The 111648-nt window shown below is 73.2% G+C and carries 102 protein-coding genes, 4 tRNA genes and 1 riboswitch (1 of these 107 running past the window's edge); of the genes, 40 read left to right on the forward strand and 66 right to left on the reverse strand.

The genetic code is table 11. The features are described from left to right. Positions 1-188: 188 nt before the first annotated feature. The 4 genes from ACIQG9_RS11945 to dnaK all read right to left on the reverse strand — a co-directional run bounded on the left by ACIQG9_RS11945 (position 189) and on the right by dnaK (position 4609). On the reverse strand, positions 189-632 hold the full coding sequence (locus ACIQG9_RS11945; RefSeq protein WP_400400695.1) for a heat shock protein transcriptional repressor HspR: 444 nt from the start codon (positions 630-632) through the stop codon (positions 189-191). A 25-nt stretch (positions 633-657) separates the two neighbouring features. Further along, a complete protein-coding gene (dnaJ, locus tag ACIQG9_RS11950; protein WP_400400697.1) occupies positions 658-1845 on the reverse strand; it encodes a molecular chaperone DnaJ in 1188 nt (395 codons plus the stop codon). Positions 1846-1927: 82 nt separating this feature from the next. Then, positions 1928-2683 (reverse strand): nucleotide exchange factor GrpE, encoded by a 756-nt coding sequence (gene grpE, locus ACIQG9_RS11955; protein WP_400400699.1) that lies wholly within the window; start codon positions 2681-2683, stop codon positions 1928-1930. A 48-nt stretch (positions 2684-2731) separates the two neighbouring features. Continuing rightward, the gene (gene dnaK / locus ACIQG9_RS11960; protein ID WP_400400701.1) at positions 2732-4609 is read right to left on the reverse strand and encodes a molecular chaperone DnaK; all 1878 of its coding nucleotides are present in this window, start codon (positions 4607-4609) and stop codon (positions 2732-2734) included. Between the two features lie 210 nt (positions 4610-4819). On the opposite strand from dnaK, the gene ACIQG9_RS11965 reads away from it, so the two are divergent. From ACIQG9_RS11965 to ACIQG9_RS11975, 3 genes are read left to right on the forward strand one after another with little or no spacing between them, the layout of a single operon-like run. Next, the gene (locus ACIQG9_RS11965) at positions 4820-6667 is read left to right on the forward strand and encodes an ABC transporter (protein WP_400400703.1); all 1848 of its coding nucleotides are present in this window, start codon (positions 4820-4822) and stop codon (positions 6665-6667) included. Further along, positions 6664-8346, forward strand: coding sequence for a GTPase (locus ACIQG9_RS11970; protein ID WP_400400705.1), 1683 nt, complete (start codon positions 6664-6666; stop codon positions 8344-8346). Before ACIQG9_RS11965 ends, ACIQG9_RS11970 begins: the two co-directional genes overlap by 4 nt. A gap of 54 nt (positions 8347-8400) precedes the next feature. Continuing rightward, positions 8401-9627: a hypothetical protein gene (locus tag ACIQG9_RS11975; RefSeq protein WP_400400707.1), complete on the forward strand. Its 1227-nt coding sequence runs from the start codon at positions 8401-8403 to the stop codon at positions 9625-9627. A gap of 46 nt (positions 9628-9673) precedes the next feature. On the opposite strand, the gene ACIQG9_RS11980 is transcribed toward ACIQG9_RS11975, so the two are convergent. Both ACIQG9_RS11980 and ACIQG9_RS11985 read right to left on the reverse strand, forming a co-directional pair. After that, positions 9674-10270 (reverse strand): phosphatase PAP2 family protein, encoded by a 597-nt coding sequence (locus ACIQG9_RS11980; RefSeq protein ID WP_400400709.1) that lies wholly within the window; start codon positions 10268-10270, stop codon positions 9674-9676. Positions 10271-10426: 156 nt separating this feature from the next. Beyond that, positions 10427-11356 (reverse strand): hypothetical protein, encoded by a 930-nt coding sequence (locus tag ACIQG9_RS11985; RefSeq protein WP_400400711.1) that lies wholly within the window; start codon positions 11354-11356, stop codon positions 10427-10429. Positions 11357-11851: 495 nt separating this feature from the next. Here ACIQG9_RS11985 and pdhA point away from each other — a divergent pair, with 495 nt between their 5' ends. The 6 genes from pdhA to ACIQG9_RS12015 all read left to right on the forward strand — a co-directional run bounded on the left by pdhA (position 11852) and on the right by ACIQG9_RS12015 (position 21426). After that, positions 11852-13030 (forward strand): pyruvate dehydrogenase (acetyl-transferring) E1 component subunit alpha, encoded by a 1179-nt coding sequence (gene pdhA / locus ACIQG9_RS11990; RefSeq protein WP_400400713.1) that lies wholly within the window; start codon positions 11852-11854, stop codon positions 13028-13030. Continuing rightward, complete coding sequence (locus ACIQG9_RS11995; RefSeq protein ID WP_400400715.1) at positions 13030-14019, forward strand: alpha-ketoacid dehydrogenase subunit beta; 990 nt, start codon at positions 13030-13032, stop codon at positions 14017-14019. The genes pdhA and ACIQG9_RS11995 overlap by 1 nt, the downstream gene beginning before the upstream one ends. 5 nt (positions 14020-14024) lie before the next feature. Further along, positions 14025-15497, forward strand: coding sequence for a dihydrolipoamide acetyltransferase family protein (locus tag ACIQG9_RS12000; protein ID WP_400400717.1), 1473 nt, complete (start codon positions 14025-14027; stop codon positions 15495-15497). A 219-nt stretch (positions 15498-15716) separates the two neighbouring features. Further along, the gene (locus ACIQG9_RS12005) at positions 15717-15854 is read left to right on the forward strand and encodes a hypothetical protein (RefSeq protein ID WP_168222356.1); all 138 of its coding nucleotides are present in this window, start codon (positions 15717-15719) and stop codon (positions 15852-15854) included. A gap of 342 nt (positions 15855-16196) precedes the next feature. Further along, positions 16197-18926 carry a hypothetical protein gene (locus tag ACIQG9_RS12010; protein ID WP_400400720.1) on the forward strand — a complete coding sequence of 910 codons (2730 nt, stop codon included), beginning with the start codon at positions 16197-16199 and terminating at the stop codon, positions 18924-18926. 667 nt (positions 18927-19593) lie between these two features. Beyond that, positions 19594-21426 carry an NHL domain-containing thioredoxin family protein gene (locus ACIQG9_RS12015; RefSeq protein ID WP_400400722.1) on the forward strand — a complete coding sequence of 611 codons (1833 nt, stop codon included), beginning with the start codon at positions 19594-19596 and terminating at the stop codon, positions 21424-21426. 33 nt (positions 21427-21459) lie between these two features. On the opposite strand, the gene ACIQG9_RS12020 is transcribed toward ACIQG9_RS12015, so the two are convergent. Genes ACIQG9_RS12020 through ACIQG9_RS12030 form a run of 3 tightly spaced genes read right to left on the reverse strand, consistent with a single transcriptional unit; the run spans position 21460 to position 23700 of the window. Continuing rightward, a complete protein-coding gene (locus tag ACIQG9_RS12020) occupies positions 21460-22209 on the reverse strand; it encodes a LamB/YcsF family protein (protein WP_400400724.1) in 750 nt (249 codons plus the stop codon). Next, positions 22193-23095, reverse strand: coding sequence for a biotin-dependent carboxyltransferase family protein (locus ACIQG9_RS12025; RefSeq protein WP_400400726.1), 903 nt, complete (start codon positions 23093-23095; stop codon positions 22193-22195). Before ACIQG9_RS12025 ends, ACIQG9_RS12020 begins: the two co-directional genes overlap by 17 nt. Continuing rightward, positions 23092-23700 (reverse strand): allophanate hydrolase subunit 1, encoded by a 609-nt coding sequence (locus tag ACIQG9_RS12030; RefSeq protein ID WP_400400728.1) that lies wholly within the window; start codon positions 23698-23700, stop codon positions 23092-23094. The genes ACIQG9_RS12025 and ACIQG9_RS12030 overlap by 4 nt, the downstream gene beginning before the upstream one ends. 106 nt (positions 23701-23806) lie before the next feature. Here ACIQG9_RS12030 and ACIQG9_RS12035 point away from each other — a divergent pair, with 106 nt between their 5' ends. Beyond that, complete coding sequence (locus ACIQG9_RS12035; protein WP_400400730.1) at positions 23807-24484, forward strand: hemolysin III family protein; 678 nt, start codon at positions 23807-23809, stop codon at positions 24482-24484. Between the two features lie 255 nt (positions 24485-24739). On the opposite strand, the gene ACIQG9_RS12040 is transcribed toward ACIQG9_RS12035, so the two are convergent. Continuing rightward, complete coding sequence (locus ACIQG9_RS12040; protein ID WP_400400732.1) at positions 24740-25030, reverse strand: DUF6458 family protein; 291 nt, start codon at positions 25028-25030, stop codon at positions 24740-24742. A 116-nt stretch (positions 25031-25146) separates the two neighbouring features. On the opposite strand from ACIQG9_RS12040, the gene ACIQG9_RS12045 reads away from it, so the two are divergent. Further along, positions 25147-25683 (forward strand): SixA phosphatase family protein, encoded by a 537-nt coding sequence (locus ACIQG9_RS12045; RefSeq protein ID WP_400400734.1) that lies wholly within the window; start codon positions 25147-25149, stop codon positions 25681-25683. A 319-nt stretch (positions 25684-26002) separates the two neighbouring features. Here the strand turns inward: ACIQG9_RS12045 and ACIQG9_RS12050 are convergent, their stop codons facing one another. From ACIQG9_RS12050 to ACIQG9_RS12065, 4 genes are all read right to left on the reverse strand, one after another. Beyond that, positions 26003-26272, reverse strand: coding sequence for a DUF6458 family protein (locus ACIQG9_RS12050; protein WP_067300694.1), 270 nt, complete (start codon positions 26270-26272; stop codon positions 26003-26005). Between the two features lie 794 nt (positions 26273-27066). Continuing rightward, positions 27067-28923, reverse strand: coding sequence for an acyl-CoA dehydrogenase (locus ACIQG9_RS12055; RefSeq protein ID WP_400400737.1), 1857 nt, complete (start codon positions 28921-28923; stop codon positions 27067-27069). Between the two features lie 114 nt (positions 28924-29037). Further along, positions 29038-30165, reverse strand: a complete 1128-nt coding sequence (locus ACIQG9_RS12060) for a PP2C family protein-serine/threonine phosphatase (protein WP_400400739.1) — start codon at positions 30163-30165, stop codon at positions 29038-29040. Between the two features lie 88 nt (positions 30166-30253). Then, positions 30254-30895, reverse strand: coding sequence for a septal ring lytic transglycosylase RlpA family protein (locus ACIQG9_RS12065; protein ID WP_400400741.1), 642 nt, complete (start codon positions 30893-30895; stop codon positions 30254-30256). Positions 30896-31078: 183 nt separating this feature from the next. Between ACIQG9_RS12065 and ACIQG9_RS12070 the strand changes: the two genes are divergently transcribed. Beyond that, positions 31079-31675 (forward strand): phosphoribosyltransferase, encoded by a 597-nt coding sequence (locus ACIQG9_RS12070; protein ID WP_400400744.1) that lies wholly within the window; start codon positions 31079-31081, stop codon positions 31673-31675. A gap of 96 nt (positions 31676-31771) precedes the next feature. Here the strand turns inward: ACIQG9_RS12070 and ACIQG9_RS12075 are convergent, their stop codons facing one another. After that, a complete protein-coding gene (locus tag ACIQG9_RS12075) occupies positions 31772-32317 on the reverse strand; it encodes an alpha/beta hydrolase (RefSeq protein WP_400400746.1) in 546 nt (181 codons plus the stop codon). A 102-nt stretch (positions 32318-32419) separates the two neighbouring features. On the opposite strand from ACIQG9_RS12075, the gene ACIQG9_RS12080 reads away from it, so the two are divergent. Further along, positions 32420-32851, forward strand: a complete 432-nt coding sequence (locus ACIQG9_RS12080; protein WP_400400748.1) for an ASCH domain-containing protein — start codon at positions 32420-32422, stop codon at positions 32849-32851. 10 nt (positions 32852-32861) lie between these two features. On the opposite strand, the gene ACIQG9_RS12085 is transcribed toward ACIQG9_RS12080, so the two are convergent. Beyond that, positions 32862-33743 carry an LLM class flavin-dependent oxidoreductase gene (locus tag ACIQG9_RS12085; RefSeq protein WP_400400750.1) on the reverse strand — a complete coding sequence of 294 codons (882 nt, stop codon included), beginning with the start codon at positions 33741-33743 and terminating at the stop codon, positions 32862-32864. 375 nt (positions 33744-34118) lie between these two features. Here ACIQG9_RS12085 and ACIQG9_RS12090 point away from each other — a divergent pair, with 375 nt between their 5' ends. Next, on the forward strand, positions 34119-34514 hold the full coding sequence (locus ACIQG9_RS12090) for a VOC family protein (protein WP_400400752.1): 396 nt from the start codon (positions 34119-34121) through the stop codon (positions 34512-34514). A 259-nt stretch (positions 34515-34773) separates the two neighbouring features. Here ACIQG9_RS12090 and ACIQG9_RS12095 read toward each other — a convergent pair. Beyond that, positions 34774-34847, reverse strand: a tRNA-Gly gene (locus tag ACIQG9_RS12095). Positions 34848-35082: 235 nt separating this feature from the next. Here ACIQG9_RS12095 and ACIQG9_RS12100 point away from each other — a divergent pair. After that, the gene (locus ACIQG9_RS12100; protein ID WP_400400753.1) at positions 35083-36102 is read left to right on the forward strand and encodes a zinc metalloprotease; all 1020 of its coding nucleotides are present in this window, start codon (positions 35083-35085) and stop codon (positions 36100-36102) included. Between the two features lie 63 nt (positions 36103-36165). Here ACIQG9_RS12100 and ACIQG9_RS12105 read toward each other — a convergent pair whose 3' ends face one another. Next, complete coding sequence (locus ACIQG9_RS12105; RefSeq protein WP_400400756.1) at positions 36166-36723, reverse strand: pyridoxamine 5'-phosphate oxidase family protein; 558 nt, start codon at positions 36721-36723, stop codon at positions 36166-36168. Between the two features lie 78 nt (positions 36724-36801). Here ACIQG9_RS12105 and dcd point away from each other — a divergent pair, with 78 nt between their 5' ends. Then, on the forward strand, positions 36802-37380 hold the full coding sequence (dcd, locus tag ACIQG9_RS12110) for a dCTP deaminase (protein WP_400400758.1): 579 nt from the start codon (positions 36802-36804) through the stop codon (positions 37378-37380). A 35-nt stretch (positions 37381-37415) separates the two neighbouring features. Here the strand turns inward: dcd and ACIQG9_RS12115 are convergent, their stop codons facing one another. The 6 genes from ACIQG9_RS12115 to ACIQG9_RS12140 form a co-directional block, all read right to left on the reverse strand. Continuing rightward, positions 37416-38456, reverse strand: a complete 1041-nt coding sequence (locus tag ACIQG9_RS12115; RefSeq protein ID WP_400400760.1) for an NlpC/P60 family protein — start codon at positions 38454-38456, stop codon at positions 37416-37418. A 12-nt stretch (positions 38457-38468) separates the two neighbouring features. Further along, a riboswitch (cyclic di-AMP (ydaO/yuaA leader) is annotated at positions 38469-38605 on the reverse strand. A gap of 154 nt (positions 38606-38759) precedes the next feature. Continuing rightward, on the reverse strand, positions 38760-39776 hold the full coding sequence (locus tag ACIQG9_RS12120) for a C40 family peptidase (protein ID WP_400400762.1): 1017 nt from the start codon (positions 39774-39776) through the stop codon (positions 38760-38762). Positions 39777-39937: 161 nt separating this feature from the next. After that, complete coding sequence (locus ACIQG9_RS12125; RefSeq protein WP_400400764.1) at positions 39938-40942, reverse strand: hemolysin family protein; 1005 nt, start codon at positions 40940-40942, stop codon at positions 39938-39940. Further along, positions 40935-42242 (reverse strand): hemolysin family protein, encoded by a 1308-nt coding sequence (locus ACIQG9_RS12130; protein WP_400400970.1) that lies wholly within the window; start codon positions 42240-42242, stop codon positions 40935-40937. Before ACIQG9_RS12130 ends, ACIQG9_RS12125 begins: the two co-directional genes overlap by 8 nt. A 159-nt stretch (positions 42243-42401) precedes the next feature. Continuing rightward, the gene (locus tag ACIQG9_RS12135) at positions 42402-44600 is read right to left on the reverse strand and encodes a (Fe-S)-binding protein (RefSeq protein ID WP_400400766.1); all 2199 of its coding nucleotides are present in this window, start codon (positions 44598-44600) and stop codon (positions 42402-42404) included. A gap of 293 nt (positions 44601-44893) precedes the next feature. Then, positions 44894-45157, reverse strand: coding sequence for a cell division protein CrgA (locus ACIQG9_RS12140; RefSeq protein WP_400400768.1), 264 nt, complete (start codon positions 45155-45157; stop codon positions 44894-44896). 229 nt (positions 45158-45386) lie between these two features. Between ACIQG9_RS12140 and ACIQG9_RS12145 the strand changes: the two genes are divergently transcribed. The 4 genes from ACIQG9_RS12145 to ACIQG9_RS12160 are packed head-to-tail and all read left to right on the forward strand — an operon-like array spanning position 45387 to position 48775. Further along, a complete protein-coding gene (locus ACIQG9_RS12145) occupies positions 45387-46193 on the forward strand; it encodes a DUF881 domain-containing protein (RefSeq protein WP_400400770.1) in 807 nt (268 codons plus the stop codon). After that, positions 46190-47839 (forward strand): class E sortase, encoded by a 1650-nt coding sequence (locus ACIQG9_RS12150; protein WP_400400772.1) that lies wholly within the window; start codon positions 46190-46192, stop codon positions 47837-47839. Before ACIQG9_RS12145 ends, ACIQG9_RS12150 begins: the two co-directional genes overlap by 4 nt. Before the next feature lie 5 nt (positions 47840-47844). Then, positions 47845-48120, forward strand: a complete 276-nt coding sequence (locus tag ACIQG9_RS12155) for a hypothetical protein (protein WP_400400774.1) — start codon at positions 47845-47847, stop codon at positions 48118-48120. A gap of 4 nt (positions 48121-48124) precedes the next feature. Further along, on the forward strand, positions 48125-48775 hold the full coding sequence (locus tag ACIQG9_RS12160; protein ID WP_400400776.1) for an aminodeoxychorismate/anthranilate synthase component II: 651 nt from the start codon (positions 48125-48127) through the stop codon (positions 48773-48775). A 66-nt stretch (positions 48776-48841) separates the two neighbouring features. On the opposite strand, the gene pknB is transcribed toward ACIQG9_RS12160, so the two are convergent. From pknB to ACIQG9_RS12195, 7 genes are read right to left on the reverse strand one after another with little or no spacing between them, the layout of a single operon-like run. Continuing rightward, complete coding sequence (pknB, locus tag ACIQG9_RS12165) at positions 48842-50653, reverse strand: Stk1 family PASTA domain-containing Ser/Thr kinase (RefSeq protein ID WP_400400778.1); 1812 nt, start codon at positions 50651-50653, stop codon at positions 48842-48844. Continuing rightward, complete coding sequence (locus ACIQG9_RS12170) at positions 50650-52059, reverse strand: protein kinase (RefSeq protein ID WP_400400779.1); 1410 nt, start codon at positions 52057-52059, stop codon at positions 50650-50652. The genes pknB and ACIQG9_RS12170 overlap by 4 nt, the downstream gene beginning before the upstream one ends. Position 52060: 1 nt before the next feature. Next, on the reverse strand, positions 52061-53566 hold the full coding sequence (locus tag ACIQG9_RS12175; RefSeq protein ID WP_400400781.1) for a peptidoglycan D,D-transpeptidase FtsI family protein: 1506 nt from the start codon (positions 53564-53566) through the stop codon (positions 52061-52063). Continuing rightward, a complete protein-coding gene (locus tag ACIQG9_RS12180) occupies positions 53563-55053 on the reverse strand; it encodes an FtsW/RodA/SpoVE family cell cycle protein (protein WP_400400785.1) in 1491 nt (496 codons plus the stop codon). The genes ACIQG9_RS12175 and ACIQG9_RS12180 overlap by 4 nt, the downstream gene beginning before the upstream one ends. Positions 55054-55082: 29 nt before the next feature. Next, positions 55083-56501 (reverse strand): protein phosphatase 2C domain-containing protein, encoded by a 1419-nt coding sequence (locus ACIQG9_RS12185; RefSeq protein ID WP_400400790.1) that lies wholly within the window; start codon positions 56499-56501, stop codon positions 55083-55085. Continuing rightward, positions 56498-56983 (reverse strand): FHA domain-containing protein, encoded by a 486-nt coding sequence (locus ACIQG9_RS12190; protein WP_400400795.1) that lies wholly within the window; start codon positions 56981-56983, stop codon positions 56498-56500. Before ACIQG9_RS12190 ends, ACIQG9_RS12185 begins: the two co-directional genes overlap by 4 nt. 6 nt (positions 56984-56989) lie before the next feature. Next, positions 56990-57781 (reverse strand): FhaA domain-containing protein, encoded by a 792-nt coding sequence (locus ACIQG9_RS12195; RefSeq protein WP_400400799.1) that lies wholly within the window; start codon positions 57779-57781, stop codon positions 56990-56992. Between the two features lie 226 nt (positions 57782-58007). Here ACIQG9_RS12195 and ACIQG9_RS12200 point away from each other — a divergent pair. The 4 genes from ACIQG9_RS12200 to ACIQG9_RS12215 all read left to right on the forward strand — a co-directional run bounded on the left by ACIQG9_RS12200 (position 58008) and on the right by ACIQG9_RS12215 (position 60819). Beyond that, positions 58008-58093: transfer RNA gene (locus ACIQG9_RS12200), tRNA-Leu, on the forward strand. Positions 58094-58159: 66 nt separating this feature from the next. Further along, positions 58160-59278 carry an NAD-dependent epimerase/dehydratase family protein gene (locus ACIQG9_RS12205; RefSeq protein WP_400400803.1) on the forward strand — a complete coding sequence of 373 codons (1119 nt, stop codon included), beginning with the start codon at positions 58160-58162 and terminating at the stop codon, positions 59276-59278. Then, positions 59275-60081 (forward strand): WecB/TagA/CpsF family glycosyltransferase, encoded by an 807-nt coding sequence (locus tag ACIQG9_RS12210; protein ID WP_400400807.1) that lies wholly within the window; start codon positions 59275-59277, stop codon positions 60079-60081. The genes ACIQG9_RS12205 and ACIQG9_RS12210 overlap by 4 nt, the downstream gene beginning before the upstream one ends. Positions 60082-60198: 117 nt before the next feature. Then, positions 60199-60819 carry a hypothetical protein gene (locus ACIQG9_RS12215; RefSeq protein ID WP_400400812.1) on the forward strand — a complete coding sequence of 207 codons (621 nt, stop codon included), beginning with the start codon at positions 60199-60201 and terminating at the stop codon, positions 60817-60819. Here the strand turns inward: ACIQG9_RS12215 and ACIQG9_RS12220 are convergent. The 3 genes from ACIQG9_RS12220 to ACIQG9_RS12230 form a co-directional block, all read right to left on the reverse strand. Beyond that, positions 60787-61191 (reverse strand): hypothetical protein, encoded by a 405-nt coding sequence (locus ACIQG9_RS12220; protein WP_400400817.1) that lies wholly within the window; start codon positions 61189-61191, stop codon positions 60787-60789. The genes ACIQG9_RS12215 and ACIQG9_RS12220 overlap by 33 nt on opposite strands. A gap of 150 nt (positions 61192-61341) precedes the next feature. Then, on the reverse strand, positions 61342-61563 hold the full coding sequence (locus ACIQG9_RS12225; protein ID WP_400400821.1) for a DUF397 domain-containing protein: 222 nt from the start codon (positions 61561-61563) through the stop codon (positions 61342-61344). Continuing rightward, complete coding sequence (locus tag ACIQG9_RS12230; RefSeq protein ID WP_400400826.1) at positions 61533-62414, reverse strand: helix-turn-helix domain-containing protein; 882 nt, start codon at positions 62412-62414, stop codon at positions 61533-61535. The genes ACIQG9_RS12225 and ACIQG9_RS12230 overlap by 31 nt, the downstream gene beginning before the upstream one ends. A gap of 637 nt (positions 62415-63051) precedes the next feature. On the opposite strand from ACIQG9_RS12230, the gene ACIQG9_RS12235 reads away from it, so the two are divergent. Both ACIQG9_RS12235 and ACIQG9_RS12240 read left to right on the forward strand, forming a co-directional pair. Next, positions 63052-63339, forward strand: coding sequence for a hypothetical protein (locus ACIQG9_RS12235; RefSeq protein ID WP_400400832.1), 288 nt, complete (start codon positions 63052-63054; stop codon positions 63337-63339). Positions 63340-63439: 100 nt separating this feature from the next. After that, positions 63440-63916, forward strand: a complete 477-nt coding sequence (locus ACIQG9_RS12240) for a hypothetical protein (RefSeq protein ID WP_400400836.1) — start codon at positions 63440-63442, stop codon at positions 63914-63916. Positions 63917-63925: 9 nt separating this feature from the next. On the opposite strand, the gene ACIQG9_RS12245 is transcribed toward ACIQG9_RS12240, so the two are convergent. Beyond that, positions 63926-64744, reverse strand: a complete 819-nt coding sequence (locus ACIQG9_RS12245; RefSeq protein ID WP_400400838.1) for a PASTA domain-containing protein — start codon at positions 64742-64744, stop codon at positions 63926-63928. A 99-nt stretch (positions 64745-64843) separates the two neighbouring features. After that, positions 64844-65521 (reverse strand): PASTA domain-containing protein, encoded by a 678-nt coding sequence (locus ACIQG9_RS12250; protein ID WP_400400843.1) that lies wholly within the window; start codon positions 65519-65521, stop codon positions 64844-64846. Between the two features lie 116 nt (positions 65522-65637). On the opposite strand from ACIQG9_RS12250, the gene ACIQG9_RS12255 reads away from it, so the two are divergent. Next, positions 65638-66915, forward strand: a complete 1278-nt coding sequence (locus ACIQG9_RS12255; RefSeq protein WP_400400845.1) for a hypothetical protein — start codon at positions 65638-65640, stop codon at positions 66913-66915. Positions 66916-66967: 52 nt separating this feature from the next. On the opposite strand, the gene ACIQG9_RS12260 is transcribed toward ACIQG9_RS12255, so the two are convergent. Next, positions 66968-68446, reverse strand: coding sequence for a glutamate--cysteine ligase (locus ACIQG9_RS12260; RefSeq protein ID WP_400400847.1), 1479 nt, complete (start codon positions 68444-68446; stop codon positions 66968-66970). A 239-nt stretch (positions 68447-68685) separates the two neighbouring features. Then, complete coding sequence (locus ACIQG9_RS12265; protein WP_400400849.1) at positions 68686-69264, reverse strand: YceI family protein; 579 nt, start codon at positions 69262-69264, stop codon at positions 68686-68688. 102 nt (positions 69265-69366) lie between these two features. Here ACIQG9_RS12265 and ACIQG9_RS12270 point away from each other — a divergent pair, with 102 nt between their 5' ends. Beyond that, on the forward strand, positions 69367-69873 hold the full coding sequence (locus ACIQG9_RS12270) for a MarR family winged helix-turn-helix transcriptional regulator (RefSeq protein WP_400400851.1): 507 nt from the start codon (positions 69367-69369) through the stop codon (positions 69871-69873). Between the two features lie 308 nt (positions 69874-70181). Here the strand turns inward: ACIQG9_RS12270 and ACIQG9_RS12275 are convergent, their stop codons facing one another. The 6 genes from ACIQG9_RS12275 to ACIQG9_RS12300 form a co-directional block, all read right to left on the reverse strand. Beyond that, positions 70182-72875, reverse strand: a complete 2694-nt coding sequence (locus ACIQG9_RS12275) for an ATP-binding protein (protein ID WP_400400853.1) — start codon at positions 72873-72875, stop codon at positions 70182-70184. Positions 72876-72999: 124 nt separating this feature from the next. After that, the gene (locus ACIQG9_RS12280) at positions 73000-74154 is read right to left on the reverse strand and encodes an acyl-CoA dehydrogenase family protein (RefSeq protein ID WP_400400855.1); all 1155 of its coding nucleotides are present in this window, start codon (positions 74152-74154) and stop codon (positions 73000-73002) included. A gap of 173 nt (positions 74155-74327) precedes the next feature. After that, positions 74328-75860, reverse strand: coding sequence for an acyl-CoA carboxylase subunit beta (locus ACIQG9_RS12285; protein ID WP_400400857.1), 1533 nt, complete (start codon positions 75858-75860; stop codon positions 74328-74330). A 231-nt stretch (positions 75861-76091) separates the two neighbouring features. Beyond that, positions 76092-77012, reverse strand: a complete 921-nt coding sequence (locus ACIQG9_RS12290) for a hydroxymethylglutaryl-CoA lyase (RefSeq protein ID WP_400400859.1) — start codon at positions 77010-77012, stop codon at positions 76092-76094. An 89-nt stretch (positions 77013-77101) separates the two neighbouring features. Next, complete coding sequence (locus tag ACIQG9_RS12295) at positions 77102-78439, reverse strand: acetyl/propionyl/methylcrotonyl-CoA carboxylase subunit alpha (RefSeq protein WP_400400861.1); 1338 nt, start codon at positions 78437-78439, stop codon at positions 77102-77104. Between the two features lie 192 nt (positions 78440-78631). Continuing rightward, a complete protein-coding gene (locus tag ACIQG9_RS12300) occupies positions 78632-79252 on the reverse strand; it encodes a TetR/AcrR family transcriptional regulator (protein WP_400400863.1) in 621 nt (206 codons plus the stop codon). A 249-nt stretch (positions 79253-79501) separates the two neighbouring features. Here ACIQG9_RS12300 and ACIQG9_RS12305 point away from each other — a divergent pair, with 249 nt between their 5' ends. After that, on the forward strand, positions 79502-79921 hold the full coding sequence (locus ACIQG9_RS12305) for a hypothetical protein (protein ID WP_400400865.1): 420 nt from the start codon (positions 79502-79504) through the stop codon (positions 79919-79921). On the opposite strand, the gene ACIQG9_RS12310 is transcribed toward ACIQG9_RS12305, so the two are convergent. After that, complete coding sequence (locus ACIQG9_RS12310; RefSeq protein WP_400400867.1) at positions 79893-81524, reverse strand: hypothetical protein; 1632 nt, start codon at positions 81522-81524, stop codon at positions 79893-79895. The genes ACIQG9_RS12305 and ACIQG9_RS12310 overlap by 29 nt on opposite strands. A 133-nt stretch (positions 81525-81657) precedes the next feature. Between ACIQG9_RS12310 and ACIQG9_RS12315 the strand changes: the two genes are divergently transcribed. Then, complete coding sequence (locus tag ACIQG9_RS12315; protein WP_400400869.1) at positions 81658-81789, forward strand: hypothetical protein; 132 nt, start codon at positions 81658-81660, stop codon at positions 81787-81789. A gap of 231 nt (positions 81790-82020) precedes the next feature. Here the strand turns inward: ACIQG9_RS12315 and ACIQG9_RS12320 are convergent, their stop codons facing one another. The 4 genes from ACIQG9_RS12320 to ACIQG9_RS12335 form a co-directional block, all read right to left on the reverse strand. Further along, positions 82021-82923: a sulfurtransferase gene (locus ACIQG9_RS12320; protein WP_400400871.1), complete on the reverse strand. Its 903-nt coding sequence runs from the start codon at positions 82921-82923 to the stop codon at positions 82021-82023. A gap of 66 nt (positions 82924-82989) precedes the next feature. Further along, positions 82990-83436 (reverse strand): imidazolonepropionase-like domain-containing protein, encoded by a 447-nt coding sequence (locus tag ACIQG9_RS12325; protein ID WP_400400873.1) that lies wholly within the window; start codon positions 83434-83436, stop codon positions 82990-82992. 2 nt (positions 83437-83438) lie between these two features. Next, positions 83439-84209, reverse strand: a complete 771-nt coding sequence (locus ACIQG9_RS12330; protein WP_400400875.1) for an SGNH/GDSL hydrolase family protein — start codon at positions 84207-84209, stop codon at positions 83439-83441. Positions 84210-84311: 102 nt separating this feature from the next. Continuing rightward, positions 84312-84467 (reverse strand): hypothetical protein, encoded by a 156-nt coding sequence (locus tag ACIQG9_RS12335; protein WP_400400877.1) that lies wholly within the window; start codon positions 84465-84467, stop codon positions 84312-84314. Between the two features lie 332 nt (positions 84468-84799). Here ACIQG9_RS12335 and ACIQG9_RS12340 point away from each other — a divergent pair, with 332 nt between their 5' ends. The 4 genes from ACIQG9_RS12340 (at position 84800) to ACIQG9_RS12355 (ending at position 88287) form a co-directional block, all read left to right on the forward strand. Further along, positions 84800-86569, forward strand: a complete 1770-nt coding sequence (locus ACIQG9_RS12340; protein WP_400400879.1) for a proline--tRNA ligase — start codon at positions 84800-84802, stop codon at positions 86567-86569. A gap of 56 nt (positions 86570-86625) precedes the next feature. Next, positions 86626-87045 (forward strand): CBS domain-containing protein, encoded by a 420-nt coding sequence (locus ACIQG9_RS12345; RefSeq protein WP_400400881.1) that lies wholly within the window; start codon positions 86626-86628, stop codon positions 87043-87045. Positions 87046-87208: 163 nt separating this feature from the next. After that, a complete protein-coding gene (locus ACIQG9_RS12350) occupies positions 87209-87634 on the forward strand; it encodes a SufE family protein (protein WP_400400883.1) in 426 nt (141 codons plus the stop codon). Between the two features lie 20 nt (positions 87635-87654). After that, complete coding sequence (locus ACIQG9_RS12355) at positions 87655-88287, forward strand: DsbA family protein (protein ID WP_400400885.1); 633 nt, start codon at positions 87655-87657, stop codon at positions 88285-88287. Between the two features lie 287 nt (positions 88288-88574). On the opposite strand, the gene ACIQG9_RS12360 is transcribed toward ACIQG9_RS12355, so the two are convergent. The 6 genes from ACIQG9_RS12360 to ACIQG9_RS12385 all read right to left on the reverse strand — a co-directional run bounded on the left by ACIQG9_RS12360 (position 88575) and on the right by ACIQG9_RS12385 (position 92647). After that, positions 88575-89123, reverse strand: a complete 549-nt coding sequence (locus ACIQG9_RS12360; RefSeq protein WP_400400972.1) for a YbaK/EbsC family protein — start codon at positions 89121-89123, stop codon at positions 88575-88577. 274 nt (positions 89124-89397) lie between these two features. Beyond that, positions 89398-89592, reverse strand: coding sequence for a hypothetical protein (locus ACIQG9_RS12365; protein WP_400400887.1), 195 nt, complete (start codon positions 89590-89592; stop codon positions 89398-89400). Between the two features lie 37 nt (positions 89593-89629). Beyond that, the gene (locus ACIQG9_RS12370; RefSeq protein ID WP_400400889.1) at positions 89630-90415 is read right to left on the reverse strand and encodes an SDR family oxidoreductase; all 786 of its coding nucleotides are present in this window, start codon (positions 90413-90415) and stop codon (positions 89630-89632) included. 162 nt (positions 90416-90577) lie between these two features. Then, positions 90578-90760: a hypothetical protein gene (locus ACIQG9_RS12375; protein WP_400400891.1), complete on the reverse strand. Its 183-nt coding sequence runs from the start codon at positions 90758-90760 to the stop codon at positions 90578-90580. A 74-nt stretch (positions 90761-90834) separates the two neighbouring features. Beyond that, positions 90835-92238, reverse strand: a complete 1404-nt coding sequence (locus tag ACIQG9_RS12380) for an MFS transporter (RefSeq protein WP_400400893.1) — start codon at positions 92236-92238, stop codon at positions 90835-90837. An 88-nt stretch (positions 92239-92326) separates the two neighbouring features. Then, positions 92327-92647, reverse strand: coding sequence for a hypothetical protein (locus tag ACIQG9_RS12385; RefSeq protein WP_400400895.1), 321 nt, complete (start codon positions 92645-92647; stop codon positions 92327-92329). A gap of 148 nt (positions 92648-92795) precedes the next feature. Between ACIQG9_RS12385 and ACIQG9_RS12390 the strand changes: the two genes are divergently transcribed. Continuing rightward, complete coding sequence (locus tag ACIQG9_RS12390; protein WP_400400897.1) at positions 92796-97205, forward strand: HAD-IC family P-type ATPase; 4410 nt, start codon at positions 92796-92798, stop codon at positions 97203-97205. A 199-nt stretch (positions 97206-97404) separates the two neighbouring features. Here the strand turns inward: ACIQG9_RS12390 and ACIQG9_RS12395 are convergent, their stop codons facing one another. Further along, positions 97405-98367, reverse strand: a complete 963-nt coding sequence (locus ACIQG9_RS12395; protein ID WP_400400974.1) for an L-threonylcarbamoyladenylate synthase — start codon at positions 98365-98367, stop codon at positions 97405-97407. Positions 98368-98711: 344 nt separating this feature from the next. After that, on the reverse strand, positions 98712-99032 hold the full coding sequence (locus ACIQG9_RS12400) for a hypothetical protein (RefSeq protein ID WP_400400899.1): 321 nt from the start codon (positions 99030-99032) through the stop codon (positions 98712-98714). Between the two features lie 424 nt (positions 99033-99456). Here ACIQG9_RS12400 and ACIQG9_RS12405 point away from each other — a divergent pair, with 424 nt between their 5' ends. The 3 genes from ACIQG9_RS12405 (at position 99457) to ACIQG9_RS12415 (ending at position 101756) form a co-directional block, all read left to right on the forward strand. Then, positions 99457-99756 (forward strand): putative quinol monooxygenase, encoded by a 300-nt coding sequence (locus ACIQG9_RS12405; protein WP_400400901.1) that lies wholly within the window; start codon positions 99457-99459, stop codon positions 99754-99756. A 672-nt stretch (positions 99757-100428) separates the two neighbouring features. After that, the gene (locus ACIQG9_RS12410; RefSeq protein WP_400400903.1) at positions 100429-100896 is read left to right on the forward strand and encodes a hypothetical protein; all 468 of its coding nucleotides are present in this window, start codon (positions 100429-100431) and stop codon (positions 100894-100896) included. Positions 100897-101138: 242 nt separating this feature from the next. Then, positions 101139-101756, forward strand: a complete 618-nt coding sequence (locus tag ACIQG9_RS12415; RefSeq protein ID WP_400400905.1) for a hypothetical protein — start codon at positions 101139-101141, stop codon at positions 101754-101756. On the opposite strand, the gene ACIQG9_RS12420 is transcribed toward ACIQG9_RS12415, so the two are convergent. From ACIQG9_RS12420 to gyrB, 6 genes are all read right to left on the reverse strand, one after another. Further along, positions 101727-101802, reverse strand: a tRNA-Ala gene (locus ACIQG9_RS12420). The two genes, ACIQG9_RS12415 and ACIQG9_RS12420, sit on opposite strands and share 30 nt — an antisense overlap. Positions 101803-101844: 42 nt before the next feature. Next, a complete protein-coding gene (locus tag ACIQG9_RS12425; protein ID WP_400400907.1) occupies positions 101845-101973 on the reverse strand; it encodes a DLW-39 family protein in 129 nt (42 codons plus the stop codon). Positions 101974-102017: 44 nt separating this feature from the next. After that, a tRNA-Ile gene (locus tag ACIQG9_RS12430) sits at positions 102018-102091 on the reverse strand. 274 nt (positions 102092-102365) lie between these two features. Beyond that, positions 102366-103259: a DUF3566 domain-containing protein gene (locus tag ACIQG9_RS12435; RefSeq protein ID WP_400400909.1), complete on the reverse strand. Its 894-nt coding sequence runs from the start codon at positions 103257-103259 to the stop codon at positions 102366-102368. Positions 103260-103262: 3 nt separating this feature from the next. Then, entirely contained in the window at positions 103263-105785 is a 2523-nt protein-coding gene (gene gyrA / locus ACIQG9_RS12440) for a DNA gyrase subunit A (protein WP_400400911.1), read from the reverse strand. Between the two features lie 130 nt (positions 105786-105915). Continuing rightward, the gene (gyrB, locus tag ACIQG9_RS12445) at positions 105916-107862 is read right to left on the reverse strand and encodes a DNA topoisomerase (ATP-hydrolyzing) subunit B (RefSeq protein WP_400400913.1); all 1947 of its coding nucleotides are present in this window, start codon (positions 107860-107862) and stop codon (positions 105916-105918) included. Positions 107863-108385: 523 nt separating this feature from the next. On the opposite strand from gyrB, the gene ACIQG9_RS12450 reads away from it, so the two are divergent. After that, positions 108386-108982, forward strand: a complete 597-nt coding sequence (locus ACIQG9_RS12450) for a hypothetical protein (RefSeq protein ID WP_400400915.1) — start codon at positions 108386-108388, stop codon at positions 108980-108982. Here the strand turns inward: ACIQG9_RS12450 and ACIQG9_RS12455 are convergent. Beyond that, positions 108979-109494 (reverse strand): MarR family winged helix-turn-helix transcriptional regulator, encoded by a 516-nt coding sequence (locus ACIQG9_RS12455; RefSeq protein WP_400400917.1) that lies wholly within the window; start codon positions 109492-109494, stop codon positions 108979-108981. The genes ACIQG9_RS12450 and ACIQG9_RS12455 overlap by 4 nt on opposite strands. A gap of 99 nt (positions 109495-109593) precedes the next feature. Between ACIQG9_RS12455 and ACIQG9_RS12460 the strand changes: the two genes are divergently transcribed. Next, entirely contained in the window at positions 109594-109821 is a 228-nt protein-coding gene (locus ACIQG9_RS12460; RefSeq protein WP_400400919.1) for a hypothetical protein, read from the forward strand. Between the two features lie 4 nt (positions 109822-109825). Here ACIQG9_RS12460 and ACIQG9_RS12465 read toward each other — a convergent pair whose 3' ends face one another. Both ACIQG9_RS12465 and recF read right to left on the reverse strand, forming a co-directional pair. Beyond that, complete coding sequence (locus ACIQG9_RS12465) at positions 109826-110611, reverse strand: DUF721 domain-containing protein (protein WP_400400921.1); 786 nt, start codon at positions 110609-110611, stop codon at positions 109826-109828. Continuing rightward, a protein-coding gene (gene recF, locus ACIQG9_RS12470; RefSeq protein ID WP_400400923.1) for a DNA replication/repair protein RecF crosses the window boundary here: on the reverse strand, positions 110601-111648 show its 3' portion. The gene runs 86 nt beyond the window's last position; only the last 1048 of its 1134 coding nucleotides appear in the window; its start codon lies beyond the right edge, outside the window — the gene reads right to left on this strand; the stop codon is at positions 110601-110603. The genes ACIQG9_RS12465 and recF overlap by 11 nt, the downstream gene beginning before the upstream one ends.

Genomic DNA, 111648 nt, shown 5'->3' on the forward strand with positions numbered 1-111648 from the left:
GGGAGCGCGGAAGGCGGAGCGGGGAGCGCGGAAGGCGGAGCGGGGAGCGCGGAAGGCGGAGCGGGGAGCGCGGAAGGCGGAGCGGGGAGCGCGGAAGGCGGAGCGGGGAGCGCGGAACCGGGAGCGCGGAACCGGGAGCGGGGAGCGGGGAGCGGGGAGCGGGGAGCGGGGAACCGACCCGCCCCGGGTCAGCGTTCGGGGTTGCGCCGCGGGCGCCAGACGACCAGCGCCGTCGAGGTGCGGTTCGTCGGCACCAGGTCGCCCCGGGAGAAGCCGCTGGCCAACGCCTCCAGTTCGGCGATCCGCCGGTACGCGGCGTCCAGCTCCGCCTCCAGCCGGGCCACCCGCTGCTGTGCCTGTTCCAGCAGGCGTTCCAGGCCGATGATCCGTTTGACCCCGGCCAGGTTGACGCCCTCGTCCTGGCTGAGCCGCTGCACCTCGCGCAGCAGCACCACGTCCCGCACGCTGTAGCGACGCCCACCGCCGGCCGCCCGGCCGGGCTGCACCAGGCCGAGCCGGTCGTACTGGCGCAGGGTCTGGGGGTGCATCCCCGCCATCCGCGCCGCGACCGAGATCATCAGCACCTTGGCCTCGTAGGCAGGGTCACCCGAACCGACGAACCCGTCCGACATCCCACTCACCTCCGCCGTCCACCGGTCAACCGACCCGACGCACCCGCGCGTCGAGATGTTCCCGGGCCGCCGGCGGCGTGGACCCGGCGAACGACTCCAGGGCCGCCCGGGCCTCGTCCGACAGCGCCGCCGGCACCACCACGTCCAGCGTGACCAGCAGGTCGCCGGCCTGGCCGTCCTTGCGCACCACGCCCTTGCCCCGGGCTCGCAGCACCCGCCCCGACGGGGTGCCCGGCGGGACCCGCAGGGTCACCGCGCCGTCCAGCGTGGGCACCCGCAGGTCGGTGCCGAGCACCGCCTCGGCGAAGGTGACCGGCACGGTCAGGGTCAGGTCGTTCCCGGTACGCCCGAACAGGTCGTCCGGACGCACCTTCACCTGGACGAACAGGTCGCCCGCCGGCCCGCCGCGCTCACCCGGTTCGCCCCGGCCGGCCAGTCGGATCCGCTGGCCGTCGGCCACCCCGGCGGGGAAGCGGACGTTCAGCGTGCGGGTCTTGGTGACCCCGCCGGTACCGTGGCACTCGGGGCACTTCTCCTCGACGACCGTCCCGACGCCCTGGCAGTTGCGGCACGGCTCGGAGAAGCTGAACGAACCCTGGTTGCGGTTGGTCACCCCGGCGCCGTGGCAGATCGGGCAGGTTGTCGGCTGGGTGCCCGGCTTCGCCCCGTTGCCGTGGCAGGTGTCGCAGACCCCCGGCGCGCGCAGGGTCAACGGCAGCGTCACCCCTCGGACCGCGTCGTCGAAGTCGAGCGCGACCTCGGTCTCCACGTCCCGGCCCCGGGCCGCGCCGCGCGGACGCGCCGGACCACCGCCACCGCCCCCACCGCCGGTGAAGATCGAACTGAACAGGTCGGTGAAGCCGCCCCCGCCGAACCGGGCGTCCGTGCCGCCGGCCCCGCCGAAGAGGTCGGAGACGTCGAACGGCGCCCCGCCCGGCTGACCGGCCCCGCGCGCGCCGCGCCGGAACGCGCCCGAGCCGAAGAGCGAGCGCATCTCGTCGTACTCCCGGCGCTTGGCCTCGTCGCCGAGCACCGCGTACGCCTCGGAGACGGCCTTGAACCGCTCCTCGGCCTTCGGGTCACCGGGGTTGTGGTCCGGGTGCGACTCCCGGGCCAGCTTCCGGTACGCCTTCTTGATCTCGTCCGAGGAGGCGGACTTCTCCACGCCCAACGTGGCGTAGTAGTCCTTCTCGATCCAGTCCTTGGAGCTCACCGGTCCACCCCCTTCCGTGAGATGTGGCCCGGTCGCCCCGTCCACCCGGTGCGGGCGGGCGGGGCGACCGGATGGTCGTGCACTATTCCGGGTCGGCGACCGCGACCAGCGCCGGTCGCAGCAGCCGCTCCCCGAGCAGGTAGCCCCGACGCATCACCTGCACGCAGGTCGGCTCGTCGACGTCGGGCGAGGTCTGGTGCGCGACCGCCTCGTGCCGGGTCGGGTCGAACGGGTCGCCCTGCTCGCCGAACGGCGTCAGCCCGAACTTGCCCAGCGCCGTGGTGAGTTGCTCGGCCACCGTGCCGAACGGCCCGACCAGGTCGCCGTGTTCCCGGGCCCGGTCCAGGTCGTCCAGGATCGGCAGCAGCGCGGCGAGCACCGAGCCGACGGCCTGCTCCTGGACCACGCCCCGGTCCCGGTCCACCCGCTTGCGGTAGTTGGCGTACTCCGCCGACACCCGCTGCAGGTCCCTGGTCCGCTCGTCCAGCTCGGCCCGGAGGGCCTCCAGCTCGGCACCGAGCGGGGAGCCGGCCGCACCGCCGTCGACCGGCTGCGCGGGGGCGTCCACCACCGGCGGGCCGGACGGGGGCGGGCCGTCGCCGACGGCGGCCTCGGCCTCGATCTCGTCGACCACGACCTCGGCCTCCTCGACCAGCCCTTCGGCCGGGACGTCCGCCCCGGCGTCGGCGGCGGCCGGTGCCTCCTCGATCTTGCCGATCTTGCGGTTGTCACGGATGACGACCCGCGGCCCGTCGCCAGCGGCCGGCTCGGCGGGCGCGGAGCCACCCGGCGTCGAACCGGAGGCGTCCGGGTCGGCGGCTCGCGGCTTCTCCGTCATAGGACTACCTCGATCCCTTTGCGGTGAGTTCGGGTCGGGGACGAACCGTCACTTCTTGTCCTCGTCCACGATCTCCGCGTCGACCACGTCGTCGGCGCCGCCGGCCTTCGGGCCACCGGCCGCACCGGCACCCGCACCCGTGCCCGTGCCCGTGCCCGAACCGGCCTCGCCCGGCTGCTCCCCCTGGTCGGCCTGCTGCGAGTAGAGCAGCGAACCGGCCTGCTGGGAGACCTGGGCCAGCCGCTCGTGGGCCGCCTTGATCTTCTCGATGTCCTGGCCGCCGAGCGCGCCACGCAGCTCGCCCAGGGCCTCGTTGAGCTGCTCGCGGTTCTCCGAGGGCAGCTTGTCGCCGCTCTCGGCGAGGAACTTCTCGGTCTGCCACTGCAGCGCCTCGGCGACGTTGCGGGTCTCCGCCTCCTCGCGGCGACGCTTGTCGTCGTCGGCGTGCTCCTCGGCGTCCCGGCGCATCCGCTCGATGTCGTCCTTCGGTAGCGAGGAGCCACCGGTGATCGTCATCTTCTGTTCCTTGCCGGTGCCCAGGTCCTTGGCGTGCACGTTGACGATGCCGTTGGCGTCGATGTCGAAGGTGACCTCGATCTGCGGCACGCCGCGCGGCGCCGGCGGGAGGCCGGTCAGCTCGAAGGTGCCGAGCTTCTTGTTGTAGGCCGCGATCTCCCGCTCGCCCTGGAACACCTGGATCAGCACCGACGGCTGGTTGTCGTCGGCCGTGGTGAAGACCTCGGAGCGCTTGGTCGGGATGGTGGTGTTGCGCTCGATGAGCTTGGTGAAGATGCCGCCCTTGGTCTCGATGCCCAGGCTCAGCGGGGTCACGTCGAGCAGCAGGACGTCCTTGACCTCACCCTTGAGCACGCCGGCCTGGAGGGCGGCGCCGACGGCGACGACCTCGTCCGGGTTGACGCCCTTGTTCGGGTCCCGGCCGGTGAGCTGCTTGACCAGGTCGGTCACGGCCGGCATCCGGGTGGAGCCGCCGACCAGGATCACGTGGTCGACGTCGGCGATCTTGATGCCGGCGTCCTTCACGGCCTGCTCGAACGGGCCCTTGCAGCGGTCCAGCAGGTCCTGCGTCATCCGCTGGAACTCGGCCCGGCTGAGCGTCACGTCCAGGTGCAGCGGGCCGGCCGAGCCGGCGGTGATGTACGGCAGGTTGATGTTGGTGGTGGTGGCCGCCGACAGCTCGATCTTGGCCTTCTCGGCCGCCTCGCGGAGCCGCTGGAGAGCCATCTTGTCCTGGGCCAGGTCGATGCCGTGCTCGCCCCGGAAGGTCTTCACCAGGTGGTCGATGATCCGCTGGTCCCAGTCGTCGCCGCCGAGCTGGTTGTCACCGCTGGTCGACTTGACCTCGACGACGCCCTCGGCCAGCTCCAGCAGCGACACGTCGAAGGTGCCGCCACCCAGGTCGAAGACCAGGACGGTCTGCTCCTTGGAGCCCTTGTCCAGCCCGTACGCCAGGGCCGCCGCGGTCGGCTCGTTGACGATCCGCAGCACGTTGAAGCCGGCGATCTCACCGGCCTCCTTGGTGGCCTGGCGCTGCCCGTCGTTGAAGTAGGCGGGGACGGTGATCACCGCGTCGGTGATCTGCTCGCCCAGGTACGCCTCGGCGTCCCGCTTGAGCTTCATCAGCGTGCGCGCCGAGATCTCCTGCGGGGTGTACTTCTTGCCGTCGATGTCGACGGTCCAGTTGGTGCCGATCTCCCGCTTGACCGAGCGGATCGTCCGGTCCGGGTTGGTCACCGCCTGGCGCTTGGCGACCTCACCGACGAGCACCTCGCCGTTACGGGCGAACGCGACGATCGACGGAGTCGTCCGCGAGCCCTCAGCGTTGGCGATGACGGTGGGCTCACCGCCCTCGAGAACGCTGACGCAGGAGTTCGTCGTGCCGAGGTCGATACCGACCGCACGTGCCATCTTCGCTTCCTCGCTTCGTTACGGGTGAGCAGGTCGGAGTGCCTGCCCCGGCGGGTCGCCCGCAGCGACCGCACCACAAGTTGAGTGAACTTGACTCAATAGTGCCACGCCTCGAAAAATCCGCAAGTCGAGGTTGAGCCGACCCGACGCAACCCGACCGTTACTACCGCCTGGTTGTCTTCCCTTGCATCGGTCGGGCACGCTTTAGCGGTGACGACGCATGGCGATCCCGCCACCCGGTCCGGCGCGCCCACCGTCGCCGCCCGCACCGGGCCGTCGGAGACCGACGAGACGCCGCCCGGCCCCACCGGAGACGGCCTGCCCGCCGCCCTCACCGGCCTGCGGGCCGCGATCGGCGCGGCCCGCTTCCCGCTGGCGCTGCCCTCTGCCGAGCCGGCCCGACGCACCGCCGGCGCGCTGGCCGACCAGCTCGACGACTACCTGCTGCCCCGGCTGGCCCGGCTCGACGCGCCGCTGCTGGTGGTCGTCGGCGGCTCCACCGGCGCGGGCAAGTCGACCCTGGTCAACAGCCTGGTGCAGGCCCGGGTGAGCGCCGCCGGGGTGCTCCGCCCCACCACCCGCTCCCCGGTGCTGGTCTGCAACCCCGCCGACGCCGCCTGGTTCCGCCAGGGCGACCTGCTGCCCGGTCTGACCCGCACCAACGAGCCGTCCGAGGATCCGCGCACCCTGCACCTGGTGACCGCGCCCGCCCTCCCACCCGGGCTGGCCTTCCTCGACGCCCCCGACATCGACTCGGTGGTCGACGCCAACCGGGCCCTGGCCGGTCAGTTGCTCGCCGCCGCCGACCTCTGGCTCTTCGTCACCACCGCCGCCCGCTACGCCGACGCCGTCCCCTGGGAGCTGCTGCGCAACGCCCGCTCCCGGGGCGCGGCGATCGCCATGGTGCTCGACCGGGTGCCGCCGGAGGCAGCCGACGAGATCGCCGCGCACCTGTCCGAGATGCTCGCCGCCCAGGAACTCGGCACCGCGCCGCTGTTCGTCCTGCCGGAGACCTGGGTCGACGGGCAGGGCCTGCTGCCCGACCGGGTCACCGCCCCGCTGAGCACCTGGTTCGCCCGGCTCGCCGCCGACGCCGACGCCCGAGCCGCCGTGGTCCGGCAGACCCTCGACGGCGCGCTCGCCTCGCTGCACCCGACCGTGGAGGCGCTCGCCGACGCCGCCGACGAGCAGGTGGCCGCCGCCGACGGGCTGGACGAACGGGTCCGGGCCGCGTACCGGGGGGCGGCGCGGACCGTCGAGCAGGGGCTGAAGGACGGCCGGCTGCTCCGCGGCGAGGTGCTCGCCCGCTGGCAGGAGTTCGTCGGCACCGGCGAGTTCTTCCGGACGCTGGAGGCGCGGATCGGCCGGCTACGCGACCGGCTGGTCGCCGCGGTCACCGGACGGCCCGCCACCCCGGCCGTGGAGCTGCGCAACGCCATCGAGTCGCAGTTGGTCACCCTGCTGCGCGGGGTCGCCTCCGAGGCGGCGGAGAACGCGTACACCGGGTGGAAGGCGCACCCGGCCGGGGCCGCGCTGCTCGAACCGGCGCTCGCGCACCCCTCGGCGGAGCTGCCCGAACGCGCCGAACGACTGGTCCGGGACTGGCAGCGCGGAGTGCTGGAGCTGGTCAGGAACGAGGGCGGCGACCGGCGGTTCGTGGCCCGGACGGCCGCGTACGCGGTGAACGCCACCGGCCTCGCCGTGATGATCGCCGTCTTCGCGTCCACCGCCTTCATCCCCACCGGCCTGGAGGTGGCCACCGGGGCGGGCACCACCGTCGCCGCCCAGGCCGTGCTCCAGGCGATCTTCGGCGACCAGGCGGTGCGTACCCTCGCCACCAGGGCCCGGACCGACCTGCTGAACCGGGTCCGGGCGCTGCTGGACGAGGAGGCGGACCGCTACCTGGCCCGTACCGGGCCCGCCCGACCGGGGGCGGAGGCCGGCGACGGCCTGCGCCGGGCCGCCGGCCGGGTCGAGGTGGCCCGGCACCGCAGCGGCCTCGCCGACCGCGACGGCCGGACCCCACCGGCCCCGACCTCCGAGGACGGCACCCGGTGACCAACATCGTCGGCCGGATGCGCGAGGCGTTCCGGGGCGACCAGCGGGTCGACCCGGACGCCCTGGTGACCCGCCTCGACGCGGTCCGCCGCTTCCTCGACGCGGTGGACGGCCAGGTCCCCGACACCCAACTGGTCAGCGCGCACACCCTGGTCGAGCGGGCCGGTACCCGGCTGGCCCTGTCCCGGGACCACACCGTGGTGGCACTCGCCGGTGCCACCGGCAGCGGCAAGTCCAGCATCTTCAACGCCCTGGCCCAGCTCGATCTCTCCCCGGTCGGGGTGCGCCGCCCCACCACCGGCGTCACGCACGCCTGCGTCTGGGGGCCGCTGGACGGCGGCAACCGGCTGCTCGACTGGGTCGGCGTGCTGCCCCGGCACCGGTTCGTCCGGGAGAGCGCGCTGGACGGCGACGACGAGTCCGCGCTGCACGGGCTGATCCTGCTGGACCTGCCCGACTTCGACTCGGTGCAGCGCTCCCACCGGTTGGAGGTGGACCGGCTGCTCGGCCTGGTCGACCTGGTGGTCTGGGTGGTCGACCCGCAGAAGTACGCCGACCGGGTGATCCACACCAGCTACCTGCGCGAGTTCCACCAGCACCGGGACGTCACGCTGGTCGTGCTCAACCAGGCCGACCGGCTGCCCCCGGCCGAGCTGCCCCGGGTGCTCGACGACCTGCGCCGGCTGCTCGACGCCGACGGGCTGGGCGGGGTGCCGCTGCTGGCCACCACGGCGGTCGACCCGGCCGGGATCACCGGGCTACGGGAGGCGCTGGAACGCACCGTCGCCGAACGGCAGGCCGCGCTGCGCCGGCTCGCCGGCGACGTCGACACGGTGGTGGCCGGGCTGGGCGAGCTGGTCGCCGCCGGGACGCCGAAGGACGCCCCGGACGACGGGACGGTCCGCACGCTGGACCGGGCCCTGGCCGGCGCGGCCGGGGTGCCGTCGGTCGCGGAGGCGGTCGAGGCTGCCTACCGGCACCGGGCCGGCGGGACGACCGGCTGGCCGCTGGTACGGGGCTGGCGGAGGCTGCGGCCCGACCCGCTGCGCCGGCTGCACCTGCCCGGGCCGGCCGCCGATCCGGAGCAGCCGGAGGAGAGCCTGGTCGCGGCGACCTCGGTGCCCGACCCGACGGCCGCCCAGCGGTCCGCCCTCGGGCTGGCCATCCGCGCGGTCGCCGACCGGTCCGGCGGCGAGCTGCCGGCGCCCTGGCCGGCCGCGGTGACCGCCGCCGCCCGGTCCCGGCTGGCCGAACTGCCGGACGCGCTGGACCGCGCGGTGGCCGGCACCGACCTGGGGGTGGACCGCCGGCCCGGCTGGTGGCGGATCGTGGGTGCGCTCCAGTGGCTGGTCACCGTCGCCGCCGTGGCCGGGCTCGGCTGGCTGGTGCTCGGCTACGCGCTGCGCGCCCTCGGGCTGCCGGCGCTGGAGTACCCCCGGGTCGGCGCGGCGCCGTGGCCCACCGTGCTGCTCCTCGGCGGCCTGCTCGCCGGCCTGCTGCTGGCGGCGGCGACCCGACCGGTGATCCGCTGGGCGGCCCGCCGGGCCCGGCAGCGGGCCGAGAAGCGGCTCACCGAGGCGGTCGCCCGGATCGGCACGGAGTACGTCGTCACCCCGGTACGGACCGTCCTGGACCGGTACGCGACCGCCCGCCGGGCGTGGCAGGACGCCGGCCGGTGAATCCCACCGTCGGCACGGGTGTCCGGGCCGGCACGGCGGCGTAGGGTTCGACCCATGGCCACGCCACAGACCCCCTACGACGCGGTGCTCTCCGCTGCCCGCGACGTGACCAGGCTGGACTGCGCGCTCGACGCCGAGATGCTCGGCACCGCGCTGCTGGGCAGCGTCTACGCGATCGCCGAGACCGACCGGGAGACGGCGGTCCGGGACTTCGTCACCGGCTTCCTCGCCGCCACGTCCCGCCGCCGGACGGCCGCCGCCACCACCATCCGCTCGGTCTTCGCCGCGCTGGTCCCGGACGCCGAGGGCGCGGCGAAGGTCCGCCCCGGCAGCCAGGCCCCGGCGTGGTCCGGCCAGCTCGGCCGGGTCCACCTCACCGGCACCTGGTCGTACGGCGACGTGTACGGCGACCAGACCTCCTACCTGGCCACCTTCGCCTACGACGACGAGGTGGGTGGCCCGGAGCACGCCCTGGTGGCGCTGGTCGACCACAACATCGGCATCACCAAGGACGTCTTCGTCGGCGGCCCGGCCGAGCGGATCCTGGAGCAGGTGCGGCAGATGTGCGGCGCCGACGACCTGACCTGGTTCCGGGAGGAGGACCCGGCCCGGATGCACGGCGAGGTGAGCCGGCACCTGGCGGTCACCGACGACCTGGGCGACCTGCCCGCCGAGGGTTCGCTCGCCACCGACCGGGCGCTGGTCGGGGCCCGGCTGGCGGTGCTGCCCGGGGTGCCCGCGGACACGGCCACCTGGGACGCCGAGCCGCTCACCGGCGACGAACGCACCGCGCTGGTGCGCGCCTTCCTGGCCTCCCCGGAGGCGGCCCGGCACGGGCTGGACACCCTCGACGGCGACGCCGAGCTGGCCTCCCTGCACTTCTGCCTGGGGCTGCTCTTCGACCACGCGGCAAGCTTCCCGGACGCCGACCCGCTGCGGTGGAGCCCGGCGGTGGCCGGATTGTTCCTGCTCGACTGGGTGCACCGGCGGGCCGTGCTGGACATGGACGACGCGGCGCTGCTGCCCCGGGTGCTGCGCGCCTGGGCGGCGTTCGCGGCCGGTCGGCGGGGGCTGCCCGAGCGGGCCGCCACGCAGACCGACGAGGCGGTCGAGGAGCTGGTGCCGGAGTTCGCCCGGCTCTACTCGACCGGTGAGCGGCGCAGCCCGGCCACCGCCGCGGTGGCCCAGCTCATGGCCGACGGGGTGGACCCGGACGACCCGGCCGCCCTGGACGCCTGGATCGAGGCCAACCGGCAGCGCCTCGGCGACGACACCCCCTGACCCGGCACCGCCGCACCGGCGGCCCCGCACCGGCGGGCCCCGGATCTCAGGACAGGGCGGCGAACACCACTCCGGCGACCAGACCACCGACCAGACCACCCACCACGACCTGCGCCACGGTGTGGTCGCGCAGCCGTACCCGGGACCAGCCGACCAGGCCGAGCAGCGGCACGCCGAGCAGCATCGACCGGCCGAAGGTGAGCACCAGCACGACCACCGTGCCGGTGGCGACCGCGGAGTGGATGGACATCTTCCACCAGTGGCTCACCGACACCGCCACGACCAGGCCGACCACCCCGGCGGCGACCAGCGCCAGCACCGGGCGCGGCGCGCCGAGCGCCGCGAGCAGGGCCAGGCCGGCGGCGGCCGAGGCCAGCCCGAGGAGCAGCGGCACCCGGCGCTGCTCGCGGATCCCCACGTGATGGTCGGTGAGCCGGCCACGCCGCACCCCGCCCACGATGTACGCGAAGGGGATGCCGGCGGCGAAGACGGCGGCGAGCAGCGCCCAGGCCAGCCCGTGCGCCCCGCCGGCGCCGTGCCAGCCGATCAGCGCGGTCAGCCCGGTGACCAGCACCACCGGTGCGGTCAGCTCGGTCACCAGCCGGGCCAGCCGGGTCACCGGGCCCGGCGGTGCGACGGCCACGGCGCTCCGGTCGTCGCCGGCCCGTCCCCGGGTGTCCGCCGGCCCGTCGGCACCTCCGTCGCGCGCGCTCAGCGTCCCGCCCCCGATCCCGTACCGCCCGGTTCACGCGTCGGCGTCGTGGCCGACCGTCCGCCGGGGTCGGGACCGCACCACGGTTCAGCCGGCGGCGTCGACCGTCACCGTACCGTCCGGGACGGTGGTGTCGTGGCTGGTCGGCACCGGCACGGCGGGTGCCTGCGGGGCCGGGGCGGGGGCGGTCGCCGGGTGGGCGGCCGGCGTCGACGGGCGGGCGGGGACCGGCCGGGGGCGCGGCACCGGGCGGGCGGTGGCCGGCGGGCGTGGTGACCGGGTGGGGATCGCGGTCGCGGTGGCCCGGGGGCGCGCGGTGGGCACCAGGGTGACCGTGACGGTGGGCCGCGGGGCGGCCGTCGGCGTGGGCTCGGGGGCGGCGGTCGGCGTGGGCTCGGACGTGCTGGTCGGTGCGGCCGTCGGGGAGTCGGTCGGGGTGGCCGTCGGCGACGGGTCCGGCGGTGGTTCGGAGAAGGTGCTCGTCGGCCCGGCGGTCGGGCTCGGGTCGACGCTCGGTGAGCCGGAGGGGGTGGGACGCGCCGGGGGGGTCGGGGCGGAGGTGCGGCGGATCGGCCGGGGCGTGACGGCGGGTGCGGGAGGCGGCGGTGGGGGACGGTGGGCGGAGCCGGTGTCGGAGCCGGCCGGCATCGGGGCGGCGACGGCGGGCGGGGACGGCGGGCCGCCGCCCGGGGCCACGGCCGGACCGGACGGCGGGAGCGCCGGCTGGCCGGTGGCGGGCACCGGGACGACCACCGGTCCGACGGACGGGGTGGGCAGGAACGGGGTCTGGCCGTCCGGCAGCGCGGTGCTGCCCACGGTGGCCGAACCGGCGCTCATCGCGGCGAGGATGGGCATCGAGGCGGTGCCGGCGAGCAGGGCGACGGTGAACAGGTAGCCCCGGTTCTGGACGAGCGACCCGGGGGCGCGGTGCACACCGATCACCCGCCGGTAGCCGCCCCCGCCGGCCCGGTGCCGGCCGAGCAGTGGAGCGGGAGGACCGTCACCTGGCTCGGACACCGCAGAACTCCCTCGTCACTCTTGGAAAGGATCGTCGACGGCCGGCACCGTCCAAACGGACAAAGCAGTGCAAATGCCCAGCCGATACCGGTCAGCTTGACCCAGTTGCGCTCAGTTCACCAGGCACCACAGCGTGTCGACACACAAAATGTCCGTCGGCGTGAATCTTCCAAGCGACAAACACCCCATGCGTCGCTAAGCAGACCGAACGTCGCTGGTGGGGAGGCCATACTGTGGGCCCGCTCACCCCCTCTGCAATCATTCAGGCACGACGGCAACGCAGCCGCACCTGCGCGCACCCCGTGGCAGGCGTGGTTGGTCGCCGACGCTCCCGAACCGGGTACCGACCCATGGATCCGGCTCAGGCCGCGCGGCAACCCTCACCGGGGCTAGGCACGGCTGCCAGCAACCAGCCCGGCAACAGCCGGGCCGGCGCACGTTGTGCGCGGACGGGTGACCCCCCGGCTCCGGCACAGACACGACAGGGAGAGACGGATGGCAAAGGGCGACCCCGCGGTCACCAGCCGCGGCCGGCGAGCCGCACCCCGGTCCAGGCGAGCCGCCACGGCGGGCGAGCCGGAGCTCGTACAGTTGCTCACGCCCGAGGGCGAGCGCATCGAGAGCGCGACCGGCCCGGACGGCACCGAGTACCGCGTCGACTTCACCGACGAGGAGTACCGCGGCCTCTACCGCGACCTCGTCCTGGTCCGCAAGCTCGACGCCGAGGCGACCGCGTTGCAGCGGCAGGGCGAGCTGGGCCTCTGGGCCAGCCTGCTCGGTCAGGAGGCGGCGCAGGTCGGCTCCGGGCGGGCACTGCGCAGCCAGGACATGGCCTTCCCGACCTACCGGGAGCACGGCGTCCTCTACTGCCGGGGCATCGACCCGATCATGCCGCTCGGCCTGTTCCGCGGCGTCGACCAGGGCGGCTGGGACCCGAACGAGTTCAAGTTCAACATGTACACGATCGTCATCGGGGCGCAGACCCTGCACGCGACCGGCTACGCCATGGGCGTCACCATGGACGGCCGGACCGGCGGCGAGGACGGCGAGGCGGTGATCGCCTTCTTCGGCGACGGCGCCACCAGCCAGGGTGACGTCAACGAGGCGTTCGTCTGGGCCAGCGTCTTCAACGCCCCGCTGGTCTTCTTCTGCCAGAACAACCAGTACGCCATCTCCGAGCCGCTGGAGCGACAGACCCGCGTCCCGCTCTACCAGCGGGCCGGCGGCTTCGGCTTCCCCGGCGTCCGGGTGGACGGCAACGACGTGCTCGCGTCGTACGCGGTGACCCGGCACGCGCTGGACAATGCCCGGCTCGGCCAGGGCCCCAGCCTGATCGAGGCGTACACCTACCGGATGGGGGCGCACACCACCTCCGACGACCCGACCCGGTACCGGATCGCCAGCGAGGTCGAAGCCTGGCAGGCCAAGGACCCGATCGCCCGGATGAAGGCGTTCCTGACCAAGCAGAAGATCGCCGACGAGACGTTCTTCGCCGAGGTCGACGAGCAGGCCCGCACCGAGTCGGTGCACCTGCGCGAGCGGGTGCTCGCCATGCCGAACCCCGAGCCGGTGACGATGTTCGACCACGTCTACCCGAACGGGTCCCCCGAGCTCGACCAGCAGCGGGCGCAGTTCAGCAGGTACATGGAGTCGTTCGAGGGGAGCGCCCACTGATGGCCACGGAGACGCTCACCCTCGGCAAGGCCCTCAACACCGGCCTGCGCAAGGCCCTGGAGAACGACCCGAAGGTCGTCATCATGGGCGAGGACGTCGGCAAGCTCGGCGGCGTCTTCCGGATCACCGACGGGCTCCAGAAGGACTTCGGCGACCAGCGGGTGATCGACACCCCGCTGGCCGAGTCCGGCATCATCGGCACCGCGGTCGGCCTGGCCATCCGGGGCTTCCGCCCGGTCTGCGAGATCCAGTTCGACGGCTTCGTCTACCCCGCGTACGACCAGATCGTGTCGCAGGTGGCGAAGATGCACTACCGCTCGCAGGGCAAGGTCCGGATCCCGATGGTCATCCGGATTCCCTACGGCGGCGGCATCGGCGCGGTCGAGCACCACTCGGAGTCGCCCGAGGCGTACTTCGCGCACACCGCCGGCCTGAAGGTGGTGACCTGCGCCAACCCGCAGGACGCGTACTCGATGATCCAGCAGGCCATCGCCTCCGACGACCCGATCGTCTTCCTGGAGCCGAAGCGGCGCTACTGGGAGAAGGGCCCGGTCGAGCTGGACGCTCCGCTGTCGGCGGCGCACCCGCTGCACTCGGCCCGGGTGGTCCGCACCGGCACCGACGCCACCGTGCTGGCGTACGGCCCGATGGTGCGGACCTGCCTGGAGGCGGCGACCGCCGCCGCCGAGGACGGCCGGGAGCTGGAGGTCATCGACCTGCGGACGCTCTCCCCGCTGGACCTGACCGCCGCGTACGAGTCGGTGCGGCGCACCGGTCGTTGCGTGGTCGTCCACGAGGCCCCGGGCAACCTGGGCCTGGGCTCGGAGATCGCCGCCCGGATCACCGAGGAGTGCTTCTACTCCCTGGAGTCCCCGGTGCTGCGGGTGACCGGCTACGACACCCCCTACCCGGCCTCCCGGGTGGAGGAGGAGTACCTGCCCGACCTCGACCGGGTGCTCGACGCCGTCGACCGCGCCTTCGGCTGGTGAGCGGCATGTCACGGATCAAGGAGTTCAACCTCCCCGACCTGGGTGAGGGCCTGACCGAGGGCGAGATCCTCGCCTGGCTGGTCAAGGAGGGCGACACGATCGAGCTGAACCAGCCGATCGTCGAGGTGGAGACGGCCAAGGCGGCCGTCGAGATCCCGGCGAAGTGGGCCGGCCAGGTGCGCACGATCTTCCACCCGGAGGGGACCACGGTCGAGGTCGGCACCCCGATCATCGCCATCGACACCGACCCCGGTGCCGGCCCGATCGAGGAGTCGACGACCGGCGCACCGGCGTCGGCGCTGCCCGCCCCGTCGGCGGCGTCGCTGGCGGCGGTCGAGGTGGCCCCGGCCGAGGGCGCGGTGGAGCCGGGCCTGATCGGTGGTCCCGCCCCCGGTGGTCGTACCGCCGTGCTGGTCGGCTACGGCCCCCGCACCACGGCCGCCAAGCGTCGCCCGCGCAAGGGCGACGCCCCGGCCCGGTCGGCGCCGCCTCCGGCCGCGCCGGTCCAGGCCGCCCCGCCCGCACCCGCGCCGGTCGCCCCGGCGTCGCCGGCTCCGGCGGCCCAGGGCAACGGGCGGGCCGGCGGGCCGGTGCTGGCCAAGCCGCCGGTACGCAAGCTCGCGAAGGACCTCGGCGTGGACCTGACCACGCTGACCGGGTCCGGGCCGCTCGGCTCGGTCACCCGGGAGGACGTACAGCGGGCGGCGAGCGGGACCGCGACGGCGGCCGAACCGCTGACGGCGGTGGCGGCGGCCACCGCCGCCGCGAGCTTCGGTGCGGACCGTGAGCAGCGGATCCCGGTCAAGGGGGTACGGAAGCTCACCGCCGAGAACATGTCCCGCTCGGCGTTCACCGCCCCGCACGTCACGGAGTTCCTGACCGTGGACGTGACCCGGACGATGAAGGCCCTGGAGCGGCTGCGCGGGCGGCGGGAGTGGCGCGACGTCCGGGTCTCGCCGCTGCTGCTGGTCGCCAAGGCGGTGCTGTTGGCGGTCGGCCGCCATCCGATGGTCAACTCGACCTGGGCCGGCGACGAGATCGTGGTCAAGGACTACGTCAACCTGGGCATCGCGGCGGCCACCGAGCGCGGCCTGATCGTGCCGAACATCAAGGACGCCGGCCGGCTCTCGCTGCGTGAACTGGCGGACGCGATGACCGGCCTGGTGCAGACGGCGAAGGCGGGGAAGACCACCCCGGCCGACATGTCCGGTGGCACGCTGACGATCACCAACGTCGGGGTCTTCGGCATCGACACCGGTACGCCGATCCTGCCCCCGGGTGAGTCGGCGATCCTGGCCTTCGGCGCGGTCCGCGAGCTGCCCTGGGTGCACAAGGGCAAGGTTAAGCCGCGCCAGGTCACCACGCTGGGCCTCTCCTTCGACCACCGGATCATCGACGGTGAGCTGGGCTCGAAGTTCCTCCGCGACGTCGGGGACTTCCTGGCCGACCCGGAGGCGGCGCTGCTCGCCTGGACCTGACCGGTTCGACGCCAGCCACGGCCGGTGTGCCACGGGTGAACACCCGGCACACCGGCCGTGACCGTTGGGGGAAGAAAAGCTCTGCCTGAACCCTCGTTCACCTACGATCCTTAGGCAGGTGTCCCAGCTCACCTAATAATCGATGGAAGTTGGCGGTCCGTTGCGGTTAAATAGACGCATCAGGGGCTGACAACCGAATAGCCGGAGGAGAGAACACCCATGAGCATGATCGAGCGAATCCGCACCCGTCGTGACGCCAACCGCCGGGCCCGTGCCATCGAGCACGCGCTGCGTTCCGCCAACTCGCCCGCGGTCCGCGAGGAGATCCTCGCGATCGCCCAGCGTCACATGAGCTGACGCGGCACAGACTTTCCTCACCTCCTCCAGATCGATGACCCGCCCGGGCCCCGGGCGGGTCATCGGCGTTCCTGGCCCGCTGGACCGGGATTCCACCCCGCCGCGACGCCCGGTACGGTGGTCCCGGTCGCCAACCGCCGACCGGGACGCCGATCGCGCCGGATGGAAGCCGATCGACACCATCCGGCGACGCGGAGTGACGGCCGGTGCTCCCCGGGTGCCATGCGCGCGTACCGGATACCGTGCGGGGAGCCGCACGGCCGATCCGCCGGGGCATCGGCGACACAGCCGACCCGGCCCGGACGGCGTCGGCGGCCGACATGTGATGGAGGAGGCGCACCCATGACGTCCGAGGGCCAGCACCGCCCCGGCCAGGAGCCGGACGAGGTGCCGCCGGGCGCCGGTGGACCGGCGCCGTACGGCGACCGACAGCCGCAGCAGAACCCCGGGTACGGCACCCCGGCCGCCCCGGACCTGGGCTGGGCGCCACCGCCCCCCACCGGCCGAGCGAACCCGGGCGGCCCGCCCGCCGGAGGCCAGCCCCCGGCCTGGGGTGCCGCGCCGCCCCCGCCGCAGCCCGAGCCGGCCCAGCCCGGCGGCTGGGCCCCGGCGGGCGAACCGCAGCCCGCCTGGGCCGGGCAGGCCGAGCAGCCCGCCTGGGCCACCGCGCCCGCCCCCGACTCCCCGCAGCCCGCCTGGGCACAGGCCGAGCAGCCCGCACCGGCGTGGTCGCCGCCCGAGGCCGGGGCCCGAGGTGCCGCCCGGGTGCCGCAGGTCGACCCGCCGGCCGCCGGCGGATGGTCCACTCCGGCCGATCCCGCTCCGGCCGCCTCCGGTGGCTGGCCCGGCCAGGACGCACCGCAGCACGAGCCGGCCCCCGGCACCAACGGCTGGGGCACCGCGGCCGTACCGCAGCAGGACGACCCGGCCCGCTCGGGCGGCTGGCCCGCCGAGGTCCAGGACGACCCGGCCCGCTCCGGCGGCTGGCCCGCCGACGGCCAGGCGCAGGGCGACCCGGCCCGGGGTGGCGGCTGGCCCGCCGGCGCACCGTCCCCATCGGACGAAACCCCACGCCTCGCCGGCCGGGCCTCGGTGCCCGTGCCGTCCCAGCCCGAGCCGGCCGGCCCGGCATGGGCGCAGCCGGAGACTGGCGTACGCGGGGCCGCGCAGGTGCCGCCGGTCGACCCGCCGGCCGCCGACGGCTGGTCCACCGAGGACGACCCGGCCCGCTCCGGCGGCTGGGACACCGGCCGGACCAGGATGGACGACGCCGGCCACTCCGGTGGCTGGCCGGCCGGTCAGGACGATCGGCAGCAGCACTGGGGTGCCCCGGAGGAGCCGGCCACGGCCCGCTGGGACGGCCGCCCCGAGCAGCCGGCCGACGCCTGGTCCACCGGCCTCCCGGGACGGGACGAGCAGCAGCACCAGGACGACCAGCCGCAGGGCCAGGAGTGGCCGGCGCCGCAGGCCGGTTCCCCGGGGGCGGCCGCCATGCCGTCCCGGGAGGACCGTCCGGAGCACGGTGCGACGTGGACCACGCCGGAGCAGCCCGTCCGGGCTTCCGCCTCCGTCGCAGCGCCGGACGGATCACCCGCCTGGGCGGCGGCCGGCGACGACAACCCGCCGTCGTGGGCCGGCGTCGAGCGGCCGGCCGTGCCGGACGCCGAGCCGTGGGCGCCGGGCGAGGCGTGGGGCCGGTCCGACCCGGCAACCGCGCAGCCGACCGGTGACTCCTGGGAGCCGAAGCGCGGCAACGACCAGCCGATCTACCAGCCCGGCCCGGCCCCGGGCATCTCACCGGCCAACGCGGTGCCGCTCCCGCCGCAGGAGCAGCGGGTCCCCGGTGCCAGCCTGGCCGCCGCGCCGCCGTCCGACTACGTTCCCCCGGCCCAGTTCGGCGGTCCCGTCGAGCAGCCGCACGGCCGTGAGACGGCGGGCCCGCCGGCGAGTTGGGGTACCGAGGAGCCGCAGTCGCCGGCCAACCCGGTGGTGCCGGGTCCGCGCCAGTCGCCGGAGTCCGAAGGCGCCGGTCGCGCCTCGGTGCCGGGCGCCGAGGGCGGCGAGTCCGGTGCCGTCGGCCGTGCCTCCGCCAGCGCCTCGGTGCCGCTGGCCAGCCGGGTCATGCCCCCCACCGACCAGGGGGCGCGTCCAGGTGGCCCCGGCACCCCGCAGCCCCGGGTGTACGGACGGCCGGCCCGCCCGGAGCCGGCGGACGAGCCGGTGGCGGAGCACGACGCCCGCCAGCCCGAGCACGACCCACGCTTCGACGACCAGGACCGGACCAGGTTCGACGCGCCGGAACGAGTGCCCGGCGGCTTCGGCGGTGAGGTTCCCTCGTCCGCGCCGCCGTCGTCGCCGGACGCCCCGCCCCCGTTCGCCGGTGGCATCCCGACCTTCGCCGAACCGAGCAGCAACAACCGGCCGATGAACGGGAACCGTCCGCACGGCCCGGCGGACCGGCCGGCCGAGCCGTTCGGCGCCGGCCCGACCAGCGGCGGGCCGTCCGCCGCCGCGCCGGTGCCGGGGTACGGCCACCCGGCGCACGACCCGGCGCACGGCGGTTTCGCGTCGCCCTTCCCGCCGGCGGGGCAGCAGTTCCCGCCCGCCGGGCAGTCGATCCCGCCGGCCGGGTCGATCCCGCCGGCCGGGCAGCAGTCCGGTCCGCCCGGGTGGCCGCAGGATCCGGAGCAGGAGCAGGGACGCTTCGACGCGTTCAAGCCGGAGGCGGAGCCGAAGGCCGAGCCGCCGGCACCCAAGGTGCGCAACGGCAGGGTACTGGCCCTGGTGCTGATCGCGGCGGTACTGATCCTGGCCGTTCCGCTGGGCCTGCTCAGCCTGCTCGGCAAGATCGGCGGGAACGACGAGCCGGCCCCGTTCAACCCGGCCGTCGGCTCCTGCGTCAAGCAGTCCGGCAACGGCGCGAGCGCGGCCAACTGTGGTGAGCCGGGCGCCTTCACCGTGGTTTCCAAGGTCGACGCCAAGGACAAGTGCGCCGACCCGGCCCAGCCGCACGTGGTGCTGCCGGGCAGCGGGACCGACCGGGTGCTCTGCCTGAAGCCGGCCGGCAAGTAGCCACAAGCGACGGCGGCGGGGCCACGGAATTCTCCGTTGCCCCGCCGCCGTCATCACCCCGTCCCCTGCCGCCGGCCTGCCGCGACCTGCCGTCGCCCCGTCCCCTGCCGTCGCCCTGCTGCGGCCTGCCGTCGCCCTGCCGTGGCCTGCCGTGGCCTGCCGCGCGAACGATAAAGATGCCGGAGACGGGTATGCCCCTCCGTCATATTTATGCCAGGCTGGCATAACCGTCACGCAGGTAGTGGTCTCACCTGCGGTGACTCACCGTAAGGACCACCACCGTGCGCTGGATACCCCTACCAGGTTCCGCGCACGGCGTCCGCACGGTCGCCAGCACGCCGGTCTCGGCGCGTACCCCGCAGGCGCTGCGCGACGCGCTGACCCGGCTGCCTGTGGTTGTCGGGCCTTACTGAGGAGGCTGGTCGAAGCGGCTCGCCGCCCCCGTCGGACACGGGCGGCCAGGGTGGACGCGGGCGTCGACGGCAGTCGCCCCGGTCGGGAGAGATGAAGCGCCGGCCAGCAACGCGGCGAGTGGCGCGACTTCGGGCGGCGGTAGGTCGGCTGCGGCCTGACCATCCCAACCCGACAGCCGCGAAGCGGTGTCACGTACGCCTCTTCCGCCACCCTTCGCGCCGCCCGGTGGTCGGCGGTGCGGCACGATGGGGGCATGAGCGCACGCGTACGGGCCCCTGAGCTGCGCGGTCGGGGCTGGCTGAACACCGGTGGGCGGGAGCTGACGCTGGCCGATCTGCGAGGAAAGATCATAGTCCTCGATTTCTGGACCTTCTGCTGCATCAACTGCCTGCACGTGCTCGACGAGCTGCGCCCGCTGGAGGAGAAGTACGCCGACGTGCTGGTCACGATCGGGGTGCACTCGCCGAAGTTCGAGCACGAGAAGGACCCGGACGCGCTGGCCGCCGCCGTCGAACGGTACGGCGTGCACCACCCGGTGCTGGACGACCCCGAGCTGGACATGTGGCAGCAGTACGCGGCCAAGGCGTGGCCCACCCTGTCGGTGGTCGACCCGGAGGGCTACGTAGTCGCCACGATGGCCGGCGAGGGGCACGCCGAGGGGCTGGCCCGGCTGATCGACGACCTGATCGCCACCCACGAGGCGAAGGGCACCCTGCACCGCGGCGACGGGCCGTACGTACCGCCGGCGGAGCCGGAGACGGTGCTGCGCTTCCCCGGCAAGGCCGTGGTGCTCGACGACGGCAACCTGCTGGTCTCCGACTCGGCCCGGCACTCCCTGGTGGAGCTGGCCCCGGACGGCGAGAAGCTGCTCCGGCGGATCGGCTCCGGTGCGCGGGGCCGGGCCGACGGTCCAGCCGAGGCGGCCAGTTTCTCCGAGCCACAGGGGCTCTGCCTGCTCCCCACCCACGCCGCCGAGGTCGCCGGGTACGACCTGCTGGTCGCCGACACCGTCAACCACCTGCTGCGCGGGGTCCGGTTGGCCACCGGCGAGGTGCTGACGGTGGCCGGCACCGGCCGGCAGTGGCGGTCCACGGTCGACGACCACGCGCACGACGCGCTCTCCGTCGACCTCTCCTCCCCCTGGGACCTGGCCTGGTACGACGACAAGGTCATCATTGCGATGGCCGGCATCCACCAGCTCTGGTGGTTCGACCCGATCAAGCGGACCGCCGGCATGTACGCGGGCACCACGGTCGAGGCGCTGCGCGACGGCCCGCTGGCCGAGGCGTGGATGGCGCAGCCGTCCGGGCTGTCGGTCGCCACCGACGGCGCCCGGCTCTGGGTCGCCGACAGCGAGACCAGCGCCGTCCGGTACGTGCAGAACGACGTGCTGGGCACCGCCGTCGGGCAGGGGCTCTTCGACTTCGGCCACGTGGACGGGCCGGCCGACCGGGCGCTGCTCCAGCATCCGCTGGGGGTGTGCGCGCTGCCGGACGGCTCCGTGCTGATCGCCGACACCTACAACGGCGCGGTACGCCGGTTCGACCCGGCGACCGGGCAGGTCTCCACGGTGGCGGACGGGCTGGCCGAGCCGAGCGACGTGGTGCTCACCGGCGAGGGCGAGGTGCTGGTGGTGGAGTCGGCCGCACACCGGCTGACCCGGCTGGCCCCCGGTGCGTTGACCGCCGCCGGGGCGAACACCGTGGACGGCCCCCGGCACCGGCTGGAACGCAGGCCGACGGAGGTGACGGCGGGCGAGCTGACCCTCGACGTGATCTTCACGCCGGCGCCGGGGCAGAAGCTGGACGAGACCTACGGCCCGTCCACCCGCCTGGTGGTCTCGGCCTCCCCACCGGAGCTGCTGGTCGAGGGGGCCGGCACCGGCACCGACCTGTCCCGCCGGCTGGTCGTCAATCCCGAGGTGGCCCAGGGCGTGCTCCAGGTGACCGCCCAGGCCGCCACCTGCGACGCGGACGTCGAACACGCCGCCTGCCACCTGACCCGGCAGGACTGGGGCGTACCGGTGCGGGTGGTCGACGGCGGCGCGGACCGGGTGCCGCTGGTGCTGCGCGGCATGGACGTCTGACCGGCCCGGTTCGACGCGCCGGACCGGACCCGATCAGGCGAACGCGGCGGGGGTGACCCCGGCGTCGATCAGCGCGGCCCGGACCAGGGCCGCCGAGGCGACCGCGCCGGGGCTGTCACCGTGCAGGCAGATCGAACTGACCGGGCACGGTACGACGGTGCCGTCGACCGCCACCACGGTGTGCTCGGTGGCCATCCGGACCGCCCGGACGGCCACCGCCTCCGGATCGGTGACCAGCGCGCCGAGCGCGGTGCGGGGCACCAGCGCGCCGTTGGGCAGGTAGCCACGGTCGGCGAAGCCCTCGGCGACCACCCGCAGGCCGGCGCCGACGGCGAGCTGGGCGAGCGTGGAGCCGGGGGCGCAGAGGATCGGCAGCTCGTGGTCGTACTCGCTGACGGCGGCGACCAGCGCGGCGGCCTGGGACTCGTCGGTGGCCGCCGCGTGGTAGAGCGCGCCGTGGGGCTTGAGGTAGCGGACCCGGGTACGGAACGGCCGGCAGAACGCGTCGAGGGCACCGAGCTGGTACATGACCTCGTCGCGCAGCTCGGTGAACGCGTACGCGATGTGCCGGCGGCCGAAGCCGGCGAGGTCCCGGTAGCCGACCTGGGCGCCGACCGCCACGCCGCGTTCGGCGGCGGCGGCGCAGACCCGGCGCATGGTGGACGGGTCGCCGCCGTGGAAGCCGCAGGCGACGTTGGCCGAGGTGACCAGGTCGAGCAGCGCCTCGTCGTCGCCGAGCCGCCAGATGCCGAATCCCTCGCCGAGGTCAGCGTTGAGGTCCATGGAACCTCACCGTAGTCCCTGGCCGGGCCTGCGCGAGCCCGGTCACGTCGTCCACCACCCCGACGACCGGGTAGCCGCCGGTGGTGGGATGGTCGGCCAGGAAGACCAGCGGCTGGCCGTCGGCCGGCACCTGCACCGCGCCGAGCACCACGCCCTCACTGGGCAGCTCCCCGGCCCGCGCGCGGGGCAGCGGCGCGCCGAGCAGTCGCGCACCGACCCGGTCGCTGACCGGGCTGACCGTGTACGCCGTGCCGAGCAGCCGGTCGAGGGCGTCGGCGGTGAACCAGTCGTCGCGGGGGCCGGGGCGCAGGGTCAGCCGCAGCTCGGCCGGGACGGGCCGGCCGACGGTGACGTCGACCGGGGCGGGCGGGCCGGCCGGCGGGCCGAGCGGGAGCCGGTCGCCGTCGCGTACCGGGGGTGGGCCGAGGCCGGACAGGGTGTCGGTGGACCGGCTGCCGAGCACCGGCGCGACGGCGATCCCGCCGCCGACCGCGAGCCAGTTGCGCAGCCCGAGCCGGGGTGTTCCGATCCGCAGCACCGCACCGGCCGGCACCGACAGCGGCCGGCCCACGTCACCGGGGCGGTGGTCGACCCGGACGTCGGCGTCGGCCCCGGTGACCGCCACCGTGGCGGCCCGGGTCAGCCGCAGCTCACACCCGCCGAGGGTGAACTCCAGGCCGGCGGCGTCCGCCGGGTTGCCGACCAGCCGGTTGGCCAGGGCCAGCGCCGCCGGGTCGAGCGCCCCCGACCGGGGTACGCCGAGGTGCGCCCAGCCGGGCCGGCCGAGATCCTGGACGGTGGTGCGCGGTCCCGCGCGGCGTACCTCGATCGCCCGGTCGCCGGCCGGATCCGGTGGTGTGCGCTCCCGCGCCGAGCACCTGGTCACCGGACCACCAGCCGGACCCGGGTGCCGGGGGTGAGGGTGGCGGGCGGGTCGGCGGACACGTCGAAGAGGCTGAGCGTGGTCCGGCCGACCAGCAGCCAGCCGCCCGGCGACGCGGTCGGGTAGATCCCCGCGTACGGTCCGGCGAGCGCCACCGAGCCGGCCGGCACCCGGGGGCGCGGGCTGGGCAGCCGGGGCACCGCGCATTCCGGCGGCAGCCCGGTCAGGTACGCGAACCCGGGGGCGAACCCGCAGAACGCCACCCGGAACTCGGTACGCCGCAGCCGGTCGACCACCTGCGGCACGGTCACCCGCCAGTGGTCGGCGACGCGGGGCAGGTCCTCCCCGTCGTACACGGTGGGGACCTCGACGTCACCGGCGGTGGTGGCGGCGGCCGGTCGGGGTGTCCAGCCGGCGATGCGGTCGGCGGCCGACGCCGGGTCGGGCACCCCGTCGAGCAGGACGGTGGCGGCGGCCGGGACGATCTCGTGGGCGGTCAGCTCCCCGGCTTCGCGGCGACGCCACAGCTCGGCCCGCCACGCCTCCACCTGGCCGGGGTCGTCGCAGTCCAGCAGCAGGGCGTGCCGGCCGACGGGTCGGATCCGCATTCCGCCATACTCCCCGATCGATCCGCCGTCCAGGGCCGGTGGACCGGTCGGCGTGGTGACGGGTCGCACTACCTATAGGTAACCTACGGTGCCGTAACCTAGGTGGGTGACCACCTCCGCACCGCTCCGGCTCAAGCCGGTCGACATCGGGAAGCCCCGGATGCGCGGCTGGCTGCACACCTACGCGTTCTTCGTCGCACTCGTCTGCGGCATCGTGCTCTGCGCCATCGCGGCCAGCCGCCCCGGCTGGGCCCCCCTGGTGAGCTGCCTGATCTACAGCCTGACCGTCTGCGGCCTCTTCGGCACCAGCGCGCTCTACCACCGTCGGGTGTGGTCGGAGCGCGGCTACCAGATCATGCGCCGGATGGACCATTCGATGATCTTCGTGTTCATCGCCGGTACGTACACGCCGTTCTGCGCGCTGCTGCTCGACCGCCGGATGGCCACCGTGATGCTCAGCCTGGTCTGGGGTGGGGCACTGGCCGGGGTGGCGGTCAAGCTGGTCTGGCCGCACGCGCCGCGCTGGGTCTCCGCCCCGCTCTACCTGGCCCTCGGCTGGGTGTCGGTGGCGATGCTCCCGCAGATCCTGCACCAGGGCGGGGTCACCGCGCTGGTGCTGCTGGCCGTCGGCGGGGCGATCTACAGCGCCGGCGCGGTCTTCTACGCGCTGCGCCGGCCGAACCCGTGGCCCACCGTCTTCGGCCACCACGAGTTCTTCCACGCCTGTACGCTGCTCGCCGCCATCTGCCACCACATCGCCATCTACTTCGCACTCTTCGCCTGATCCAGGCCGGGCTCTGGCGCTGGGCCGAGCTCTGGCGCTGGGTCGAACTCTGGCGCTGGGTCGAACTCTGGCGCTGGGTCGAACATCTGGCGCTGGGTCGCGCCACGCCGCGCCGGGTCGGATCGGGTCGGATCGGGTCGGGTCGGGTCGGGTCGGATCGGATCGGGTCTGGTTCGGGGTCCTGCGGGTCGGTCGGTGGGAACAAGTCCGAGGGCCCCGCGCCGTTGCGGGGCCCTCGAGGCACTCGGGTGCGGGTCAGGCCGGGTGACCCGGGCGGCGCACCTCGCGGTACTCCTCCCGCACCACCCGGTCGCCCTGCACCGGCACCACCGGCTCGGCGACCACGCGGTCCTCGCGGACCGGAGCCGCGACCACGGTACGGCGGCGGCTGTTCCAGAAGTAGAGGGTGGTCAGCAGCCCGGCGAGGCCGGCGAGCATCAGCACCCAGCCGACCACGGTGAGGTTGAGCCACCCCAGATCGGCGTCGATGGCGAACGCGAAGATCGCACCGATCGCGATGAGGAAGATGCTGGCACCGATGCCCATGACGTCGCCTCCCTGGCTGTCCGCTGGCGTTACCCACCCACCGAAGGCATCGATGAGCGAACCGCAGCCATCGACATACCCACGCGCTGCGATCGCCAATCAGGCAAGCTGTGCCCATGACGGACGGCAATGCCGCGACACGAACTCTGGTGCTGCTCCGGCACGCCAAGGCCGAACAGCCCGGGACCGGCCCGGACGTCGAGCGTCGGCTGACCGCGCGGGGCCACGCCGACGCGAGCGCCGCCGGGGCCTGGCTGGCCCGGCACGGCCTGCTGCCCGACGTGGTGCTCTGCTCGGCGGCCCGGCGTACCCGCCAGACCTGGCACGACGTGGCGCTGGGCATGACCGGGTCCCCGCCGGAGGGTGGTCCGACGGGGACGACTCCCGTGGTCCGGTACGCCGTCGCCGCGTACGAGGCACACCCGGACGACCTCCTCGACCTGGTGCGTACGGTCGAACCGGAGGCCGGCACGGTGCTGCTGGTGGCCCACAATCCGGGCATCTCGCTGCTCTCGACGCTGCTCGACCCGGAGCGGGCGGACCGGGACGGCCTGCGTACCACCGATCTCGTGGTGCACCGGGCGGCGACGCCGTGGGCGGACCTGGCGCCGGACGGCGCACCGATCACCAATCGGCACACCGCTCGCGGCTGACCCCACCCGACCCCGAACCGGGACAACCGTCACCGTGCCGCGTCCCGCCCCGTCCGGGTGTCGGAGTTGCTAGCAGTGGTGGGGCGTGTCGAGGTCTACCGGGTGCACTTCTTGTCGCGGGAGCAGCAACAGACGCACCCGAAGGAGCCCCGGGAGGCGACGACCGGCAGCACGGCCGCCCACCCAAGCGAGATCTCCTGCTCTGCCTGAAGCCGGCCGGCACGTAGCCACGATCGACCACGGCGCGTCCGCCACGATGGCGGGCGAGGCGTCCTTCGCGCCGTCACGGTCCTGCCGGGACGCACCTCGGTGCCGACGGTCAGGATGGCGGCGCGGTGGGCGGCGGCGGGTCGGGCGGCGGGGGCATCATCGCGGTGGGGTGGGAGAGCCGGTTCTCCTCCACGATGAGTGTGCGGGCCCGCTTGCGCCGGTCCTGCCAGAACCAGAGCGTGGTGAGCAATACGGCCAGCCCGGCCAGGATGAACACCCAACCGACCGCGCGCAGGTCGATCCACCAGACGTTGGCCCGGATGGCGAAGGTCATGATCGCGCCGAGCGCGATGAGAAAGATGCCGCTACCAATGCCCATGTGCGCTGCACTCCCCCGTGCGGTGGCCCTTGGGCGTGCCCTGTCGTGGTCCGCGACGGTTACCCGCCAGGCGGCCCGCCTACCGGATCAGGCCCCGCGAATCCCGGGTCGCCGGCCGGCGACGGTGAGCAGGCCGTGCGGGCTGTCCAGGACAGGACGGGCCCTGGGCCGTCCCCAGCTCACCCCCCAGCTCACGGCCCAGCTCACGGCCCAGCTCACGGCCGGCCACCGGTCGCACTACGGGCCACGTCGCGCAGCGCACCTGCGCACCTCCCCGCATGATCGACTCCATTCCGCCGAGGTTGCGGTATCCAACCGCCGCAGTCCCCGCCATATCGGCGACATGGTGACGAGCCATCCCCACCGCGTGGGGCAGGTGGGGCAGGGGTGGGCCGATCAGGGCGGGCCGGCGCGGGCGGGGACAGGTCGGGCACGGCGGGTCAGGTGGGTCGGGCAGGCCAGGCGGGGATGTGTGGCGGCGGCCGACGAGAACATGCTCGTCGGCCGCCGGGGCAGGGTCGAACCGGGCCGGGGCAGGGTCGAACCGGGTCGGGGCAGGGTCGAACCGGGTCAGGTCAGGGGCGAAGCGGCCGGGTCAGGGGCGAAGCGGGTCGGGTCAGGGTCGAACCGGCCGCATCAGGGTCGACCGGGTCGGGTCAGGGTCGGAGCGGGTCGGGGCAGGGTCGAAGCGGGCCGGGTCAGGGTCGAAGCGGCCGGGGCAGGGGCGACCGGGCCGGGTCAGGGGCGAAAACGGCCGCATCAGGGGCGAAGCGGGCCGATCGCCCCGGAGGGGATCAGAACGCCTCCTCCGGGAGGTCCATGATGTCCAGGTCGGCGCCCTCGATGATCCGTCGGTCGGCGCCGATGCGGGGCAGCACCTCGCGGGCGAAGAACCGGGCGGCGGCCACCTTGCCGGTGTAGAACGCCTTGTCGGCGGTGGAGACCTCGCCGGCCAGGGCCTTGAGCGCCACGTCGGCCTGCTTCTGGAGCAGCCAGCCGACGACCAGGTCGCCGATGGCGAGCAGGAAGCGGCGGCTACCCAGGCCGACCCGGTAGAGGCTGCGGGTGTCGCCGCCCTGCGCCTCGCCGAGCCAGCCGGTCATCACGCCGAGGATGTTCTGGATCTCGGCGAGTGCCTTGCCGAGGGCCTGGCGCTCCTCCTTGAGCTGGCCGTTGCCGGCCTCGGAGGTGATGAACTCCTGGATCTCACCGGCGACCGCCGCCAGGGCCTTGCCGTTGTCCCGGACGATCTTCCGGAAGATCAGGTCGAGGCTCTGGATCGCGGTGGTGCCCTCGTACAGGGTGTCGATCTTGGCGTCTCGGACGTACTGCTCCAGGGGATAGTCCTGGAGGAAGCCGGAACCGCCGTAGGTCTGCAGCGCCTCGTGGCCGAGCAGCTCGTACGCCCGTTCCGACCCGACGCCCTTGACCAGCGGCAGGAGCAGGTCGTTGACCCGCTTGGCCAACGTGGTGGCCTGCTCGTCGCCGGCCGCCTCGGCGATCGCGACCCGGTCCTGCCAGGAGGCGGTGTAGCAGACCAGCGCCCGCAGGCCCTCGGCGTACGACTTCTGCAACAGCAGCGAACGACGTACGTCCGGGTGGTGGGTGATGGTGACCCGGGGGGCGGCCTTGTCGGCCTGCTGGACCAGGTCGGCGCCCTGAACGCGGTTCTTGGCGTACTCCAGGGCGTTCAGGTAGCCAGTGGACAGGGTGGCGATGGCCTTGGTGCCGACCATCATCCGGGCGTACTCGATGATCATGAACATCTGCCGGATGCCGTCGTGCTTCTCGCCCAGCAGCCAGCCCTTGGCCGGTACGCCGTGCTCGCCGAAGGTCACCTCGCAGGTGTTGGAGACCTTCAGGCCCATCTTGTGCTCGACGTTGGTGGCGTAGACGCCGTTGCGCTCGCCCAGCTCGCCGGTCTCGGCGTCGAAGTGGAACTTCGGCACCACGAAGAGGGACAGGCCCTTGGTCCCCGGACCGCCGACGCCCTCGACGCCGACCGGGCGGGCCAGCACGTAGTGGACGATGTTGTCGCTCAGGTCGTGCTCACCGGAGGTGATGAAGCGCTTGACGCCCTCGATGTGCCACGAGCCGTCCGGCTGCGGCACGGCCCGGGTGCGGCCGGCGCCGACGTCCGAGCCGGCGTCCGGCTCGGTGAGCACCATGGTCGAGCCCCACTGCTTGTCGATGAACAGCCTGGCCCACTTCTTCTGGTCCTCGGTGCCCTCGACGTGCAGCACGTGCGCGAAGGACGGGCCGGAGGCGTACATCCAGACCGGCGCGTTGGCACCGAGGACCAGTTCGGCGAGCGACCACCAGAGGGCGCGCGGGGCGTTGGTGCCGCCCAGCGCCTCGGGGAGGTCCAGCCGCCAGAACTCGGAGTCCATGAACGCCTGGTACGACTTCTTGAACGACTCCGGCAGCGGCGCGGTGTGCGTCGCCGGGTCGAAGACCGGCGGGTTACGGTCGCTGTCCGTGTAGCTGGCCGCGAGGTCCTCGCGGGCCAGGCGGTCGACCTCGGAGAGGAAGCTGCGGGCGGTGTCGACGTCCAGGTCCGTGTACGGCTGCTGGCCGAACGTCCGGTCCGCCCCGAAGACCTCGAACAGGTTGAACTCGAGGTCCCGAAGGTTGCTCTTGTAGTGGGTCATGCTCGCTGGCCCCGCTTCCGGACAGGTGTTACCGATCAGTAACCACAACTGTATTACCCGCCGGTAGCAGCGACAAGCCGCGCGGCGGAGTGACAGCGATTACACACCCGCGGTTCAGCTCTCGGCCGCGCCGACCTCCCAGGAGGGCACCGGCACCGTCGCGCCGCTGCGCGGGCCGGTGTACTCCATCAGGACCAGCGCGATGTCGTCGTCGAGCCGGCCGTGCACCCACTCGACCAGCGCGGTCTCCAGCGAGGCCAGCCCGTCGCCGACCGTGCCGTGGCCGAGCAGTCGCCAGGCCCGGTCGGCGGTGGGGAAGAACTCCCCGTCCCGGCGGGCCTCACCGAGCCCGTCGGTGAAGAGCAGCAGCCGGTCCCCCGGCTCCAGCCGCTCCACCCGGGGCCGGACCACCGGCATGAAGCCGAGCGGCGGGGCCGGCGCGGGCGGCTCCAGCGGGATCACCGCACCCCGGCGCAGCAGCAGCGGCGGCGGGTGGCCGCAGTTGACGATGGTCAGCGTCCCGCCCCGCTCCTCGACCACGGCGGCGGTGACGAAGTCCTCGTCGCCCACGTTCCGGGCCACCGCCCGGTCCAGGTCGGCCACCACCGCCCGCAGGTCGGGCCGCTCGTACGCCACGTGGCGGTAGGAGCCGAGCACGATGCTGGCCAGCCGGACCGCGTCCAGCCCCTTGCCGCGCACGTCACCGATGATCATGCGGACGCCGTACGGGGTGTCGATCGCCTCGTACAGGTCGCCGCCGATCTCTGCGGTGGCGGTGGGGGAGATGTAACGGGCGGCCACCGCGAGGGTGCCGACCTGCGGGCCGAGCGGGCGCAGCACGGCCTGCTGGGCCACCGAGGCCAGCCGGGACAGCTCGGCGATCCGTTCGGCCTGCCGCTGCCGGGCCGCCGCCACCCCGGCCGCGACGACCGTGACGAAGGCGATCCCGGCGAGGGCGACCGCCGTGGTCAGCGCCATCGTCGGGTCGGCAACCGCGAAACCGGCCCCGACCAGCAGGGCGAGGAAACCCACCCCGGTCACCGCCCGCCAGGAGGCGAAGCCGGCGGCCAGGATCGGCGCCACCGTCAGCAGCGCGACGTAGTGGACCACCCAGCCGTCGGCCAGCTCGACCGCCGAGACGATCGCGAGCAGCCCGACGGCCGCGCCGACACCGGCGCGGGATCCGGGGCTCAGCGGGCCGCGACCCGACAGGAAGGCATGCGTACGTACGAGGGACAGCATGCCTGATGGAGGTGAACCGGAGAATGAACCTGGCCCCACGATTGAGGATGTTCTGCCCGGCCGGCCCGTACCACCCCGCCGATCGCCGTCAGCCGAGCACCTCGTACTTCACGGTCAGCTCGCCCAGGTCCACCGAGGCGATCGCGGCGAAGGCCGCCCGGGACAGATCGATGCAACGACCGTCGATGTACGGTCCCCGGTCGTTGATCCGGACGGTGACCGACCTGCCGTTGGCCGGGTTGGTGACCCGGACCTTGGTGTCGAACGGCAGCGTCTTGTGCGCGGCGGTCAACGCGTCCGGGTCGAAGGTCTCGCCGTTCGCGGTGAGCTGGCCCTCGTCGTAGAAGGACGCGCCGCAGGAGCCGCTGTCGACGACGGTGCGCTTCGGGGCGACGGCCTTCTTCGTGCTGGCGGAGGGCTTCGGCGCGGCGGTACGCGGCCTGCTCCGGGAGGCGGCCTGGGAGCGGGTCACCGTCGGGCTGGCGGTGACCGTCGGCGACGGGCTGACGCTCGGCGCGAGCGTGGGGCTCGGGCTCGGGCTGGGGCTCGGCGAGTCGGTGGTGGCCTCGGGGGTGACGGCGTCCACGATGGTCGGTGCCGGGGTCTCGTCGGAGGTGAGCCGGACGGCGCCGACGGTGCCGCCGACGGCGAGCGCGACACCGACCGCGGCGGTGGCGGCGATGCCGGCCGGCGAGGAGAACATGCGGGTACGGGAGTGCCTACCAGCCACCGGGTCGGTCCTTTCGTATACCTACGGAACGGTCGGACCGTAACGAGAGAAGTACTTCCGAAGTCAACGCGATCATGGTGCTATGGCATGAATTAGAGGTATACGTGTAGCCGATCATCCGAGCCCCGGTGGGCCGCACGGGCCAGAATGTCACCGGTGGTATTCACCGTCGAGGATGAGGGCATGAGCGCTGAGCTGTGCGGACGTCTGGTGGAGCTGTTCGGATGGATCGATCCGGGGCCGGGCAGCAGCCACCTGGTCAGCGACACCTCCGGCTGGTGGCGGGACCCACAGGTGCTCGCGGACCTCGGTCCGGCCCTGGTCGCGCCGTTCCGCTCCGCCCGTCCGACGGTCGTGGTCGCCCCGGCGGTGACCGGGCTGATCCTCGGTCCGCTCGCCGCCACCGCCCTCGGGGTGGGCTTCGTCCCGGCTCACAAACCTGGCGACGGGCGGCTTCCCGCCGGCCCGTTGAGCTGGGCACAGAGCCCGCCGGACTTCCGGGGCCGCCGGGTCGACCTGGCGGTGCGCGACGACCGGCTCGGGCCCGACGACCGGGTGCTGCTGGTGGACGACTGGGTCGCCACCGGCGCTCAGGTGCGCGCCGTGCGCGACCTCTGCGCCCACCGGGGTGCCACCTGGCTCGGCGCCACCGCCCTGGTGGTCGACCTGCCCGTCCCGATCGCCGACGAACTGGGCGTGCGTGGCCTGCTCACCGCGGACGAGTTGCCCGCCGGGAACGGGCCTCCCGCGACGCGACGACGGTGCCGTCCGGCCCCTTGATGTCGTCGGCCAAAGTCCGGGCGTGCACGCTGGTCTCGGCCTTGACCTCACACGCGCTCCAACTCCCAGGACCGGGACATGGACGACGCTCCGCGGCTACGCCGGCCAGTTGACCTGAACGAACTCCTCCACGGCCGCGCACACCAGGCCCAGCGCCTCGGCCGACCGGGCCAGCGGGCCGGGTACCAGCAGCCCGTGGTCGGCGTCCGGCACCTCCAGCACGTGCGGGGTGAGCCGACGCGCCACCGCACCGTCCCAGGACCGGTCGGCGGTGCCGCCGACCAGCAGGAACGGCGCGGATGACCGGCCCAGCGCCGCGACCACCTCCGGCCGGTGCAGCAGCGGGGTCAGCCAGACGGCCGCCAGCCCCCGCTCGGCGGCGAGCGGGGCGGCCAGCGTGCCGAGCGACTTGCCGACCAGCAGGTCCGTCGGCACCTCCAGGGTCGGGGCGACCTGCCCGCCGACCCAGTCGACCGCCACCTCGGGGGCGGCGCCGTCCGTCCCCAGCCCCGCCGGCGGCTGCCAGTCGATCTCGTGGACGTCGAAGCCCGCCCGGCGCAGACCCTCACCTGGGTAGGCGAACAGCGGATAGTGGGTGTCGTAACTCCGGCCGGGGACGAGTACCGCGCGTCGATCCGCCATGGTTCCCTCCTGTCGTCGGCCCCACCGTAACGGTGGCCCGGCCACCCGTGGGGGCACCGAAACCGGACGACGGATGATCATCGTGCGGGTAACCTCGGCGGCATGTGGCCTCGGCTCGGTGGACTCCGCACGCTCGCCCTCGGCACCCCCGGCGAGCTGCGCGCCAGACTCAACACGCTCGCCCTCGCCGGGGTGAAGACGGCGACCGCCGGGCTGCTCACCGAGTACGCCGAGGAGGCCGAGGAGTTGGAGCACGTCGGCGAACGGCTCGCCCTGGTGGACGACCACGACGCGCTCGTCGGGATCGTCGAGGTCACCGGGATCGAGGTGGTCCGCTTCGCCGACGTCGCCTGGGACTTCGCCCGCTCCGAAGGGGAAGGTGACCGCTCGATCGAGGAGTGGCGGGCGGGGCACGCGGCCCACTGGGCGCGGGCCGGCACCCCGGTCACCGACGACACCGGAATCGCCTGCATCCGGTTCCGGCTGATCTCCGCCGACGACGGTGGCGTCGGCGCCGGGGACCTCGGCACCTGAGCCACCCCGGTCAGGGCGTCCGCAGCTCCGGCAGCAGCCGGGTGGCGACGTCCACCAGCACCGCCTCGTCGCCGGCGTACCAGCTACTGGCTCGGGGCCAGTGGGTGATCACGTCGGTGAAGCCGAGCGCCGCCGCCCGGGCGACCTGCTCGGCGAAGAAGTCCGCGCTGCTCAGCGAGAAGACCGGCGCGGCGTCCAGCGAGAGGTAGCGGGGCAGGGTGGCCGGGTCACGGCCGGCCTCGTCGAGGGTCCGGTCCATCCGGGCGCAGAGCACCGCCACCCCGTCCCACCAGGCCGTCAGGTCCTCCTCGCCGGTGCCGGTGGTGACCCAGCCCTGACCGAACCGGGCGGCCAGCCGCATCGACCGGGGCCCGTTGGCGGCCACCACGAACGGCACCCGGGGCTGCTGCACACAGCCGGGGTTGTTGCGCGCGTCCACGGCGGTGAACCAGTCGCCACGCCAGGTGGTGCCGTCCTCGCGCAGGATCAGGTCGAGCAGCTCGGTGAACTCGCCGAACCGGTCGACCCGCTGCCGGGGCGGCAGGGTCTCCCCGCCCAACACGGCGGAGTCGAAGCCGATGCCGCCCGCGCCGAGCCCCAGCAGCAGCCGCCCGCCGGAGACGTCATCGAGGGCGGTGATCTGCCGGGCGAACGCCGCCGGGTGCCGGAAGTTCGGCGAGGCGACCAGGGTGCCGAGCCGGATCCGGGAGGTCACCGCCGCGGCGGCGGTCAGCGTGGTCATCGAGTCGAACCAGGGCCCGTCGATTAGGTCCCGCCAGCCCAGGTGGTCGTAGGTCCAGGCGTGGTCGAAGCCCCACTCGTCCACCTGGTGCCAGCGCCGCCGCGCCTCCGACCAGCGCTGGTCGGGAAGGATCACGATGCCAATCCGCATGATCGCCAGGGTACGACCTGTCGCCGCGGAGCGTCTGGCCGCGCCCGAGCCGGAAAAGACCGGGAACGGCCACCGACGCCGCTACCACCGGCTCACCATCGCCAGGCCCGCCGGGACACGCTGCGCGGTGCGGCCCCCGTACCGGCGGACCGCCCCGACCCACGGCCCCGGCCGGCTCGCCGCTTGGTTCCGGCCCGACACTCGGCCAGGCTGGAGGCTGGCCGGGAACTCCCCGGCAGCGAGGACCCGACGTACCGGCCGCCCGACCGACAGGAGTGCCATGACGACCACCCTCACCACCCACCCGGGCCGGCTCGACGAGCCGCTGCGGGAGATCACGGCGAAGCTGCCGACGTACGCGCGGGAGGTGGCGGCGTGAGCGCGGTACGGGTGACCGGCTTCGACCACCTGGTGCTCACCGTCACCGACGTCGAGCGCTCCCTGTCGTTCTACTGCGGCCAGCTCGGCCTGGCACCGGTGCGGGTCGACGAGTGGCGGGCCGGGCAGGTGCCCTTCCCCTCGGTACGGATCGACCCGGGCACCATCGTCGACCTGCTCCCCGGCCGACGGGGTGAGTCGAACGTGGACCACTTCTGCCTGGTCGTCGCCCCGCTGGACTGGGAGCCGGTGCTCGCCTCCGGCGCGTTCGACGTGGTGGAGGGGCCGGTCGGCCGGTTCGGGGCGCGCGGTTCGGCCACCTCCGTCTACGTCCGCGACCCGGACGGCAACGTGGTCGAGCTGCGCTGGTACCCCCAGGACGCGGGCTCGTAGCCGCGCTCTTGGTTCACCCACGGCCGCCGCGAGGCGTCGACGCAGGACGGCACATCGAGCGAGCAGCTCCAAGATGCGAACGCAGGCCGACAGGTCGGACGCCTGTCCCTCATGTTCGCTGCCCGCGCGACCGCGCCGGTGTTGGCTCCACCGCAGTGCGCGCGGCAACCCCGGTCCCTCGACAGCCGCACGGCAAGGGTCGGCAGGACATCGAAAGGCCCTGGCTCGGGACTCGCGTCCTGACCAGGGCCTTCGTGCGTGGAGCGGGTGACGGGAATCGAACCCGCACTGTCAGCTTGGGAAGCTGATGTTCTGCCATTGAACTACACCCGCAGGCGGGATCACTCTACCTGAGGTCACCAGCCCCGCGCACCCTGGTCCCCTCGCCGCGCCGATCATCACCCCTGAGAGATCGACCACTCACCCTGTGGAACGACGAGCGGTCAGATGTTTCACAGGAGCAACATAAGCCCGTTCTCAAATGTGTCGATCGGTTGTAACGTCACCCCCACGTTTTCGACCACGGTACGACATACCCCCTGTCGTACCGCGAGAAAGAGGTGGGCCCATGGGACTCCGTCCCAACCTGCTGACCCGGCGTGCCGCCGGTGTCGCGTCGACGACCCTCGCGCTGCTGCTGAGCACCGCCGCGGTGGGCGTCGTACCCGCTGCTTCCGCCTACTCCGCCGCTCCTGAGGGCGCCTCCTGCGCCGAGCCGACCGACGTCCACTCGGACGCCCGGGTCCGTGGCGGCAGCAAGGCCGCCCACAAGCGACACGACCCGAACGAGCTGACCGCCAAGCAGGTGCAGGAGCGGGAGGCGGACTTCGCCGCCGCGCTGCGCAACAGCACCCTGCGGTCGAAGTCCAGCCTCCGCGCCGGCGCGACCGAGGGCAAGACGGTCGCGCTGGCCGCGGTGACCGTCCCGGTCGTCGTGCACGTCATCCAGCGGGACAGCACCCGGGCCGGGGGCAACATCCCCGACTCGCTGATCAACTCGCAAATCACCGTGCTAAACCAGGCGTACAGCGGTGCCACCGGCGGCGCGGCCACCGGTTTCACCTTCCAGCTCCAGCAGATCAACCGGGTCACCAACGCGGCCTGGTACCCGATCGTGCAGGGCTCCTCGGCCGAGCGGCAGATGAAGACCTCGCTGCGCACCGGCGGCAAGAACACCCTCAACATGTACCTGGGTGAGCTGAGCGACGACCTGCTCGGCTGGGCGACCTTCCCGAAGCGCTCCCTGGACGTGATGGACGGCGTCGTCGTGCTCGGCGAGTCGCTGCCGGGCGGCACCGCCACCAACTACAACCAGGGCGACACCGGCACCCACGAGATCGGCCACTGGCTGAACCTCTACCACACCTTCCAGGGTGGCTGCTCCGGCTCGGGTGACAGCGTCTCCGACACCCCGGCCGAGGCGTCGCCGGCGTTCCAGTGCCCGACCGGTCGGGACACCTGCACCGCGACCGGCAAGGACCCGATCACCAACTTCATGGACTACACCTACGACTCGTGCATGTACCAGTTCACCGCTGGGCAGGCGAGCCGCATGGTGAACGCGTGGACCGCCTACCGCGCGGCCTGACGACATCGCAGACGCCGGTGCCGGCTCCGTCTCAGGACGGAGCCGGCACCGGCGTTTCCGGGGTCAGGCGGCCGTCCGGCGGGTGTCGAAGCCGTGCCGGCCGCGCCGGGTCGGGCGCTGCTCGGGCAACCCGGCGGCGCCGCCGGAGTGGGCCGCCACCGGATCCAGCCAGACCTGCACGGTGGACCGGCCGCCGTCGGGACTCATCGGGCCGCCGTGACCACGGCGGGTGAGCATGGCCACGTCGACGCCGAACTCGAAGAGCCGCCAGTCGACCTGCGGGGCCGCCCGGCCGACCTCGGCCACCAGGGCCACCCGGGCCGGGTCGGTCACCGGCTGGACGCGACCGGCGAGGTACGCCTCGTCGTCGCTCTCCTCCGGCGGGAACGAGTGGAGCGCGTACCGGCCGTCGCGTTCGAGGTCGCGGCGCTTGGGCGAGTCGACGACGAAGCAGAAGAGCCCGCCGTCGACGATCAGCGGGCAGACCGGGTGCACCCTGGGGCCGCCGTCGGCACGGACCGTCGCCAGGTAGCCGAAGCCTGACCCGTACTGCTGGAGGAGAAGGTGGATCCCGTCGGCGAGTCGGGGCTCGTCAGCGGCGAATTCGGACCAGGAAGCCATGCCGACATTCTATCGAACATGCGTTCGAAAAGCAGTCCGACACGCAGCTCATCCGGCTCGTTTCGATATGGTGTGCCGATGCTGCTCTCCGACCGGGACCTGGTCTCCGAGATCAAGGCAGGCGCGCTGGCGCTGGAGCCGTTCGAGCCCAGCCTCGTGCAACCGTCAAGCATCGACGTACGCCTCGACAAGCTGTTCCGGGTCTTCAACAACCATCTCTACACCCACATCGACCCGGCGGTGCAGCAGGACGACCTGACGTCGATGGTCGAGGTGCCGGAGGGTGAACCCTTCGTGCTGCACCCGGGCGAGTTCGTGCTCGCCTCCACCCTTGAGGTGATCTCGCTCGGCGACCAGCTCGCCGGCCGGCTGGAGGGCAAGTCGAGCCTCGGCCGGCTCGGCCTGCTCACCCACTCGACCGCCGGCTTCATCGACCCGGGCTTCTCCGGGCACGTCACGCTGGAGCTGTCCAACGTGGCGAACCTGCCGATCACCCTCTGGCCGGGGATGAAGATCGGCCAGCTCTGCATCTTCCGGCTGTCCTCGCCGGCCGAGCACCCGTACGGCTCGGAGGTCTACGGGTCGCGCTACCAGGGTCAGCGTGGGCCGACCCCGAGCCGCTCCTGGCGGAACTGGCGCACCTGGCCGACCCGCTGACCGTCCGGGCCCCGCCCGGGGCCCGGACGTCGGCGTCAGTCGGGCCGGCCGTAGCTGTTGACCGGCCCGTCGTCGACCCGCTTCATCTTGACCGGCTGGCCGGCCTGGGAGGCGTGCACCACCCAGCCGTCCCCCACGTACATCCCGACGTGGTGCAGGTCGGAGTAGTAGAAGACCAGGTCGCCGGGGCGCAGGTCGGCCCGGCTCACCCGGGCGGTCACCTGGCGCTGCTGCCGGGCGTTGTGCGGCAGCGACACCCCGGCCCGCGCCCAGGCGGCCAGCGTCAGGCCCGAACAGTCGTAGTTGTTGGGCCCGGCCGCGCCCCACACGTACAGCTTGCCGATCTGGGCGCAAGCGAACTTCACCGCCGTCCCGGCCGGGCCACCGGGGTAGCCGGCCGGGCACGGGGCCGGGCGCAGCGGCCCGCCACCGCCGTTGCCGTACACCTTGAGCCGCAGTTTCTGTAGCCGGTCGATCTCGGTGTTGATCTGGTTCTTCTTCGCCGCTAGCTGGGCCTCGGTGCGGGTGAGCTGGGCGACCATCTCGTCCAGCGGGGCCTTGGTCGCGGCGAGTTCGTCGCGCAGGTCGGCGACGGTCTGCACCTCGCGTTGCTGGCGGCTGGCGAACCGGTCCAGCAGCTCCAACTGCTCGACCACCTGGCCGGGCGTACGGCTGCCCAGCAGGGCGTTGACCGTGGAGACGTGCTGACCCTTGTACGCCTCGACGGCGAGGCCGCTGACCTGGTCCATGGCCTGGTCCACCCGGCGCTGCAACGGCGCGATCCGCCGGCCGAGCGTGTCGGCCTGCCGGCGCTTGGCGGCGAGGTCCTGCCGGGTGGCGTTGTGCTGCTCGATGATCGGTTCGAGCGTGTTCCAGTCCTGGTCGATCTGTCGTTCGATCTCGGCGACCGAGGGGTCGGCGTGGGCCGCCGTGCCGCCAGCGGTCAGCACGACCGCGGCTCCGGCCAGGGCGGCGAGGACGGCGGTGAAGCGGGACCAGCGTGGGCGCGGCGCAGCCGTCCGCCGGGCGACCTGGGTCGTCCGGCGCGACGGTGGCCGCGGGGCATGGTGTGCCACCGGGCTCCGGGCTCCTTCTTCCGTGACCGCCTACCGGGTTAGCTGACGGGTTCGGGCGGGAAGGGAGCGCCCTACCGCAGTGGTTGCGGATTCACCCCGGCGTACCTGGGTCCCCGGCTCGCCCGCAGGCGACTCGGCGGTGCCGGCCGTCGCCGCCCTGGTTGGGTGGACCTGTTGGCGGCCGACGATTGACCAGAGTAGAGATGGTCGTTATCGATCCGCAACCCGCCCGGCCGTGACACGTCGTTCCCGGATACACGGAACCCCCGGTCCACTGGACCGGGGGTTCCGCGCGTGTGGCGGTCAGCTCGGTCGGCGGAAGCCGGCCACCGGCATGTAGTTGATGCTGCTCACCTGCACCGGCTTACCGGTCCGGGGGGCGTGCACCATCATGTCGTTGCCCAGGTAGAGGCCCACATGGTGCAGGTCGCTGAAGAAGAAGACCAGGTCACCGGGGCGTGCCTCGGAGCGCGGGATGGGCCGGCCCTCGTTCCACTGGGCGCCGGTGAAGTGGGTCAGCGAGATCCCGGCCGCCTTGTAGGCGAACTGGGTCAGACCCGAGCAGTCGAACGAGCTCGGCCCGGTGGCGCCCCAGACGTACGGGTCGCCGACCTGCGCGCAGGCCACCCTGATCGCGGTACGGGCGGCGGCGGTCACCACGCCGTCGACGGTGGGGCAGCCCGCCACCTTCACGGTGGTCTTCGGCATTGATGCCTGGAGGCGCTTGATCTCGGCGTTGATCTTCGTCTTCTTCGCCGCGAGGTCCTTCTCCTGCTGCACCTCGGCGGCGATCAGCGCATCGAGCTTCTGCTTCTCGGCGTCGTACTTGCGACGCACGGCGAGCACGCTCTCGACCTCCTTGCGCTGCTCGGCGGCGAGCCGGTCCAGGATGGTCAACTGCTCGGCGAGGGTGCCCGGCTTGCTGGTGGTCAGCAGCGCGCTGAGCTCCTGCGACGGGCCTGTCTTGTAGTAGCGGGAGGCGAGGTCGCCGACCCGGCCGAGGGCCAACTCGCTCTGCAGGGCCAGCGGCTCGATCTTCTTCTGCAGGTCGGCGGCCTTCTTGCGGTTGACCTTCAACTGGGCGCGGACCTTGTTGTAGTCCTCGATGGTGGGTTCGAGCTGCTCCCACTGCTTGTCGATGGCCGCCTCGATCTCCTCGGGCGACGGCGCGGCGTAGGCCGGCACCGCGAGCATCCCGGCGCCGACGGCGACCGCCGCGACCAGGGTGAGCAGGCGGCGGGCGACCCGGCGCAGGGCCGCCGGACGAGCGGGCGGCTGGCCCTGGACGTGACGATGGAGGGGCATGGTTGCCACCGGCATCGACTCCTTTGCAACCGACCGCCGGGCGCCTCGCTAAGGGGAATACGGAGGCAGACGACCCACAGCGGCCGGTGCAACATTAGGGAAGGCGCGGGACGGAATCAAGGCGGGCCACCACCCCATCACTTCTGTGCAATCACTTGCACACAAAGGGTGTTCCTTCATTTGCCAACTATTGCGGTCAATACGTCGTCGAGCGTCACCACACCGAGCGGCCGGCGGCCGTCGCTCACCAGCACCATGTGCCGCCGTTCCCGCCGCATCGCCAGCAGCAGGTCGGCCAGCGTACGGTCCGGCGGCACCACCGCCAACGGCCGGTAGACCTCGGCCGGCACCGGGGCCCGACGGGACGCCCCGGCGTACCCGAGGACGTCCTTGACGTGCACGAAGCCCAGCACCCGGCGGGTGGTCCGCTGCACCACCGGGAACCGGGACCGGCCGGTGCTGGTCGCCAGCACCTCCAGCGAGGCCGGTGAGACGTCCTCGGCCACCGTGGTCACCGTGGACCAGGGTTGCAGCGCGTCCGCCGCCGTCCGGTCGTGCAGCGCCAGCGCGTTGGTGATCCGGGCGTGCTCCTCGGCGTCGAGCAGCCCCTCGGTACGCGCCTGCGCCACCAGCCCGGCCAACTCCTCGGCGGTGAAGACCGTCTTCACCGCGTCCGCCGCCTCCACCCGCCACAGCCACAGCACCTGCCGGGCCGCCCACTTCATCGCCAGCAGCAGTGGCTTGGTGGCCAGGCAGAAGGCCAGCATCGCCGGCCCCAGCCAGAGCGCCGACGGCTCCGGCCCGGCCAGCGTGATGTTCTTCGGCACCATCTCACCGACCACGGTGTGCAGGAAGACCACCACGCCGAGGGCGATCAGGAAGGAGATCGGGTGCACGGCCCGGTCCGGCAGCCGCGCCGCGTGGAACACCGGCTCCAGCAGGTGGGCCAGGGCCGGCTCGGCGATCGCGCCCAGCCCCAGCGAGCAGACGGTGATGCCGAGCTGCGCCCCGGCGATCATCAGCGGGATCTGGTTCATCGCCGACAGCGCCCAGCGGGCCCGCTTCGACGTCGCGGCGAGCGGTTCGACCACGGTACGTCGGGACGCGATCAACGCGAACTCGCTGCCCACGAAGAACGCGTTGCCGAGCAGCAGCACCACGGCGACCAGCAGTTCAGTCATCGACGTGCGGCTCCTCGGGGCGGACCACCCGGACCTGCTCGATCCGGTGCCGCTCCACCTCGACGGCGGTGAACTCGTAGCCGGCCTCGCCGACCGTCTCGCCGGGCACCGGGATGTGCCCCAGCCGGGCCATCAGGAACCCCGCCAGGGTCTCGTACGGCCCCTCGGGCAGCCGGAAGCCGGTCCGCTCGGCCAGCTCGTCCTCCCGCAGCACCCCGTCGACCAGGATGGTCCGCTCGCCGCCCGGCACGGTCAGCCCGGTGGCGTGGGCGTCGTCCACGGCGGCCGGGTCGAACTCGTCGGCGATCTCCCCGACCAGCTCCTCGACCAGGTCCTCCACGGTCACCACGCCGTCGGTGCCGCCGTACTCGTCGACCACGATGGCGAGGTCCGCGCCGGCGTCCTTCAGCGCGGCGAGCACGCCGTCGAGGTCCAGGCTCTCCGGGACGTACACCGGTTCCCGGGCGACCGACGCGACGGTGGTCGACGCCCGGCGGGCCAGCGGCACGCCGAGCGCGTCCGGCACCCCCGCGACGCCGGTGACCAGGTCGAGGGTCTCCTCGTAGACCGGGAACCGGGTACGCCCGGTCTGCCGGGACAGGTCCAGCAGCTCGGCGACGGTGGCGGTGGCCCGCAACGCGATCACGTCGACCCGTGGGGTCATCGCCTCGGCGGCCCGCTTGTCGCCGAACCGGATGGTCCGGCGCAGCAGCATGGCGGTGTCCGGCGGCAGCGCGCCGGCCCGGGCCGAGATGGCCGCCAGCAGGCCCAGTTCCTCGGGGGAGCGGGCGCTGGCCAACTCCTCCTGCGGTTCCACGCCGAGTTGGCGGACCAGCCGGTTCGCCGAGTTGTTCAGCCCGTCGATGAGCCAGCCGAAGGTCCGGGAGAAGGCGCGCATCGGTCCGGCGGTGGCGAGCGCGGCCGGCATCGGCCGGGCCAGCGCGAGGTTCTTCGGCACCAGCTCGCCGAAGAGCATCGAGATCAGGGTGGCCAGCGCCAGGGCGAGCAGCGGGCTGAACCGTTCGGCGCCGCCCAGCGGGGCCAGCAGCGGGGTGAAGAGCCGGGCCAGGGCCGGCTCGGCCAGGTAGCCGGTGAGCAGCGCGGTGAGGGTGATGCCGAGCTGCGCCCCGGAGAGCTGGAAGGAGAGTTCGCGCAGCGCCCGGCGTACCGTGGTGGCCGTGTGGTCACCGGCGCCGGCACGCCGGTCGATCTCCGCCCGGTCGACGGTGACCAGGGCGAACTCGGCCGCGACGAAGAACGCGTTGCCGGCGGTCAGCAGGACGAAGCCGACCAGGGGCAACAGCGTGCCGAGCAACAGGCCGTCGATGGGCGTGATTGTTCCACGGCCGCGCCCGGCGGTCACCGTCACGCGGCGGCCCGCCTCGCGTTTCCGGCGGACGGGCGGTGTTCGCGGGATGCCACCGCCCGTCGCAGGTCCGGGTTCTTCCCCGGTACGACCTCAGCCGGCGACCGGCGCGGTCTCCTTGTCGCCGGGCGCGACGTCCGGTTTGACCGAGCGGAGCAGCACGCTGGCCACGTCGACCACCTCGACCTGCTCGCCGGCGCCCTTGCCGTTGACCCCGTCGTTGAGCATGGTCGAGCAGAACGGGCAGCCGACGGCGACCGTCCTCGCCCCGGTGGCCATGGCCTCCTCGACCCGGTCCACGTTGATCCGCTTGCCGATCTTCTCCTCCATCCACATCCGGGCGCCGCCGGCACCGCAGCAGAAGGAGCGTTCGCTGTTGCGCGGCATCTCGGTGAGCTCGCCCTGGATGGCGTCGCCGAGCACCTCGCGGGGCGCGGCGAAGACCCGGTTGTGCCGCCCCAGGTAGCAGGGGTCGTGGTAGGTGACGCCGCCGTCGACCGGCTGGACCGGGGTGAGCTTGCCCGTGCCGACCAGGTGGGCCAGGAGTTGGGTGTGGTGCACCACCTCGAACTCGCCACCGAGCTGGCCGTACTCGTTGCCCAGGGTGTTGAAGCAGTGCGGGCAGGTGGCGACGATCTTGCGGTTGCGCTTCTCCCGGCCCTCGAACGCCTCGTTGAGGGTCTCGACGTTCTGCTGGGCGAGCATCTGGAAGACGAACTCGTTGCCGATCCGGCGGGCCGGGTCGCCGGAGCAGGTCTCGCCCTCGCCGAGGATGGCGAACTTCACGCCGGCCTCGTTGAGCAGCGTGGCGACCGCCCGGGTGGTCTTCTTGGCCCGGTCCTCGAACGCCCCGGCGCAGCCGACCCAGAACAGGTACTCGAAGTCGTCGACCTCGCCGACCCGGGGCACCTCGAAGTCCAGGCCCTTGGTCCAGTCCTCGCGGGTGTTCTGCGGGGCGCCCCACGGGTTGCCCTTGTTCTCCAGGTTGCGGAGCATGACGCCGGCCTCGGACGGGAAGCTCGACTCGATCAGCACCTGGTAGCGGCGCATGTCGACGATGTGGTCGACGTGCTCGATGTCGACCGGGCACTGCTCGACGCAGGCGCCGCAGGTGGTGCAGGACCACAGCACGTCCGGGTCGATGACGCCGCCTTCCTCGGCGGTGCCGATCAGCGGCTTGTCGGCCTCGGCGAGGGCCAGCACGTCCAGGTGGGCGAGTTGCGCCTGGGTGGCCTTCTCCTCGCCGGTGAGGTCCTTGCCGCCGCCGGCCAGCAGGTACGGCGCCTTGGCGTACGCGTGGTCGCGCAGGCTCAGGATCAGCAGCTTCGGCGACAGCGGCTTGCCGGTGTTCCAGGCCGGGCACTGCGACTGGCAGCGACCGCACTCGGTGCAGGTGCTGAAGTCGAGCAGCCCCTTCCAGGAGAACTGTTCGACCTGGGCGACGCCGAACTGGTCCTTCTCGGGGTCGGCCTCCTCGAAGTCCAGCGGCTTGCCGTCGCTCATCATCGGCCGCAGCGGGCCGAGGCCGGAGCCGGCGGGCCTGGCCGGCTCACGCTTGAAGAAGATGTTGAAGAACGCCAGGAAGCGGTGCCAGGCGACGCCCATCGTCACGTTCAGCGCGATGACGATCAGCCAGGTCATCGAGATGGCGATCTTGATGAAGGCGGCGATGCTGACGCCCGCGCTCCAGTCGGGCAGCAGCGCGCCGACGGCGTGGCTGACCGGGGTGGCCCAGACCGGGTACTCGAAGTGGTCGGTGGCGACCTTGAAGCCCCGGATCACGAAGCCCATGATCAGCACCGCGAGGACCACGGCCTCGACGAAGTAGCCCTGCCACATGGTGGAGCCGGTGAACCGGGACCGGCCACCGGGCCGGGTCGGCCGGTTGCGCAGCCGGATCGCGATCAGCACCAGGATGCCGACGGTGCCGAGCACCGCGATCAGCTCGGTCACCAGGCCGTAGACGGCCAGGCCGCCGATCAGCGGCAGGCCGCCGGTCGGCGAGACGACCTCGAAGTACGCCTCCAGCACCAGCAGCGACAGCACGATGAAGCCGACCATCACGAACCAGTGCGCGGCGCCCACCACGCCCCACCTGAGCATCCGGGTGTGGCCGGCCGTCTCCACCAGCATCGTCCTGGTGCGGGTGCCCTTGTCGGTGAACCGCTCCGGCGCGGGTTGCCCCAGCCGGATGACTGCCACCATCTTCATGACCGCGCGCACCGCAAGCCACACCGCCACGGCGGTGATGGCGGCCGCGAGGATCGTGGTGACGATCTGGACGCTGCCCATCGAGTTGGCCTCCCGGTCTGCTGCCTGTCGAGCGGCTCGGCGACCGGCCGCCGGATCAGGACGCGACCGGCGTGACGCCGCTGCCGCACCCCAGACCGGGCCGGGCGATGACCTCGCTCCGCTCGGTCATGCAGTGCAGCCTACGCGCAAGGGTTACCCAGCAGTAACGTGAGTCTTCTCGCACCAGGCCACGCCGCCCTGCGGACACCATAGGGTGCCCGGCGCCGAAGCGCCGGGCAGGGGCCGCGCGGGGTGACCTCGAACCCGTCTGGGCGGACGCCGGAGCGCCGCGCTCAGCGCCAGCGGGAGAGCAGGACCAGGGAGGCCACCATCGCGCCGAACCCGACCGCGAGGTTCCAGTAGCCCCACGAGGCGACCGGGTACTCCTGCTCGGAGAGGTAGTAGACCACCAACCAGCCGATGCCACCCACGATCAGCGCGACCGCGGTCGCCGGCAGCCACACCGGGCTAGGCTTGCGCGTCGCCGCCGCCGTGGTCGGACGGACGTCCGTCGGCGGGGTGTACACCTTCTTCTTGCGGACCTGAGACTTGGGCACGACGCTCTCCAGAGGGGTGACGACCTCGTCCGGCCTGACAACCGGGCGCGGGGGCGACGGTCCATGGCCAATAATGTTCGACAGCTAGCGTAGTCCCGACGGCCGCTCCAGGCCATGAATGGGGTCAGTCCGGTGCGCGGAGTGACCGGATTGGGCGGGCCGACGCGGCCCGGACGCACCGTCCCACGCCGTGGCGGCGCGAAACCAGACGACCGGAGAGGAACGCTCGGTGGAGTACACATCCGGCGCGGCGTCCTGGCAGAAGGCCATGCGCCGCGCGGTGGCGGCCTTCCTGCCCCCGCGCCCCCGGCAGCGCCGGCCGGGCTGGTCGATCGGCGTGCCGTTGATCGCCGCCGCGGCCGGGTTGCTCTTCACCACCACGGCGACCACGGCCGGGGGCACCGCCCTGCGGGAGGACCGCCGGCCCCAGCTCACCCAGCTCATCGAGGACCGCCGGGAGCAGGTGGCGGCGAGCGAGCTGCGCGCGGCGCGACTGCGGGCCGACGTGGAGGGCGAGACCGCCACCCTGGCCGACACCGACGCGCCGATCAAGGAGCAGCGGGACCGGGCCCGGAGCATCCAGCAGGCCGCCGGCTTCACCCCGCTCACCGGCACCGGCGTGACCGTCGAGCTGAACGACGCCCCACGGCGCGGCGACGGGACGCTGCCCAAGGGGGCCACCAACGACGACCTGGTGGTTCACCAGCAGGACGTCCAGGCGGTGGTGAACGCGCTCTGGGCCGGCGGTGCCGAGGCCATGTCCATCATGAACGTCCGCGTGCTGTCCACCAGCGCGGTACGCTGCGTCGGTAACACCCTGCTGCTGCACGGCCGGGTGTACTCGCCACCGTTCAAGATCGTAGCAATCGGCGATCCCGCTGCCCTCCAGCAGGCCCTCGCCGGCTCTCAGGGAGTCGGGTTGTTCAAGCAGGCGGTCGACCACTACCAGCTCGGATACTCCGAGACCGTCTCCACGGTCACCGTGCCGGCGTTCGAGGACTCGACCGCGCTGCGGTCGGCGACGGTGCCGCGATGACCGACGAGGGTGGGGACGCGCGTCACCGCGGCCCGGCCGACGAGCCCACCGCCTTCCTGCCGAAGGTCGACCGCTCCGCGCCACCGGCGTCCACCCGCCCCGGGCCGACCGGCCGCTGGCCCGACCCGGTGCTCCCGACCCACCGGTCGGCCGCCACCAGCGCTTCCGACGGCGGCTCCGCCCGCCGCCCGGCACCGCCGAACGCCGGCCCGACCCACCCCGCCGCGCCCCGGCCGAGCGCCGAGGGCGGGTACGGCCCACCCGACCGGTCCGCCCCGGCGGGGCGGCCCGCACCCCCCGCCTGGCCGGGCAGCCCCACCGGGCACCCCGACACCACAGCGACCAGCCCGGCCGGGCCGTGGACTCCCGCACCGACCAGCCCGGCCGGCCCGTGGGACGCCACACCGACCAGCCCGGCCGGACCCCGACCCGCCGGCCGACCGGTGGAGCCACAGCCCGCCGACGCGCAGACCGCCCTCCTCCCCACCATCACCGACCGGACCGCCCGGCGTTCCGGGCCGGCCCCAGAGGAGCGCCGCCCCGACCCCGCCGAGCCGGGTCGGCTCCGGGCCGCCACCCCTGACGGTGCGCCGCCGCCGGCCATCACCGGCGGCGAGCGGTACGCAACGGCGGCCCCGCGAGCCGACGCCCACCAGCGGGGCGTACCCGGGGACGGGCCGGCGGAGCACGGGCCGGCGGAGCACGGGCGGCCGGAGCCGGTACGGGCCGGCGGCCCGGACCCGGCGGCGACGGCGGTGTTCCCGGCGGTGCCCGCCCGGCCGGCCGGCCCCGGCCCGGCACTGGACTCCACCGCGCTGATGGGCGCGGTCCCGCCCGCCCCGGAGGGCACCGGCTCCGGCGGCCCCGTCGAGCCACCGCCGCAGCCCCGGCGGGGCGAGCGGGTGGTGCAGCTCCGCCCGGAGCAGACCGGCGAGGGTTACAAGAGCGTCTACTCGGAGCTGACCCGGCCGTCGTTCGGCTCCCGACTGCGCACCGGCGTACGGGTCAGCGGCGAGCTGCTGATCACGTTCGGCCTGGTGGTGCTCCTCTTCGCCGGGTACGAGATCTGGGGCAAGTCGGCGATCGTCGACGCCCATCAGACCGACCTGAACAAGCAACTGGCGCAGGAGTGGGCACCCACCGGGGACCCGACGGTCAGCCCGAGCGTGACGGCCAAGCCGGCGGCCCCGGTCGAGGGCAAGCCGATCGCCGGGCTCTACATCCCCAAGCTCGACAAGAACTGGGTCGTCGTCGAGGGCGTCACCCAGAAGGACATCCGGTACGCCCCCGGCCACTACCCGAAGAGCGCGCTCCCCGGCGAGGTGGGCAACTTCTCCGTCGCCGGGCACCGCAACCGGGCCACCTTCTGGCGGCTGGACGAGCTGAGGAGCGGCGACACCATCGTCCTGGAGGGCAAGGAGGACTGGTACGTCTACAAGGTCTACCAGTCCCGGATCGTCCGCCCCGACCAGGTCGAGGTGGTCGCGCCGGTGCCGGGCAAGCCGGGCACGAAGGCCACCCGCAAGCTGCTCACCCTGACCACCTGCAACCCGAAGTTCGACAACTACCAGCGTCTGATCGTCCACGCCGAGTTCGAACGCGCCCAGGCGAAGTCCGTGGGCCGGCCGGGCGAGTTGGAAGGCTGACGACGATGTACTCCTGGATCTGGCGCAAGCTGCCCCTCGGGTTGCCCGGCAAGCTGATCGGTTCGCTGCTGCTCACCACGGCCACGGTGGCGTTGCTCTGGTACGTGGTCTTCCCGTGGGCCGAACCGCTGCTGCCCTTCGACGACGTCCAGGTCACCCAGGACTCGGGTAACCCGGGCGGCGACTCCGGCGTCGACCAGAACGCGCCGACCGGCACCGACCACGAACTGCCGTACGACACCGACCAGAACAACACCCCACCCCCCTCCTCGGACCAGTGAGCCCATGCGCGTCCTCGTGATCGACAACTACGACTCCTTCGTCTTCAACCTCGTCCAGTACCTCGGTCAGCTCGGGGTGGAGTGCGAGGTGCGGCGCAACGACGAGATCGACGTCGCCGAGGTCGGTCGGTTCGGCGCGGCGGGCGTCCTGCTCTCGCCGGGTCCGGGCAGCCCGGACCGCGCCGGCATCTGCCTCGACGTGATCCGGCAGTACGCCGGCGAACTGCCGATCTTCGGCGTCTGCCTGGGTCACCAGGCCATCGGCGAGGCGTTCGGGGCGACCGTGACCCGGGCCCCCGAGCTGCTGCACGGCAAGACCTCCGACGTCCGGCACCACTCCGTCGGGGTGCTCGCCGGTCTGCCGGACCCGTTCACCGCGACCCGCTACCACTCGCTGGCCGTGCTCCCCGAGACCCTGCCGGACGAGCTGGAGGTCACCGGCTGGACGGATTCCGGCGTGGTGATGGCGATGCGGCACCGGACGCTGCCGATCGAGGGGGTGCAGTTCCACCCGGAGTCGGTGCTCACCGAGGGCGGCCACCTGATGCTGGCCAACTGGCTCGCCGCCTGCGGCCACCCGGAGGCGCTGGAGCGCGCACCGGAGCTGGCCGCCGAGGTGGACACCCGCCGCCGCGCCGCCTTCGCCACCACCTGACCGCGCATCGGAAACACCCAGGCCCGGTCCGCGCGGACCGGGCCTGGGTTCACCTCGGGGTACGGGTCACTCGTGGGCGAGCCGGCCCGGTGGGATGGGCAGCGGGAACCCGCCGCCCCCGCCGTCGCCGGGGGGCGTGGTGGTCGGCGTCGGGGTGGTCGGGGTGGGCGGCGTCGGCTCCTGGGTGGGCTCCGGGATGGAGACCTCGATGGTGACGGTCTTGCCCTCGGCCAGCGGCTTGCCCGGTTCCGGGTTCTGACCGGTCACCTTCCCGGCCTGGTCGGCCGGCACCTCGTCACCGTCGCGCACCTTGACGACGTAGCCGCGCTTCTCCAACTCCTTGCGGGCCTCGTCCACGGTGAGCCCGGTGACCCGGGGCACCTCACGGACGTTGCCCTTGGAGACCTCGACGGTCACCTTCGTGCCCTCGGCCACCTTCTCGCCGGAGGCCGGATTCACCTTGGTGACGGTGCCCTCCGGCTGCCCGCTGTCGACGTCCTTCCGGTCGACGACCAGCTTGAGCCGGTCCAACTGTTCCTTGACGTTGGTGTACTGGGAACCGACCAGGGCAGCCGGGATGGTCACCTCCTGCGGGCCGCCGCAGATGTTCACCGTCACCTGGCGGTTCTCCTCCAGCGAGGTGCCCGCCGACGGGTCCTGGGTGACGACGGTCCCCTTCTGGCAGGTGCTGTCGAAGACCGGGTCACCCACCGCCGGTACGAAACCGGCGTTCTGGATCTCGGCGAACGCGGCCTGCTGCGACTTGCCGGCCAGGTTCGGCACCGACGCCTTCTGCGCGCCGCCGGTGCCGTTCATCAGTAGCGCCGCGACCAGGGCGATCACCGCGAGCACGCCGACCGCCGCGAAGGCGGCGATCACCCAGGCGGAGCTCTTGCGCCGCTGCGGGTCGCCGACCCGGGCCGGCATCTGCCGGGTCGGCTGGCCCGCCACCTGGGTCGGGTACCCGGCCCCGCCGGCCGCCGGCATCGGGGCGGTCTCCTCCTGCGGCATGACCGGGGTGGCCATCACCGGCCGGCCGGCGGCGGCGCGGAGCAGGTCGGCCCGCATCTCGCCGGCGCTCTGGTAGCGGTTGAGCGGGTTCTTCGACAGCGCCTTGAGCACGATCGCGTCGACCGCCGGGTTGACGTCCGGGTTGATGTCGCTCGGCGTCGGCGGCGCCTCCCGGACGTGCTGGTACGCCACGCTGACCGGGCTGTCGCCGACGAACGGCGGATGGCCGCAGACCAGCTCGAACAGGACGCAGCCGGCGGCGTACACGTCGGAGCGGGCGTCGACGGCCTCACCGCGCGCCTGCTCCGGGGAGAGGTACTGGGCCGTGCCGATCACCGCGCTGGTCTGTGTCATCGTGGTGGCCCCGCTGGCCAGCGCCCGGGCGATGCCGAAGTCCATGACCTTGACCTGGCCGGTCTGGGTCAGCATCACGTTGCCGGGCTTGATGTCCCGGTGGATGATCCCGTGCCGGTGGCTGAACTCCAGCGCCGCGCACATGTCGGCGCAGATCTCCAGCGCCCGGCGCGGCTGGAGCCGGCCCTCGACGCCGAGGACCTCCTTGAGGGTCCGCCCGTTCACGAACTCCATCACGATGAACGGGAGTGTCTCGCCGGTCGGCGCGGTCTCCTCGCCGGTGTCGTAGACCGCGACGATCGCCGGATGGTTCAGCGAGGCCGCGTTCTGCGCCTCGCGGCGGAACCGCATCTGGAAGGTGGCGTCCCTGGCCAGGTCCGTCCGGAGCATCTTGATCGCGACGTCCCGACCGAGCCGGAGGTCGCGACCGCGGTGTACCTCGGCCATGCCGCCGTAACCGAGCAGCTCGCCGACCTGGTACCTGCCACCGAGCAGGCGGGCCTGCGCTGTCATCGCGTTCTTCGTCCTTCGCTCGTCGTCGTCTCGCCGCCACCCGGTCCGAGCCGTACCACCCGACGGTACGGTGTTCCGAGCGGATCGTCGCGTCCGTAGGCACTCAGCGCGCCGGACGTCGTGCGTGGCGCACCGGGATCACCGGCGCTCATGCCCTGCCGCGCCCTGTAGGAAATCACGCCGGAGCAGACCAGGACCAGCACGGCCAGCAGGATGACCAGGGTCACCATCCCGGACCTGGAACGACGTGGTGGAACAGGGGCCGGGAGCGGCTGCCGGGCGTACCCGACCGGGCGGTCGACCCGGGTCGGGGTCGGCGGGACGGACGCGGCACCCCGGGTCTGGGCGAACGGCACGGCCGGCGGCCGGGCCGGGGTGGGCGGGCGCTGGGCGGCCACGGGCGGCTGCGGGTGGCGGGCCGCGACCGGCGGGCGGGCCTGCCCGCTGGCCGGCGGCCGGTGCTGCTGGGCCAGCGCGGGCGGCTGCTGCCGGGGCGCGGTGGGGACCTGCGCGCGGGCCATCGGCGCGGCCGGGGAGGCCGGCGCACCGGAGACCGGGCCGGGGTGCCCGCCGGTGCGGGCCTGCTGGGAGAGGGCCAGTTTCGCCTGCCGGGCCACGGTGGCCAGGGCGGCGGCGCTCGGCCAACGGTGGCCGGGCTCCTTGGCCATGGCCCGCTCCACGATTGCCTTCACCTGCGGCGGGATGTCGCCGGGCAGCGCCCGGGGCGCGTCCCGGACGTGCTTCATGGCGATCTCAAGAGGATTGTCGCCCTCGAAGGGTCGCCGGCCGGCCAGACACTGGTACGCCACGACGCCGAGCGCGTACACGTCGGAGGCGGGGGTGGCGACCGCCCCGGTGGCCTGCTCGGGCGAGATGTACGAGGCGGTGCCGAGCACCGACCCGGCGGCGGTGAGCTGACCCACCAGCTCGGAGCGGGCGATGCCGAAGTCGGTCAGCACCAACGTCCCGTTCGGCCGGACGAGCAGGTTGCCCGGCTTCACGTCGCGGTGCACGATGCCCTTCTCGTGGGCGGCGTGCAGCGCGTCGGCGGCCTGGGCGAGCAGGGCCATCGTCCGGGCCGGGGTGAGCCGGCCGACCCGGCTCAGGGTGGACGAGAGGGCGTCGCCCTCGACGTACTCCATCACCAGGAAGGCGATCTGCTGGTCGCTGCCGAAGTCGTAGACGTCGACCACGCCGGGGTGGTTGATGGTGGCCATCGTCCGCGCCTCGCCACGGAACCGTTCGGCGAAGCCGGGCTCGTCGAGCAACGCCGGGAGCAGGCTCTTCACCGCCACCGTACGGCCCAGCACCTGGTCGGTGCCGCGCCACACGTCGCCCATGCCGCCGCTGGCGATCCGCTCGTCGAGGCGGTAGCGGTTGCCGAGCTGCACGCCGGGGCTGAGCATGTCAGCGGCCCCCCGCGTCGGCGATGGCCGCCTGCATGATCTTGCCGGCGATCCGGGCGGCCTCGTTGCTGCCGCCACTGCCCGCCTGCTCCAGCTCCACGCAGACCGCGGAGACCGCCTCGCCGTTCTTGTCGAGCGCGAAGCCGATGAACCAGCCGTGGTCGGGCCGGTCCGGGGCGGACTGTGCGGTGCCGGTCTTGCCGCCGACGGTGTAGCCGTCGATCCGGGCGGACCGGCCGGTGCCGTTCTCCACCACGCTGACCATCATGTCCCGCAGGTCGGCGGCGACCTGGTCGCTGACCGGCCGGCGCAGCTCACGCGGCTGGGCGTTGTAGTAGCTGGTGGTCCGGTCCGGCCCGAGGAGCTGCTTGACCAGGTACGGCCGCATCTGCCTGCCCTTGTAGGCGACCGAGCCGGCGATCAGCGCCCCCTGGAGGGGCGTCATCCGCACGTCCCGCTGCCCGATCGAGGACTGGGCCAGCGCCGCCGGGTCGGTCGCCCCGCCGGGCGCCGACATCTCCCCGGTCCGGCTCGCCGTGACGGTCAGGCCGCCCTCGCCGAGCTGGCCGACGGTCAGGTCGTCCTGCTCGAAGCCGAACTGCCGGGCCTTCTCCTTCACGGTGTCCGCGCCGAGCCGCACGCCGAGCTGGGCGAAGCCGGTGTTGCACGACTCGGTGACCGCGTCCAGCAGGGTGACCTGCGCCTCCGGGCAGATCGACGGGGCGGCGTTGCGGATCGGTTCGCCCGAGGTCGGCGGGGTCCAGCTCGCCCCGGCCGGGATCTGGGTGTTCTTGCCGATCCCGTTCTCCAGGGCGGCGGCCGCCACCACGATCTTGAAGGTGGAGCCGGGCGGCAGGGTCTCCGACAGCGCGCGGTTCTTCAGCGGGCCGTCCGGGTCCTGCTCGTACTTGTTGTAGGCGGCCGACGCCACGTTGGTGTCGTGGTTGGCCAGCGGATTCGGGTCGAAGCTGGGCATCGAGACGAGCGCCTGCACCGCACCGGTACGCGGGTCGATGGCGATCGCCGCGCCCCTCTTCACCCCGTTGCCGTTGTTGCGTAGCTGCTCGTACGCGGTGTCCTGGGCCCGCTTCGAGACGGTCAGCAGCACGTTGCCGCCGCCGGTCTCGTCCCCGGTGAACATGTCCTTGATCCGGTTGCCGAGCAGGGCGTCGCTGGTGCCGGCGAGGAAGTCGTTCTCAAGCCGCTCGATGCCGGTGTCGCCCAGGTTGACCGGCTTGTAGCCGAGCACATGCGCGTACTTCGCCCCGCCCGGGTAGGTGCGCTGGTACTTCAGCTTGCCACCGGTCTCCTTGCTGGTGGCGAAGGCGGTGCCGCCGGCCTCGATGTTGCCCCGCCGACGCTCGTACTCGGCCACCTGGACCCGGCCGTTGTAGTCGCTGTTGCGGTACTCGTCGGCCTTGTACGCCTGGATCCAGTTCAGGTTCGCGAAGAGCAGACCGAAGAGGATCATGACGACGACGCCGACGCGGCGCAGGGGTGCGTTCACGGGCGGATCACCTCCGTGGGAGCACCGTGTAGCTGTTCCGGCGGGCCGCCGCCGGGCCGGGCCGCCGGGCCACCGCCCTGCGTCACCGGCCGTCGGGCCGCGTCGGAGATCCGGAGCAGCACCGCGATGAGCAGCCAGTTCGCCATCAGCGACGAACCACCCGCGGAGAGGAACGGGGTGGTCTGACCGGTCAGCGGGATGAGCTTGCTGATCCCGCCGACGATCACGAAGACCTGGAGCCCCAGGGTGAAGGCCAGGCCCCCGGCGACCAGCTTGCCGAACGAGTCGCGGACGGCCAGCCCGGCCCGCAGGCCGCGCTCGACGATCAGCAGGTAGACCACCAGCAGCGCGGTGAGCCCGAACAGGCCGATCTCCTCGCCGATGCCGGCGAAGATGAAGTCGTTCTGCACCTCGGGGATCTCCAGCGGCTCACCGGCGCCCGGCCCGGTCCCGAACAGTCCACCACTGCCCAGGCCGAGTAGCCCCTGCACCAACTGGTAGCCCCGGTCGTACGGCTCGGCGAACGGGTCCAGCCAGATCTCGGCGCGGGTGTAGAAGTTGGCGAACGGCCCGCCGACGGTGCCTCCGAGCACGTACGCGAGATAGGCGCCACCGAAGAAGAGGACCAGACCGATCAGCAGCCAACTGACCCGTTCGGTGGCGATGTAGAGCGTCACCACGAACATGCCGAAGTAGAGCAGCGAGGTGCCGAGGTCCTTCTCGAACACCAGGACCAGGAGGCTGATCAGCCAGACCCCGACCACCGGCCCGAGGTCCCGGCCGCGCGGGAAGTCGATGCCGAGGATCCGGCGGCTGGCCAGCGAGAGCACCTCGCGCTTGCGGACCAGGTAGTAGGCGAAGAACACCAGCAGCGCCAGCTTGGCGAACTCACCGGGCTGGATGCTGAAGCCGCCGACCCGGATCCACAGCTTGGCGCCGTTGATCTCGGAGAACCGGCCGGGCAGCACCGCCGGGATCATCACCAGCACGATGCCGGCCAGGCCCAGGGTGTACGCGTACCGGGAGACCGAGCGGTGGTCGCGCATCAGCACGAGCAGCCCGGCGGCGAGGATCACCGCGGCCAGCGTCCAGGCGAGCTGGCGGCCTCCGGTGCCGGCGAAGATGGCCAGCGTCTCCCGGTCGGCGGGGGCGGCCTTGCCCAGGTCGAGCCGGCGCAGGAAGCCCACCCCGACGCCGTTGAGCAGCGCCACCGCGGGCAGCAGCGCCGGATCGGCGAACGGCGCCAGCCAGCGGATCACCAGGTGCATGCCGAGGAAGACCAGCCCCAGCGCGGCGGCCGGCATCCAGAAGTCCGGGGTGACGGTGTCGAGCAGGTTCGCCTCGACGATCGCCCCGTACGCGGCCACCAGCACCATCGCCAGCAGCAGCAGCGACAGTTCGGCGTTACGCCGGGACCGCGCCAGGCGTACGCCGGGCTGCTCGCCCGTCATGGCGGGCGAGGCTGCCGGTGTGGCCGCTGCGGTCACGGATGTGTCCCTCGGATCTCAGCCGACGGTCACTCGGGCGACCGGCAGCCCGCCGGGTCTCCGGCTGGCGGGACCGCGTCGGAGGCCGAGGCGTCGGGCGTGGTGGTCGGCGCGGGGGTCGCCGTGACGACCGGACGGCCGCTGGGGGTGGGCGCGGGTGCGGTCGGTGTCGTCGTCGTCACGACCGGCGAACCGGTGACGGCGACCGTCGGGCTGGGCGGGCAGACCGGCTTCAGGTTGGGGTTGGCCGGGTCGTCGCTGGTCAGCTCGGTCAGTCGACGCAGCGCGTCCGGCCGGCTCTTGGCCTGGATGCCCTGCTTCACCTGCTCCTGGGCAGCCAGGGTGAGGTCGTCCAGTTTGGCGGGGCTGGTCGAGTGCACGCTGGACAGGTCGAGCCCGGCGACCTGGCCGGGAACCCCACGGAAGACCGCGAGCTGCCCGTTCTCGGTCGCCCCGACGTAGTACTGCCGCTGGGTGTAGCTCCAGCCGGCGAAGAGGCCGCCACCGAGGATGACCAGCAGCGCCACCAGCATCGCCACGGTGCGCAGCGGCCGACGGCGGGAGCGTTCCGGCTCGTCGTCCCGGTTGGCCGCCGGGTCCTCCGGGGCGGGGGGACGCGGCGCGGAGAGCGCCGAGGCCCGGGCCGCCGGGGTGGAGTCGTCGGCCGCGGTGGCCATCCCCCGGTCCCGGGCAGCGGCCCCGCCGACGATCGGGCTCGCCTCGACGATGTCCTGGTCGGTGGCGTCCGCGATGATCACGGTGATGTTGTCCGGGCCGCCGCCGCGCAGGGCCAACTGCACCAGCCGCTCGACGCACTGCTGCGGGTCGGTGTACTCCCGCATCGTGTCGCCGATGGTGTCCGCGCTGACCACGCCGGAGAGGCCGTCGCTGCAGATCAGGTAGCGGTCGCCGGTGAGCACCTGGCGGACGCTGTACTCCGGGTCGATGTCCCGACCGTCGAGGGCGCGGGTGAGCAGCGAGCGCTGGGGGTGGCTGCTCGCCTCCTCCGCGCTGATCCGCCCCTCGTCGACGAGCATCTGGACGTAGGTGTCGTCCTTGGTGATCTGCGCGAACTCGCCGTTGCGCAGGAGATAGGCCCGTGAGTCACCGATGTGGACCATGCCGAGCTTGCTGCCCGAGAAGAGGGTCGCGGTGAGCGTGGTGCCCATCCCCTCAAGCTGCGGGTTGGCGTCCACGGTGTCGCGGAGCTGCTGGTTGGCGGTGCCCACGGCCGATCGCAGCGCGTCGACGAGCGCGTCCCCCGGGACGTCCTCGTCGAGCGGCGCCATGGCACCGATGACGATGTTGCTGGCGACGTCACCGGCGGCCATGCCGCCCATGCCGTCGGCGACGGCGAGAAGCCGCGGCCCGGCGTAGACGGAATCCTGGTTTCCGTCTCGGATCAGACCGCGGTCGCTGTGGGCCGCATAGCGCAGGGTCAGAGTCATGGCCGTAATTCGAGAGAGGTGCGGCCGATACGGATCGGCACGCCGAGGGGGACGGGGGTTGGTCCGGTGACCTTAGCGCGATCCAGGTAGGTGCCGTTAGTCGAACCGAGGTCCTCCACGAACCACTGCCCGTCGCGCGGCACCAGTCGGGCGTGCCGCGCCGAGGCGTAGTCGTCGGTGATGACGAGGGTGGAGTCCTCGGCCCGACCGATGGTGATCTGCGCTTCACCGAGGGTGATCCGGGTGCCGGCGAGCTGGCCGGCGGTCACCACCAGTTGGTGCGCGGCCCTGCCCCGCTTCACCTTCGCCGGCTTCGCGGCCTGCCCGGTGGCGGCACCCACCGCACGCGGCGCGGCCACCAGCCGGCCCGACCGGGCTCCGGCGAAGAGGTCGCGGCGGATCACTCCGACCACCGTGAACACGAAGATCCACAGCAGGATGAGGAACCCGAACCGGGCGACGGTGATGACGAGTTCCGGCAAGGCGGGTCAGCCGTCCACGCGGAAGGTCAGGGTGGTGGTGCCGAGCTGGATCATGTCACCGGGGTTGAGGGCGACGGCCGAGACGCGCTGGCCGTTGACCATCGTGCCGTTGGTGGAGCCGAGGTCGGTCAGCACGACCTGGCCGCCGTCGAAGTCCAGCCGGGCGTGTCGGCGGGAGATGCCGACGTCCGGCAGGCGCAGGTTGGCCTGGTCGCCACGGCCGATCACGGTCGAGCCCATCTGCAACGGGTAGGTACGGCCGTCACCGGAGACCAGCCGCACGTTGCGGGCGCCGCCGTGTCCCGGCGGCGGGCCGTAGCCGCCGCCCTGGTCGTACGACGGGTACGCCGGCGGGCCGGCGTCGTAGCCGCCCGGCGACGAGACCGGGGCGACCTCGCCACCGGTGTAGACCTCGGCGGTGACCCGGAACATGCCGGTGTCCAGCCCCTCGCCGCGCTCGATCTCGACGATCACGTCGCCGTAGACCGTCCAGGCCTGCTCGCCGATGAACTCCGCCTGCGACTGGGCCAGCTCCTGGGCCAGCGCGGCGGCGTACGGCGCCAACCGACTGTGGTCGTACGGCGAGAGATCGATCACGTAGCGGTTGGGCACCAACGTGCGCCCACCGGCCAGGATCGCCTTGTGCGCCTCGGCCTCCCGCTGCATGGCGTTGAGGATCTCCACGGGGTGGACCACCCCTTTGAAGACCTTGGCGAAAGCCCCTTCGACCAGGCCTTCCAGACGCTTCTCGAAGCGTTGCAGCACGCTCACCGGCTCCTCCTCGGGTCCCGAGGACATGATGGTATCTGGACGGCGCGCATGCAGCTCGCGCGCCGCTCGGCCGCCGCGCGGCGGCCCCTCCGGAGGCGCCCGTCGGACCGTGCTACTCTTTCGTCCGCCACGAACGGTGACCGCTCGTAAGAACGGTAACCGGTCGAGGCGAGACCGAGAACCCGGTAGGATGTCCGGGGTCCGCCGGAGACGGCGACCCGGACGCGAGCTACAGTGTTCGAGGTCGTGCCACGGGGAAGTGGCGGAATGGCAGACGCGCACGGTTCAGGTCCGTGTGTCCGAAAGGACGTGGGGGTTCAACTCCCCCCTTCCCCACCAGATCGACGAGGGCTCCGCAGCTTGCGGGGCCCTCGCGTCGTATCGGGGCAGGTCGGGCGTCACGCTATGCTTCGATGGTTTGTCCAGCCTCCTACTGACCAGGAGTGGCGTGTGAGTGTCGCGTTGGTGACCGGGTCGGGCGGTCTGATCGGTTCCGAGGCGGTCCGGCACTTCGCCGGTCTCGGCCTGGACGTGGTCGGCATCGACAACGACATGCGGCAGGAGTTCTTCGGCGCCGAGGCGTCGACCGCGTGGAACGTCCGACGGCTGACCGACGAGCTGGGGTCGGCGTACGCGCACCACAGCATCGACATCCGGGACCGGGACGCCCTGGCCAAGCTCTTCGCCCGGTACGGCCGGGACATCGCCGTGGTGATCCACACCGCCGCGCAGCCCTCGCACGACTGGGCGGTGCGGGACCCGTTCACCGACTTCGACGTCAACGCGGGCGGCACCCTCAACATCCTGCAGAACGTGCGCGAGCACTGCATCGACGCGCCGGTGATCCACTGCTCGACCAACAAGGTCTACGGCGACCGCCCCAACAGCCTGCCGCTGGTGGAGCTGGACACCCGGTGGGAGATCGAGCCGGGGCACCCGTACGAGCAGGGCATCCGCGAGGACATGTCGATCGACGCCTGCCTGCACTCGGTCTTCGGCGCCTCCAAGGTCGCCGCCGACGTGATGGTGCAGGAGTACGGCCGCTACTTCGACATGCGGACGGCCTGTTTCCGGGGCGGCACGCTGACCGGCCCGGCGCACTCGGCGACCGAACTGCACGGCTTCCTGGCGTACGTCATGCGGGCCAACATGGAACGCCGCACGTACAAGATCTTCGGCTACCAGGGCAAGCAGGTCCGGGACGCCATCCACAGCTCGGACGTGGTGTCGGCGTTCGAGGCGTTCTTCCGCGCCCCGCGCTCGGCGGCCGTCTACAACCTGGGCGGCGGTCGGCACTCCAACACCTCGATGCGGGAGGCGTTCACGCTGGCCGAGCAGATCACCGGCCAGGAGATGATCTCCGAGTACGTCGAGGCGAACCGGGTCGGCGACCACAAGTGGTGGATCGGCTCGAACGAGGCGTTCCAGGCCGACTACCCGGACTGGAAGCAGGTCTACGATGTGCCGATGATCATGCGGGAGACCTACGAGGCGAACGTCGACAAGTGGGTGCCGGGAGCATGACCGGGCAGGGCAAACGGAACATCCTCGGCGTCCTGGTCGACGCCACCGACTACGCCTCGGCGACCGAGCAGGTCGTCGCGGCGGCCCACCAGCGGCGTCCGCTGGCGCTGACCGCGCTGGCCGTGCACGGCGTGATGACCGGGGTGCTCGACCCGGCGCACAACGCCCGGCTCAACTCCTTCGACGTGGTCACCCCGGACGGTCAGCCGGTCCGCTGGGCGCTCAACCTGCTGCACCACGCCGGCCTGTCGGACCGGGTCTACGGCCCGACGCTCACCCTGCACGTGCTGCGCCGCTTCGCCGAGGAGGGGCTGCCGGTCTACCTGTACGGCTCGACCGAGGAGACCCTGGCCAAGCTGATCCCGGCGCTGGAGCGGATGTTCCCGGCCCTGAAGATCGCCGGGGTGGAGCCGTCGAAGTTCCGCGCGGTGCAGCCCGGCGAGGACGTCGAGATCGCCGACCGGATCAAGGCCAGCGGCGCCCGGCTCGTCCTGGTCGGCCTGGGCTGCCCCCGGCAGGAGATCTTCACCTACGCGATGCGGCCACTGCTGGACATGCCGCAGATGGCGGTGGGCGCGGCCTTCGACTACCACGCCGGCCTGCTCCGGCAGCCGCCGCCGTGGATGCAGCGGGCCGGCCTGGAGTGGTTCTGGCGGCTCGGCCTGGAGCCGAAGCGGCTCTGGCGCCGGTACGTCATCCTCAACCCGGCCTACCTGACCCGCCTCGCCGGCCAGAAGACCGGCCTGTGGAAGGCGAGGCCCCCCGCGCCGGCCACCGAGCGTCCGGCCAGCTTCGCGGTCTGACCCGGTCCACTTCGGACCGTCCGGATCCGGTACGCCGGAACCCCTACGGGACGGGTCGGGGTCGAACAGGGGCCGCGCCCGGATTCGCCGGACGCCGTTCTGGGCAAGGCTGGGCGCATGGATGGCCATCTCCTCGTGCTGCTGCCGATCGCCGCGGTCTGGCTCGCCGCCGGCGTCGTGGCGGACGGACTGCCCCGGTTGGACCGCGCCCGCGCCCTCCGGCGGCGTACCGGATGGTTGCTCGCCCTGACCGCGACCGGCCTCGCCCTGACGGCGGCGGTGCTGGCCGCCGGCCTGACCAGCGCCGGGAACACCCCGGTGGACCGGGCCGCCGCCCAACTCCCGCTGGTGGCCGTCCCGGCGCTCGCGGTGGCGGTCTGCACCTGGCGTCGGGTACGCCGGCTGCGGGCCGGCGCGGGCGCGTTCACCGCCGCGCCGGAGACACCCGCGCCGTACGGCCTGCGGGCCGCCGCCGGCCACCCGCTGATCGGCCTGCCGTTGCAGGTGACCGCCCTGGCCACCGTGCCGGGCCTACTCGCCGCCGCCGGCCTGGACCTCACCACCGACCCCGGTGTCACCGGCGTCGCGCTCACCGGCGGCGGGCTCGCCGTCCTCGCGATCGGGGTACGCCACGGGCTGCGGCACAACCGGCTCGCCGAACGGACGCTGCCGCCGGCGGCCCCGGCGCTGGCCGGACTGCCCGCGTCACCTGCCGCGGCCGGCTCCCTGCACGTATAGCAGCTCCAGGATCGCCCGGGTCGCCTCGAACCACCGGTCCAGCCAGCCGGGCGGCGGGACGCTCCCCTTCGGCGGCAACTCCAGCAGCAGCCCGCGCAGCAGCGGGTGGTCGACCAGCGACTCGGTGGGCTCCAGCGGCCAGCCGGCCGGCGGGAACGACGGCTCGGTGAGCGGGTTCGGGTCGAGGGAGGGCAGTGACAGCGGCGGCCCGGCCTGCTCCGGCGCGGCGGCGGCGCTGTCCCGCCCGAGTTCGGTGTCGGTGGACACGACCTCGGTCAGCACGGAGTCCCGCCGCGCGCCGCGGTACTTGCCGCCGAACCGTTCGCTCTTGCCCGGGCCGTTGGTGAGGTTGTCTGAACCGATCGTCGTCATCCGTCTCGCCTGCCTCGCTCGGTTGCCGATCCGGGCGCGGGTCGTCGACCAGCGCCGTACCGAGGAGTACAACGACACGGGGCCCAACTGGCGACGGGCCGGCCGGGAGTGTCCCCGACCGGCCCGCCGGTCAACGCCACACTGCGTTGGTCAGTGCTGGCCGAACGCGCCGTTCCGGGCGTCGGCGACGAAGGCGTGCCATTCCCCTGGGGCGAAGACCAGGGCGGGACCCGTCTTGTCCTTGGAGTCCCGTACCCCGATCGCCCCGATCACGTACGCCACCTCGACGCAGTTGTCACAGTTCGGCCCGCTTTTCGAGCTCTTGAACCATGTCGCCTGCGTCAGGTCCACGGGGAACCTCTTGGTCGCCATTTCCACAACGGCTCCTCTGCCAGTTCTGCGATGTGTGCGATGGATTCCTCCGGTCGGATGGCCGCTGCTCGAATGTGATCGAAGATGAAGCTGTACTTCTGTAGCTCGTCGCTCTTCTCCAGGAAGAGCCCACCCGTGGCGTTCTCCGCGTACACCACATCGGGATCACCCGGTTCGGGGAAGCTGAGGATCGTGAAGGTCCCGTCCATGCCGGCGTGCGCCCCCACCTCGAAGGGCAGGACCTGCAACGTCACGTTCGGCAGTTCGGCCACCTCCACCAACCGCTTGAGCTGGCCACGCATCACCGCGTCGCCGCCAACCGGCCGACTCAACACCGCCTCATCGAGCACCACCCACAGATCGACCGGATCGTCCTGGGTCAACAACGACTGACGGCCCAGTCGGACACGCACCCGCTGATGCACCTGGTCGGCGGTGAAGTCCGGACGGGCCGCCCGGATCATGGCGCTGGCGTACTCCTCGGTCTCCAGCAGGCCGGGGACGACCTGCTGCTCGTACGCGCGGATCGTGCTGGCCGCGGCCTCCAATCCGACGTACGCCCCGACGAGCACGGTGCTGTAGGGGTGCCACCACCCCTTCTGCCGCGCCTCCCGGGCGATCTGCACCAGCTCGTCGCTCTCCGCGCCCACCACGCCGTAGATCCGGAGCATGTCCCGGACGTCGCGTGGGGTCGCCGAGGTGTGACCGGTCTCGATCCGGGAGACCTTGGAGGCGGAACACTCCAACTGCTCGGCGACGGCCTCTATGGTGATGCCGGCCGTCTCCCGCTGACGGCGCAGTTCGGCCCCCAACCGGCGACGCCGGATGGTGGGGCTGCGCCGCTCGCTCACGGCGCCACTCCGTGGGCCGCTGGTAGGGAACGCTGGTTTCTCGCGCTCACCCGGTTACCTCCGGTCGATCGCGCCTGCGTCGACACCCGCCGAAGGCGCGACCGACGAACGGCGGGGCGATCGTTCGCGGCAGGGGTGGTGCCGGTCGTCGACCGGCCGCGTCGGGCGAAACCGGCGTCCAGTGTGCCGCCCCGGGGTCGGCGTCATCAAGCGCCGGGTTTGCGTGTCGCGCTCGCGTATCGGCAAAAGTCGACGTGCAACTTGCATGAAGCACAACGCTGATGCACTCTGTCCGTATGACTCGGGTCACCCACCGTCTCCGGAAGCTTCCCCGGTGTGATCAACGCACCGGTTCCGGCGCGACGGTCGGGCGGGCCGGTCCCACTGCGACATCCAGACCTGCCCCGGGTTGAAGACCTCGCCGCTGCACGCCGGATGGCTGTGGCGGCGGGAGCGGTACCACCCGGGAGCAGCCGGGTGATGGTCGGGTGGCGGTCCGCCACCAGCGGGTACGGCCCGGCCACCACACACGGATCCGCCGGTCCACGAGGCACGACCCCGCCGCCGGGCCCCGCACCACGTCCCCTGTTCCGCACCGGCCGACCCACGACGCCGGCCATACCCTCCAGGAGCCCATGTGCTTCCCCGCTCTGGTGACGTACTGCACGTGACTCGCGCGGCGAGTGTCCAGTTCCTCAGACCGATCACCTTCCGGGTGATCCGAGTGCTCGACTGGCCGACCTACGACGGCTGGCTCTGGCTCGACGGCTACGAGTTGAACGCGGCGGGGGACGCGGTCAGCCGGCGGTCGATCTTCGTCCAGGAGGCCGGCCTGGAGCAGCTCCGGGCCGCACCGGTGCCTCGCCCGCACACCGTGCGGCAGCAGCGCCGGCCGGTCAACCGCTCCCCGGTGGCGGTGGGCTGACCCGCGAATACCCGGCCGGTGGGCGTACCGCCGCCATAGAATCGGTACGCCCACCCCGGCAAACGTCTCCACCCCGCGCGTCCCGGACCCTGAACCTGGGATGGCCATGGTCAATCTGCCCGCCGCGCGGCGGCACCACAGGTCCCGCATCGGATACGCCTTCGGGTTGCTGGCGCTGGTCGGCGCCGTCACCGCCCTCGTGGTGGTGGTGCGCTACCCGGCCGAGTCGGCCACCCGGCTCGCCGAACCGGTGCCGGCCCCCGAGATCACCGTGGTCGAGGGGGGCGACGCCCCGCCACCAGACCCGGGCAGCGCATCGCAGGATCGGGCGCTACCGGCCGACGACCTGTACGGCCGGGCGACCGGCGACGACCCGCTGGCCGGCCCTGGCCGGAACGCACCGGGCTCGACCACTCCGCAGCAGGGCACCGGCGGCGGCTCCGCGCTCGCCGACCCCCGACACCCGTCGGGCGGCCCGCAGACCGTCGCCCAGTCGCTGTTCTACTCCGGCCTGCTCGGCCTGGCCATCTCGCTGGCCGGTCTGGGCCTGGTCGGCACGAAACGCCGGATGTGGTGACGCCGCCGGTCACCCGGTGGGACTGACCTCGGGTGTCGGCGTGCCGGTGCGGGTGCCGGTCGGGGTCGGCGACGGCGACGCCGCAGCGGCCACCACCAGGGTCACCTCGTCACCCGGCGAGACCAGCTCGCCGGTCCCCGGATCGGTCGCCAGGACCGTGCCCGGCGGTTGATCCGACTCCCGCGTCGCCACCCGGTACGACAGGCCGAGCCGGCCCAGCAGGGTCTGCGCGGTGGCCCGGGAGAGCCCGACCAGGGGCGGCACCGGGATCTGGGCCGCCGCGCCGGTCGTCGGCGGGGAACTCGGCGGCCCGGTGGTCGGGGCGGCGGTGGTCGGCGCGCCGGTGGTCGGGGCGCCGCCGGTGGTCGGGGCGACGGTCGGCGGCGGTGTCTCGTCCGGCGGGGAGTCCGCCGCCCGCAGGGCCAGCCAGAGTCCGGTGCCGAGCAGCCCGAACAGCAGCAGCGCGAGGACGCCCAGCAGGATCGGTGTCCACCAGCGCCGGCCGCGCTGCTCCTCGCCGTACCACTCGGCCGGTTCCCCGGGCTCCGCCGGGCGCGGCGGCGGCACCCCGGCCCGACCCGACCACACCGGTGCCCCGGTCGGCTCGGCGTGGGCCGCCCCGCCGGTCGGTGGCAACGGACGCGTCGCGTCGCCGGACGGCGACGGGTGGGACGGGTCGTGGGGGTGCGCCGGCAGTGGTCGGGTCGCGTCGTCAGTCGGCGACGGACGGGACGGGCCGTCGGACCGGGGCAGTGGGCGCGTCGCGTCGTCGGACCGGGGCAGCGGACGGGTCTCGTCGGCGGGTGGCTCCTGGCGGTCGTCGCTCATCGCACGTCCTCTCGCCACCGGGCGGGCGTCGTGGCCCTCGACCGTCCAAGGTAACGGCCGGGGTCACCATCCACCGGGACCAGCGCGGCGACCCGCCCGTCACGGCGGCGGCGGCGCCTCGGAGGTCTTCTTCTTCCCGGTTTCACAGGAGATGGCGACCTGGTCGTTCCAGTGCGCGGTCGTGTCGGCGGCGGGCACCTGGGCGGTGACCTTGCCACGCCGGCCGGTGGGGTAGTCGGGGAACAACCCGCGCTCACCCAACTCGTCGGCGGCCTCCGCGCAGTCCTCGCCGACCATGTCGGGCACGTCCACCTCGGGAGCCGGCCCGCTGACCAGCACCCGTACCGAGGTGCCCGGCCGGACCGGCGTACCCGCCGCCGGCACGGTGCCCGTCACCGCCCTGCCGCTACCGGTCCCGAACACCAACCGCCAGCCGAGTCTGCGGTCGTGCAGTTCGTCGCGGGCCTTCTCGAAGTCCAGGCCGACCAGGGGTGGCACGGTCAGCCCGCCGCCGACGGGTGGCGCGGGCGGGGTGGTGGTCCGTGCGGCCGTCGGCCGGGAGGTGGTCGGCTGCCCGGTCGGGCCGGCGGGGGACGAGGTGGGCGCGGCGACCGACGAGGGATCGGTGGCCGGCTCGCCGGGGTCGGCCAGCACCCACCCGACGGTCCCGCCGACGGCGGCCAGCAGGACCGTCGCCAGCGCCCCGCCGAGCAGCACGGTCGCCCGGCCCGGCCGGCCGTGTTCCGGCGTGTCCGCTTCGGTGTACTGGTCGTTCATCGCACTCCCCCGCCTCGTCACCGGCGACGGTACCGGCCGCCGCCCACCGGTCACCGTGCGTGGTCCGGTGGTCGTAGGACTCGCCGCTCCGATCAGGGGACGCTACAGTCCCCGGCATGGCTGGACGGGGCTGGGGAGGATCGGTGGCCACCGCCGTCGGCGTCGCCGCCGGCGTGGGTGCCGCACAACTGGGCTTCGGCTACGGCCTGGGCATCGTCAACTGGGCCCCGGTCGACGCCGGGGCCACCGAGGCGTCCTGGTTCGCCAGCCTCGCCTGGGCGACCTGGATCGCCGCCGTCTCCACGATCGCCGGGGCGGTCTGCGCGCAGCGGCTGCACGAACGCGGCGGGAACGTCGTCGCCGGTGGCACCCTGCACCGGGTCACCCTCGCCGTGGCGGGCGCGGTCGGCGCGCTGATCACGGTGCTGCTGGTCGCGGTGCCGTCCCGGGCCGCCACCGTGCCGGACACCTTCTCACCGCAGACCGTGGCGGCCGGCTATGCCGGCGTCGGGGTGCTGGTCGGGCTGGTCGTGACGGTCTGGACGCTGCACTCGCGGGCCGCCGCGAACAACGTGATCGCCACCGTCGGCTGGCTCTGGCTGCTGGCCGTGGTGTCGGTCGTCGACGGGGTGCTCGCCGGTCGCGGGCTGACCAGCGCCCAGCTCGGCATCTGGCAGATCGCGCACGACAGTCCCCGGTTCTGGTTGCGGGACCACCTCTACTGGCCGGGCGCGCTGCTCGCCCTGGGTTCGGCGCTGCTGATCGGCGCGCTGGCCGCCCGCCGGCCCGCCCGGGCACCGGAGCTGCGGCTCGGTGCGGTGGTCTCCGGGGCCGCCGGGCCGCTGCTCGTCGCGGTCGCCTACTTCCTCGCCGTACCCCGGTTGGCGACGATCTCCCCCGCCCAGGTGTCGGCCCACCTCGTCGCGCCGTACGCGGTGATCGTCGGCGCGGCCGGATCGGTGCTGGTGGCCTCGCTCGCCCAGCGGGCCGAACGGCGGGCCGCCATCCGGTCCACGCCGCTGGTGCCCCACCCCCGCACCGGCGAGCTGGACGACCTGCCGGCCGGCACCGACCCGCTGGCCGACCGGGGCGACGACCGGCCGGGACGTCCGGCCGGTGCCCGGCCGGGAGCCGGTGGCCCGGGGCCGGTCGACGACACCGGCCGGTCGGCGTCGACCGGGGCCGGACCCGTGGGCGACCCGGCGACGACGCCGCCGGTGACCGGGCGGGCCAGGCCGGTCCGTCGGGGCCGGGCCACCGCCGCGACCGCGACGCCGGCCGACGAGTCGTCGGCCGTCCCGCAGGCGGACCCGCCCGCCGGCCCGCCGGCCGAGGTGCCGCCGCCGGACACCGCCACCGTTCCCAAGCCACGCCCCGGCCGCCGGACCGGCTGACCGGCCCTGCCATCAGGCCGGGCCCGCCGCCCCGGCGGGACGGCCGGGTGGATCAGTCGACCGGCCAGGTGTGCACGGGCTCGTTGCTGCGCTGGAGTTCGGCGTACCGGTTGGCCATGTGGTGCAGGGCCGCGCCCCGGTCGAGGTTGCGGTGCCGCTCGGCGGCCCAGACCGCCTCGGTCTGCCAGACCGCGCCGTTGCGGCCGGTACGGCAGCGTTGCTCGATGATGCCGAGCAGCCGGTCCCGCTCGGCGGGGGCGACGCCGAACCGGTCCAGCCCGGTGGCCGCCTTCGGCAGCAGGGTGTCCAGGACCAGCTTGGCCACCGGCACCTCGCCGAGCCGGGGCCAGTGCAGCACCGCGTCCATGCCCCGTCGGGCGGCGGCGTGGAAGTTCTCCTCGGCGGAGCTGAAGGTGAGCTGGCTCCAGATCGGCCGGTCCGCCTCGGCCAGCCCGCGCGCCAACCCGAAGTAGAAGGCGGCGTTCGCCAGCATGTCGACCACGGTCGGCCCGGCCGGCAGCACCCGGTTCTCCACCCGCAGGTGGGGACGGCCGTTCATGATGTCGTAGACCGGGCGGTTCCAGCGGTAGACGGTGCCGTTGTGCAGCCGCAGCTCGGACAACTGCGGAACCCCGCCGCCGTGCAGCACCTCGACCGGGTCCTCGTCCTCGCAGATCGGCAGCAGCGGCGGGAAGTACCGGACGTTCTCCTCGAACAGGTCGAAGATCGAGGTGATCCAGCGTTCCCCGAACCACACCCGGGGCCGTACGCCCTGGGCCTTCAGTTCGTCGGGGCGGGTGTCGGTGGCCTGCTGGAAGAGCGCCACCCGGGTCTCCGCCCAGAGCTGGCGACCGTAGAGGAACGGTGAGTTCGCGCCGACGGCGACCTGCACCCCGGCGATGGCCTGCGAGGCGTTCCAGTAGTCGGCGAAGCTGTCCGGCGCGACCTGGAGGTGGAACTGGAGGCTGGTGCAGGCGGCCTCGGGCACGATCGAGTCGGTGTGCGTCTGGAGCCGTTCCACACCTCGGATGTCCAGCTCGATGTCCTCGCCACGGGCACCGACGATCTGGTCGTTGAGCACCCGGTACCGCTCGTTGGTGGAGAGGTTGTCGGCCACCAGGTGACGCGCGGTCAGGGTGGGCAGGATGCCGACCATGACGATCCGGGCGTCCGACTTCGCCGCCCGTTCGTCGGCCCGGGTCAGGCTGCTGCGCAGGTCCCGCTCGTAGTCGGCGAAGCCGGTCCCCTCGATCAGCCGGGGCGCGGCGTTCAGTTCGAGGTTGAACTGCCCCAGTTCGGTCTGGAAGAGCGGGTCGGCGATCGCGGCGAGGATCTCCTCGTTGCGCATCGCCGGCTCGGCGTCCGGGTCCATCAGGTTGAGTTCGATCTCCAGGCCGGTCATCGGCCGGTCGGCGTCGAAGCCGAAGTCGTCCAGCATCAGCGCGAAGACGTCCAGGCACCGCCGGACCTTCTGCCGGTAGCGGACCCGGTCCTCCCGGGAGAAGGCGCCCTGCTCGACGTCCTTGCCCATGTGTCCTCCCGGGGTGAGACGCGCGGGACGGTGCCGTCCCGGCGCGGGTGGTGAACCATCACGGTAGAAGCGCTCACCGGGCCAGGGCCAGAGCCCCGCCGGGTACGCGCTCCGGCCATCTCTACCCAGCGGCCGTTCACCGGCACCGGGACAACCCACAAACAACCCGTGACAATTCGCACCCGACGCGCCGAGGCCCCCGCGTCAGGGGAAGCGGGGGCCTCGGCGGCAGGGGTGGCTCAGGCCTGGCGGATGGCCTCGCCCTCGATCTCGATCTTGATCTTCTTGCCGACCAGCACGCCACCGGTCTCCAGGGCGACGTTCCAGGTGAGACCGAAGTCCTCCCGGTCGATCTCGGTGGCGGCGGTGAAGCCGAACACGTCGGTGCCGAACGGGGTCCGGCCGACGCCCTCGAACTCGACCTCCAGCTCGACCTGGCGGGTGACACCCTTGATGGTCAGTTCGCCGAGGAGGACGAACTCGTTGCCGTCGCGGGACTTGACGCCGGTGCTCCGGTACTCCACCGTCGGGAACTGCTCGACGTCGAGGAAGTCGGCGCCGCGCAGGTGACCGTCGCGGTCGGCCTGGGCGGTGTTGATGCTGGCCGCCTGGATGGTGGCGGACACCGAGGACTGCAGCGGGTCGTCGGCGACGGTGATGGTGGCGGTCGCCTCGGCGAACTCGCCGCGCACCTTGCTGACCATCATGTGCCGGGCGACGAAGCCCACCCGCTTGTGCGCGGCGTCCAGCAGGTAGGTGCCGGCGGCGGGGATGGTGAGCCCCTCCCAGTCGCGGGTAACCGACTCGGTGCTGGTCATGAAGCTGCCCTCCAGAGGAGAATTGTTTAGTAGCCCAACGACTGACTGAGCAACTATAGTCACAGCAATATTCCCTCTGTCAAGCACTGCTAGGATGGCCCGGTGGACCAGAACGTGTTCGGCGACCCCCGGATCACCGCCGTCGGCCTTCTCGTCGAGGCGTACGCCGGGCTGTCGGCCCGGTTCGCCGCGCAGCACGAGGAGCACGGCCTCTCCGCGGTGGAGTTCGAGGTGCTGATGCGCCTCGCCCGCTCCCCGGGCAACCAGTTACGGATGACCGACCTGGCCGCCCAGACCTCCCTCTCCACCAGCGGCGTCACCCGGGTGGTGGACCGGATGGAGCGCGACGGGCTGCTCCGCCGACGGGCCTGCCCCGCCGACCGCCGCAGCTCGTACGCGGTGGTCACGCCCGCCGGGCTGAAGCGGCTCGACGAGGCCCTCCCCGGCCACCTGCGGATCATCGAGCAGTGGTTCACCGGCCAACTCGAACCCGACACCCTCGCCGTCGTGCTGGACGGCCTGCGCCGGGTGCGGGACGCCGTCCACCCGGGGGCGACCGCCGGCAGCACCGACTCGGCCCCGTCCGGCGAGCCGGCGACCACCTGCTGAGACACCGGCAGAACAACCGGCAGAACCGGGCACACCCACCGGACGCAAGCTCGCCGATGCCCACAAAACGGACGAGCAGCCTGGTTAGCCTTCGTTCCGCGCGGGGGAGCACCGGGGGGTGCCGGCGCGAGCGATTGAGCAAGGGGTGTCACCAGGGGGCTTCATCGCTCGCGCCACCCCCGCGCCTCCGCCGACCCCGCACCTCCGCCACCCCCGCACCTCCGCCACCCCCGCACCTCCGCGCCTCCGCCGACCTGGGTCCGTCGCCAACCAGCCCGGGTCCGCGGCCACCCGACGCGGGCCTGTCGTCAGCGGGCGGCCGGGTCCGTCGGTGGCTCGGGTGGACCCACGCCGTCGCCCGGCCCCACCACCGCGCCCAGCAGCGCCTCCTCGTCCGGTAGCAACCGGATCCCACTCCGTCGGCAGACCCGGTCCAGGTGCTCCCGTACCTCGGCGGAGCCGGTGCTCGCGGCCAGCCCGACCAGCGCCTCGACCACGTCCCGCCGGTCCTGGCCGGCGGCCCCGGCGGCCGCCGCCACCGTGAACCACTCGGCCGCCAACTCCCGGTCCCCCCGGTGCAGCGCCACCGTGCCCTCGATCAACGCGCACACCCCCTCCTCCGGCCGGACCGTCCCCGCCGGGCCGGGGCGGGTGCCGTGCACCGCCGCGCCGACCGCCTCGACGGCCGTCCGGGGTGACGGCGACCCGGCATTCGGATGACCGTCGCAGCGCAGCTCGGCGAGCACCTCGGCGGCCTCGTCGGCCCGGCCGGACCGGGCCAGCGCCAGCCCCACCGTGCCGAGCACCCGTCGGCGGTGCCCCGGGTCACCCACCCCGGACAGCACCGCGACCACCCGTCGGCCCTGGTCCACCGCGTCCGCGTACCGGCCCTCCAACCGGGCCACCTCGGCCAGGTTGGCCCGGGCCAGCAGGCGCAGCCGGCGCTCCCCGAGCTGGGCGGCCAACCGGTCGACCGAGGCCAGCCGGCGGCGGGCCGCAGGCAGGTCGCCGAGGCGGATCTCGTGCCAGGTCAGGTTGTTCTGGGCGACCGCCGTGTCGCGTACCCGGCCGTGCCGGGTGGCCAGGGTCAGCACCGCGTACGCCTGCTCGGCCGCCTCGTCGTGCCCGCCGGTGGCGACCAGCAGCCCGCCCAGGACGGTCCGCCCCTCCAACTCGCCGGTCACGTCGCCGCGCGCGGTGAACACGGCGAGCGCGGCCCGGACGGCGGGCAGCTCCTGCGCCGCCGCGCCGTGCTCGGCGGCCAGCCGGGCCACCCCGAGCAGCGCCCAGGCCCGCAGCACCGGATCGGCGTCGGCGGTACGCGGATCCGCGAGCAGCCGACGCAGCCACTGCCGGCCGGTGACGTCCCGCCCCCGCATCCGCCACCAGCGGGTCAGCGACGCCGCCAGGTGCAGCGCGGTGAGCGGGTCGTCGGTGGCGGCGTGTGCCAGCGCCGCGCTGATGTCGCTGGTCGCCTCGTCGAGCTGGCGTACCGCGGCGGACAGCCGCGCCCCGACCAGGTCCGGTGCGGTCCGGGTGACCAACCGGGCGATCACCACCGCGTGCCGGCGACGGGCCGCCGTCAGCTCGCCCCGGCCGGCGGCCTGCTCGGCGGCGAACTCCCGGACCGCGTCGAGCAGGCGGAACCGGAACGGCCCGGCACCCCGGACGCTGAGCAGGCCCAACTCGACCAGCCGGTCCAGCAGCGGCACCGGGTCGACCAGCACCGCGCCGTCCCGGTCAACCTCGTCGGCGAGGACCTCCTCGGCCAGCTCCACCGACCAGCGGTTGGCGAAGACCGACAGCCGGCGCAGCGCGGCCTGCTCCCCGCCGGCCAGCAGCCGGTAGCTGGTCGCCACCGCCTCGCGCAGGGTCACCGCCACCGCCGCGCGGGGACGCTCGGCGGGTCCGGCCGGCTGGGCCGCCTCCCAGCCGCGCCCGCCCAGGTCCGGACCGGCCAGGTCGAGGACCCGGTCGCCGTACCGGTCGAGCAGTTCGGGCAGGTCGAGAATCCGGCCCCGGGCCGCCATCAGCTCGATCGCCAGCGGCAGTCCGTCCAGCCGGCGGACCAGCGCGGTGAGGGCGGGCAGCTCGGCCGGGTCGGGTGGCTCCCGGCGGACCCGGGTGAGCCGGGCGGTGAAGAGCGCCGCCGCCGGCCACCGGGCGACCTCGTCCGGGTCGACCAGATCGGCCGGTGGCACCTCCAGCGGCGCCACCGGGCGGACCAGTTCGCCGGGGAAGCCGACCGGGTGGCGGCCGGTCACCACCACTCGCAGGGCGGGTACCACCCCCACCAGCCGGTGCAGCGCCTCGGCCACCGAATCCGGGGCCCGCTCGACCGCGTCCACCAGCAGCAGCGCCGGTCGACCCCGGAGTCGGGCGGCCAGCTCGGCGAGGCGGGCCGCGCCCAGCACCGCACAGACCGCGCCGAGCACGTCGGCGGCGTCGGAACCCTCGCCGACCAGCACCCCGGCCACCCCGCCCGGGTGGGCGTCGGCCACCTCGTGCGCCACCGCCAGGGCCAGCGCCGTCTTGCCGACGCCGGCCAGCCCGACCAGGCTCAGCACCGGCGGCCAGCCGTCGCCGGTCAGCAGCCCGGCCAGCTCGGCCAGTTCCCGCTCGCGGCCGATCAGCTCGACCGGGGGCGGCAGCGCGATCGGCGTACCCGGGAGGTCGGGGTCCCGGGCGGCGGGCCCGGCGGCGGCCGGTCGGGGCGGGACCCCGGCGGCGGTCGGGCCGGCGGCCCGGCCCCGGGCACTGGCGAGAAAGCCGGCGCGGGCCGCGCCGGTCAGGCCGAGCGCGCCGGCGACCAGTTCGGCGGTGGTGCGCTGCGGCCGGTGGGACCGACCGTTCTCCAGGTCACGGACCGTCCGCACGCCGACCCCGGCCAGCTCGGCCAGCTCGGCCTGGGTGAGGCCGGCGGCCAGCCGGTGCGTCCGCACCAGCTCCCCGATCGGGGTACGACCACCCGAGCCGGACAGATGATCATGATCCGGAGTCATGGGCAGGAAGGGTACGGACGGGATACGACGCCGGGCAGCCCTGCGTCGGCCAGCCGACGGCGGGCTGCGGATATCCGACAAACCGGCGGCCCCCGCCGCAACCGGTGCGGCGGGGCCGGTTACCTCACATGCCCAGGTCGCGGGCGATGATCATGCGCTGCACCTCGGAGGTGCCCTCGCCGATCTCCAGGATCTTGGAGTCCCGCCAGAACCGGGCCACCGGGTACTCGTTCATGAAGCCGTAGCCGCCGTGGATCTGGGTGGCCTCCCGGGCGTTGTCCACCGCGACGGTGCTGGCGTGCAGCTTGGCGATCGCCGCCTGCCGCTTGAACGGCTCACCGGCGAGCATCCGCGCGGCGGCGTCGTAGTAGGCCAGCCGGGCGGTGTGCGCCTTCAGCTCCATGTCGGCGATCTTGAACTGGATCGCCTGGTAGTTGCCGATCGGCTGGCCGAACGCCTCGCGCTCCTTCGCGTACCTGATCGACTCGTCGACGCAGCCCTGGGCCAGGCCGACGGCGAGCGCGGCGATGGCGATCCGGCCCTCGTCGAGGATCCGCAGGAACTGGGCGAAGCCCCGGCCCCGCTCGCCGAGCAGGTTCTCCGCCGGCACCCGGCAGTCGTCGAAGGTCAGTTCGTGGGTGTCCGAGGCGGTCCAGCCGACCTTGGAATAGCCGGGCGCGACGGTGAACCCGGGGGTACCCGACGGGACGATGATGGTGGACAGCTCCTTCGAGCCGTCCGGCCGGACGTCGGTGACCGCCGTGACGGTGACCAAAACGGTGATGTCGGTGCCCGAGTTGGTGATGAACGCCTTCGACCCGTTGATCACCCACTCGTTCGTCGTCTCGTCTAGCACCGCGCGGGTCTGGGTGCCGGCGGCGTCCGAACCGGTGCCCGGCTCGGTCAGCCCGAAGCCGGCCAGCGCCTCACCGCTGAGCAGCTTCGGCAGCCAGCGGGCCTGCTGCTCGGGCGTACCGAACCGGTAGATCGGCATCGCGCCCAGCGAGACCGCCGCCTCCAGGGTGATCGCCACACTGGAGTCGACCCGGGCCAGCTCCTCCAGGGCGAGGCAGAGGGCGAAGTAGTCGCCGCCCATGCCGCCGTGCTGCTCGCCGAAGGGCAGGCCGAACAGGCCCATCTTGCCCATCTGCCGGACGACCTCGTACGGGAAGGTGTGCTTCTCGTAGTGCTCGGCGATCACCGGGGCGACCACCTCGCGGGCGAAGTCCCGCACGCTCTCCCGCAGCGCCTCTTGTTCCTCGCTGAGCCGGAAGTCCATCGGTTCCTCCTGTACGGGTTCCTCCGCCGGGCGTTCGTGGCGCCGGGGGCGGTCGCTGGGCTGCTCGGGGTCGCCGGTGCGGCTCCGGTCGGAGCTGCTCGGGTCGGCGGTGCCGGGGTGGGTCGCCGGTGCCGGCGTTCGGTGGTGGCCGGGCGGGTCGCGGTGGCGACCGGTCAGACCGGGGTGACGCCGTGCCGGCGGCGGGAGAAGTGCCGGTCCTTGCTGCGGGCGGCGGTGAACCGGCGAACCAGCTCGGCGCGCAGCTCGTGCGGCTCGACGATCGCGTCGACCACCAGTTCGCTGGCAAGCCGGACCACGTCGATGTCCCGCTCGTACTCCTCGCGCCTCGCGGCGACGAAGGCGACCCGCTCGGCCTCGTCCCCGATCGCGGCGATCTTGTTGGCGTAGACCGCGTTCACCGCGGCCTCCGCGCCCATCACCGCGATCTTCGCGGTCGGCAGCGCGATCGTCGCGTCCGGCTCGAAGCCGGGACCGGCCATCGCGTACAGGCCCGCGCCGTACGCCTTGCGGACCACCACGCAGATCTTCGGTACGGTCGCCTCGGAGATCGCCGTGATCATCTTGGCGCCGTGCCGGATGATGCCCTGCCGCTCCACCGCGCTGCCCACCATGAAGCCGGGGACGTCGCTGAGGAAGAGCAGCGGCACGTTGAACGCGTCGCAGAGCTGCACGAACCGGGTCGCCTTGTCGGCCGAGTCGACGAAGAGCACCCCGCCCTTGAACATCGAGTTGTTGCCGACCACGCCGACGACCTCGCCGTCCAGCCGGCCGAAGCCGATGGTCAACTCCTTGGCCCAGAGGGCCTGGATCTCGAAGAAGCTGCCGTCGTCGAGCAGGCCCCTGACGTACCGGCGCATGTCGAACGCCTGCCGCTCGCTGGCCGGGACCAGCCCGGCCAGGTCGGCCTTCTCCGGCGCGGCGACGGCCGGCGCGGCCGGCGGCTGCTGCGTCCAGTTCGCCGGCAGGTACGACAGGTAGGTCCGCACCACGTCGAGCGCGTCGGCCTCGGTCTTGCAGAGGAAGTGGCCGACCCCGGACTCGGCGCAGTGCACCTTCGCCCCGCCCATCGCCTCCAGGGTGGTCTTCTCGCCGGTGACCATCTCGACCATCCGGTCGGAGCCGAGGTACATGCTGGCGTTGCCGTCCACCATCGCCACCACGTCGCAGAACGCCGGAATGTACGCCCCACCGGCGGCGCTCGGCCCGAACAGCGCGCAGACCTGCGGGATCGAGCCGGACGCGCGGACCTGGTTCCAGAAGATCTTCCCGGCCCCGCGCCGGCCCGGGAACAGGTCGACCTGGTCGGTGATCCGGGCCCCGGCCGAGTCGACCAGGTAGACCATCGGCACACCGGTCGAGTACGCCCGCTCGATGATTCGGATGATCTTCTCGACGGTCCGCGCACCCCAGCTACCGGCCTTGACCGTGGAGTCGTTGGCCATCAGGCACACCTGCCGGCCGTCGATGGTGGCGGTGCCGGTGACCACGCCGTCGGCGGGCAGCCCGTCCGCCGTCGCGTTGGCGTAGAGGCCGTCCTCGACGAAGGATCCCTCGTCGACCAGGAGCGCGACCCGCTCCCGGGCGAAGAGCTTGCCCTTGGCGGCGTTCGCCGCGTGGTACCTGTCCGCGCCGCCGGCCCGGGCGCGCTTGCGTAGCTGCTCCAGTGCCTCACCGTCGAGCGTCACGCCGACTCCCTCGCCACCCGCCCGGCCACCCGTGAGCGACCCGCCCCAACCTGAACGATCGTTAGGCTAGCGCATCAACCCCCCCTCCGGCGAGCCACCCACCTCGCCCACCGCATTCCCCGCCCGCATTGCCCCGCCCCGTTGATCAAGAGGTTTGCGTCATCACGTGGAGGAATCCTGACGTAAACCTCTTGATCAACGCGGGCGGGACGAACTGGGGTGGGGGTGGGGTTAGGTGGGGAGGGGGGTTAGGCGGGTGCGGGGGCCGGCGCGGAGGACGCCCGAGGGGAGCTTCTTGTCGAGCAGACGCTCGGCGAGTTCGGCGGCACCGATCAGGGCGTCCAGGTCGATGCCGGTGTCGACGCCCATGTCGTGCAGCATGTGCACGGCTTCCTCGGTGGCCAGGTTGCCGCTCGCGCCCGGGGCGTACGGGCAGCCGCCGAGGCCGCCGACGCTGGCGTCGAACTCGGTGATCCCCAGTTCCAGGGCGGTCAGCAGGTTGGCCAACGCGGTGCCCCGGGTGTTGTGGAAGTGCAGCAGCACCGGCACGTGGGCGTTGCGGTCGCGTACGGCGGTGACGAGTTCGCGGACCCGGCGGGGCGTACCCATGCCGGTGGTGTCGCCGAACGCGACCCGGTCGGCGCCGTCCCGGACCACCCGGTCGACGATCCCGGCGACCCGCCGAGGGTCGACGTCCCCCTCGTACGGGCAGCCGAAGCTGGTCGCCACGATCACCTCGGCGCGGGCGCCCGCCCCGTGCAGCAGGTCGATCAGTTCGGCGATGTCGTCCAGGGACTCGGCGGTGGAGCGGTTGACGTTGCGCCGGTTGTGCGTGTCGCTGGCCGAGACCACCACCTCGATCTCGGTGAAGCCGGCGGCCAGGGCGCGCTGGGCACCCCGGGTGTTCGGCACCAGGGCCGAGTAGCGGACGCCGTCGACCTTCGCGGCCCGCCGCCACACCTCGTCGGCGTCGGCCATCTGCGGGATGGCCTTCGGGTGGACGAACGACACCGCCTCGATGCGGCGTACGCCCGTCCGCGACAGGGCGTCGAGCAGCCGCACCTTGGCGTCGGTCGGGATCGGTTCCTCGTTCTGGAGCCCGTCGCGCGGCCCGACCTCCCGGATGGAGACGAAGTCCGGCAGTTCCGCCATAAGGGGTCACCTCACTGTGACGGTGTTACGAAATGGTCCCCCCACCCTGCCACCCCGACCACCCCACCCGCACCCACCCCGGGTGGGGGTCAGCGCATGCGGGCGACCAGCGCGGTGTCGTAGTCGCCGGAGATGAACTCCGCGTTCTCCAGCAGCTCGGCGAAGAAGGGGAGATTGTTCTTCGGGCCGACCAGCTCGAACCCGGCGACCGCCACCCGGGCCCGCTCCAGCGCCTCGGCCCGGTCCGCGCCGGTGACGATGAGCTTGGCCATCAGGCTGTCGTAGAACGGGGTGACCGTGTTGCCGGCGACGTAGCCGGAGTCGACCCGTACGCCCGCGCCGGTCGGTTCCACCCAGGTCTTGACGACGCCGGGGCCCGGCAGGAAACGCTTCGGGTCCTCGGCGTTGATCCGCAGCTCGATGGCGTGCCCGCGCGGGGCCAGCGCGTCCGGGTCGAAGGTCGGCGCCAGGCCGGCGGCCACCCGCAGTTGCTCCTCGACCAGGTCCACCCCGTAGACCAGCTCGGTCACCGGGTGCTCCACCTGGAGCCGGGTGTTCATCTCCAGGAAGAAGAACTCGCCGGTGGCGGGGTCGAGCAGGCACTCCACCGTGCCCGCGTTGCGGTAGCCGACCGCCTCGCCGGCCCGCACGGCGGCGGCCAGGAAACGTTCGCGCAGCTCCGGGGAGACCGCCGGGGACGGCGACTCCTCGACCAGCTTCTGGTTGCGCCGCTGCACCGAGCACTCCCGCTCGCCGAGCGCCACCACCCGGCCGTCGGCCAGGCCGAGGATCTGCACCTCGACGTGGCGGACCCGGGGGAAGTACCGCTCGATCAGCACCGCACCGTCGCCGAACATCCGCTCGGCGAACGCGCGCACCTTGTCGTACTCGGTGCGCAGGGCGGCCTCGTCGACGGCGACTCCCATGCCCATGCCGCCACCGCCCGCTGCGGCCTTGACCATCACCGGGTAGCCGATCTCGGCGGCGGCGGTGACCGCCGCGTCCAGGTCGGCGGCCGGTTCGGTGGAACCGGGCGCGACCGGCACCCCGGCCGCCGCCATCAGGTTCCGCGCGTTGATCTTGTCGCCCATCGCGGTGATCGCGTCCGCGCGCGGTCCGACCCAGATCAGGCCGCTGGCCTCGACGGTACGGGCGAAGTCGGCGTTCTCCGACAGGAAGCCGTAGCCGGGGTGGATCGCCTGCGCGCCGGTGGACTTGGCGGCGGCGAGAATCGCCTCGACGTTGCGGTAGCTCTGGGCCGGGTTCGCCGGGCCCACGCAGACCGCCTCGTCCGCCTCGGTGACGAACGGCAGGTCGGCGTCGGCCTCCGAGTGCACCGCGATCGCACGGATCCCGAGCCGCTTCGCGGTACGGATGATCCGGCGGGCGATCTCGCCCCGGTTGGCGACCAGCAGCGACTCGATCATGTTCTCCTCCAGCGTCCAAGGGGTGGGACGATGCTAGGGAACCACGGGCGGGCCGTTACCAACGAGTCGGGCGGGACAGTTCAGGGGTCGACCCGGGGTCACCGACCGGCGCGTCGGAGTGTCCACCGGAACACCCCGCCGCAGGCGTCGCCGCCGCCGACCTCCAGCGGTCCCCGGCCCCGGCCTCGGCGCTCAGGTGCCGGTCTCGGCGAGCAGGGCGGCCAGCGTGGCGGCGCGCAGCAGCACCGCCCGACGCCGGCGGTCCACCTCGCCACCGAGGAACGGGGTGGAGTTCATCAGGCCGAACGCCGCGTGCGCCAGCACCCGCGCCTCACCGTCGGGCAGCCCCGGGTGCAGCGCGGTCAACACCGTCACCCACTCCTCGACGTACAGCCGCTGGAGCTTGCGGATGCGACGGCGCGGCTCGTCCGGGAGGCGGTCCAGCTCGTGCAGGTGCAGGGCGATCACCGCCGGGTTGGCCAGCGCGAAGTCGACGTGGAAGTCGATCAACGACTCCAGCGCGCCGCGCGGGTCGCCGGGCCGGCTGGCGGCCCGGTCCCGGCCCCCGTCGAGCAGGCCCTCGCTGACCGGGATCAGCGCGGCGGCCAGCATCGCCTCCTTGCCGGCGAAGTGGTGGTAGAGGGCCGGGCCGGTCACCCCGGCAGCCGCACCGATGTCGTCCATCGAGACGCCGTGGTAACCCCGGGCGGCGAAGAGCCCGACCGCGATCTCCAGAATCTCGTCGCGCCGCGACCGACGCCGGCCCGCGCCCGCACCGCCCGCGGTGCCCCTAGCCTGCTGCCCCACAGTCACCAGGCAAGCGTAGACCTCGGGGAGAACGTCGTGGACTCTCGGTTACCCGCGGGTTCTCCCGGCCGGTCGGCGGGCCGGTCGCCGGACGTCCCGGACGGCGGGCACCGGGACGCCCGACGGGACCGCGTACCGGACGGTCGGGCCACCCCGGAGCGGTGCCGGTGGGCCGCCACCGGCCGTGGATCGCCGGACGGCGGGCCGGTTCACCCCTAGCCTGGGTGGGACGGCGGCGCACGGAGGGAGAGCGGGATGGCGACACGGCAGCCCGACCGGTCACTCCCGCTCGCCGGGGGCCTGCTGGCCGGCGCGGGACTCTTCGACATCCTGGCCGGCATCGGCGACCTGGGCGGCAACGTGTACGTCTCGCTGCACAGCGAAGGGCTCGTCGTCTACGACATCACCGGCTGGGTGTGGGTGCACGTCACCACCGGGGTGCTGCTGATGGCGACCGGACTGCCGGTCGCGCTCGGCCGGCGCAGGTGGGGGCCGGTGGCGCTGGTGGCGGGGGCGGTGGCCGTCGTCGTCCACCTGCTCTTCGCGCCGTACCACCCGGTCGACGCCCTGATCGTGGTGGGGCTGGTCCTGGCCGCCGTACGGCTGGTCGTCCGGCACCGCCGCGGCAGCCGCCCCGACGAGCCGGTCAGCCCGGCAGGCAGACCCTCCCGGTGAAGGCCGGGTCGGGCTGCCGTTGGTCGTTCCAGACCGGGTTGGCGTCGATCGCCAACGGCGGCGCCTGCCAGGCCGCGCCGAGCTGCTGGAGCAGCGGGTACTCCCGCCGGGTCTTGCTCACTGGCAGCCCGGCGAGAAAGTGGATCAGGCGGTCCTGGACCAGTGACCGGTTGAGCAGCCCACCGTGCACGCCGGGCATCTGGAAGACCGGGATGCGGGTGTAGTCCCCGGGCGGGGCCTCGGCGGCCGTGGTGGTCGGCAGGAAGGCCACCATCCGGACGCCCGGCACCGGGCACATCAACTGGTTGCGGTAGAAGGGCGCGTTCTCCAGCAGCGACCGGATGAACGGCTCGTCCGGCCCGCCGCCTTCCCCACTGATCGCGTCGACCGCCCCGAAGAGCACCCGGAGCTGCCAGCCGGTGACCACTCCCCGGCCGTGGGACTTGCCGGGCGGTGGATAGTAGGCGCGTCCCGCGTCGATCAACGGGCTGAACATGATCAGGGTGTCCACCGCCGCGTGCGGGCGTTGCGCGAGGTACGTCCGGGCCAGCATCGCCCCCTCGCTCTCCGCGAGCAGCGCCACCGGCCGGCCGGTACGCCGGTGCAGCCGGTCGACCTGGATCTCCAGCAGGGCGGAGCCGTCCTCCAGGGACAGCGTGGTGTCGATCGGCTGGTACGGCCGGGGCCGGCCGTCCGCGCCCAGCCCCCGGTAGGAGAAGCGCTCCACGTTCGGGTCGGCCGGCAACCCCCCGTCGTATCCGGAGCCGTGGCCGGCGATGACGATCACCGCCTGCCGGACGTCGTCCGGCAGTCGCTGACCCAGCACCACCTGCTCGATCGCCAACCCGGCCGGGATGATCTGCACCAGCGGCGGGATCGCCAGCGGGACGGCGAGGGCGAGCAGCGCCGCGAGCGGAGTGGCCGGCACCCGGGCCCAGCGCACCCGGGGGGCAGTCACGGCGGCGTGCACCGTGCGCTCCCAGAGCAGCCCGTTGGCCAACCCGGCGAGCAGCGCGACCGGCACCGTCCACCAGCCCGGGGCGCTCCAGCAGAGCGCGCCGGCCACCGTGATCACCACGAGGTTCAGCAGGGACCAGCCGACCAGTGCGATCGACGGCAGCCCGCGCCACCACGGCCCGATCACGGCGGCCCGTTGCAGGAACGGGGCGAGCAGGAACATCGGCAGCAGCGAGGCGAGCAGCACCCAGGAGAGCGCGACCACCGAGGCGGCCACCGAGATCACCGCCCACGGCGAGACCAGTACGGCGGTCACCGCGGCCAGCCCGACGTTGCGGCCGAGCAGCCAGAGCAGGGCCGGTCGGGGCACGTCGCGGGGCCAGGCGAGCGCGACCAGCCCGGTGGTGAGCACCCCCCGGAAACCGATCACCAGCAGCAGCCCGACCACGAAGTTGGCCCACGAGTCGTGGTAGACGTACAGCCAGCGCAGGTCGTGGTACGTGTCGTACGGCCACACGGCGGTGACCTGGGGGGACAGCCCCTCGGCGGCGATGAACCCCAGCCGGACCAGGATCACCGCCTCGACCGCCGGCGGCAACGCGGCCAGGGCGAAGAGCGCCACGAGGCGGGTCTCCGGTCTGCGCACGCCCTCTCCTCACCGGGGTCGACGGGGCTCCCCCCGCAGGGTCCCCCGCCCGGCGGCCGTGTGTCCGGGTATCCGCCGATCTCGCGTCGACCGGCTTGACCCTCGACCCGGTCGAGCCCCCAGGGTCACCGCCATGACCCGCACCTCCGGCCTCGGCCGTGACTACCGGCTGCTCTGGTCGGCCACCGTCTCCTCCCGGTTCGGCGACGCGCTGCGTACCCCCGCCCTGGCCCTGCCGGGCTGGCCGGCGCGGCGTACGGGGTGATGCCGGTGGCGGTCGCGGCAGCTGTGGTGTTCGCGCTGGTCACCGGCGCGGCATGGCGGCTGCCCCGGCCGGCGGCGCGGGGTTGACCACGCTCGAAGCGGTATACCGCTGCGTCATATTCATGCCGGAGCGGCATACCGCTGCCGGGCATCATGCCGATGGGCACGGGACGGGCGCGCGGGCGGGCGGCGGGCGCGCGGGCGCGCGGGCGCGCGGGCGGCGGGCGCGCCCTCAGCCGGCGAGGCCGCCCGGCTGGTCGCCCCGCACGACGGGGGCCCGCACCAGGTTGCCCCACTCGGTCCACGAGCCGTCGTAGTTGCGCACCTGCGGGTAGCCGAGCAGGTGGTGCAGCACGAACCAGGTGTGGCTGGACCGCTCACCGATCCGGCAGTACGCCACCACGTCGTCGGCCGGGCTCAGCCCGAGCTGGTCGGCGTAGATGGCGCGCAGCTCGGCGGCGGACCGGAAGGTGCCGTCGTCGTTCGCGGCGGACTTCCACGGCTTGTTCACCGCGCCCGGGATGTGCCCGCCACGCAGCGCGCCCTCCTGCGGGTAGTCCGGCATGTGCAGCATCTCCCCGGTGTACTCGCCGGGCGAGCGGACGTCGACCAGCGGCCGACCGGCCGCCACGTGCGCCATCACCTGCTCCCGGTACGCCCGGATTGGCGCGTCGTTGCGCAGCGGCACCGGGTACCCGGCCCGGGGACGGCTGACCTTGTCCCGGGTCAGCTCGCGCCCCTCGGCGACCCACTTCTGCCGGCCGCCGTCGAGCAGCCGCACGTCGGCGTGGCCGAAGAGGGTGAAGACCCAGAGGGCGTACGCGGCCCACCAGTTGAAGTTGTCGCCGTAGAAGACGATCGTGTCGTTTAGGCCGATGCCCTTGCCGGCGCACAGCTCGGCGAAGCTCTCCGCGTCCAGGTAGTCCCGGGTGACCTGGTCGTTCAGCTCGGTGTGCCAGTCGACCTTGACGGCACCCGGCAGGTGGCCGGTGTCGTAGAGCAGCACGTCCTCGTCGGACTCGACCACCACGAGACCCTCGTCGCCGAGGTGCTCGGCAAGCCACTCGGTGGTGACCAGCCGCTGCGGGTCGGCGTACGACTGGAGGCGGGGATTCGGATCACTCGGCACAGGCATGACCCCCAAGGTACGCGGAACCCGCGTCGCCGGCCGGGCAACGGCGAGCCGACCGGGGTGGCCCGTTCAGGCCCGGCGGTGCACCAGCCGGCCGCCGACGACGGTGGCGAGGCAGCTTCCGTCGTCGGCGAAGACGGCCAGGTCGGCCCGGCCGCCAACGGCGAGGGCGGGGGTTCGTACCGCGTCGAGGACGGTGACGTCGGTGCGGGCCGCCGCGGCCCGCACCGCCGGATCGGTGAGTTGGTCGGCGAGGACCGCGCCGACGCCGGCCCAAAGCAGGGCGTGCACCCGTTCGCGCGGGCTGGGGGCCGGCGGCAGCGGCCCGTCGTGCACCAGCGCCGGCCCGAGGGTGCCGGGCCACCGCCGCACCCGCACCTGCGGGTACGCCCGCGTCAGCTCGGCGGCCGACCCGACCGCCTCGATCCGGTCGCCGCCGACCAGGACCGCCCGGCCGGGCTGCGGTACGCCGTCGACGGTGAGCCGCAGCAGCGGGGCGGTGTGGATGGTCCGCATGCTCAGTCGGAGACCGGGCCGAGCAGCGGACGCTTCGCGGTGACCGTGTCGCCGGAGGACCGGCCGGTGAGCCGGCGCTTGATCCACGGGGCCAGGTGTCGGCCGGCCCAGCGCAGGTCGGCGGCGCGGGCGGCGAGCCACGGGGAGGGCGCCGGGTGCTCCGGCACCAGCAGCCACTCCTCGTCGCAGCCCACCCCGAGCGCCGTCAGCACCTGGGCGGCGACCCGCCGGTGCCCGGCGGCGGACAGGTGCAGCCGGTCGGTGCTCCAGAGCAGCGGGTGGAGCCGGAAGGTGTCGTCGGCGTACAGGTCGACCAGGATCGCGCCGTGCCGCTCGGCGGTCTCGCCGACGGCCCAGTTGAGCAGTTCGATCCGGGGCGCGACCAGGCGCTGGCCGGGCAGCCGGGCCATCACGTCGGCGAACCGGAAGAGGATCACGTCAGCACCGCCGGAGCGCAGCTCGGCCACCACGTCGTCGAAGCGGGCGACCAGGGCCTCCGGGTCGAAGGTGCGGCGCAGCACGTCGTTGCCGCCGGCCGCGAAACTGATCAGGTCGGGCTTCATGGCCAGCGCGGCGGGCACCTGGTCGGCCACCACGCTCGGGAAGAGCCGGCCCCGGATCGCCAGGTTCGCGTACCCGAAGTCCGGGCCGGCCTCGGCGGCCAGCCGGATGGCCACCAGGTCGGCCCACCCCCGGTAGGTGCCGTCCGGGTAGGCGTCGTCCATGCCCTCGGTGAAGCTGTCGCCCACCGCCACGAAGCTGCGCCAGCGCACGCCGCCCCCTCATGCTCTCGTTGCCTGCGGCGACCAGTCTGTCACCGGGCCGGCACCGCGCACGGTCACCGGCGGTCCGAACGTGGCGCAGGTCATCGACGGTCAGAAGACGTCTTGGTAGCCCTGCCGCCAGCGGTCGGCGTTGTAGCGCCAGACGTCTCGGCCCAGCCAGACGAAAACACCCGCCGCGGCGCACGGAAGCGCGATGATCAGGAGGAGCCAGTCCCGGGTCAGCCCGGCCTTCGCAAGAGGGACCAACGTGAACACCGCCGCCAGGGCGACGCTCGGTTCCGGACGCCGCAGCCAGTAGCGAATCCGGCCCCGCCGTGGCTTCTGCCCCCGTCGAGGAGTCGCGTGGAACTTGGCCTCGGGCACCCGCCCGGGACGGCGCCTACGTCGCCGCCTCTCCCGCTGACCCTGCTTCGCCACCCGACCGATCCTAGGGCCGGGCGACCTCCACCGGCAGCAGGCTGCCGCCTGCCCGGTGTCACCCGGAAGCTCGCCGGGTTGCCGACCGGGGCGGCGAATCCCGGCCGCCGTCCGCCCAAATGCGATCGCCATCCCCATCGGACCGGCCGTACGCTGCGCGGATGCTGCTACGTACGTCGACTGCCCTGCTGCGGACCCTGCGTGAGGACCCGGCGGACGCCGAGGTGCCGAGCCACCGGCTCCTGCTCCGCGCCGGCTACGTCCGCCGCGCCGCCCCGGGCGGGTACACCTGGCTGCCGCTGGGCAAGCTGGTGCTGGACCGGGTCACCGAGATCGTCCGGTCGGAGATGACCGCGCTCGGCGACCAGGAGGTGCACTTCCCGGCGTTGCTGCCGGCGGAGCCGTACCGCACCAGCGGCCGGTGGACGGAGTACGGCGACGACATCTTCACCCTCGCCGACCGGAAGGGCGCCGAGCACCTGCTCGCCCCGACCCACGAGGAACTGGCCACCCTGCTGGTGAAGGATCTGTTCTCGTCGTACCGGGACTTCCCGGTGACGCTGTTCCAGATCCAGACCAAGTTCCGGGACGAGGCCCGGCCCCGCGCCGGGTTGCTGCGCGGGCGGGAGTTCCTGATGAAGGACGCCTACTCGTTCGACCTGGACGAGTCGGGGCTGGCCGAGTCGTACCGGCGGCACCGGGCCGGGTACCGGCGGGTCTTCGACCGGCTCGGGCTGGACTACACGGTGGTGCACGCGATGTCCGGGTCGATGGGCGGCTCGGCGTCGGAGGAGTTCCTGGCCACCACCCCGGTCGGTGAGGACACCTACGTCGGCTGCACGGCCTGCGACTACGCGGCGAACACCGAGGCGGTGACCACCCGCGCGCCGGCCGCCGCCGACCCGGACGGGCACCGGGCCGCCGAGGTGCACGACACCCCGGAGACCCCGACCATCGCCGCCCTGGTGTCGCTGGCCAACGCCCGCCGCTTGGCCGGTCGGGACGACTGGACGGCCGCCGACACGCTGAAGAACGTGGTGCTGACCGTCCGGCGGCCGGGTGCTGAGCAGGCGGAGCCGCTGGTGATCGGGCTGCCCGGCGACCGGGAGGTGGACCTCAAGCGGGTGGAGGCAGCGCTGCACCCGGCCACCGTGGCGGTCTTCGACGACTGGACCGTCCACCCCGAACTGGTTCGTGGCTACATCGGACCGCAGATCCTGGGCAAGCTCGGCATCCGTTACCTGGTCGACCCCCGGGTGGCGCCCGGCACCGCCTGGCTGACCGGGGCCAACGAGCCGGGCCGGCACGCCACCGACGTGCGGTGCGGGCGGGACTTCACCCCGGGCGGCACGATCGAGGCGGCCGAGGTGCGCCCGGGTGACGCCTGCCCGGCCTGCGACACCGGGGAGCTGACCATGCGCCGGGGCATCGAGATCGGGCACATCTTCCAGCTCGGTCGCCGGTTCACCGACGCGTTCGCTGTCGACGTGCTGGGCCCGGCGGGCAAGCCGGTCCGGCCCACCATGGGCTGCTACGGCATCGGGGTGTCCCGGGCGGTCGCGGCGATCGCCGAACAGCACCACGACGACCGGGGACTGGTCTGGCCGGCAGCGGTCGCGCCGTGCGACGTACACCTGGTGGCGGCGGGCCGGGGGGCGCAGCTCGACGCGGCGCTCGACCTCGGCCAACGGCTGTCGTCCGCCGGCCTGCGGGTGCTGGTCGACGACCGGACGAACGTCTCCGCCGGGGTGAAGTTCACCGACGCCGAGCTGATCGGCATCCCCCGCGCCGTCGTGGTCGGCCGCCGTCTCACCGACGGGTACGTCGAGCTGCGCGACCGGGCCACCGGCGAACGCGACGAGGTGCCGTTGGCCGGTCTGGTCCAGCGGTTGGTGGCCGAGGTGCGTCGGGCTCACGACGACGGGGTGTAGCGATCGCGCCACGGGGTACGGGTGCGGGATCGACCGAGGTGTGTTCGGAGGCTCTCATGTACCGGGTCAGCGACGTGATGACGAAGCAGGTGGTCTACCTGCCGGCGGAGACCACCCTGGACGAGGCCGCCAGGGTGATGAAGGAGGCCGACATCGGTGACGTGGTGGTCACCGACGGGGCCAGCCTGGCCGGCATGCTCACCGACCGGGACATCGTGGTCCGGGCGGTGGCCGAGTGCAGCGACCCGACCACCACCACGATCGGCTCGATCATCACCCGTGAGGTGGTGATGATCGAGCAGCACTCCACGGCCGGGGAGGCGGCGGCGTTGATGCGCGAACGCAACATCCGGCGCGTCCTGGTCTGCGACACCGACCGCAAGCTCGTCGGCATCGTCTCGCTGGGCGACCTGGCGATGCAGCTCGACCCCAGCTCGGCCCTCGCCGACATCAGCGAGGCGTCGCCGAACGACTGAACCGATCCGGTGCCGCCCGCGCGGTGGCACCGGATCGACGTGCACCCGGCCCGTCGGCGGGCGACCTCTGCTCCTCGTCACCGGCCTGGCGTGCCGTGGTGGCACGCGCCCTTGCCGAGCCGGCCCGCCGGGGACGGACCGGCGGCGGCGGTAGCCTGGCGGGATGCCCGAGATGCCGACGAAGCTGGCCGAGATCGTCGAGGAGTTCGCCGACGCCCCGCGCGACGTGGTGCTGGAGATGCTGCTGGAGTACGCCGACGTGATTCCGCCGCTGCCGGCCGGGATGGACCGCGACGACCTGGAGCAGGTCCCCGAGTGCCAGACGGCGTTCTTCCTGCGCGCCCGGGTCGAGCCGGACCGGACGGTCAGCACCGTCTTCGACTGCCCGCCGGAGGCGCCGACCACCCGCGCCTTCGCCGGCATTCTCGCCGAGGGGTTGGCCGGGGCGAGCGCCGAGCAGGTGCTGGCCGTACCGGACGACCTCTACCAGCGGATGGGGCTCGCCCAGGCGATCAGTCCACTGCGGGTACGCGGCGGCACGGCGATCCTGACCCGGCTCAAGCGGCAGGTCCGGGAACAAGCCGGCTGAGCGGCGGGTTGTCCCTCGTCATGGAGATCGAGATCTACGCCGACGTGGTCTGCCCCTGGTGCTACATCGGCAAGCGCCGCCTGGAACAGGCCCTGGCGTCGTACGACGGCGAGGTGACCGTCCGGTACCGGCCGTTCCAGCTCGACCCGACGCCGGTGACCGAGCCGCAGCCGCTGGTCGACGCGCTGGCCGCGAAGTTCGGCGGCCGGGAGCGGGCCGAGTCGATGGCCGCCCAGGTCACCGAGGTCGCGGCCGGAGTGGGTCTGGAGCTGAACTTCGACCGGGCGCTGACCGCCAACACCTTCGACGCGCACCGGCTGGTCCGCTTCGCCGAGGAGCGGGGCCGGGCGGGCGAACTGGTCGACGCGCTCTACCGGGCGCACTTCACCGACGGGGTGGACATCGGCGCGCCGGAGGCCCTGGTCGAGCTGGCCGTCTCGGTCGGGCTGGACGAGACCGGGGCGCGCGACCACCTCACCTCGAACGCGGGACGCCGCGAGGTCGCCGCCGACATCAACACCGCCCACCAGCTCGGGGTGACCAGCGTGCCGACCTTCGTGCTCGCCGGCAAGTACGGGGTCACCGGGGCGCAGGAGCCGGAGGCCCTGCTCGCCGCCCTGACCGAGGTGGCCCGCCGCGAATCGGCCGCCTGAGCCCTGCGCCGGCCACGGCAACCCAGCGATCACGGCAACCCACCGGCCACGGCGACCCACCGATCACGGCGACCCGTCGGCCACCGCGACCCACCGGCCCACCGCGACCCGTCAGCCACGGCGACCACCCGGCCACGGCGACCCGTCGGCGACGCCGAGGTGGCTCGACGACGCGCAGATGGCCGGTTCCGGTCGGTTCGACCTGCGTGTGGCGCCCGATCCGACAACCGGGCAGAGATCGACGCACGCGATGTTTCACGTGCAACGGGATCGACGCATGTGATCGCCTAGGCGGGTCGGGCCAGGCCCTCCACCACCCGGGCACCCGGCAGCGCACCGAGCGCCGGACCCGGGATGGCGATCTTGCTGTGCCGCACGCCGGAACCGATGATCACGTGCGGGGCGGCGATCACCCGCGAGTCGACCAGGATCGGCCAGGACTCCGGCAACCCGACCGGAGTGATCCCGCCGTACTCCATCCCGGTCAGGTCGACCGCGTCGGCCATCGGGGCGAAGCTCGCCTTGCGTACGTCCAGCGCCTTGCGTACCACTCCGTTGACGTCGGCCCGGGTGGTCGCCAGCACCACGCAGGCGGCGTACCGGATCTCGCCCTCCCGCTTGCCGGCGACCACCACGCAGTTCGCCGACACGTCCAACCCCACCTCGTACGCCGCGCAGAAGGCCGCCGTGTCGGCGAGCGTCGCGTCGATCGGCGCTACCAGCACGTCGTCGGCGTCCACCGGCGCCTCCGCCGGCCACTGCTCCAGCGCGGCGGCCACCGGCGGCGCCAGCAGGTCCAGTCGGGTACGGGCCGGCTCGGTCTTCAACGTCCCCATCACGGGAGCGATCCTCGCACCCCGTTGCCCGATCCGCCCGCCGGGCCACGCCCCGGACGATCGGGCAGCGCCAAGATCTCACTACATCCAGGATGTAGTGGCCTCACTCGCGCCCCGATACCACTACATCCTGGATCGAGCACGATCTTGCACTCGGCGATCCGGCGGACGGCGGCGCGACGGACGCGGCACGGCGGACGCGCACGAGGTGCGGCGGACGCGCACGAGGTGCGGCGGACGCGCACGAGGTGCGGCGGACGCGCACGAGGTGCGGTCAGTTGCCGCCGAGGAAGGAGTTCTCGCGCAGGAAGGCGCGGTCGTCGGCCGACGCCGACTGGGCGACCCGCAGCGACTGGGGCCGGCGGGCCTCCAGATCCTCCATGCCGTGGCGTACGGCGAGGCGGATCACCCCGTAGAGGAAGACGAGGCCGAAGACGTAGAGCAGGACGGTGGCGACGAAGACCAGCATGGCGTCACGGTAGGCCGGACATGAACCCGTGACCGGCTCATCTTCGGCCGGTTCCCCCGTACGTGTCGGCCAGGTGGTCGTTCCAGGTCCGCCGGCCGGTCGGGACGGCCGTGGTGGTCAGGCCGCCGGCCCGCAGCTCCCGACCGAGCCGGCCGGGAAGGCGCACCGGCAGCATCGGACGGCGTACGCCCCGGGCCGCCCGCCAGGCCCGTACCGCCTCGTCGTAGCGGAGCACCTGCGGGCCGCCGTACTCTTCGATCCCGCCCACCGGACCGGCGGTGAGCCGCTCGGTGAGCCGCTCGGCCACCTCGTGCTGGTCGACCGGCTGGGCCAGTACCGCCGGATCGCCCAGCACCGGGCCGAGCCGGCTCGCCGTGCCGAGCAGGTCGTCGAGGAACACCGGGAACTGGGTGGCCCGGAACACCGTCCACGGCACCGGACCGGAGGCCACCACCTGTTCCGCCGCCAGCTTGTGCCGGTAGTACGGCAGCGGCACCCGGTCCACCCCGACGATCGAGACGTACAGTAGGTGGGCCACCTCGGCGTGGCCGGCGGCCAGGACGAGCCGGCGGGTGCCCAGCACGTCCACCCGGTGCGTGCGCGTGCCCCCACCGGGCAGGGACGCCAGGTGCAGCACCGCGTCCACCCCGGCCACCGCCTCGACCAGCCCCGCGCCGGTGGCCAGGTCGCCGACCACCCAGTCCACCGTCGGGTCGTGCCGGGCCTGCCGGCTCATCGCCCGTACGGTGAAGCCGTCGGCGCCCAGCCGGGGCAGCACCGCCCGGCCCAACCTGCCACCCGCACCCGTCACCAGTACCCGCATCCCGTCTCCTCACCACCACGCCCCGACAGCTCACGCCGTCACGACGACCCGCCCGGCCCGCGCCGTCACCAACATTTCCCGAAGCTCCGCGCCCTGTGGCGACTCGCCCGCGCCTCGTTGGACTGCCCACCGTTCGACGGCACGGCGGCCCGGATCGTGACGTCACGTCAGCAGATCGCACCCGTTGACCAGGATGAGGAATCCGTCCGGCGACGCCAGCAGAGCCGCACAGGCACGGTACGGCCGGCGAGCCGGATCGCCCCGGATGCCGGCCAGCACGACCCCGGGCGACCGGGCGGCGAGGGTGCTGCGGACCGTGCGCAGGGCGATCGGCAGCGGGCCCATCGCCCGCCGAGCCCGCCGGCCGGGCGCGGCAGCGGGTCGGGAGCCGCTCCACCGGCACGGCGGATCGGCAGGGATCAGCGGGTCTGGCCGAGGCTGCCCGAGCGGGACGCACCAGCCGGCACCACCCGGCCGGCGAGCAGTACGCCGAGCAGGGCGCAGCCCACCGCCACGGCGAGCGTCCCCGCGTAGCTGGCGGGTCCGGGTGCCGCCCCGGCGGCGAGCACCGCGCCGGTCAGCGCGAGCACGGTGGCGGTGAAGAGCGAATCGGCCAGTTGCAGCGACGAACTGTTCCGCCCCTGCTCGTCCGGGGCGGACAGGGCCAGGGTCAGCACCGACAGCGACGGGTACGCCAGCCCCATCCCCAGCCCGGCCACCGCCCACCCGGCCACCCCGACCCCCACCGGCACCGCCGGCCACACCGACAGGGTGACCGTGGCGGTGCCCAGCGCCACGCAGGCCATTCCCGACCGGGGCAGGGTCGCCGAGGAACGCGGCGTGGGCAGCCGCCCCTGCAACCAGGCACCCACCGACCAGGACAGCGCCCCGACGGTGAGCACCAGGCCGGCGGCGGTCGGCGAGAAGCCCCGCTCCCGGGACAGCATCAGCGGGATCACCACCTCCGCGCCGGCGAACGCCGCCGCGGCCAGCCCGCGCAGGCCCACCACGGTGGGCAGCCCCCGCGCCACCCGCAGGAACCCGGCCGGCAGCAGTCGGGGCGCGCAGCCGGCCAACCCGGCGAGCGCCACCGCCACCAGCGCGACGGCGAGCGGCCCGCGCTGCTGCCCCCCGTGGTGCAGCAGCGCGGCGCTCACCCCCGCCCCGGCGGCCCACCCGATCCGGGCCAGCGCGCCCGCCGGTGGCGCGGTCCGCACCGGCCGGCCGAGGGTGCGCAGACCCGACTCCACCAGCAGCACCGCCGGCACCGCCACCAGCGGCACCGCGAGGAAGACCCACCGCCAGCCCAGGTGCTCGACGATCAGCCCGGCCACCGCCGGCCCGACCAGCGACGGTACGACCCAGGCCGCCGCGAACGCGGCGAAGACCCGGCGCCGCAACTCCTCCGGGTACGCCTGCCCGACCACCACGTACAGCGCGACGGAGAGCAGCCCGGAACCGAACCCCTGCACCGCCCGGCCGACCACCAGCACCCCCATCTCGGTGGCGCTGCCGGCGAGCAGCAGCCCGGCGACGAAGAGCCCCACCCCGCCCCACATCGGGGCGCGTGGCCCCCGCGCGTCGCACAGGATGCCGGAGAGCACCATGGCGAGCACCCCGGCGGCGAAGGGGCCACCGAAGGCGAGCGCGTACAGGCCCAGTCCGTCCAGGGCGCGGGCGACCGTCGGCATGGCGGTGCCCACCGCCAGCGCCTCGAAGGCCAGCAGCGACACCAGCGCGACGCTGCCCACCGTCATCGCCCGCAGGCGCGGGTCGTACAGGCGGGCGGCCGGGCTGTCCGGGGCCTTGACGGTGGCCGTCATCGGCCGGACCCGGTACGGGGTGGTGCGATCGGCATGGACTCAGCCTGCGACCTCAACCCGGGTTGAGGTCAACGTGAGCCCCGTCTCGTCAGGCCGACTCCAGCGCCTCCCCGAGCCCCTTCGCCAGGCCGGACAGGTGTTGGTCGGCGAGCAGGTGACCGGCCGTGATCACCAGGGCCAGCGGCCACTCGATGACCTGGAAGGCGGCCAGCACCCCCAACCCCGCGTAGTAGGCGAGCTTGTCCGGTGGCGGTACCGCCACCTCGCCCAGGATCGGGATCTCCATCCGCCGGGTGTACAGCCGGACCGTCTCGTGGCCGCCGCTGAGGTGTCGCGTGATCGTGCTCATTCCGGCCTCCCTGCCGACTCGTCGCGTCGCCGACCGGATTCCACCGCCCCCGCCGTCCATGCCAGGCCGGTGGCGGAAACTTCCCCCGCCCAGGTGCGCATAACGGACGGCTCGCCGGGAAGCCAGGCCGCCTGACGACCGCGGGAGGCGAAATGGCGTACGGCGGGGACGACGGGGAGCGGGGCCGACGAGTCGGCCGTACCGCTCGATGACCACCCTGGGCCGGGTCGCCGGCCGGGTCCTTCCGCCGGTGCCGTCGCTGGTCGGCGGGGCGTCCCGTACCGTCGGCTCGGCCGCGGGGCGGCTGGCCCGCGCGGCCGGGCTGACCTCGCGCCGGGTCTGGTCCCGGGACGGCCGGCACCACATCGAGGTGCACGGCGTCTGCCAGGACGGCGGCGACCGGCTGGCCCGGCAGGTCGAGACAGCGCTGGAACAGGTCCCCGGGGTGGCCTGGGCGCGGGTGAACGCCCCGTCCGGCCGGGTGGTGGTGGCGGTCGAGGAGCCGAAGCCGAAGCTGCGCGACCTGATCGCCACCGTGGCCCGCACCGAGCGGGTCTGCCCGCACGAACCGGACCCGGAGATCCCGCCCCCGCATCCGCCGGAGGACGGCCCACGCACCCCCCGGACCCTCGGCGCGCTCGCCTCCGACGCGCTCGGCCTGACCATCTCGGCGGCCACCCGGATCCTCCCCTTCGCTCCGGTGCCGGGCGAGGTGGCCGGCCTGCTCACCGCCGTCGACCTGCACCCGAAACTGCACGCCCTCGCCGGTCGGGGGCTGCGCGCCGACCCCCGCGCCGAGGTGCTCTTCCCGCTCGCCGAAGCGGTCGTGCAGGGCCTGACCGGCGGCTGGGCCGGAATCGTCCTCGACAGCGCGCAGCGGATCGTGCAGTGGGGTGAGGCGCGCGCCCAGCTCACCGCCTGGAACCAGGCCGAGCCACGGCTGACCGGCGACCCGGATCGGGCCGCCGCCCGCTCACCCACGACCGGCCGACCCCGCCCCAAGCCCGCCGGCCCCGCCGAGCGGTACATCTCGTCGATGCTCGCCACCGGGGCGGCGGCCGGTGCCGCCGCGCTGCCCGTCGCCGGCCGGAAGCGGGCCGCCGCGCTCGGGCTCGCCTCGCTGCCGAAGGCACCCGGCAGTGGCCGCGAGGGCTACGCCGCCCAACTCGGCCGGCTCCTCGCCCGGCGGGGCGTGATCGCCATGGACCGCAGCGTGCTGCGGGAACTCGACCGGATCGACACGGTGGTGCTGGACGCCGCCGTGCTCGGCTCCGAGCGTGGTGTCCTCGCCGACCTGGCGCCGCTCGACGGGGCGGACACCGGCGAGGTGGCCGGCCGGGCGTTCGCCCTCTTCGACCCGGCCCACCCGGACGTCGTCCACGATGCGGACGGCTGGCGGCTCGGACCGCTCGACCAGCTCGCCGTCGGCGACCCCGGCGACAGCCCGGACAGCCGGCGGCTGCGCGACGGCGGCGGACCGCTGCTCGGCCTCGCCGACGGCGGCACCCTCGCCGCCGTCATCCGGGTCGCCCCGGAACCGGCACCCGGCGTCGACGCGCTGCCCACCGCCGCCCGGCACGCCGGACTGCGGCTGGTGGTGGCCGGCGACGACCCCCAGCGGTACGGCTTCGCCGACGCCGTCCTGCCCGGCGGTGACCGGCTCGCCGACTCCGTCCGCGCCCTGCAACGCGACGGTGCGGTGGTGATGCTGGTCTCCGGGGACCGGGCCGCGCTGGCCGCGTCCGACTGCGGGCTCGGCATGGCCGACCCGGCGGACCTGCCCCCGTGGGGCGCCCACCTGCTGATCGGCACCGACCTGCGGATCCCGGCGCTGCTGATCGAGGCCGCCGGGGTGGCCCGGCGGATGACCAGGCAGAACATCCGGCTCGCCATGGCCGGCACGGGCCTGGGCGCGCTGGGCGCGTTCACCGCCGCGCCGGGCCAGCTTCCCGGCCGTACGATGGCCGCCGTCAACGGCGCTGCCGCGCTGGCCTTCGCGCACGGCGTGTGGCGGGCGCACCGGCTGCCCGACCCGACCGGCGCGCCGGTGCCGGCGGCCACCGCCTGGCACCTGATGCCGGTGCCCACCGTGCTGCGCCAGCTCGACACCACCCCGGACGGGTTGACCGACGCCGAGGCACGCCGCCGGCACTCCGACGGCCCCGACGGGTCGGCCGGTCCCGGCGGCCTGCTCCGCGCCTTCGTCGACGAACTGGCCAACCCCCTCACCCCGGTGCTGGCCGCCGGCGCGGTACTCTCCGCGGCGTTCGGCTCGCTGGTCGACGCCGCCCTGGTCGGCGGGGTGGTCGGCGGTTCGGCACTGGTCGGGGCGGTGCACCAGCGCAACACCGAACGGGCTCTCGCCGAACTGCTGTCCCGCTCGGCGGTCACCGCCCGGGTCCTGCGCGACGGCGCCGAGCGGGTGGTCGCCGCCGAGGACCTGGCCCCCGGCGACGTGGTGAGCCTCGGCCCCGGGGACGCGGTGCCCGCCGACTGCCGGGTACTCACCGCCGAGGGGCTGGAGGCCGACGAGTCCTCGCTGACCGGCGAGTCGCTGCCGGTCGCCAAGAACGCCGAGCCGGTGGTCGCCGAGGCCGTCGCCGACCGCAGCTCGATGCTTTACGAGGGCACCACCGTCGCGGCCGGCCACGGCACCGCCGTGGTGGTGGCCACCGGCGCGGAGACCGAGTCCGGCCGAAGCCTCGCCCTGGCCCGGCAGTCCCCGCCGGAGAGCGGGGTGGAGGCCCGGCTCGGCAAGTTGACCAGCTCGGCGATCCCGCTGGCCGCCGGGTCGGCGATCGCGGTGGCCGGGGCCGGTCTGCTGCGCGGCGTACCGCTGGCGGAGACCGCGGCGACCGCCGCGAACCTGGCCGTGGCGTCGGTGCCGGAGGGGCTGCCGTTCCTGGTCAGCGCGGCACAGTTGGCGGCGGCGCGGCGGCTGGCCGAGCACGGCGCGCTGGTCCGCAATCCACGCACCATCGAGGCGCTGGGTCGGGTGGACGTGCTCTGCTTCGACAAGACCGGCACCCTCACCGAGGGGAAGCTGCTGCTCGCCGGGGTCGGCGACGACGGCCGGTACGCCCCGGTCGACCGGCTCGACGACGGGCTGCGGCCGACCCTCGCCGCCGCGCTGCGGGCCACCCCGTACGCCGACGACCCGGACGAGCTGCCGCAGCACACCGACCGGGCGGTCCGGTACGGCGCCTCGGACGCGGGCGTGACCGAGCGGACCGGCGCGGACGGCTGGACGGCGGTGGGCGGCCTGCCGTTCGAGCCGTCCCGGGGCTACCACGCCACCGTCGGCCGGACCGGCGACGGGATGCTGCTCAGCGTGAAGGGGGCACCGGAGACGGTGCTGCCCCGGTGCGGGTCGTGGCGTACCCCGGACGGGCGGGACGAGCCGTTGGACGACGGGGGCCGGGACCGGCTGCACGGCATGCTCGCCGACCGGGCCGGGGCCGGGCACCGGATCCTCGCCGTGGCCGAGTGCCGGGTCGGCGCCGATGCGGTGACCGACGACGAGGTGCGCGACCTCGTCTTCGTCGGCTTCCTCGCCCTGGCCGACGGGGTACGCAAGAGCGCCGCCCCGGCCGTCCGCCGGATCCGGCAGGCCGGCGTGCACACCATCATGATCACGGGTGACCATCCGGCCACCGCCGAGGCGATCGCCTCGGCGATCAGCCCCGAACCGGACGGTCAGCGGGTGGTCACCGCGACCGAGCTGGACCAGCTCGACGACGAGGCGCTCGGCGAGCGGCTGGCCCGTACCGACGTGGTGGCCCGGTGCACCCCGGCGCACAAGGTGCGGATCATCCAGGCGTTGCAGAAGTGCGGCCGTACCGTGGCGATGACCGGTGACGGCGCCAACGACGCGCCGGCGATCCGGCTGGCCGACGTGGGCATCGCCCTCGGCCAGCGGGGCACCCCCGCCGCCCGGGCCGCCGCCGACCTCGTCGTCACCGACGACCGGCTGGAGACGATCATCGCCACCCTGGTGGAGGGCCGGGCGATGTGGTCGTCGGTACGGCACGCGCTGAGCATCCTGGTCGGCGGCAACCTGGGCGAGATCGCGTTCAGCGTGCTCAGCGCCGCCGTCACCGGCCGGTCGGCGATCAACGGCCGGCAACTGCTCCTGGTCAACCTGCTCACCGACCTGGCGCCGGCGCTGGCCATCGCGGTCCGGCCGCCCGACGCCGACCACGCCGACGGTCTGCTCCGCGAGGGGCCGGACGTCTCGCTCGGCGGCACCATGACCCGGGAGATCGGGCTGCGCGCCGCCGCCACCACCCTCGGTGCGACCGCCGGTTGGACGCTGGCCCGGTACACCGGCCGCCGACGACGGGCCGGCACGGTGGCGCTGGTGTCGTTGGTCGGCACCCAGCTCGGCCAGACCGTCCTGGCCGGCGGCACCAGCCCGACGGTGCTCGCCTCGACCGCAGTGTCGCTGGGCGTGCTCGCCGCCGTGGTGCAGACCCCCGGGCTGAGCCAGTTCTTCGGCTGCACCCCGCTCGGACCGGTGGGCTGGAGCATCGCCACCGGCTCCGCCCTCGGCGCCACCTTCGCCAACGGCACGCTCAGCCGCCTGGTGGAGCGCCTGCCGGCACCGCCCGGCCGCTGACCGAAGGTCCCTCCCGCCGGGGCCGCCCCGCCGCAGACCGGGGCCGCCCCGGCGCAGACCGGGGCCGCCCGGCCGCAGACCGGGGCCGCCCGGCAAGATCACGCTCGATCGTTGATGTAGTGCCCTCACTGGTGCGCGGATGCCACTACATCCAGGATCGAGCACGATCTCGCGAGCCGTACCAGGTCGGTCCGGGAGGTCAGCCGGCCGGGGACCAGGTGGCGGCGGCCCGGCCCAACCGGTCGTTGATCGCCCGCCCGACGCCCTCGTCGGGAGCCGGCTCGGCGAGGATCTCGGTCACCCCGGCCGCGTCCAGCCGGTGCAGGGCGTCGAAGAGCCGGGCGGCGGCCTCGGTCACGTCCCCGCCGGGGGAGAGCACCTCGACCGCCGCGTACCCGTCCGCCGGCCGGCCCCGAAAGGCCAGAAAGCCGCGCCGTACGCCGTCGGCGGCTGCCGGCACCGCGCCGGTCACCACCCGCAGCGGGGTACGCGGCGCGTAGTGCGCGGCCAACGTCCCGGGCGCCACCGGCTGCCCCGAACTTCCCGGCCGTACGCGCACCGGCCCGACCGCCGCGACCAGGTCCTCCACGGCCAGCGCCCCGAGCCGCAGCACCATCGGCTGGGGGCCACGCGCGTCCACGATGGTCGACTCGATCCCGCACCGGGTCGGGCCGCCGTCGAGCACCACGTCGACCGCCCCGCCCAGCCCGCGTACCACGTGCTCGGCGCGGGTGGGGCTGAGCTGCCCGAACCGGTTGGCGCTCGGCGCGGCCACCGGCATCCCGGCGGCCCGGATCAGCGCCCGGGCGGACGGCTCGTCAGGCACCCGGACGGCCATCGTGTCCAGCCCGGAGGTGACGATCGGCGGGATCCCGGCCGGCCGGTCCACGATCAGGGTGAGCGGTCCCGGCCAGAACCGCGCGGCGAGCGCGGCCACGGCCGGGGGCACCGCCCCGACGAGTGCCGGCAGGTCGGCGGCGTCGGCCAGATGGGTGATCAGCGGGTCGAAACTGGGCCGGGCCTTCGCCTCGAAGATCCGCGCGGCGGCCCGGGCGTCCAGGGCGTTCGCGCCGAGCCCGTAGACGGTCTCGGTGGGGAAGGCCACCAGCCCGCCGGCCCGCAGCACGGCGGCGGCCTCGGCGATGCCGCTGCCGGCTGGCAGGACGCGGGGGGATCCGGTGCTCACGCCCCGACGCTAGCCTGCCGCCCGGCACACCGGACCGGTGAGGGTCCACCCGCCGCTAATCTGCCGCCCGGCACACCGGACCGGTGAGGGTCCACCCGCCGCTAGCCTGCCGCCCGACACACCGGACCGGTGACGGTCCACCCGCCACCCGTCACCCGCCTGGGACATGGCAGACCGGTGTGCCCACCGCTGCGGGAGGCCCGCGACGGCGGCTCCCGGACCGGGTGGCCGGACGGCACCGGCGCGCTGCGGCACTTCCCGTCCACCGGCGGCAGGGCGGCGGGGCGGCGGCAGCACCGCGTTGGCGACCAGGATCGCGGTTACGGCCGGATGTCCGGCGGGCCGAACGGTTCACGGCGGGTGCCCGACTCCGCCCAGCAGTGGCCGCCACGGAACTCCACCCCGGCGACGTCGTCGACGATCCGACCGATGTCGACGACGGACCCGAGCGCGAGGTGCTGGTCCGCCCTCAGCTCGGCCACCGCCGAGGGCAGGTCATCCGCCTCCCGCGCCCAGTCGATGTCGGCGGCGCGCAACTCCGCGACCGCCTGTGCGGTGAGCGCTGCCGGGTCGGTGACCGCAACCTCGATCCGGCAGTAGAGCTGGAGCACCCGGGGAGCGGGCGAATCCTCGATCGTCACGACACCTCCGTGTTGGCCCGTCCGAGCCGCTGCGGCGGCCGAGCAGGCCGCCCTCTACCAGGCCACCGTGGCGGAGCCGCGCCGGCCGGTTCGCCTCGCCCAGCCGCCGACCAGGCCACGCCCTCGCCCGGGGTTGGCTGTGGTGGCGTTGCCGCGATCAGCGGCGGCGACGCGACCGGTACCGCGCCCAGAGCCCACCGCCGACGGCAATGACCACCGACGCGAGGCAGCAGCACGCGAGGAGCAGAACATGCCAGGGTTTGAGTGCGCCCACCGCTGGGACGATAGAGGTCGAAGGCGATGGGGCCGGGAGCGGGTCGTGCGGGCGCGGCTCAGGTGGCTGAAACCCCCGAACCTGTCGTCCGCCGGCAGTAAAGTCCCGGCCGGTGCCGGCAGCGGATGGCCAGACGTGAGGATGGATGCTGTGTCGTACGGATACATCGGATCGATGAAGACCAGGCCGGGGCACCGCGATGACGTCGTGGCCATTCTGCTCGGCGGCGTCGACGGCCTGCGCGAGGCAGGTTGTCAGCTTTACGTCGTGGGTGTCTCGGACACCGACGACGTGACGATCTGGGTCAGTGAGGTCTGGCAGAGCAGGGAGCACCACGATGCCTCCCTGCGGCTTCCCGAGACCAGAGCGGCCATCGGAAGGGCCATGCCGCTGCTCACCGGCGAGTTCACCAGCCAGAAACTGGTCGTGGCCGGCGGCCTGGGGGTGTGAGAGGCAGGTACGGGGTGGCGACGGGGTGGAGCCAGAACCGGCCGGCTGTCCCGTGCCAGGGGCACCGGTCTGCCAACGCCTCGGGTCACCTGGCCGAACTCGTCCTTGCTGCGCGATGCGGGCGCACCGACTGTTCGAGGCCGCCGGTCACGCGCAGGGCAGGCCACATTCCAGCGGTAATGGATGGGCGAGCGACGTCCGCCGCCGATCCGGCATCGGCGGCGGAACCTGCACGCCCTGCCTTGCAAAGATCAAGACGGCTGTCTGGCAACGTCGACCGCTGCCGCTGACCTGCTCGACTTGCCGGTTGCGGTCGCCTGTCGGATGTGCACGTCGTCCAGCTTGGCTGTACCGATGGCTGTACAGCCACACGGTTCAGGAAGTGTGGACACGGGCGGAAGTCGTTCGGCAGTGGCCTGGCTTGGCCTGCGTCCCCATGCGGGCAGCCACGCCCAGGAGCTGACCGCCGTTGACCCTCGGCTCGCGTGCCAACGGGCACGGGCGTCATTCGCTTTCGCAGCGCGTCGTCAACGGGCACGCACCCTACGCGGCAAAGATCACGACGCCTGTCAGCAGGCCGAGCTGTACGCATGGTTGTGCGGGGCAGATACTCGGCTTGTGACAGAAGCGGCCGGCCGTGCATCCCGTGAAACGGCAGTGTCATGGCGGAGCGTGTGGAACGAGTTGTACCCGGAGGACGGCAACGATCCGCACGACGACGACCATGCCGCTGAGATGCACCGGCTGCGAGGCTTGATCATGGCCCAGGCGGCCGAGACGGAGGCCGTTCTCGGGATGATCCTCGTTCGTCTTGATCCTGGGCAGAACGTCGCCCGTCCAGCCGGGCAGCTCCTCCTCTCCATACGACAGAGGCTCGATGAGCAGAGGCGCTCGCATTGGTCCGCCGGCCTGGACTTGATCTACGACGCGATCAAGCGCCGGAACGAGGCCGTGCACCGACCCGTGGAAGTTGGCTCCTCGTGGGCGCCCTACAGCACGGGCGATGGCGGCGAATGGGTGCCGGTCATCACCCTGATGTGCGACCAGGAGTACGACGAGCAGAACCTACGCAAGGATCTTGCCTTGCAGCATCGCGCGACATGCGAGGCGGTGCGGCTGCTCCGGTCCCTTGACCTGTGAATTACGAGATCAAGCCGCCCGTCCCATCGAGCTGGGCGCGTAGCGGTCTAGCTCCCCTGCGGTCCGCCGACCCTCTTGCGGACCAGGTGCGGACCTCTCACCCTTGCTATCGGCCGACCCTGCCATGCGGAGTGCTGAGGATGTCGCACCTCCTTGCTACCTAGCGTGCCGCTGCGTTGGTGTTACGGAGTGAGTTGGGTGGAGGACAAGTGGGAAACCTCCCGAAGACGGACGGCGTCTTGGTGACGCTGGTGGACATCATCTCCAGCCTGGATAAGGCCCTGGTGCCTGGCGTTGGGATCATCGTCACGACGGCCGGCGGTGTCGTGAGCGGTGAACTGATCCCGAATTGGCAGCGGGCTCGGGAATTGCAGGATGGCATTAAGGAAGGTGCCGTCGCTGCGGGCGAGGAGGGGAGCCCGTTCGCCGAGCTGTTCCGTTCGGTTGCGGAGGTCATGGAGGAGAACCGGGACCACGCGAAGGCGGCTGAGGAGGCGTCCGCCGATTGGCCGAAGGACTACCAATCGGCGGTTCGCGATGTACACGACCCCGCCTACATCCACTTGCTGAATGCGAGGGTGTTCGCGCCCGGTCAGCCGGCGATGCCCGGCAACGGTATGCACTGGCGGGGACGTCTGTCCGAAATCACGGGATGGGCCCTTCGGAACCCTCGGATCGGGTCCGGACGCCACCGCCTGATCCCAAGCCCATCTCTGTCGAAGATCCCCGCCGGAGGCATCGGCTCTAGCCACCTGGCGCAGTCTGCAACTATCGGCCGGCGCGCCGGCCGATGCCGGCGCTTGCGCCGCCAGCGGGCCGAGCGAAAGTGCTGGTGGAGCCCAGGGGACTTGAACCCCTAACCCCTGCCTTGCAAAGGCAGTGCTCTGCCAGTTGAGCTAGGGCCCCGAGGCGGTCGGAGCCGCCGGGTGCTGGCCGGTGTCGAGCGGGTCAGCGCAGGTCGGGAGCGGTGGTCGCCTCGTGCCAGAGGGCACGCTCGTCGTTGGAAGCCTTGACCTTCCGGGCGACCACAGCAGCCACGCCGATGATGCCGACCAGGAACAGAAGCTTCTTGAACATGGGGCGACCCCTCGCGCTCGACTGCCCGTCGGAACGGTGTGCGGTGGGGCTAGCTGGAATCGAACCAGCGACCTCAGAGTTATCAGCTCTGCGCTCTAACCGACTGAGCTATAGCCCCGCGTGGCGACGAGCAAGGTTAACCCATCGCGCCGTCCGCTCCCAAATCGGGGTGGGCCGACGCGCCCGCACCATCCCGACCGTACCGGCCGCCCATCGACCGGGCGACCCCTTTCCGTGCGGCGCACGGGGATCCGAGATCAACTCCACGTCGGGGACAAGCCGCTGTCGGGTCGGCTCGGACACCGCCACCTCCCCGATCTGGAGCAAGCACCGGGGGGGTGACGCACGACGCCGGGGCACCGCTGTCTGCGGTGCCCCGGCGTCGGGTTGGATCAGTCGCGCTCGGCGAGCGTCAGCTCGATCCCGCCGACCAGGTCGGCGCAGACGTTGTAGACGAACGCGCCGAGGGTGGCGAGCGCGGTGAACAGGACGACGTTGACCAGGCCGATCAACGCCGAGCTGAGGATCACGCCCTTGGCGGTGATCTGGAAGCCACCGCCACTGCCCTGCCCGCCGCTGGCGCTGACCAGGTCGGTCAGGCTGTCGTTGACGCTCTGGAAGACCCCCATCGCGTCGAGGGCGAGGTACAGCACCGAGGTGGCGACGACCACCACGATGAAGAGCACCACCGAGACGGCGAAGGCGAACTTCATCACCGACCACGGGTCGATGCGCTTGAGGTTCAGCCGGGCCCGGCGCGGCCCACGGGAGGCGGCGGAGCTGACCGAGGTGCGCGCGGCGCGTACCGCGTCACCCACCCGCGCGGCGCCGACGGCGGCCGGACCGCCGATGCCCGGCGGCAGCCCCCCGCCGTTGGCGGGACGGCCGGCGACGGTACGCCCGCCGTCCGGCGACGGCGGATTCGGCGGGGTGCCGGTCTTCGGCGGCGTGCCGATGGGAGACGGGGACGTGGCGGCCCCGACCGTGATCGGCTGCGTCGTGTGACTCGGCTTCGGCGCGGTGACCACCGGCTGGGTCGCGGAGGAGGGCGCCTCGGTGCCCGGTGTCGGGGGCTGCTCGGTCGCCCCCGAGCCGTCGCCCGGCTGCTCCGGCGGCGGTGCCATGCCGGGTGCCCGGGTGAACTTCGGGGCAGGCGCGTCGGCGGGGACGGTCGCCCGGCCCACGGCAGCGCGACCGGCCGCGGTTGTGCCGCCCTTGGCGGCCTCCTCGTCGACCGGGGTGGCCGAGGTCCCCTTGTTCCCCGACTTCGCCTGTGTCTCCGTCATCAACTAGTCCTGTTCGTCAGGCTCGTCGGCATTGCGAGCAATCGCCACGATAGTCACGCCGTCCGGGAGGTCCATCAGCTTGACCCCCATTGTGTTCCGGTCACGCGTACGGCGTACAGGCTTCACCGGAGTCCGGATGACGCCGCCGTTGCTGGTGATCGCGAACAGCTCGTCGTCCGGATCGATCACGACCGCGCCGACCAGACCACCGCGTCGCTCGGTGATCTTCGCAGTCAGCACGCCCTTACCTCCCCGACCCTGGACCGGGTATTCCTCGATCGGGGTGCGTTTCGCATATCCCCCGTTCGTGGCCACCAGGACGTCCAGTCCCTCCCGGACCACCTCCATGGCCAGCAGGACGTCGTCGTCGGTGAACCGCATGCCGATCACGCCCGAGGTCGCCCGGCCCATCGGGCGCAGCGCCTCGTCGGTGGCGTTGAACCGGATCGCCTGCGCCTTCTTCGACACCAGCAGCAGGTCCTCCTCCGGCGCCACGAGGACAGCACCGACCAGCTCGTCCTCATCGCGCAGGTTGATCGCGATGACGCCGCCGGAACGGTTGGAGTCGAACTCCTCGAGTCGGGTCTTCTTCACCAGGCCGTTTCTCGTGGCCAGTACCAGGTAGGGAGCCACCTGGTAGTTCGGGATTTCGATGATCTGCGCGATCTGCTCGTCCGGCTGGAAGGCGAGCAGGTTGGCCACGTGCTGGCCCTTGGCCACCCTACTGGCTTCCGGCAACTCGTACGCCTTGGCCCGGTAGACACGGCCCTTGTTGGTGAAGAACAGAATCCAGTCGTGGGTGGAGCATACGAAGAAGTGGCTGACAATGTCGTCCTGCCGCAGCGTTGCGCCGCTCACGCCCTTGCCACCGCGCCGCTGCGACCGGTAGAGGTCGACCTTGGTGCGCTTGGCGTACCCGGTCCGGGTGATGGTGACGACCACGTCCTCGCGGGCGATGAGGTCCTCCATCGAGACCTCGCCGTCGAACGGCACGATCTTGGTACGCCGCTCGTCACCCCACTTCGCGATGATCTCGCCCAGCTCCTCGGAGACGATCCGCCGCTGCCGCTCCGGCTTGGCGAGGATGTCCTTGAGGTCGGCGATCTCGATTTCCAGCTTGGCCAGGTCGTCCAGGATCCGCTGCCGCTCCAGGGCGGCGAGGCGGCGGAGCTGCATGTCCAGGATCGCGGTGGCCTGGATCTCGTCGATCTCCAGCAGCCGGATCAGGCCCTGCCGGGCGTCCTCGACGGTGGGCGACCGCCGGATCAGGGCGATCACCTCGTCCAGCGCGTCCAGCGCCTTGGACAGGCCGCGCAGGATGTGCGCCCGCTCCTCGGCCTTGCGCAGCCGGAACGCGGTCCGCCGGCGGATCACCTCGATCTGGTGCTCGACGTAGTAGCGGATGAACTGGGCCAGGTTGAGCGTGCGCGGCACGCCGTCGACCAGGGCCAGCATGTTGGCGCCGAAGGTCTCCTGGAGCTGGGTGTGCTTGTAGAGGTTGTTCAGCACCACCTTGGCGACCGCGTCGCGCTTGAGCACCAGCACGATCCGCATACCGGTACGACCGGACGACTCGTCGCGGATGTCGGCGATGCCGCCGAGCTTGCCCTCCTTGATCAGCTCGGCGATCCGCTCGGCGAGGTTGTCCGGGTTGACCTGGTACGGCAGCTCGCTGACGACCAGGCAGGGCCGACCCCGCTTGTCCTCCTCGACCTCGACCACGGCGCGCATCCGGATCGAGCCGCGACCGGTGCGGTACGCGTCCTGGATGGCCTGGGTGCCGACGATCAGACCGTGGGTGGGGAAGTCCGGCCCCTTGACGATCTCCAGCAGCGCGTCGAGGGTGGTGGCCTCGTCGACCTCCGGATTCTCCAGGCACCACTGCACCGCGGCGCCGATCTCCCGCAGGTTGTGCGGCGGGATCTTGGTGGCCATCCCGACCGCGATACCCTCGGACCCGTTGATCAGCAGGTTCGGGATCCGGGACGGCAGGATGGTGGGCTCCTTGGCCCGGCCGTCGTAGTTGTCCTGAAGGTCGACGGTGTCCTCGTCGATGTCCCGCAGCATCTCCATCGCCAGCGGGTCGAGCTTGCACTCGGTGTAGCGCATCGCGGCGGCCGGGTCGTTGCCCGGGGAGCCGAAGTTGCCGTTGCCGTCGACCAGCGGGTAGCGCAGCGACCAGGGCTGCGCCATCCGGACCAGCGCGTCGTAGATCGCCGAGTCGCCGTGCGGGTGGAACTGACCCATCACGTCGCCGACCACCCGGGAGCACTTCACGTAGCCCCGGTCCGGTCGGTAGCCCGAGTCGAACATGGCGTACAGGATCTTGCGGTGGACCGGCTTGAGCCCGTCCCGGACGTCCGGCAGCGCCCGCCCGACGATGACGCTCATCGCGTAGTCGAGGTACGAGCGCTGCATCTCGACTTCGAGCCCGACCGGCTCGATCCGGTCGTGCTGCGTGACGACCGCGGCGGGTGTCTCCGGGGTCTCCGGCTCGTTCGGGGTGGACTCGGGAGTATCGGTCACTGTTAACCCTTATCAGACTCAGAGTCGTGTTCGTGCTGTGGATAACCGCTGTGGAAACCGGCCAAGTTGTGGATAACCCTGTGGACGGGCGGGCCGACCGGTGGATTTCCGGTCGCCCCGGCCCGGCCCGTCAGATGTCGAGGAACCGGACGTCCTTGGCGTTGCGCTGGATGAACGAGCGGCGGGCCTCGACGTCCTCGCCCATCAGGACACTGAACAACTCGTCGGCGGTCGCGGCGTCGTCGAGGGTGACCTGACGCAGCGTCCGGGTGGCCGGGTTCATCGTGGTCTCCCAGAGCTCGGGATAGTTCATCTCACCGAGACCCTTGAACCGCTGGATGTCGTCCGGCTTGGCGTTCGGCTTCTTCTGCTGGCGCAGCGCGATCAGCCCGTCCCGCTCCCGGTCGGAGTAGGCGTACTGGGCGTCGTCGCCCTTCTTGTTCCACTTGATCTTGTAGAGCGGCGGGGCGGCCAGGTAGACGTGGCCCAGCTCGACCAGCGGCCGCATGAAGCGGAACAGCAGGGTGAGCAGCAGCGTCTGGATGTGCTGGCCGTCGACGTCCGCGTCGGCCATCAGCACCACCTTGTGGTACCGCAGCTTCTCCATGTCGAAGTCGTCGTGGATGCCGGTGCCCAGCGCGGTGATCAGCGCCTGGACCTCGTTGTTCTTGAGCACCCGGTCGATCCGGGCCTTCTCCACGTTGAGGATCTTGCCGCGGATCGGCAGGATCGCCTGGGTACGCGGATCGCGGCCCTGCTTGGCCGAGCCGCCGGCCGAGTCGCCCTCGACGATGAACACCTCGGACTCGCGCGGGTCGGTGGACTGGCAGTCGGCCAGCTTGCCCGGCATCGACCCGGACTCCAGCAGCGACTTGCGCCGGGCCAGCTTGCGCGCCTGCTGCGCGGCCATCCGGGCCCGGGCCGCCTGGGACGCCTTCTGGATGATCGTCTTGGCCTCGGCCGGGTTCCGGTCGAACCAGTCGACCAACCACTCGTTGCAGACCCGCTGCACGAAGCTCTTCACCGGGGTGTTGCCCAGCTTGGTCTTGGTCTGGCCCTCGAACTGCGGGTTGGCCAACTTGACCGAGATGATCGCCGCCAGGCCCTCGCGGATGTCCTCGCCGGAGAGCTTCTCGTCGCCCTTGAGCAGCTTCTTGTCCCCGCCGTAGCGGTTGACGACGCTGGTCAGCGCGGCCCGGAAGCCCTCCTCGTGGGTGCCGCCCTCGTGCGTGTTGATCGTGTTGGCGAAGGTGTAGACCGACTCGCCGTACGACTCGTTCCACTGCATGGCGATCTCGACCGACATGCCCTCCTCCTCGGCCCCGAACTCGACCACCGTCCTGTGGATCGGGTTCTTGGAGGCGTTGAGGTGCCGGACGAAGTCGGCGATGCCGCCCTCGTAGAGGAAAGTGACCTCGCGCGGCTTGCCCTCCTCGCCCTCGGAGACCCGCTCGTCGAGCAGGTGGATGGCGAGGCCCCGGTTGAGGAAGGCCATCTCCTGGATCCGTCGGTAGATGGTCTGGAAGTCGAATTCGACGGTCTCGAAGACGTCCGGGTCGGGCCAGAAGGAGACGGCGGAACCGGTGCGGTCGGTGGGCTCGCCCTTCTCCAGGGCGCTCGGCTTGGAGTTGTGGTACTGCTGCCGCCAGACGAAGCCCGACTTGTGGATCTCCACCGCCATCCGGGTGGAGAGGGCGTTCACCACGGAGACGCCGACGCCGTGCAGACCGCCGGAGACCGCGTACGCCTTGCCGTCGAACTTGCCGCCCGCGTGCAGCACGGTCAGCGCAACCTCGACACCCGGCTTCTTCAGCTTGGGGTGCAGGTCGACTGGGAAGCCACGGCCGTTGTCGGTGACCCGGACCCCGCCGTCGGCCAGCAGCACCACGTCGATCGTGTCGCAGTGGCCGGCGAGCGCCTCGTCCACGGAGTTGTTCACGATCTCCCACACGAGGTGGTGCAGGCCACGTTCGCCGGTGGACCCGATGTACATACCGGGACGCTTACGGACCGCCTCCAGCCCTTCGAGGACGGTGATCGACCCGGCGCCGTACTCCTGATTGTCCTGCGCTGCCACCCTCGGCCACTTTCTCGCACCGTCCGCGCCAGGGCGCGGGGGCGCGGGTTCGGCGGACAGGACGCGACGTCGACGCGCACGGACGGCCCCGTGGTGCGGGTCGTGGATCGTGCGCGCCGGTCGCCGCGGTTGCCCGCGGATCGCGATCGGCTCGACCCGACCCGGGACGTTGATCAAGGGCCCGTCGGGGGCCCGTGTCCGTCGCACCGGGTCAGGTCTTCGTCTCGCCCCAATCTTACTGTGCGCACACGACAGAACCGCCACTCGGCACCCCTGCGAACGGGCTGAGACCCCCGTAGCCGGCCGAATCTCGCTGTCCGCGACTCCCCCTACACGCCTGGGCCGGATCTCCGACGGCGCCCTCACCGGATCGGGCCGGCTCGCCGGGGGAGCCGGGGGTCGCGCCCGGACCGGCCGTACCGTACCTTTGCGGCGCCAAGGGTGCTCGTCTTGATCTTTTCCATCCGTAACCGGGACGATGGACCCGATCGACCCGACTCGTGCTCTCAAGGGGTGACGCCAGATGGGGCTGGACAATGTCGCGGTGCACTGGCCGCGGACCGGCCGCTTCTACGACCCGGTCGCACCGGCCGAGTTCGTCGACTTCGGCGATATCGTGGACATCCCCCGGATCTCCGCGCCGACCGCCGCGCTCGCCGAGCACGTAGCCAAGACCGGGACGGTGCGGGCCACGGCCTACACGGAGCTGGTCGACCTGATCCTCGGGCTGGAGAATGTGCTCTACGCCACAGATGCCGCCGCCGAGGACGAGGACCCGGTCATCGACCCGGACGGCTGCGCCTGGATCGCCGGCGGCGTGGAGAAGTTCGTCGCCCAGCACCGGTCGCACGGCGAGTCGGTGACCTTCGAGTCGGTCAGCGAGGTGCTGCGCGCGCTGCTCGGCGACGGCCGCCTCGCCGAGCAGCAGCTCCGCTGGCTGGGCAGCCGGCTCGACCGGCTGCGCGACGAGAACGGCGACCCGCCGCAGTGGGACTTCACCTGCGCCGAGCTGGGCGTGTTGGCCGCCTTCTACCGACGCTGCGCCGACCGCGGCTTCGCCGTCTACGCCGACGCCGAGCCGGGCCGACGCCCCGGCCCCCAGCCCCAGCCCCAGCTCTAGCCGTCGAGCCCGGCGGCCCGTCCGGTCGCCGGGTCCGGGCCGTCGACGGCGGCGGGTCCGGCCGTTACCGCGCGGTTGGCGGCGGCGATCACCTGGGTCAACACCCCGTGCAGGTGCCGCAGGTCGGCCAGCGGCAGGCCGAGTCGTGCGACCACCGCCGGTGGGATCTGCTCGGCCCGCTCACGCAGCGCCCGTCCGCTCTCGGTGAGCGACACGGCGAGGCTGCGTTCGTCCGAGGGGTCCCGCTCACGGCGGACGTAACCGGCGGTCTCCAGGCGTTTGAGCAGCGGTGACAGCGTGCCCGGGTCGAGCTGGAGCAGCCCGCTCAGCTCGCGGACCGACAGCGGCGCGTGCTGCCAGAGCGTCAGCATGACCAGGTACTGCGGATGGGTCAGCCCCATCGGCTCCAGCAGTGGCCGATAGACCGCGACGACCCCCCGGGCGGCCACCGAGAGCGCGAAGCAGACCTGCTCCTCCAGGGCCAGCGGATCCTCCACGGGCTGGTCGGGCACACGGACCTCCTCGTCCTCGTCGTTGCGATCGTACCTATAGTTGGTGTACCAATTATTTGTGCGCCAACTGTTTCGTCCGACGAGGAGAGGCCGGCTGGGATGGGCGACGAGAAGCGGACCGCCAAACCCCCCGGCGAGGGCGGTCGCCTGATGGCCTGGGCCTTCCGGCACCTGACCGGTCCGCCCGAGGTGCAGGGCGCGGTGCAGGGCGGTTCGAACGAGGCCCGGGAGGCGTGGAAGCGGGACCTGGAGCGGCGCAAGCAGTGGAGCCGTGAGCAGCGCGAGCGCCGCCGGGCCGAACGGGAGGCCCGCCGGGCCGAACGGTGACCCGTCAGCCGTAGGTGTCGCGGGGGCCCCGGCCGCGTACCCGGCGCGGGCCACGCGACCAGGACGGTGCCGCCGGGCCGTGGATGTGCAGCTTGCGCACCACGTTGTGGCCCACCTCACCGGCGATCCGCTTCAGCAACGAGCCGGCGAGCAGCCGTAGCTGGGTGGCCCAGGCGGTCGAGCGCGCCTCCACGGTCAGCTCACCGTCCTCCAGCTTCACCGGGCGACTGTGCTGGGCGATCTCCGACCCGACGACCTTCTCCCAGGCCCCGAAGACGGTCGCCTCGGCGGCCGGCTGCTGCCAGCCGCGCGCCTTCATCAGCCGTTCCAGCACCACCCCGAGCGGCTGCGGGTCGCGCGGGTCCGGTCCCGGCCCGGAGTAGCCGCGCAACCGCCGCTCACCGCCGCCGGAGCCGCCCACCGCACCCGTCCGGCGGTTCCGGGACGCCGACTCCCGACGGGCCTTCGCCGCGTCCAGCACCGCCCGCGCCAGCTCCGGCCCGGCCGTCCCGCCCGACGGCCCGTCGCCCGAGCCGCCCGCATCGCCGCCGGCCGCCCGGCGGGCACGGGGGGCGGGGTCCGCGCCGGCCGGTCGGCCGGCGGCGTCCCGCGCGCCGGACGCCGCGTCCGCGCCGGTGCCGGCCGGCCGGGCCGGGCCGCCGTCCGCGCCGGGGCCAGCTCCCCGAGGAGTACGCGCACCGCGTGCCCCGCCCGAGGAGGCGCGGCGCGGACCACCCGTCGCCCGGGTCGGCTCGCCGGCCCCGCCGGCGCGCTCCGGTTCAGTCGACACGGCGTACCGTCCCCTCGCCGACCGCGTAGCGGGTGCCGCGCAGCGCCACCGGCACGTCGTCGTCCACGGCACAGGTCACCAGGAGCTGGCCCGCCCCGCCGACCAGCTCCGCCAGCCGCTCCCGCCGGCCCGAGTCCAGCTCGGCGAAGACGTCGTCAAGCACCAGCACCGGCTCGATGCCGTCGGCGCGCAGCAGGTCGTACCCGGCCAGCCGCAGCGCCAGCGCGTACGACCAGGACTCGCCGTGGCTGGCGTACCCCTTGGCGGGCAGTGGGCCGAGGGTGAGCACCAGGTCGTCGCGGTGCGGCCCGACCAGGGTGGTGCCCCGGTCGACCTCGGCCGACCGGGCCTCAGCCAGCGCGGCGGTCAACGCCTCGGCCAGCACCCCCCGGTCGGTGGTCGGCTCGGCCAGCTCCACCGACGGCCGGTAGGCGATCCCCGCCGCGCCCCTGCCGGCGGCGACCGCGTCGTACGCCTTGGCGACGTGCGGGGTGAGCGCGGCGACCAGCTCCAGCCGGCCGGCGAGCAGTTCGGCCCCGTGCCGCGCCAGGTGGGTGTCCCAGACCGCCAGGGTGGAGAGGTCCCCACCCCGCGACCCGCCCGTCTTGCGGGCCAGGTACGCCGTCCGCAGCAGGGCGTTGCGCTGCTTGACCACCCGCTCGTAGTCGGCGCGTACCCCGGCGTAGCGGGGCTGCCGGAGCACCAGCAGGTCGTCCAGGTAGCGACGGCGCTCGGCCGGGTCGCCCCGGACCAGCTCCAGGTCCTCCGGGGCGAAGAGCACCAGCCGCAGCGCGCCGATCACGTCCCGGGCCCGCCGGGCCGGCGAGCGGCCCAACCGGGCCCGGTTGGCCTTGCCGGGGACGATCTCCAGCTCGACCAGGAGTTCCCGGCCGTCGTGCACCACCGCGCAGCGGATCACCGCCGAGGCGGCACCCATCCGGACCAGCGGGGTGTCCGTGGCGACCCGGTGCGAGTCCAGGGTCGCCACGTAGCCCAACGCCTCGACCAGGTTGGTCTTGCCGACACCGTTGGCGCCG

This window comes from Micromonospora sp. NPDC092111, from assembly GCF_044755745.1.
Classification (GTDB): Bacteria; Actinomycetota; Actinomycetes; order Mycobacteriales; family Micromonosporaceae; genus Micromonospora.

Excerpts from the sequence above, each read along its gene's own strand:
- ACIQG9_RS11945 (WP_400400695.1), bottom strand. The coding sequence starts at position 632 with ATGTCGGACGGGTTCGTCGGTTCGGGTGACCCTGCCTACGAGGCCAAG.
- grpE (WP_400400699.1), bottom strand. The coding sequence starts at position 2,683 with ATGACGGAGAAGCCGCGAGCCGCCGACCCGGACGCCTCCGGTTCGACG.
- dnaK (WP_400400701.1), bottom strand. The coding sequence starts at position 4,609 with ATGGCACGTGCGGTCGGTATCGACCTCGGCACGACGAACTCCTGCGTC.
- ACIQG9_RS11975 (WP_400400707.1), top strand. The coding sequence starts at position 8,401 with ATGGCCACGCCACAGACCCCCTACGACGCGGTGCTCTCCGCTGCCCGC.
- pdhA (WP_400400713.1), top strand. The coding sequence starts at position 11,852 with ATGGCAAAGGGCGACCCCGCGGTCACCAGCCGCGGCCGGCGAGCCGCA.
- ACIQG9_RS11995 (WP_400400715.1), top strand. The coding sequence starts at position 13,030 with ATGGCCACGGAGACGCTCACCCTCGGCAAGGCCCTCAACACCGGCCTG.
- ACIQG9_RS12000 (WP_400400717.1), top strand. The coding sequence starts at position 14,025 with ATGTCACGGATCAAGGAGTTCAACCTCCCCGACCTGGGTGAGGGCCTG.
- ACIQG9_RS12005 (WP_168222356.1), top strand. The coding sequence starts at position 15,717 with ATGAGCATGATCGAGCGAATCCGCACCCGTCGTGACGCCAACCGCCGG.
- ACIQG9_RS12010 (WP_400400720.1), top strand. The coding sequence starts at position 16,197 with ATGACGTCCGAGGGCCAGCACCGCCCCGGCCAGGAGCCGGACGAGGTG.
- ACIQG9_RS12015 (WP_400400722.1), top strand. The coding sequence starts at position 19,594 with ATGAGCGCACGCGTACGGGCCCCTGAGCTGCGCGGTCGGGGCTGGCTG.
- ACIQG9_RS12020 (WP_400400724.1), bottom strand. The coding sequence starts at position 22,209 with ATGGACCTCAACGCTGACCTCGGCGAGGGATTCGGCATCTGGCGGCTC.
- ACIQG9_RS12030 (WP_400400728.1), bottom strand. The coding sequence starts at position 23,700 with ATGCGGATCCGACCCGTCGGCCGGCACGCCCTGCTGCTGGACTGCGAC.
- ACIQG9_RS12040 (WP_400400732.1), bottom strand. The coding sequence starts at position 25,030 with ATGGGCATCGGTGCCAGCATCTTCCTCATCGCGATCGGTGCGATCTTC.
- ACIQG9_RS12045 (WP_400400734.1), top strand. The coding sequence starts at position 25,147 with ATGACGGACGGCAATGCCGCGACACGAACTCTGGTGCTGCTCCGGCAC.
- ACIQG9_RS12050 (WP_067300694.1), bottom strand. The coding sequence starts at position 26,272 with ATGGGCATTGGTAGCGGCATCTTTCTCATCGCGCTCGGCGCGATCATG.
- ACIQG9_RS12055 (WP_400400737.1), bottom strand. The coding sequence starts at position 28,923 with ATGACCCACTACAAGAGCAACCTTCGGGACCTCGAGTTCAACCTGTTC.
- ACIQG9_RS12060 (WP_400400739.1), bottom strand. The coding sequence starts at position 30,165 with ATGCTGTCCCTCGTACGTACGCATGCCTTCCTGTCGGGTCGCGGCCCG.
- ACIQG9_RS12070 (WP_400400744.1), top strand. The coding sequence starts at position 31,079 with ATGAGCGCTGAGCTGTGCGGACGTCTGGTGGAGCTGTTCGGATGGATC.
- ACIQG9_RS12075 (WP_400400746.1), bottom strand. The coding sequence starts at position 32,317 with ATGGCGGATCGACGCGCGGTACTCGTCCCCGGCCGGAGTTACGACACC.
- ACIQG9_RS12080 (WP_400400748.1), top strand. The coding sequence starts at position 32,420 with ATGTGGCCTCGGCTCGGTGGACTCCGCACGCTCGCCCTCGGCACCCCC.
- ACIQG9_RS12085 (WP_400400750.1), bottom strand. The coding sequence starts at position 33,743 with ATGCGGATTGGCATCGTGATCCTTCCCGACCAGCGCTGGTCGGAGGCG.
- ACIQG9_RS12100 (WP_400400753.1), top strand. The coding sequence starts at position 35,083 with ATGGGACTCCGTCCCAACCTGCTGACCCGGCGTGCCGCCGGTGTCGCG.
- ACIQG9_RS12105 (WP_400400756.1), bottom strand. The coding sequence starts at position 36,723 with ATGGCTTCCTGGTCCGAATTCGCCGCTGACGAGCCCCGACTCGCCGAC.
- dcd (WP_400400758.1), top strand. The coding sequence starts at position 36,802 with ATGCTGCTCTCCGACCGGGACCTGGTCTCCGAGATCAAGGCAGGCGCG.
- ACIQG9_RS12120 (WP_400400762.1), bottom strand. The coding sequence starts at position 39,776 with ATGCCGGTGGCAACCATGCCCCTCCATCGTCACGTCCAGGGCCAGCCG.
- ACIQG9_RS12125 (WP_400400764.1), bottom strand. The coding sequence starts at position 40,942 with ATGACTGAACTGCTGGTCGCCGTGGTGCTGCTGCTCGGCAACGCGTTC.
- ACIQG9_RS12135 (WP_400400766.1), bottom strand. The coding sequence starts at position 44,600 with ATGGGCAGCGTCCAGATCGTCACCACGATCCTCGCGGCCGCCATCACC.
- ACIQG9_RS12150 (WP_400400772.1), top strand. The coding sequence starts at position 46,190 with ATGACCGACGAGGGTGGGGACGCGCGTCACCGCGGCCCGGCCGACGAG.
- ACIQG9_RS12155 (WP_400400774.1), top strand. The coding sequence starts at position 47,845 with ATGTACTCCTGGATCTGGCGCAAGCTGCCCCTCGGGTTGCCCGGCAAG.
- ACIQG9_RS12160 (WP_400400776.1), top strand. The coding sequence starts at position 48,125 with ATGCGCGTCCTCGTGATCGACAACTACGACTCCTTCGTCTTCAACCTC.
- pknB (WP_400400778.1), bottom strand. The coding sequence starts at position 50,653 with ATGACAGCGCAGGCCCGCCTGCTCGGTGGCAGGTACCAGGTCGGCGAG.
- ACIQG9_RS12170 (WP_400400779.1), bottom strand. The coding sequence starts at position 52,059 with ATGCTCAGCCCCGGCGTGCAGCTCGGCAACCGCTACCGCCTCGACGAG.
- ACIQG9_RS12185 (WP_400400790.1), bottom strand. The coding sequence starts at position 56,501 with ATGACTCTGACCCTGCGCTATGCGGCCCACAGCGACCGCGGTCTGATC.
- ACIQG9_RS12195 (WP_400400799.1), bottom strand. The coding sequence starts at position 57,781 with ATGTCCTCGGGACCCGAGGAGGAGCCGGTGAGCGTGCTGCAACGCTTC.
- ACIQG9_RS12205 (WP_400400803.1), top strand. The coding sequence starts at position 58,160 with ATGCTTCGATGGTTTGTCCAGCCTCCTACTGACCAGGAGTGGCGTGTG.
- ACIQG9_RS12210 (WP_400400807.1), top strand. The coding sequence starts at position 59,275 with ATGACCGGGCAGGGCAAACGGAACATCCTCGGCGTCCTGGTCGACGCC.
- ACIQG9_RS12215 (WP_400400812.1), top strand. The coding sequence starts at position 60,199 with ATGGATGGCCATCTCCTCGTGCTGCTGCCGATCGCCGCGGTCTGGCTC.
- ACIQG9_RS12220 (WP_400400817.1), bottom strand. The coding sequence starts at position 61,191 with ATGACGACGATCGGTTCAGACAACCTCACCAACGGCCCGGGCAAGAGC.
- ACIQG9_RS12225 (WP_400400821.1), bottom strand. The coding sequence starts at position 61,563 with ATGGCGACCAAGAGGTTCCCCGTGGACCTGACGCAGGCGACATGGTTC.
- ACIQG9_RS12240 (WP_400400836.1), top strand. The coding sequence starts at position 63,440 with ATGGCCATGGTCAATCTGCCCGCCGCGCGGCGGCACCACAGGTCCCGC.
- ACIQG9_RS12245 (WP_400400838.1), bottom strand. The coding sequence starts at position 64,744 with ATGAGCGACGACCGCCAGGAGCCACCCGCCGACGAGACCCGTCCGCTG.
- ACIQG9_RS12250 (WP_400400843.1), bottom strand. The coding sequence starts at position 65,521 with ATGAACGACCAGTACACCGAAGCGGACACGCCGGAACACGGCCGGCCG.
- ACIQG9_RS12255 (WP_400400845.1), top strand. The coding sequence starts at position 65,638 with ATGGCTGGACGGGGCTGGGGAGGATCGGTGGCCACCGCCGTCGGCGTC.
- ACIQG9_RS12260 (WP_400400847.1), bottom strand. The coding sequence starts at position 68,446 with ATGGGCAAGGACGTCGAGCAGGGCGCCTTCTCCCGGGAGGACCGGGTC.
- ACIQG9_RS12265 (WP_400400849.1), bottom strand. The coding sequence starts at position 69,264 with ATGACCAGCACCGAGTCGGTTACCCGCGACTGGGAGGGGCTCACCATC.
- ACIQG9_RS12275 (WP_400400853.1), bottom strand. The coding sequence starts at position 72,875 with ATGACTCCGGATCATGATCATCTGTCCGGCTCGGGTGGTCGTACCCCG.
- ACIQG9_RS12280 (WP_400400855.1), bottom strand. The coding sequence starts at position 74,154 with ATGGACTTCCGGCTCAGCGAGGAACAAGAGGCGCTGCGGGAGAGCGTG.
- ACIQG9_RS12290 (WP_400400859.1), bottom strand. The coding sequence starts at position 77,012 with ATGGCGGAACTGCCGGACTTCGTCTCCATCCGGGAGGTCGGGCCGCGC.
- ACIQG9_RS12295 (WP_400400861.1), bottom strand. The coding sequence starts at position 78,439 with ATGATCGAGTCGCTGCTGGTCGCCAACCGGGGCGAGATCGCCCGCCGG.
- ACIQG9_RS12305 (WP_400400865.1), top strand. The coding sequence starts at position 79,502 with ATGGCGACACGGCAGCCCGACCGGTCACTCCCGCTCGCCGGGGGCCTG.
- ACIQG9_RS12315 (WP_400400869.1), top strand. The coding sequence starts at position 81,658 with ATGACCCGCACCTCCGGCCTCGGCCGTGACTACCGGCTGCTCTGGTCG.
- ACIQG9_RS12320 (WP_400400871.1), bottom strand. The coding sequence starts at position 82,923 with ATGCCTGTGCCGAGTGATCCGAATCCCCGCCTCCAGTCGTACGCCGAC.
- ACIQG9_RS12325 (WP_400400873.1), bottom strand. The coding sequence starts at position 83,436 with ATGCGGACCATCCACACCGCCCCGCTGCTGCGGCTCACCGTCGACGGC.
- ACIQG9_RS12340 (WP_400400879.1), top strand. The coding sequence starts at position 84,800 with ATGCTGCTACGTACGTCGACTGCCCTGCTGCGGACCCTGCGTGAGGAC.
- ACIQG9_RS12345 (WP_400400881.1), top strand. The coding sequence starts at position 86,626 with ATGTACCGGGTCAGCGACGTGATGACGAAGCAGGTGGTCTACCTGCCG.
- ACIQG9_RS12350 (WP_400400883.1), top strand. The coding sequence starts at position 87,209 with ATGCCCGAGATGCCGACGAAGCTGGCCGAGATCGTCGAGGAGTTCGCC.
- ACIQG9_RS12355 (WP_400400885.1), top strand. The coding sequence starts at position 87,655 with ATGGAGATCGAGATCTACGCCGACGTGGTCTGCCCCTGGTGCTACATC.
- ACIQG9_RS12360 (WP_400400972.1), bottom strand. The coding sequence starts at position 89,123 with ATGGGGACGTTGAAGACCGAGCCGGCCCGTACCCGACTGGACCTGCTG.
- ACIQG9_RS12365 (WP_400400887.1), bottom strand. The coding sequence starts at position 89,592 with ATGCTGGTCTTCGTCGCCACCGTCCTGCTCTACGTCTTCGGCCTCGTC.
- ACIQG9_RS12370 (WP_400400889.1), bottom strand. The coding sequence starts at position 90,415 with ATGCGGGTACTGGTGACGGGTGCGGGTGGCAGGTTGGGCCGGGCGGTG.
- ACIQG9_RS12375 (WP_400400891.1), bottom strand. The coding sequence starts at position 90,760 with ATGGGCCCGCTGCCGATCGCCCTGCGCACGGTCCGCAGCACCCTCGCC.
- ACIQG9_RS12380 (WP_400400893.1), bottom strand. The coding sequence starts at position 92,238 with ATGACGGCCACCGTCAAGGCCCCGGACAGCCCGGCCGCCCGCCTGTAC.
- ACIQG9_RS12385 (WP_400400895.1), bottom strand. The coding sequence starts at position 92,647 with ATGGACGGCGGGGGCGGTGGAATCCGGTCGGCGACGCGACGAGTCGGC.
- ACIQG9_RS12390 (WP_400400897.1), top strand. The coding sequence starts at position 92,796 with ATGACCACCCTGGGCCGGGTCGCCGGCCGGGTCCTTCCGCCGGTGCCG.
- ACIQG9_RS12425 (WP_400400907.1), bottom strand. The coding sequence starts at position 101,973 with ATGTTCAAGAAGCTTCTGTTCCTGGTCGGCATCATCGGCGTGGCTGCT.
- ACIQG9_RS12435 (WP_400400909.1), bottom strand. The coding sequence starts at position 103,259 with ATGACGGAGACACAGGCGAAGTCGGGGAACAAGGGGACCTCGGCCACC.
- ACIQG9_RS12450 (WP_400400915.1), top strand. The coding sequence starts at position 108,386 with ATGGGGCTGGACAATGTCGCGGTGCACTGGCCGCGGACCGGCCGCTTC.
- ACIQG9_RS12460 (WP_400400919.1), top strand. The coding sequence starts at position 109,594 with ATGGGCGACGAGAAGCGGACCGCCAAACCCCCCGGCGAGGGCGGTCGC.